We start from the raw sequence: 105,573 nt of genomic DNA on the forward strand, positions 1-105,573 counted from the left end.
CATGATTGGCATGATGTTTGGCACTTGAATATTTGGCGGTATTACTTGTGGGATAACTACATTTTCTTTCGATACATTTGGTGACACGATATTTCCTACATTTTCTTTCTTTACTTGTGGCGATACGATATTTCCTACATTTTCTTTCTTCACTTGCGGCGATACGATATTTCCTACATTTTCTTTTTTCACTTGCGGTGATACGATATTCCCTACATTTTCTTTCTTCACTTGCGGCGATACGATATTCCCTATATTTTCTTTCTTCACTTGCGGCGATACGATATTCCCTATATTTTCTTTCTTTGTTTGTGGTGATACGATATTTCCTACATTTTCTTTCTTTACTTGCGGTGATACGATGTTATTTTTTTTCGTTTGTGGAGAAATAACGTTATTAGGTTTCATCTTATTAATTTGAGGAGCAATTAACTCGCTTCCTTTTTTAATTACATCTGAAATTTTATATTCTTTTTTCGCTTTGATTGGTGGTTGCGGCGGCTGTGGTAACACATTTACCGAAAACTTCGTGTTTTCTTTCTCTGTTGGTTTTTGTTTTTCTATAACAGGTGGTTTTTGAATAACAGACGGTTTTTCAACTGGTTTTTCTATTTGAATTGGCTTTTCTTTTTGCACTTCTTTTTGTGGCTTTACCTGTACTTCTTTTTGCGGTTTCACTTGCATTTCTTTCTGTGGTTTTACCTGTACTTCTTTTTGCGGCTTCACTTGCACTTCTTTTTGTGTTTGTTGCATAGCAGGCTGTTGTGTAATTGGCGCTGATTGATACGTAACTTCTTCCTCATCTTCTATTCCAAGCGGCGTTGGTGTTGCTGCAAATTCTTTTTGTTGCACTTCTTTTACGTATTGTTTTGGAGGTGCTGAACCTGCTCCAGCCTGCTGTTTTACATGAACGCTGTTTGATGGCACTTTAATTTTCATACCTGGCATGATTAGATCCGGATTACTAAGTTGTGTATTGGTTTTTTTCAACGTATCAAAATCCACTCCGTACTTTTTCGCAATTTTCCAAAGGGTATCCCCTTTTTGCACGATATGAATTTTCAAATTTTCCCCCTCCTGTATAACTTATCTATAAGTAACAAATCTCATGAAGTAACTCTTTCTAAATAACATGAACTTCTTTTCACTTTTAACACTTCTTCTATTTCCAATATAGTTTGAAGTGGAATAAGCATAAAAAAATCGCAATGATTTCTTCACAACAATGTATGCCCATTTCTTTCTCGTTATGATTATATGTACGAAAAAAAGCAACGGGAATCCGCTGCTTTACACTCGCTCTAACATACGATTTAATGCAAGTACCGCTTCTTGGGTCACTTGTTTATCTACACTAATAACGTTAATTACTTCTCCTCTTTCTATCGTTTCAAGCGCCCATAATAAGTGCGGCAAATCAATTCGGTTCATCGTTAAACACGGACACATAAATGGATTAAGCGAAACAATTTCTTTATCTGGATGTTTTTGAATAATTCGGTTCACTAAATTCATTTCTGTACCAATCGCCCATTTACTTCCAGATGGAGCCGATTCAATCATATCAATAATATATTTCGTTGAACCTGCATAATCCGAAGCAGCTACAACTTCGTAGCAACATTCTGGATGTACGATAATATTCATATCCGGATGATTTTTCCGTACGTTCTCAATGTTTTTCACTGTAAAGTTTTGATGAACCGAGCAGTGCCCTTTCCATAAAATCACTTGAATTTCTTCTATATCTCCATCGTACTCTAATGAATCTGTATGCGGGTCCCATACTGCCATTTTATCTAACGGGATACCTAAATCGTACGCTGTATTTCTCCCTAAATGTTGGTCCGGTAAAAAGACAAGGCGCTCTTTTTGTGTAAATGCCCAAGATACCATTTGTTTTGCATTAGAGGAAGTTACTGTCGCTCCTCCATTCCGACCGCAAAACGCTTTAATTGCAGCTGTAGAGTTAACGTAAGTTAACGGAATCATCGTATCTCCAAATAATTTTGTGAGCTCTTTCCATGCTCTTTCTGTTTGTTCTATATCTGCCATATCTGCCATTGAACAACCTGCACGCATATCTGGCAAAATAACGATTTGATCATCTGTCGTTAACATATCTGCTGTTTCTGCCATAAAGTGTACACCGCAAAATACAATATATTTCGCTTCTTTATTACTCGCTGCAACTTGCGCAAGCTGAAGTGAATCTCCTGCTGCATCAGAAAATTGTACCACTTCATCTTTTTGGTAATGATGGCCTGGGATAAATAGTGTTTTCCCCATTTTTTCTTTAATCTCACGAACACGCTTTTCCATATCTTCTGTTGTCATCGTGTAATAACGCTCTGGTAATATCGTTTCAATCGGTTGCACTTTTTCTAAAATACTCATATCCCTTTCTCCCCCTCTAAGCCACTTTCCTTACGCCTCTATGTTGAAACTAATATCAAGTGCTTTCACTGAATGTGTTAACGCCCCAAGTGAAATATAATCTACCCCTGTTTTTCCGTATTTCGATAAATCTTCAATTGTAATGCCTCCTGATGCTTCCGTAACGATGGCACTTGGTACAATCTTTGAAAACTCCCGAATCTCATCAGGCGTACGGTTATCAAACATAATAATATCCGCACCAGCAGCTACAGCCTCTCTCACTTGCTCCTCTGTTTCTGTTTCCACTTCTACTTTCACCATATGTCCTAATTTTTCTTTCACCGATGTAACAGCTTTCGTAATAGAACCAGCAAAAGCAATATGATTGTCTTTAATCATCACACCATCATATAAACCGAAACGGTGATTAAATCCGCCTCCGCACACGACTGCATACTTATCAAACATGCGGAGCCCTGGCATCGTTTTTCTCGTATCACAAATGCGTGTATGGCTACTATCTAAAGTACGAACGGCTTTATGTGTCATCGTCGCTATCCCGCTCATACGCTGGATAACGTTTAATATAACGCGCTCTGCCGTTAATAACGAAGCAATTGGTCCTTGCGCAGTCGCTATTATTTCTCCCTTTTCTACAAGATCTCCATCTTTTTTATGAAGCTCTACTTCAATTCTTTCATCAATTAATTTAAATCCTTCTTCAATTACGAAACGCCCCGCAAAAACACCTGTATCCTTCGCAAGAAACGTTCCTTTTGAAAGTAAATTGTCTGGAAAAATAAGCTGAGATGTTACATCTCTTTCTCCTATATCTTCTAGAAAAAATCGATTTAATGCTTCTTTCACTTTTATCGTGTTCATAAAGCCCCTCTTCCCTTCATCACACAAGTTGTAGTTTTCTTTTCACTCGAACAATCTCTTTTTTTACACTATTTCTATGTGGATAATCACTTCGGTAATGACCACCAATGCTCTCTTCTCTTTGCAAAGCTGATACGACGATAAGCTCACAAACTGTCAACATATTAATAAGCGTTATCTCTTCATTTGTAAGAGCATCATGTTGCAATATCATATTTCGAACACCATATTTACTAAGCCATCTCTTTGCATAAGATAAACTTTTCTCTGTTCGCACAATCCCAACATATTTCATCATGCATTCTTGTATTTCTTCTTTCGCCGGCAAATGATTCAGAACGATAAACTTCTTTTCCTTCTCAGCGAAGTTGTTCAATCTGTCTTTTACCGCTTTCGTTAAAATATGTTGTCCTATTCTTTTTCCAAACACAAGACCTTCTAATAATGAATTACTTGCTAACCTATTTGCACCGTGAACACCGTTACAAGCTACTTCACCGACCGCATATAAATTTGGAATGGACGTCTCTCCATCACAGTTCGTTTTCACGCCGCCCATATGAAAATGAGCACCAGGTACGACCGGAATGCGCTTTTCATTTATGTCGACACCATTCTTTTTACACAATGATGATACAGTTGGAAAACGTGCTTCGAAATTTTGGATAGACTCAATGTTCAAATAAACTTTTTCCCCCGCCAAAAGCTGCTCATGAATCGCTCTTGCTACTACATCACGCGGCGCGAGATCATGATCTGGGTGTATATCCATCATAAAACGCTGCCCTTTTCCATTTATAAGAACAGCTCCTTCACCACGGACAGCTTCAGAAACGAGGCCACAACATCGCCCGCCCGCGTATAACATTGTTGGATGAAATTGTACAAACTCTAAATCTACGAGTTCTCCGCCTGCGCGATATACCATCGCAAGTCCATCACCCGTAATTGTCTTATCGTTAGAAGTAAAGGCGTATAAACCGCCAATCCCACCTGTTGCTAATACCGTATAATCTGCAACGTAACGCTTCAGCTTCCCTTCACTATTTCGCGTTAAAACTCCAACACATTTATCATTTTCTATAATAAAATCGAGCACCATTTCCTGTTCCACTACCGTAACGTGCGGAGCTACTTCTTGAATGAAATGCTCTAATAAATTCTTTCCTGTCGCATCGCCGCCTGCATGTAAAATGCGACGCTTTCGATGTGCACCTTCTTTTCCAAGATGAGGACCCGTTTCATCTCCATCAAATTTCATTCCATTTTCAATGAGATGATTCATCTCTTTCGGTCCTTCCTCGACTAAATAACGGACCACATCTTCATTGTTATAATGACACCCTGCTACTAACGTATCTTCAAAATGATCGTTTGGATTGTCATATGTAGCAACCGCTGCGGCAATTCCGCCTTGCGCTAAATATGTATTATTATTACGGTTCGTTTCCTTTGTGATAATAATCACATTCTTTTCGTGACAAATCTCTTTCGCAACACGAAGTGCCGCAACGCCACTTCCAATAATTAAGACATCTGCACTTGGCATAATTGTTGCCTCCTACTTTACACTTTTCAACTGTCTTGACACCTATATTTACATAGTTTTAAAATAATGACAAGAGTTTTTTTATAATTGTTATTTTCACTACCATTTAAAAAATAATAGAAATGTAACTCTTACTAGGGAGAGGAACTTACATGATGATATATCTTGACTATGCAGCTACTACACCTATGAGTGTGGAAGCATTACAAACATATATGAAAGCAGCATCGGAATACTTCGGTAATGAGCAAAGTTTACATGATATTGGAGGAACAGCATCTTCTTTATTACAAGTTTGCAGAAAAACATTTGCTGACATGATTGGTGGAAAAGAACAGGGGGTATTCTTCACGAGCGGCGGCTCAGAATCTAACTATCTTGCGATTCAATCTCTTCTAAATGCCCGAAATAAGAAACATATTATTACGACACCTATGGAACACGCATCCATTCGAAGTTATTTTCAATCCTTACAATCAGAAGGGTATACAATTACTGAAATTCCCGTTGATAAAGATGGGCGAATTCATTTAGATGATTTAGAAACAGCTATTACAGAGAATACTGTTCTAGCAAGCATACAGCACGGAAACTCTGAAATCGGAACCATCCAAAACATCGCAGAGATTGGAGCACTTTTAAAAAAATATAACGTTTTATTTCATTCCGATTGTGTGCAAACATTCGGTAAGCTTCCTATCAATGTTTTTGAGATGGGGATTGATAGTCTTTCTATTTCAGCACATAAAATATACGGACCAAAAGGTGTTGGCGCTTGCTATATAAATCCGCAAGTTCGCTGGGCACAAATATTTCCGGGAACTTCTCATGAAAAAGGGTTTCGTCCAGGTACAGTAAACGTTCCTGGCATCGCATCTTTTTTAACAGCTGCTGAGAATATATTAAAAAATCAACAGGAAGAAAGTTTACGTTTTAAAGAGTTACGATCCTATTTTTTAGAGCGATTACAAGCACTTCCTCTAGAAATTGAAGTAGAAGGTCATTCTACTTCTTGTTTACCACATATTATTGGGGTTACAATAAAAGGAATAGAAGGTCAATATACAATGCTAGAATGTAATCGCCGCGGTATTGCCATTTCTACCGGAAGTGCTTGTCAAGTCGGTAAACAAGAACCTTCGAAAACAATGCTTGCAATTGGAAAAACGTATGAAGAGGCAAAACAATATGTCCGCTTCTCTTTCGGGCAACAAACAACGAAAGATCAAATTGATACTACTATTCATGCACTACACACAATTGGAAATCAATTTTATAGAGGTGTTAAATCATAATGAAACAAAATGACCAAAAAAAGATTTTAGGTGAAGAAAGACGACAGCTTATCCTTCAGTGGCTTCTCGCTGCAAATGAGCCGTTATCTGGGAATGAACTATCGAAGAAGACAAACGTAAGTAGGCAAGTGATCGTGCAAGATATTTCCTTACTTAAAGCAAGAAACGAACCAATTATTGCAACTGCTCAAGGCTATTTATATTTAAAACCACAAGAGAAACAACAAGCTTTCGAACGCGTAATTGTATGCCAACATAAGCCAGCAGAAGTACGTCAAGAACTTACAATGCTTGTTGACCACGGCATCACGATTAAAGATGTAAAGGTTGAGCATCCTGTATACGGTGACTTAACAGCATCCATCATGGTAAGCAATCGCTTTGATGTAGAGCAATATTTACAAAAAATCGAAAACACAAATGCTTCCTATCTTTCGCAACTAACGGATGGTATTCACTTACATACAATTGAGGCAGATTCAAAAGAAAAGTTAGATGCAGCTTGCGAGGCACTAGATAAAGCAGGATTTCTCGTTTATTAATGTAAAGCACAGAGTTTTTATCATTCTCTGTGCTTTTTTAATGCTATAATATTGTAATCAATCGTAAAGGAGATCAAATATGGGAATTGAACTCGTTCACTTTAGCATTGGCAAGCCGAAACAAATGAAATATAGCGAAGATAAAGAAATGATTACCGGTATATGTAAAGAACTTACCGAAGAAGCTTTCCTATCAAAAGATGGCTTCCTTGGTGATGATGTAGCAGATTTAAAACACCACGGTGGACCTGATCGCGCAGTTTGTGTGTACTCACACGAGCATTACGCACTATGGGAAAAAGAATTCCACACAACACTTCCAGCTTCCGCATTTGGCGAAAATATTACCGTAACAAATATGTTAGAGCGTGATGTTTGCATCGGAGATACATACAAGTTAGGTAAAGCGATTATTCAAGTAACACAAGCGCGCGTACCTTGTAGCACGATTTCAAAACGCCTCGGTATTCCTGGCATACTGCCGCGCATTGTAGCAACTGGATTTACTGGCTACCTTTGCCGCGTTCTTCAAGAAGGTACTGTACGTAAAGATTCAAAAATTACATTACTAGAACGTCAACCGAGCAATGTTTCTGTTTTGTTCTCTAACGAAATTTATTTTCATAATAGAAAAGATAAAGATGGCATTGAAAAGATTCTTGCTGTTCCAGAACTAGCCGATATTTGGCGTGGTCAGTTAGAAGATCGTCTTGTGAAGTTAAAATAAAGAATCCCACCAGGTAAAACAGTATTGGGTCCATCATACTAGATGGACTCTTTTTATTTTCTCTTCCTTTACGTCCAAACATATAAAAATATATTTCATATTATATATGGACAACCTTTAACCCTTATATATGAAGGGAGTGATTAGTTATGGCAGATTACTTCTTAAAAAATGGAAAAAAATATTATAAGAAAAATGATCGTCCATGTAATTCTTCAAATTCAGATTCAAATAACTGTTTTATACAGAACTATACTATTTTCGGTACGGGAGATACCCCTCAAGATCTTGATATAACAACTGGAATTCCTCGAACTGTATTTGAAAACTTCACTAAAAATCATAATAAGACACTTATTAAATTTAGTTTCAGTCCTGCATTTGCAACAACGATTAGATTAACAATTGCAAGATTAAACCATCGCTCTCCTCTTACATTTACCTTATCACCAGGAGATATTAAAACATTTTTAGTAGAAGATGTTGAGAGTATTACTTTCTCAGATACTGTAGCTCCATCTACCCTTAATCTATTCATACAACAAACGAATTGTATTTGCTGCAGTAATTCAAACAATGATGAATCCTATTATTATAATAGTTGTAATGATGCGTACTAAAAACACGAAAAAAGAGTGACCTATTCCTAACAGAAAGCCGTCCTAGAATCTCTTTTAGGACGGCTTCTTTATTTTGCTAGCTTAATTACATCACTTGCTTCAATAGAATCGATAGCTTACTCTGCCTCAAACCGATAAATAGCTTTTCATTTCAAACAAGTTTAACAACCGCTCCCCTTTACAACCAATAAGAAGAATAACTCCCAAGCACAGTAACCGAAAAACCAAGTGCTTCAAGTTCCATCGTTACGCCTGGCAATAATACATCATCATATGCTTTATCGACATCAATCAAGAAAAAGTAATTTCCAAGACCTGTTTTCATCGGACGCGATTCGATTTTTGATAAGTTTAATTTTCTCCATGCAAAAGCTGATAACACTTGATATAGCGCTCCTGCATAATCAGCGGGTAACGTTATCATAAGCGTCGTTTTCTCTCCGCGGTTTTCTCCGTTATTTGAGAGTATTGCTTTCTTTTTCTTATGGAGCACGAGGAAGCGTGTATGATTATTTTTATGCGTATGAATGCTACGTCTTACGATCGTTAATCCATATTTTTCTGCAGCTGCTTCATTTGCAATAGCAGCAATTTTTTCTTCAGGATGTTCTTTCACATATTGCGCAGCTGCACTTGTTGATGTCATATCTCGGACAGTTACCCCTTTTAACTCTTCATTTAAAAATTTATGACATTGCGCAATAGCGTGTGGATGAGAATGCACTGCATATACTTCTTCCCACACTTGTGCATACTGCGGATGTACAAGTAGGTGTTGCTGAATGGGTACTGTAATTTCTCCTACAATGGAAAGCGGCTGCTCATGTACGAGGTAATCAACTGTTATATTCACTGAGCCTTCTATGGCATTTTCTAGTGGTACCACTGCATAATCTACATTTCCATTTGCAGCTGCATCAATGCAGTCTGGAATCGTTCGATACGGTACATGCTCTGCTTCCGAAAAAAAACGACTCACCGCCATATTTGTAAATGTTGCTTCTGGTCCTAAATATCCTACTCGAATCATCGTCTTTTCCCCTCTTTTTCGTTTTCTTACTGTTATACCATACTTTTTTATATTCTTCTATGTAAATTTCGAATATTAAAAAAAGACTAGCATTTGCTAGTCTAAATGTTTCCTATATTCTCTTTGGGCGAAGAAGAAATACATGATACATGCAGCGATATAAAACAGAATAAACAAGCCTACTTTTCGTAATGAACCATCCATAAAGAGCGTATTATGAAACGTATATAACGCAACTGCACTATGCATACTTCCTACTATAATTGGCGCAAAAAAGAGCATACACAATTGCCAGCGAGAAACCTTCCAAACTTCTTCCTTCGTCATTCCAAGTTTAGAAAGTGCCCCGTATTGCTTTCGATCCGATGCAATATTATGAAACCATTTAAAATATACGATACTACATGAAGTAAGAAAAAATAATATACTAATGAATGAACCTATAAATAGAGTAATATTGCCGAACTCTTTCATATTCACATATAACTCCATATTACTTCGAAATGCGTTATTATCATCTTGTTTCATATGTTTCCGTAAATCTTCATTTAATTTTTTCGTATTTTCGATATTTGGTAATGTGTATCCTCTATATAACATTTTTTCAGAATCCGGAACCTTATTTGCTATACTGTCAAAATCTTCATCATTCATAACGAAAAACAAACCGTTAATGTGCGCGAGATGATAATTAAATTGCGCCCCTTCTTTCTGACCGTTAAATACGAATGGATACGTTTGGTTCATTACTTGTAATTGAATCTCTTTTTGATTATATACATTCGGATACCTACTTTTATTATAATAAACAAGTGTTACAGTTCCTTTTTTCGGATGATACGTTTTCTGTTTTTGTTTTCTTGCCTCCTGATTGTATTCACTTTCTTTAATGAGCGGCGCTACTTCTGTTTCTCCCTTGTTGGACTGAAAAGATGCATACACTCCAACAAAACTCATAAATTGAAAATCATCATATCCATATTGATGCAGTAATTGTTCAATCGTACCTTCCTCAAAGACTTCATGGGTAGAAACACCTTTTTCTATGTATGAAAATGAGTGTGCGCCCCCATCTCGCCACATATCTTGCATGCTAGAAAAATATAAGAACACCGTACCTGTTGCCGTAACTACAAATGTCGTTGCCATAGAAAGCATAAAGAAAAAGCGACCATTTTCCTTCATGCGATGTGACAATTGATTCACTATAAATAAATACGGATATGTATACATAATCTTTTTATTTCGTTTAATCATTTCTATTATTTGAGCAATGCCGTGTGTAAAAGAAAAATACGTTCCGAAAAAGACAAGTATAGAAACAGGAAAAAAGTATAACGCTATCGTTGGCATCGTCGCTTGTAACGCTAACGTATATCCTATCCCTAAACAAATAAAGCCAAATATACAAAGCCACATTGATGTGTTCTTCTCTTTTTTATCTGTTCGAAATTCTTTCAATAACCGAATGATTTTTATGTTCCATATACGTAAAGCACTTATAAAAGATAATAGGATAAAAACAACCATATATGTAATAAACGTTACCCCAATTGCTCCCACGTCAAATATGACAGGGAGTTCTTTCGGGAGACGCATTAGCATGCTAAACACCATAAAAAAGAGTTTCAAAAAGATCATGCCAAGCCCAATACCGAAAATATTAGCAAATACCCCGATTAATATTTGCTCGGTCATAATCACGCCAATTACGTTAGATTTCGTTGCTCCCATTAACATATATAACCCTAATTCTTTCTTACGTGCCTCTATGAAAATAGAAGTAGAGTACAAAATAAATATGACAAAAAAAGAAATGATAATAACATTACATATGATAAGTCCCCAGCGTACGTTTTGATACCACATCGTCTCCTGCATATACGGATGTACAATGACAGACATGTATGCAAAAGACGCAAATATCGCAAAACAACTACTTAAGAAAAACACTTTATAATTACGCCAATTCCCTTTTATATTTTGCAGCGCTAGTTGCCGAATGTTCATCTATCGTCCCCCTATAACTTACTACATAGGCAAAAAGCTAGAGGTTTCTCTAGCTTTGCACGTGTTTCAAATATCCTCTTTGCGCGATCATAAAGTAAATCGCAGAAGCTACAACGTATGCTCCAATTACAAGCGCACCTGATTTCCATAAATCGAGATAAAGCATTTTCCCTAACGTATGAAGAGCAAACCCACTATGAATGGCACCGATTACAATTGGGATAAAGAAGATAACGCCCATTTGTCGAATTGCAATTTTACGAATTTCTTTATCTGTCATACCGATTCTCTTTAACGATTTAAATTGAATACGATCTTGCTCTTTATCGTTAAACCATTTAAAGTATGTCATACTACAAGCGAAGAAGAAGAATAGTACCGCTACGAAGAAACCGATAAACATTGTAATTGCTCCTGACTCCCTTATATTTTTATAAGCGAGCACCGAGTTATTTAATTCCGCTTGCTTATCTGGTGCAACTTCCTTTTTCAAATCTAACACAAGGTCTTCTGTACTTTTCCAGTCTTCTATATAATAACCGTAATATTTCGTCTTTTCTTCATCTGGTACGAGTTTTGCGTATTTCTCAAAATCTTGATCATTCACAATGAGGTATTCACTATCATTAAAAACAGAAAATGGAGTTGGCTCATTTAATTGAACAGACTGAGTTTGTCCGTTAATTTTAATTTCATACGGTTTCGTACGATCTATCTTCATCATATCGTTCGCCATATCCATTATGACCATCGTTGCACTGCCTGGTGCATTATGAACTTCTCTAACTTGCTCTCTCTTTTGTTTACGTACTTCAGCGTTATATTCTTTTTCTGAAACAATCGCCATTGGCACTTCATGTTCACTGTTAAACATTGTGATTTTTTGAGTTCCAGGAAGTTTTATGTACGTTACTTCTCGCGCATCTTCAAACCCATGTTTTTTTATTAATTCTTTTGTTTTTCCTTCTTTGATGACATTATGCGTATGAATGCCTTTTTCCTCATACGAAATAGCGTGCGGGGTACTAGTTACTGCCTTATAACTCATATCCTCAAAAAATACGTACAGTGTACCAACTGCTGACGATACAACGGCCGTAATGATAGAAATTACAAATAAAAAACGAGCATTGTCTTTCATTTTATAAATCAGATTGCTAAGTACGAACATATTTGGGTATGTATAAAAAGATTTTTTTCGTTTTTGTAACGCCTTTAATACGACTGTACTACCTTGTGTAAATAGCAAATAAGTTCCGCCTATCGTCAGCCCTACAATCGGTAAAAACAGAATGATAAAATTCATAAATGTTACTTGGAAGCTAAGTACATATGCAACAATAATACATCCTATACCAACTACACATAACCATGTAAATGCAAAAGGTTCTACTTTTTGTTTTCTTGCTTCTCTTAATAAATCAATAATTTGCAAGCGTCCTACTGTCCAAACGCTAAACAATGATAAGATTAAAAATAGAATAAAGTATACACCTGCTGTAATGAAAACTGCTTTACTATTCCATACGAGTGGAAGTGTTTTATCTATTTTCAATATTACACTTAATGCTTGGAAAAATAATTTTGAACAAAGCATGCCAAGCCCGATACCTACTACAATGGCAATACTACCTAACATAAGTTGCTCTAATATAATCATTCGGCCAAGTTGAGATTTCGTTCCACCTATTAATGTTAATAGACCAAACTCTTTTTTCCTTGCTCGTAAAAATGTTGAATTTGCATATAAAATAAAGAGTGCTGAGAAGATGACTACAATATAATTCATCGATTCTAACCCTTTTGAAATCATCGCCCTCATACTAATATTACCGCCTACAACATCTGGATGATAAATGAAGGAAGCATACATGAAAAATACGACTATCGATAAACAACTACTTATAAGAAACGCTTTATAATTACGCCAATTTCCTTTTACATTATTAAGCGCGAGCTGGCGAAAGTTCATGATATTCTCCTCCTAGCATCGCAAGTACGTCCAGAATTTCTTGGAAAAAGGCTTGCTTCGTTCTCCCTTTATGAATTTCTGAGAAAATCTCTCCGTCGCGAATGAATAGAATACGTTCGCAATAACTCGCCGCTACTGGATCATGCGTTACCATTGCAATTGTCACTTTCTTTTGTTCATGTAAGTCTTGCAACGCGCTCATTAATGATTTTGCTGACTTCGAATCTAAGTTTCCCGTTGGCTCATCTGCTAAAATTAACGTAGGCTCATGAATAATCGCTCTCGCTGCTGCTGCACGTTGTTGTTGCCCACCTGATACTTCATATACTTTTTTATTTAATATTTCTTCGATATTTAAAAACTTTGCAATCTCAAGCACTTTTGCATCGATTTCATTTACAGATTTCTTCGCCATGACAAGCGGTAAAATAATATTTTCTTTAATCGATAACGTATCAAGCAAGTTAAAATCTTGGAAGATAAATCCTAAATGTGTACGGCGAAACTCCGCTAATTTTGCAGCACGCATTTGATTAATTTCTTCCCCATTTACAAGCACATGACCTGAAGTTTGCTTATCAATTGTCGCCAATAAATTTAAAAGCGTCGTTTTCCCGCTTCCCGAAGGACCCATAATCCCTACAAATTCGCCTTCTTCTATTTTAAAATTTATATCATTTAAAGCAGTCGTCGCTACTGAACCTTTTGATTGGTACACCTTCGTTAATCCTTTTACTTCAAGAACACTCATTTCTAATCCCCCTATGTGTTTTCTTCTTACATTTACTATAAGAAAAATAAGAAAAAGAAACGAGTGATTTCCCTTACAAAACGTTTTGTTATCTTACAGTTTTGTCATTTTTCTCATTAATGTATGATATTCTTCATCTTTTGCAAATTGGAACGTGAATGTCGTCCCTTCCGCTTCAGCCGATTGCACATAAATACCGTGATGTAAATTATCACAAATTTCCTTCGTAATATATAAGCCCATTCCAGTCGCTTCCCTCGTTTTACGGCCATTTATTCCCGTAAAGAATGGATCAAATATACGCTTTACATCTTGCTCTGGAATACCGATTCCATTGTCCTTAATATGTAATAACACTTTTTGATCTTTCTCTTCAATTTGAAATTGAATTTCCTTTTTCTCTGCTTCTGAAATTTTCGTATACTTAATTGCATTTACAACGATTTGACCTATAGCAATACTGAGCCATTTTCTATCAGATGCAACCATACAAATATCTTCCTCAAACATTACTTTCGGAAATACAGACGATTGAATAAAGGATTTTCGATTTTCATTAATAATACCTCGAATGATATCTATCACATTTACTACTTCTACTTTATAATCTTTCGCAAACTGCTCTAACCTTGCCATATGTAACGCTAAATCTAAGCCATTTAGTATACGATTATTTTCTTCACGAATACTTTCAACCGTTGCCCTCGCTTCACGATGCTCTTTACCAAACTTCTGTAATAGCAATTCTATAACCGATACGGGTGTTTTCATTTGATGAATCCATTGATTCATAAATATCATTTGCTGCTGTTCTTTCGCATGTTGTTTATGCACTTCATCCATATATTGCTGTCTTAATAACGTAAACGATTCAACGACCATCTCTTGCTCTGACGTATAAGAAGTATCAATAAGCAATGAATCATGTAATGTATTTCCGCCAGTAACATACTTTTCTATCCTCTTTAAAAACACACTCCGTTTTCGGTAATCGTAAATGAGGTATACAGTAAATACAAGCACCCCTAATAAAAGTCCGTATAACCACGTACTCCAATCAATGGATCGCTTTTCTAAAAGACTTTGTAACTGCAAAACGAGCCCAAATAAACAAAGGCTGACAATATAGGAAAGAATTAAAGAAAAGCGATCCATGAGGTAATTTTTAACCTTCATGCCCTTCTCCCCACTCTGTAAGAAGCGCATAACCATATCCACGTTTCGTTACAATCGCATTTTTAATGCCCAGCTCCTCTAGTTTCTTCCTTACACGTTTTACATTTACAGTTAATGTATTATCATCAACAAAGGCTACTTCATCCCACAGAGCTTCTAATAATTCTTCGCGCGTTACATATTGATTTGCTTGTTTCATTAAACACTCTAATAAGTAAAATTCATTTTTTGTCAGTTCTGTTTGTTGCCCTTTCCACTCAACAACATGCTGAGATGGGAATAACAACAGTCCATTTACACCTAAACAATCACTCTCAGCAACAGAGGCATACTCACCATACCCACGGCGAAGTGCACTTTTCACCTTTGCCATTACAATATCTAAATGGAATGGCTTCGTAATGTAATCATCACCGCCATTTTCAATTGCCATTACTTGATCCATTTCCCCTGTTCTTGCAGAAACAAAAATAATTGGTGCATTCGATACACTGCGGATTTGACGACACCAATAAAAACCATCAAAATACGGTAAATTAATATCAAGTAACACGAGATGTGGATTTACTTTTACAAACTCATCTTTTATATGTCGTAAATCACTTGCTCTAAATGACTGATAGCCATACCTTTCTAAATGCTCTTCTAATATCCCCGCGATTTTTTCATCGTCTTCTACAATTAATATTTTATACATGTTCACTTTCTCCCTATAAAAAATTCTTCTAAAACCACTCCTCTTTTTATTATAAATTGAAAATTTAATTAGTGGGGATTTTTTCCTGTTTAAATCAGACTTTTACGATATAAAAAAAAGACTGCCATATTTCGGCAGTCTTAGTCGATAAATTCAAATTCATATTCAAGAATTTTTACAATATCTCCATCTTTCGCACCACGTGCACGAAGAGCTTCATCAATACCCATTCCGCGCATTTGACGAGCGAAACGACGTATAGATTCATCACGTGAGAAGTCTGTCATCTTGAATGTTTTCTCGATATCGTAACCAGAGATAACAAACGTGCCATCACTTTCACGTGTAATTTCAAATTTAACACCTTCAGTATCAAATTTGTACATTACACTTGTGTCAGACTCATCCGCAACTTGATGTATCGGGAATTCTGGTGTTGTTTCTATTAAGTTCGCTACTTCAAACAGTAAGTCACGAACACCTTGTTTCGTTACAGCTGAGATTGGGAAGATTTTTACTTCGTCTCCCACTTTCTCTTTAAATGCTTGTAAGTTTTCTTCTGCATCTGGCATATCCATTTTGTTTGCAACAACAACTTGTGGACGCTCCGTTAAGCGAAGATTGTATTCTTTTAATTCATTATTAATCGTTACGTAATCTTCAAATGGATCACGGCCTTCTAAACCAGACATATCAATAACATGCACGATTACACGTGTACGCTCGATATGACGTAAGAATTGATGTCCAAGTCCAACGCCAGCATGTGCGCCTTCAATTAGTCCAGGAAGGTCAGCCATAACGAAGCTGCGGTTATCACCAGTTTCAACAACACCAAGATTTGGAACGATTGTTGTGAAGTGATACTCTGCAATTTTCGGACGTGCTGATGATACGACAGATAATAATGTAGATTTACCTACACTTGGGAATCCGACAAGTCCAACGTCTGCTAGTACTTTAAGTTCTAGGATGACATCACGCTCTTGACCTGGTTCCCCGTTCTCAGCGATTTCTGGCGCTGGGTTCGTAGCTGTTGCGAAACGTGAGTTACCACGGCCACCGCGGCCACCTTTTGCAATTACAGCAGTTTGCCCATGCGTTACTAAATCGGCAAGAATTTGACCAGTTTTTTCATCTTTTACTACTGTTCCTGGTGGAACCTTTACAAGTAAATCTTCAGATTTACGTCCGTGCTGACCTTTACTCATTCCGTGCTGACCGCGATCAGCTTTGAAATGACGTTGGTAGCGGAAGTCCATTAATGTACGTAAGCCTTCCTCAACAACGAAAACAACATCTGCACCTTTACCACCGTCGCCACCTGCTGGGCCACCTTTTGGAACATACTTCTCACGACGATACGCAACCATTCCGTTACCACCGTCGCCGCCTTTTACATATATCTTGACCTGATCTACAAACATTATTTCACCACACTTTTTTCAATTGGTTGTAATATAACTGAGACCTCTTCGTCTCTTACTGTATAAGAAATGGAATACCATTTATTGTTTTGGGTCGCAAGCCAATTCTGTAGTTCTTCTACACTCGTTAGCTTACCACGAAAATCAAAAAAGAAACGAGCATTCTCCGCGTCACATTCAATTGTGATACAAACATAATTTTCAACATATACGTCTAAACTATGCTGAAGCATTGAGAAAAATTGATTCGTCCATGTACATACAGTCTCATCTAAGTGAGATAAGTTATGTAATTTCCCTAATACTTCGTACTCCAATAAGCACGGCTGCTGTTTCCAATTATATGTTAAAATCCACTCTGAAAATAAAGGCATTGATAGCCCCATCAGATTGGATTCTTGTCTCGCTTCTTGGACAAAACGATCGATGAGACTATGAATTTCTTCCACTTTTCCAAGGGAAAGGTTTCCTTTCACCATCTGCATACGATTGAGCCAATCATGCCTTGAATGGCGCAATGCATCTATAATTGTCCATTTTTCATTCATTTAGATACCCCTTAATATAGAAAAACTCTAACCTGCACTCAGGTTAGAGTTTTCCGTGAGTTCTTATGCTTCTTGAGCAACAGGATATACGCTCACTTGTTTGCGGTCACGGCCAAGACGCTCAAAGCGTACTACGCCGTCAACTTTCGCGTATAAAGTGTCATCGCCACCACGACCAACGTTAACACCTGGATAAATTTTTGTACCGCGTTGACGGTAAAGAATTGAACCACCTGAAACCGTTTGACCATCTGCGCGTTTAGCACCAAGACGTTTTGACTGAGAGTCACGACCGTTCTTTGTACTACCTACACCTTTCTTAGATGCGAAAAACTGAAGATCTAATCTTAACATACGTTACACCTCCTGCACTTTTTCTATTAAACGGATATACTTTCCGTAATCAAGTTCGATCGTCTTAAGCGAAACAACCAATCCTTCTAAAAGCGTTTGTGCTTTTTCTGCTGCATGAACGTCTAAATCATTAGGCAATTCATACGTTAAGAATCCGCCATCGCTTCCGAGTTCAATAGTTGCCTGCACATTACAAAGTTCTTCCACTGCATTTATAGAACCAAACACAACCGCTGTAGTTCCAGCACAGACAAGATCTTGTCCATGTGGCGCATAATCGGCATGTCCAGTCATTTTAAATGATTGGATACTTCCTAATTTCGTGCGACTTATCGTAATTTTAATCATGTTAACCTGAATTAAGCGTTGATAGCTTCAACAACTAGCTTAGTGTAAGGTTGACGATGACCTTGTTTCTTACGATTGTTCTTTTTCGCTTTGTATTTGAAAACGATGATTTTCTTAGCGCGACCTTGTTTTTCAACTTTCGCAGTAACTGTTGCACCTTCTACAACTGGGCTACCAACTTTAACGTTTTCGCCACCAACGAAAAGAACTTTGTCAAAAGTAACAGTTTCACCAGCTTCAACATCTAATTTTTCAATGTAGATTGCTTGACCAGCTTCAACTTTAATTTGTTTTCCACCTGTTTCGATAATTGCGTACATACTTGCACCTCCTCTTAATTACTAAGACTCGCCAAAAACGAGGTAGACATAAATGCCTTTAGGGAACCTGTCTTGTGCGGTTGTAGCATATAGCCGTTTAGGTGCTATAAACTATAACATAAAGATGTTACCATAATTCATTAACTATTGTCAATGAAAGTTCTACTAACTATTTTTTCCGTCCTACAATTTCTTTTTTACTTCCAAAACGGATAATGGCGTACTTTTCGATCATATCATCTTTGAAATAAATTTCAAATGGAATATTTTTTTGTAATTCTTTTTGCAAAAATTGTTTTTGTAATTCTTTAGGTCCAGCAATTAATACTGCTTCGTCTTCTATATTTCCATATGTGATTAGCTCTCTCTCTAACTCATACGCAATTGTTTCATATGACATCACATACCCCATCGCTTTGCACGGTACACACTCTTCTAGTAATACGTCGCGTAAAGAATGTTTTTTACGTTTACGTGTCATCTCCAAAATCCCTAACTCTGTAAACCCAAGTACTCTCGTATATGTGCGATCATTTTGCATAGCAGTGATGAGACATTCTCTTACCTTTTCTTTATCTTCTCTTCTTTTCATATTAATGAAATCAATTAATATCATACCGCCAATATCACGCAATCTTAATTGACGTGCTATCTCTTCAGCAGCCAATTCATTTGTACGAAGAACTGTATCTTGTAAATTCTGTTTTCCAGTAAACTTGCCCGTATTCACGTCAATTACAGTCATCGTCTCCATTTGTTCCACAATTAAATACGCACCGTTCGGGAGCCACACAATTTTTTGAAGTGCTTTCTCGATCTCACGCTCTATTCCAAAATGGCTAAACATTGAAGATTTTTCATTATAGAAAGATACTTTTTCTTTTCCGACTTTTTCTTCTAATTCTTTTACTATACTTCTTGTATCTACAACTACTTTTTCAATCGTTTCAATTGGATTCTCTTGAAATACACGATCTAAAAAGGTGGCTGGTCGATGAAGTAATAACGGCGCCTTTCCTTGGTCCTCTTTTCTTTTTAACTCTTCATATAGCTGCTGTAATCTTTGCATTTCAGCCTGTATTTCTTCAATTTCTCCTTTTTCAGAAGCAGAACGGAAAATGTATCCACCTGTCCCTTCTACTTCAATTTGGAGTAGTTGCTGCCTTCTTTTATTGTTTTTTATTTTCCGAGAAACGGCACGCATTTCATCATATGGCATATAAACGACATATTTCCCGGTAAATTCTATGTTCGCTGTCAATTTCGGCCCTTTCGTATCAATTGCCTCTTTCACAACTTGTACGAGTACGGCCTGCCCTTCATGTATACGATAAGAAGACGGCACATCATCGTATGAAAGATACGCATGCTTTTCTAAACCGATATTTACAAATGCTGCGTTCATTCCGGCAATCGTTCTTACGATACGTCCAACATAAATATGTCCAACAATCTCTTGTTCTTCATTTCGCTTCCATAAAAACTCAACCATTTTTTTCTTCTCTTCAATTGCAACGCGTTTTTCCGATCCAGCGTAGTTTATATATAACGTTTTCAAAATTATTTCCTCACTTTATAATCTTCTTTGCTTTTACAATAATAAAAGGTTAGTGCTATCGTCAACACTAACCGATTAATTCTTCGACAGATGAAGTTGTTCGCTTTTCAGTAAAATATGCATAGAGCAATTCATTTTCATCCAATGTGTAATGTTCTTTATATTTTCCATGGACGATAATAGAATGCTTATACCCTCTACGAAATTTTGTGAAGATCTTGTATAAATGATCTTCTGATTGCACTTCAATGGGTGCAATCTTTTCAATTCCTCTTTTGTTTCCATAGTATCGTTCTAACAAAAAACGCATAAAAGCGTACCGTCTTTGTTTCCATTCTCGATATAACGATATCGCTAAAAATATGAGAAGTACCCACATCATAATATTGTTACTATTCCAAAGCAACTGCCACACTAGTATTACACTAAAAAAAACACATGATAATTTCATCATCTTCTCATGTGCTTGTAAATAGGGAAAACGATATGATAATACGTTAAACAATACTTTCCCGCCATCTAGCGGCCAAATAGGAAGTAAATTAAATGCTAAAATAATTATATTATTCCACATAAAAAAATAATATAATTCCGCACCTAGCCAACCAGTTTCAAACAATATATAACCCACCGCCATCATCCAAATATGTTGAATAGGTCCTGCAATTACGACAACAAGCTCCTCTTTCAATGACTTATTCCCATGTTCCTCAAGCTCAGCTACACCACCAAACGGTAAAAGTTGAATCTTTTTAATACGCCAATTATAATGTGCCGCTGCGAAAGCATGCCCCAGTTCATGGATAAGAACGATACAAAATAAAAGCAGCAACTCTTTAAAACGTGCCGTAAAAATACCAATGACTATAATAACCCAAAACAACGGATGCACTGAAATTTTCGTTAAAACATCTCTATATTTAATCAAACGAAATCACCTGAATCGGGTCAATAAATTTTTCATTCTTTTTTATTGCAAAATAAAACTTACCATTTTTATTATTTGCGTCATTATTCACTGTTCCAATTTTTTGTTTCTTTGAAACGTAATCATATAATTTCACTGACATGTCATTTAAATTCGCATACCATGACTCCGTACCATCTGCATGCTGAATTTGAACTGTATTACCGAGTTCCTCTTTCTTACCTGCAAAAACAACAAGCCCTTCATTCACTGACTCAACAGTTGCATTTGTAGCTGTTTGGACAAATACACCTTGGCCATTTTTTTGAAACCCTTGCATTACCTTTCCTGAAGCAGGAATTGCATAATCTTTTTGCTGAATCGTTCCTTCTTTTTTCTCATTAGGCGAATAAAATACGAGAGGCTTTCCAAACTGCTTTTCGTACCATTTCGCTACAGTAGCAAACTGAAATTCTTCTTTCATCACTTTTTCTGTAACTGCTCTCGCACCGTCGAAAGAAGAGGGTGCATTCTTATATAAAATAGCGACAGAAAGAACCAATATTGCTGATAATAAAACTTTGAAGAGAAACACTTCTTTTCGAAATAAAGGATGAATTTCCTTTTCTCCATCTTCAATAAATACTGTTTCACTATCAAAATTCCCCCCAGCAAAATGCTGCTCTTCCTCCATCCTTTCTTGCTCTGCCTTCCTTTTCGCAATCCGTTTTTTAATTTCTTCTACACGTCTATTCTTCATACTGTCTCCTTTCTTTCGTTAAGCTAATTTACATAGAAACAGTTGTATACAGTTTGTACATATGTATGAGCTAGGAAAGGAAGATATTCGTGTGAAGAAAAAAGAAAACACTCCGCAAATATGCGAAGTGCTTTTAACGGATCCCAAAGAAGTTTTTCATCTTTGTAAATACCGATACCTTTTCTTGTTCAAATGCTTGTAATGGGACATTCTCACCCAACAAACGTCTTGCAATATTACGATAAGCTAACGCTGCTTTTCCGCTCGGTTGCAACGCTACAGGTTCACCTGTATTTGTAGCACGAATAACTTCATCATCATCTTCGACAACACCAAGAAGCTCGATTGACAATGTACGTACGATTTCATCAACATCTAACATATCCTGTTCATGAAGCATATGACTACGCACACGGTTAATAACAAGTTTCGGTGGTTCAATATCCTCTTTTTCTAAAAGCCCGATAATACGATCCGCATCGCGCATTGAGGATACTTCTGGCGTCGTAACAACGATTGCTTTATCCGCACCAGCTACCGCATTTTTAAATCCCTGCTCAATCCCCGCAGGACAATCAATTAATATGTAATCATAATCTTGACGTAATACTTGTATTAATTCATCCATTTGTTCAGGTGTTACCGCTGATTTATCACTCGTTTGTGCTGCAGGTAATAAATAAAGATCATCAAAACGTTTATCTTTAATAAGAGCCTGAGGTAAACGGCAACGCCCTTCAACGACATCAACAAGATCAAATACAATACGATTTTCCAGCCCCATTACTACGTCTAAGTTTCGAAGACCGATATCTGTATCAATTAAGCACACTTTCTTTCCAGATAACGCTAGAGCTGTACCAATGTTCGCAGACGTTGTAGTTTTACCTACACCGCCTTTTCCAGATGTAATTACTATTGCCTCTCCCACAGCTATACAATTCCCCTTTCTAACTTTGTTAAATTAGGTCTAAGATGAGTGAGAAGTTGCAGTCGATCGACAACAATGTGATTGTTCTCATTAATATACGCACATTCTGCCGCCTCCGCTCCGTCTTCTTTCTCTTCCGGAGCCCGCATTGCCACATCACTAATTCGAAGTTGCATCGGGTTCATAACAGATGCAGCGATTACAGCATCCGAATCCCCTTCGTACCCAGCATGCGCAATTCCTCTTAATGATCCTACGACAAAAATATTCCCCCCAGCGATAACCGTTCCGCCTGGATTAACATCTCCAATTAACAATAAATTTCCTTTTACATGTAAAACTTGTCCAGAGCGAACAATTTTGGAAATAGGGACAATTTCTGTTTCTTCTTTCCAAGCTATTGCTTCCGCTTTAGTTATAACATCACTTTCAATTGAATCCACAACAAGATTCTTTTTATTACGAATTAACGTACGAATCTCTTCTTGTTGGACTTCTGTTAAATAACGATTTCCCACTTTCACATGCACTTCAATTAAAGAGCGCCCATCACCATCATAGTAATGTGTAGAAAGCTTTTCATCCAATTCCTCTAGCAATTCAGAGAATGAACAACAATCATCTAAATGAAGCGTTATTCCGTCTTTTGTCCCTTTTATTGTTACATTTTGTTGCTTTTTTTCTTCCACTAAAGTTCACCCCACCGATTCAATTCGACATAAAATTAGAAAATCCTTTTTTCTTTTTCTTCCATCGCTTTTGAAAGACGCACTAAATATCGTCTCAGTGGGAAACAAACTATCAATAAGAAAATTGCATTTAGCAATAAAGTAGACAGGAGACGATCTGTGAAAAAGACATACGCTGACATATGAGTACGTCCTAACAAAGTTAAAAATCCATACACATAATACTCTAATGCTACTATACTAGCTAGTACGATAGAAGCAACAATAAATAAATTCAATTGTAATATCTTCATCACACTATAAACTAAATAAGCTAAAATCGGATACGCAAATATATATATACCGACAAGTTCTGTGTATACGGTATCAAATAAGAAACCAAATAAAAGTCCGTAATAAATCCCTTGGACCGGACTATAGTACACAGTAACAAAACATAAAACAATGATAAAGAAATGAGGTGCTGCTATACTATTTTTCCAAAAAACCTCTGTTGGAACAATAGTAGCAAACATATTTTCAAATAGAAAAACAAAAAGGAGCAAAAGAGGAAGAGCTGCTCTTTTTAGAATCTTCATCATCTCTTCTCCCCCTCCTATTCTAATGGCGCTGAAGGCGTTGCACGTTTCGCAACCGTAATATGCTCTACGTCATTCAAGTCAGCGGCCGGTTTTACATAAGCTGTTTTTGTTAAGCCGTATGGATCTGGCTGAACATCAACGATTTTTCCAATTACAAGACCTCTCGGGAAAATATCACCGAGTCCAGATGTTACTACTAGTTGATCGGGTTTTACATCTGCATCAGAGCCAATCTTTGTGAAAAGAAGTAAGTGCTTTTCTTTATCGTAACCTTCAATCAATCCAAAGATTTTCTCATTCCCTTGTACGATAGCAGAAACACGATTTGTTCGGCTCATAGAGCTTAGCAATTCTACTGATGATGTAAACTGAGATACACTTTTCACTCGTCCAACTAAACCTTGTGAAGTTACTACAGCCATATCTTTTTTAATTCCTTGCTGTGCCCCTTTATCAATTCCAATTAAATCGTACCATTTATCTGGATTACGAGAAACGACAGTTGCTGGAATTTCAGTATAATCGCTATTTAACTCTTTTTTACCAGTTAACTCTTGTAACTTCTTTTTATCATCTTCTAATTGCTTTACGTCACCTGATAACTTTGCATAGTTATCTAATTTTGCTTTTAATTCTTTATTCTCTTCATACGTGCGCTTTACATCTTCTACATTTTCGAAGAATCCAGCTACGTATTTCGCTGGCTTTTGGAATACACGTTCTACAACACCGACAGTGTCTTTAACAAACTGCTCTGGCCATGTTAAACTGTTCCGTTCTTTCAATGAGATTCCAATCAATGCCACGAGAAGAATGATACTAACTAACAAAACAATTAATCTTTTGTTTAAGAAAAACTGTGGCACGTTCACACCCTCTTAATTTCATTGATTTTTATTTTGCAATATTATCGAGCAGCAGTTTTGAAAAGATCGATATTGTCTAATGCTTTACCTGTTCCAATTGCTACGCAATCTAATGGATCTTCTGCAACAAGAACTGGCATATTTGTTTCTTCACTAATCACTTTATCTAAGTTACGTAGTAATGCTCCGCCGCCTGTTAATACGATACCACGGTCCATAATATCAGCCGCTAATTCAGGTGGAGTTTTCTCTAACGTATTTTTAACAGATTCTACAATTGCATCTACTGTATCTTTTAATGCATCTGCAATTTCTTCTGGCTGAATTAGTACTGTTTTTGGTAAACCACTTACTAAATCACGACCACGAATTTCCATAGGCTCAATACCTTCTGGCTCGCCTGCAGAACCGATTTCTAATTTCAATGCTTCAGCTGTTCTTTCACCAATCATTAAGTTGTAGCTTTTCTTAATGTACTGAATGATTGAATCGTCCATATCATCACCAGCAACACGAACTGATTGACTTGTTACAATACCACCTAAAGAAATAATTGCAACTTCTGTTGTACCGCCACCGATATCAACAACCATGCTACCAGTTGGTTCCCAAACAGGTAAGTTTGCACCAATTGCTGCTGCAAATGGTTCTTCAATTGGATAAGCGTCACGAGCACCAGCTTGACGAGTCGCGTCAATTACTGCACGTCTTTCTACAGCTGTAATACCAGATGGTACACATACCATTACGTATGGTTTACGTGAGAAAAATCCATTTGATTTTTGTGCTTGTTGAATGTAATATTTCATCATTGTTGCTGTCGTTTCGTAATCAGCAATTACACCGTCTTTCATTGGGCGAAGTGCCACAACGTTTCCTGGTGTACGACCAATCATTTGTTTTGCATCGCTACCTACAGCAACGATTTGTTTCGTATCAGTTTGTAACGCTACTACTGAAGGTTCACGTAAAACTACACCTTTTCCTTTTACATATACAAGCGTGTTCGCAGTTCCTAAATCTATTCCAAGATCGCGAGTAAATCCACCAAATCCAAACATATTATTTATCTTCCTTTCTTGTTTTCACGGACTCATTTTTTCTTACTTTATATTATAAAAACAGTACGTTTTTTATATCTTTATCCTTTTTGTAGATAAATTTCTACAAAAAACTCATAAATCACATTATAAAACAAAATAAGTAAAAAGCATAGTCTTAAATATGACCTTTTTCCTTTAAACTCACGAATTTATGGTCGCCTATTATAATATGGTCAAGCACTTCTATTCCAATAATTCGGCCGCATTCTACTAAGCGTTTTGTTACTTCAATGTCTTCTCGGCTCGGCGTGGGGTCTCCTGAGGGATGGTTATGAAGACATATGATAGAGGCTGCTGCACGGCGGAACGCTTCTTTAAAAACTTCCCTTGGGTGTACAATTGATGTGTTTAAGCTTCCAATGAAAATGGTTTGCCTATGTATAACTTGATTTTTTGTGTTTAAATATAAACATACAAAATGCTCCTGCTGCAGGAAACGCATTTCTTCCATCATATATCTCGCGCAATCTTCTGGGCTTCGAATGCTATATCTATTTTGATACTCTAAACGCACCATTCTTCTACCGAGTTCAAAAGCAGCTATAAGCTGGGTTGCCTTCGCAACCCCAACACCATGTATACTGATAAGCTCTTCTAACGTTGCATCTTTCAACATACGTAAACCGTCAAAGTGATGTAAAATTTTATCTGATAACTTTAAAACTGTTTCTTCTTTAGAACCTGTTCTGAGTAACACTGCAAGAAGCTCCCGATTCGATAAACTTCCAGCTCCTTCTAACAATAAACGCTCCCGTGGCTGTTCTTCTTTGACAACATCACGAATACCGTTCATTTCTCCACCCCTTTTATTTGTTCACTCAAAGAAAATCCCATGCAATTTTACGCATGGGTTATATCAGTATCAAATTGTCTTAATTCCCGAACAAGACGTGCAATTGGTAACCCGACTACACTATAGTAGTCCCCTTGAATATGTTGAACAAAAATAGACCCTTTACCTTGAATGCCATAACTTCCTGCTTTATCAAGAGGCTCTTTTGATGCAACGTATGCGTCAATTTCCTCTTCTGTTAATTCCCAAAACGTAACTTCTGTACGCTCGTAAAAAGTGACTGTTTTGTCTTTCGCTATAATTGCAACACCTGTATACACCTCATGTGTTTTCCCTGATAATAATTGCAACATTTCTTTCGCCTCAGCCTCATTAGAAGGCTTTCCAAGAATACGCGAATCATATGTAACAATTGTATCTGCACCTAACACAATGTGATCACTATTCGTTTCTGCTACCGCAGATGCTTTTTGCAAAGCAAGTGACATAACAATATCAGAAGGTGATGAATACGCACCAATCGTTTCTTCTACTTCACTTACAATGATTTCAAACGGTACACCAGCTAACTCAAGTAATTCCTTCCTACGTGGTGATCCTGAAGCTAAAATAATTTCCCTCATATTTTCTCCTTCCTTTCTCACATGAAGCAGAATCATTTACAACAATCGTATCAAAGGAATAGTTTGTCCACAAATGAAAGAAATATTATTTTCTCTATATAAAATAATACTTCTTTACTAACATACGATTATATTTCTGCCATAGAGAAAGCACTTTGCTATAAAGTAAAACTTTAATCAGTGGGGGTTTTCTTCATCCCCCACTGATTATCAGCCCTCACCAATCGGACTTTAATGGGCAACCCGACCCCCACCTAACTTCTTTGCTTTCGCTGCATTTTGAGGTGGGGGTCTTATTGCCCATTAAAGCGGGATAAACTCAAAAGAAAAGAAAGAAGTACCTACACTTCTTCCCTCGTCATTTCATTATCCTATTATTTCGCCTTTTGTGAAACAATTTTTTCATACGAAAGCATACCATCAATAATAACTTGATTTAATTTCGCCAAAGATTCCTTATCACCTTTTCCATCCTTCACTGTTTGCACAGCTACTGACGTATACATATACAATTTCTTCGCTTCTTCTTGCTTCATACTTTTCCCTTCTTTTTCAATCGCTTTCCACTCTTTTTCAATCGCACCTATATCTTTCGCATTACTTTTCCCACTACCTTGTACGCTAGAAGCATATTTTGCTAAATGAGTATATAATGGCTGTACTTTTGTTAATAACGATCCAACTTCTTTATCATCTTTAAGTAACGCTTTATCTGTTATATCCCAGTCCTTTTTTAATACGGAAACATTATCATTTTTATACTGCGTCATTAATTGGTTTACGCCTTGTTCATCGCTAGCAATACCAACAACTAATGCATACTTATCACCGCTCGGTTTTAAAGCTGCAACGCCTCCATTACCTTTCCACTCTTCAAGAGCAGCCTGTCCCTTTTCTTCAGAAGAATAAATTCCTCCTTGAACAAAAAATAATTTCATTGGATTTAATGACGTTCCTGTCTGCGCTTTTGGTTTTTCCTCTTTTTGTGCTGGTGTTTGTTCTGCTGTTCCACCCACCTTTGATTCTTCATTTCGCGTCTGCTTCGAAGCCGTTACTTCGCTTCCCCCTGTCGCACCTTGTCCTTTCAGTAACTGTAGCATGCCCATCCCAAACGCCGTACCAATAATAATTGCCGTTGCAACAATTGCAATTAACGTATTGCTCCACTTCTTCCGTGTTTTTTCTGTAGACACTAATTTCGCTTTTTGAAACGGAACAACGTTTTTCGGTCTTTCACTTTCTACTACCATCCATTCAAATTCATCTTTCTTCTTCTCCTCATACTTCGCTTCTGTTCCATTCACTTTCACTGAGATCGTTCGTGATTGCTTGTCCATACACTCACACCTCACCTCTTATCGTTGTCCGCATCATACCATATTCATTTCACAAAAAAACGAGATATTTGTCAGAGGAATTCGCCAAATAACCCTATATATTTATCTTATATGTATGCATTTGACTTCATTTGTAGAACAAAAAAACTAGATAGCAAAGACTATCTAGTTTTTCTCGCGAATATATTTTCGAACTTCCGAAATGAAATAAAGAGAACCTGTTATGATAAAAACATCATTTTCCCCAATCATTTCAACCTTCGTATCAATTGCCTCTTTCCAATTTTCAAAAACTAATTTTGATTCTTTCTTTGCATACGATGCAAGCTCGCCTGCTGAAATAGCACGATCAAAGGCGAATGTTGTAAAAATAATTTCATCGGCAATTGTTTCTAATTGACCTACCATATTATGCAACTGTTTATCACCAAGGGCAGTAAATAAAACTATTACATTTTTATCTTTGTAATGTGATTCTACTGTTTTCACAAGACTTTCGATACCTTCTGGGTTATGAGCACCATCTATAATAATATCTGGATTACTTTGCAATTTTTCAAAGCGCCCAATCCAATACGCTTCCTGTAATCCCGCTCTTATTTCTTCTTCCTCAATTAAAAATGATAAGTATGTTTTTACATACATGACTGCCATAAGTGCAAGTGCTGCGTTTCCTACTTGATGACTGCCTTTCATTGAGATTCGCACATCTTCAAAAGAGGCGAAAGGACAAGTAAAATCGAACTGTTCTCCATCTTCGCTAGACTGTTTATGTAACGCTGTAAAATGGTTGCCCATCTCGTATAAGTTTGCATGATTTTCCTTTGCAACCTTTTGAATGACTTGCAACGCTTCCTCATCTTGTACACCAGTAATAACCGGAACACCAGACTTAATAATTCCCGCCTTTTCATATGCAATTTCTCCTAGTGTATTCCCTAAAATATGCATATGATCGTGGCCAATATTTGTAATAATCGTGAGAACAGGGTGAATCACATTCGTAGAATCAAAGCGCCCTCCAAGCCCTGTTTCAAATAAAACAACATCACAGAAATTAACTTTACCGAAATAACAAATTGCCATAACAGTAATAATTTCAAACTCAGTCGCTTCCCCTAAATCCGTCTCATCTAGTTTTTCAACAATTGGCTTTACCATCTTTACAAGTTCAGTAATTTCTTCATCTGCAATTGGTGTGCCGTTCACACTAATACGTTCGTTAAATGTTTCAATATAAGGAGAGGTAAATGTCCCTACCTTATACTTTGCGTCTTCTAGCATATAACGCATATATGTTAACGTTGAACCTTTTCCATTTGTACCAGCAAGATGAACACATTTTATGTGACGCTCTGGATTTCCTAGCTCTTCTAGCATCCATCTCATTCTTTCTAACCCTGGTTTAATACCAAACTTCAATCGGCTATGAATCCATCCTATTGCTTCTTCGTATGTATGTATCACGTATGCTTTCCCCTTTCAAAAGACAACCTTCATCATTCTATTATACGCAAAGAAAAGAGACTCACCAATATAGTGAGTCTCTAAAAAACATTTTTTATTTCTCAAGATCTGCTAGACGTTGGCGAACTGCTTCGCGTTTTTCTAGATAATCTTGCTCTTTCGCACGCTCTCCTTCAATAACTGCTGCAGGAGCTTTCGCTACGAAACCTTGGTTTGAAAGTTTCTTCTGTACACGTTCTACTTCTTTGTCGAACTTCTCAAGTTCTTTCTCAAGACGCGCTCTCTCTTCATCAAGATTGATAAGATCAGCTAACGGTAAGAATAACTCTGCACCTGTTACGATTGCAGTCATCGCTTTTTCTGGCGCTTGTAAATCCGTTTGAATTGTTAATTCGCTTGGGTTACAGAAACGCTCAATGTAAGAGCTGTTTTTCGTAAGTTGAGCAAGTACAGCCTCGTCTTTTGCTTTAATTTGCATTTGAACTTTTTTGCTCATTGGCGTATTAACTTCTGCACGGATGTTACGAACAGAGCGAATGATATCAACTAGAAGGTGCATTTCTGCCGCTGCTTCTGTATCTTGTAAATCTTCGCGAACTGTTGGCCATGCTGCTACTGTAATAGACTCGCCTTCATGAGGTAAATGTTGCCAAATTTTCTCTGTTACGAATGGCATGAATGGGTGTAATAGACGCATTGTTTGGTCTAATACGTAAGCTAAAATAGAACGAGTTGTTTTCTTAGCTGCTTCATCTTCACCGTATAGTGGAAGTTTCGCCATTTCAATGTACCAGTCACAGAAATCGTCCCAAATGAAGTTGTATAATGAACGACCAGCTTCACCGAACTCATATTTATCCATGTTACGTGTTACGCTTTCGATTGTTTCATTTAAACGAGTTAAAATCCACTTATCTGCAACTGATTTTTCACCAGTTAAATCGATTTCTTCATACTTCATATCATCCATGTTCATTAATACGAAACGTGATGCATTCCAAATTTTATTAATGAAGTTCCAAGTAGATTCTACTTTTTCCATGCTGAAACGTAAGTCTTGACCTGGTGCACTTCCCGTTGATAAGAAGAAACGCATTGCATCTGCACCGTACTTCTCGATAACTTCCATTGGATCAATACCGTTACCAAGAGATTTACTCATTTTACGTCCTTGCTCATCACGAACTAAACCGTGAATTAATACATCTTTAAATGGACGCTCGCCTGTAAACTCTAAACCTTGGAAAATCATACGAGATACCCAGAAGAAGATGATGTCATAACCCGTTACTAGTGCATCAGTTGAATAGTAACGTTTGAAGTCTGCTGCATCTTCATTTGGCCAACCAAGTGTTGAGAATGGCCATAACGCTGAACTGAACCATGTATCAAGTACGTCGTTATCTTGATTCCAGTTTTCAATATCTGCTGGCGCTTCTGTACCTACGTATACTTCACCAGTTTCTTTATGATACCAAGCTGGAATGCGGTGTCCCCACCATAATTGACGAGAAATACACCAGTCGTGAATGTTTTCCATCCAACGTAAATATGTGTTTTCGAAACGCTCTGGTACGAACGTTACTTTCTCTTCTTCTTTTTGTTGAAGCGCTACTGCCTTCTCAGCAAGTGGAGCCATTTTTACGAACCATTGTGTCGATAAGTAAGGCTCAACAACTGCACCACTACGCTCACTATGACCTACTGAGTGCATATGAGGCTCGATTTCTACTAATACACCCGCTTCTTGTAAATCTTTCACTAACGCTTTACGGCATTCAAAACGATCCATGCCGTTATACTTACCAGCTTTTTCGTTCATCGATCCATCTTCGTTCATTACTAATATACGTGGTAAGTCATGACGGTTACCTACTTCAAAGTCATTCGGGTCATGAGCTGGTGTAATTTTTACAACGCCTGTTCCGAAATCTTTTTCTACGTACTCATCAGCAATAATCGGAATCTCACGGCCTACGATTGGAAGTGTAACTGTCTTTCCGATTAAATGCTTGTAACGATCGTCTTCTGGATGAACCGCTACTGCTGTATCACCAAGCATCGTTTCTGGACGAGTTGTTGCAAGACGAATATGACCAGAACCATCTGTTAATGGATAGTTCATATGGTAGAATGCACCTTGAACTTCTTTATGAATTACTTCAATATCAGAAAGGGCTGTGCGTGTTGCTGGGTCCCAGTTGATAATGTATTCACCACGGTAAATTAAGCCTTTTTCGTATAATTGAACGAATACTTTATTAACCGCATCAGATAAACCTTCGTCTAATGTGAAACGTTCGCGAGAATAGTCTAGTCCTAAACCAACTTTCCCCCATTGTTGACGAATGTGAGAAGCATATTCTTCTTTCCACTCCCAAGCTTTTTCAAGGAATTTCTCACGGCCAAGATCGTAACGTGAAATACCTTCTTCACGAAGTTTCCCTTCTACTTTCGCTTGTGTTGCGATACCTGCATGGTCCATCCCTGGAAGCCATAATACATCGTAACCTTGCATACGCTTCGTACGAGTTAAAATATCTTGAAGAGTTGTATCCCAAGCGTGACCTAAGTGTAACTTACCAGTTACGTTCGGAGGTGGAATTACAATTGTATAAGGTTGTTTCTTCTCGTCTCCTGTTGCTTCAAAATATTTGCCTTCTAGCCACCACTGATAAAGGCCTTCTTCAACGGACATATGATCATATTTAGTTGGTAAATTCTTTTCCGTGTTTGACATTATTTTCCCTCCTTAAAATAAAAAATGCCCCTCATCCAAAAAAGGACGAGGGACATCGCGGTACCACCTTTATTTACAAACAAATTCAGAATTTGCTTATACTCTTAATTTGATAACGGACAAATCCGTCTTTTCCTAATGAGAACTATTCCGTTCAGAAAAGATGCTCCAGGGCTACCTTCTAACATAACTATCTAGAGAATCTCCCAGCTAATGATTCTCCTCTCTGAAGACGTTTCTTGTTATACTCTTCCCCTTCAAGGCATTTATATGATTGTTAATTATTATATACAATAGTGTAAAAAACGAAACCTTATTCGTCAAGATAAATTTAAGTCTATGAATTTTCGGGCACACAAAAAAGATAAGTAGCATCCTCTACTTATCTTTTTATCCCGCTATTTGCAGGCAGTCCTACCCATACTAATTAAAGTTGCACTTTATCCGTTCCCCTGCTGGGCAGCTTGTAATTGCGATAGGAAATACTCTATATTACTAACGAGCCAATGCGCTTGTTGCAAGCTCTTTACTCCGAGAAGTTCATTTTCCTCATTACGACTCTCTCTTCTTTTCTTATAAGACTGGATTTGCCGAATAAATTGCGATGGATACGTCATATATGCAAACATAAGTAGTTGCTCTTCTTTCGTAAAAGGGAAATTTTTTTGGTACATTTGATACCATTCAAACCGATCACTTCGCGCAATTGGATATGTGTTTAAAGACCGCGAATAAAAACCTACTATATCTTGCACAGGTGTTGCAAACTTCGATTTTTCTAAACTAATAAAATAGCCGTTCCGTTCATAATCAAATAAAAAGTGATTAAGCGATACGTTACCATGCACAAAAGTAATGCGTGTTTTTTCTTTTTCTTTCATCGCATCGTTCCACTCATTTAATTGCTTCGTTGCAAACTCACGCGCCCTCATTACATGATGATAGTACGTACAATATTGTAATTCAAACGGAGACATATACCACTTTGCTTCAGATTCTACGAGGAACTCTTCTAACATTTCACCATCATTCTCCCAGCGATCAGATATATTCGTATAATGCTTTTTTAAATCTTCTTCTGTATACGTTTCTTCTTTTACCGTTTTTTGATGCAACGTCCCGAGAGTTTGAAACATTTTATGGTATTGATCATTATCCTCGCCGTTCCCTTCTGCACGTTCTAACCACGGCATTAAATAATAATTATACGTACCGTCACTTAAAATATAATTGCCATCCGTCGCATGGTATATCGGTACATAATTTGAAAAACCTTTCTCCTTCAAATATTGAATATGGTGCAAAAAGTTATTCCGCTCTAACTTCCTGCCTTCTATTCTCTTGAGCGCATATGGACCTTGATTCGTATAAATTTTCGTTACGCTTCCGTGCTCTTCCATATGCTGCGTATCCAATCTATATTGACTTACAATGGGTTCATAGCGATTTCGTAATTCCATATCCATACGAATAACCCTTTCTATTCAAAACATAGCCTATAGAAAAACAAGTGGGTGAAAACACTCACCCACTTATTTCGCTTTTGCTCTTGAAACAGGAATATAAATAATTTGTCCTGCAGTTAAATATATATCTTCTGTTTGATTAACACGGTATAAGTTTTGTACAGACGTTTCATAACGATCTGCAACAGATTCGATCGTATCTCCTTCTTGCACGAAATACATTCTTAACTTTGTAAATTCCTCTTCCGGTTCCTTCGTAAATAATTTCGTTAAATAAAGCGCATTTTCATCGCGCTGTGAATACGTTTCCTCTTCTTGTACTTCTTGTTTTTTCGCTTGTTCTTTCTTGAAATCTTTTCGTCCGAACAATTCAAATTGTGGCGTTGTTTCTTGCTCTTCTTCACGCTCTACAAGTTCATGTTCTTCTATTCCCTCTTCCTCTACTTCCTGCTCTTTTCTTTCTTCTAGTTGGAACGGTTCAAATGCGTAATCTTCCCACTCATCTGATTCCTTATAAGCTGGCTCTTCAACTTGCGGCGTCGGTCTAGTTTCATACTCTTGCGCTGAATCATCCTCTAACTCAGCATACGCCGTTTCTTCCTCTTCATCCTCAATTCTTTCTTCATCACATAAACCTGTAATAGATATATCCGCTAATAATTGTAAGCAACCATTTTCCTTTAATTCATAATCAAATTCCTCGATAGATACATATAGTTCTTCAATTACTTTCACACGGTTTCTCGGAATTGATATTTCAAGCGGAAAGGAATGAACAAGTTCATTAACCCCATCTTCCCTTGTTTCTACATAATCAATTGACTTCGCTGGTGATAGATCCCTTAATGAATAAGCCGAATCATCTTGCCGCGCAACATACTCTCCCGTTAAATCTAATTGCCCTCTCACGATAACTTCATGATCAAGCTCTTCTATCTCAACGTCTGGATCTAACGAAATTGACAAAAGTTCTTCGACTTCCTGTCCTTTTTGGAACCAAACAGATTCTTTTAATGAAAAACGTAATGAATGATCTGTTGCCACTTCTTTTCCCCCTCCCAAACTATATGTCATTACAGATTTATGTGCGGAAAGCTGACTTTATGAATAAAAAAAATCGCCCCCCTTATGGAGAGCGATTTTCTTTATTCAATTAAGCTTTTAATTTTGACATAGCAATCTCAGCCGCTGCAATTGTCGCCTCAATATCCGCATCACTATGTGCTGTCGATAAGAATAAGCCTTCAAATTGAGATGGCGGTAAGAATACACCTTGTTCTACCATTTCACGATAGTAAGCTGCAAAGAATTGTAAGTTTGAAGATTTTGCTGCATCGTAATTAATGACTTGTTCATCTGTAAAGAAGATACCAATCATAGAACCTGCACGGTTAATATGATGCGGAATGCCATGTTTTACAGCCGCTTTATGTAAGCCAGCTTCTAACATTTCAGCTTTACGCTCGAATTCTACATATGATTCTGGCGTTAACTGTACTAACGTTTCATATCCTGCTGCCATTGCAAGTGGGTTACCTGATAAAGTACCTGCTTGGTAAATCGGTCCGCTCGGTGCAACTTGGCGCATAATTTCTGCTTTACCCCCGTATGCTCCTACTGGTAACCCACCACCGATTACTTTACCTAAACAAGTTAAATCAGGTGTTACACCGTAATAACCTTGTCCGCAATTATAAGCAACTCGGAATCCTGTCATTACTTCATCAAAAATAAGCAATGCACCATTTTGCTCTGTTACTTCACGAAGTCCTTCTAAAAATCCTGGCAGCGGAGGAACAACACCCATATTCCCTGCTACTGGTTCTACAATGACACAAGCAATATCATCACCGAATTGCTCAAAAGCGTATTTTACACTTTCTAAATCGTTATACGCTACTGTAATCGTATTTTTCGCTACACCCTCTGGTACACCAGGGCTATCTGGTAAACCTAGCGTTGCCACACCAGAGCCTGCTTTAATTAATAACGAGTCACCATGACCGTGGTAACAACCAATGAATTTCAAAATTTTATTACGGCCTGTATAACCACGAGCTAAACGTAGCGCACTCATTGTCGCTTCTGTTCCAGAATTAACCATACGTACAATTTCAATTGATGGTACGCGCTCAATAACAAGTTTCGCTAATTTATTTTCAATTTCCGTTGGAGCACCGAAGCTTGTACCTCTTTCAGCAACAGCTTTTAAAGCTTCTACAACACGGTCGTTTGCATGACCATGAATTAAAGGACCCCATGATAATACGTAATCGATGTATTCATTTCCATCGATATCATATACTTTAGAGCCTTTTCCGCGCTCCATAAACAACGGATTCATACCGACAGACTTAAAGGCACGAACCGGACTATTTACACCACCAGGCATTAAATCTTGCGCCTCTTCAAACGCCGCAATCGACTTATCAAACTTTTTCATTATTTAGCGCCTCCTTCTTGTAACCATCTTGCTGCATCTTTTGCATGATACGTAATAATTAAATCTGCTCCTGCACGTTTCATACTAATTAATTTTTCAAGTACAACTTCTTTTTCATTAATCCAACCATTTTGCGCTGCCGCTTTAATCATCGAATACTCACCACTTACGTTATAAGCAACGACTGGTAAATTAAAGTTATTTTTCACATCACGAACGATATCTAAGTAAGAAAGAGCTGGCTTTACAATTAAGAAATCTGCCCCTTCCATTACATCTGATTCCGCTTCACGGAATGCTTCCATACGGTTCGCTGGGTCCATTTGATATGTTTTACGATCACCAAATTGCGGTGCACCGTGCGCTGCATCACGGAATGGTCCGTAAAATGCTGATGAATATTTCACAGCGTACGACATAACTGGTACATGTCCAAAACCATTTTCATCTAATGCATGGCGAATTGCTGTTACGAATCCGTCCATCATGTTTGATGGCGCAATAATATCTGCTCCTGCTTGTGCTTGGCTTACAGCTGTTTTTGCCAGAACTGCAAGAGACTCGTCATTTAAAATAATACCATCTTCAATTACACCGCAATGACCATGGCTTGTGAATTGACATAAACATGTATCTGCAACTACTACTAAATCAGGGAATTCGCCTTTAATTTGCTTAATTGCACGTTGCACAATTCCATGATCACAATATGCTGATGATCCAACCTCATCTTTTTCAGCAGGTAAACCGAATACAATAACAGAACGAATACCTAAATCAACAACTTCTTGCATTTCAGCTTGCAATAAATCTAAAGACATTTGATATACGCCTGGCATAGAAGGCACTTCATTACGAACATTTTCTCCTTCTAATACAAAAATAGGGTAAATAAAATCTTCCGTATGTAAAAACGTTTCACGCACAAGCGCACGCATATTACCACTTTGTCTTAAGCGACGATGACGATTAAATTGTAAAGAGTTCATAGATTTCTATCCCCATTCTTTTATTTTATCCCGCTATTTACGGGCAGTAAGACCCCACTAATTAAAGTTTCACTTTATAGATTCGCAAATGCATTGTAGTAATGCTTCTACAGTGTACTCTTTCGGCATAATAATATGCGGAAAATAAAGGCTCGCCTCTTTTTCCGTAATAGGCCCTATACAAGCAATTGTACATTTTTTTGTCCATTCTCTCCAGTTTGTACCCTCAAGTAAACGAACAAAACTAGTAACAGTTGAAGGACTTGTAAATGTAATAACGTCTACTTTTCCTACTTCTAATGCTTCTATAAGCTCTTGCTTTTTCTCTACATTTTCTTTCGTACCATATACGACGAGCTCATCTAGAGAAACACCGATTTCGCGAAGTGCAACCGGAATTACATCTCTTGCTAAATTACCTTTCGGAAATAAAATGCATTCATTTCCACTTAGTCTTTTTACAAACTCTTCTGCAAATACTTCTGCAACAAATGAAGTTGGAACAAAGTCCACTTCATAGCCTCGCTTTTCTAACTCTAACTTTGTTTTCACGCCTACTGCAGCGATTTTAGTCGTTACAGGTAGCTTCTTTCTCAAACAATCTAGAAAAAAAGCTACCCCATTTTTACTCGTAAAAATAACCCAGTCATATGAATGCAGCTGCCCTGCTATATGTTGAATTTGCCTATGAGACATACCTTCCATACGCAAAAGCGGAATTTCCAATGGAATTCCGCTCTTTTCTGTCACCGCTACACTCATTTGTTTTGCTTGATGCTGGGCACGTGTAATCAATACCGTTTTGCCAGCGAGAGCGTTCATATTTATTGTTGCCCCTTGTTTGCAGCAAGAATGAGTTCTTTTGCGCCTTGTTTAATTAAACGGTCCGCAGCCTCTAATCCTACTTGCTCTGGATCAGTTCCTACTACTGTTTCTTTCAATAAAACAGAACCGTCCATAGAACCGACAAGAGCTGTTAATTCGATTGCATCGTTTTCTGTAAAAGTTGCATATCCAGCGATTGGAACTTGGCAGCCACCTTCAAGTTTATGAAGAAATACTCGTTCTGCTGCCACTGTTTTTTCTGTTACTGCATCATTCATATGCACTAACAACTGTAGTAAATCCTTATCATCTTCACGACACTCAATCGCTAATGCACCTTGCCCTACAGCAGGTACACATAACGTCTCATCTAAATGTTCTGTAATAACTTCATTATCCCAGCCCATTCTTTGTAATCCAGCTGTCGCTAAAATAATAGCGTCGTAATCTTCTTCTTTTAATTTACGTAAACGTGTATCGATATTTCCGCGTATCCACTTCACTTGTAAATCTGGTCTCGCAGCTAACAATTGTGCACTACGTCTTAAACTACTCGTACCTAAAATAGCACCTTCTGCTAACTCTTTAAACGACGCTCCGCTTTTTGAGATAAAAGCATCTCTAGGGTCAACACGCTTTGGCGTACAACCAATCATTAACCCTTCTGGAAGTACGGCCGGCATATCTTTCATACTATGTACAGCCATATCAATTTCTTTCGTAAGTAACGCATGTTCAATCTCTTTCACAAATAAGCCTTTTCCGCCTACTTTTGAAAGAGTAACATCTAAAATAACATCACCTTTTGTGACGATTTCTTTCACTTCAAATTCATATGGTAAACCTAGCGCTTTTAACTGATCAATAAACCAGTTTGTTTGCGTTAATGCTAATTTACTCTTTCGTGACCCTACAATAATTTTGCGCATAATTTTCTCTCCTCATTATAAATACCAAAAGTGGAAGTTGGATAAACTGCTTAATAGAAAAATATTAATTAGCATTACGAGAAATGCTCCGATATTCCACTGCACTATTTTCTTCCCTTGCAACACATCTGCCGCTCGTAAATAAAGACCCGCACAATATACAAATAGAACGACAAAAGACCCGATTACTTTCGTATCATACCAATGAAAATTGTCCAATTTTGTATATCCCCATATGCATCCTAATAAAATAGCTAGTAAGAAAAATGGAACAGAAAATAAATTTAACCCGTAAGACATCGATTCTAGCTTCGGTAAATTTCCTAACCTTCTTAATCTCGCATTCCATTTTTTCTTTTTTAATAGGCGATATTGCAATAAATACATAATAGAAAAAATGAACGATACAGTGAACGTTGCATAAGAAATAATAGCCATACCGACATGTACGTATACAAGCTCCGAAACTAATTGCTCTGCAAGTACTGGCGACATCTTTCCGAGCGGTGTAAAAATAGAAAAAGCGCTTACCCCAAACGCAACAACATTTGTAAAAAAGACTAAAAAGTCAATCCTCATAAATCGATTAATGACTAAAGACATCGTAATCAACAGCCAAACATAAAAATAAATCCCTGATAATAAAGTTAATATTGGATTCGTTTCTGAATCTGTAGCCCGAAGTAACATGAAAATAGACTGCAGAACCCATACAATCGAAAGTAACCAAAAAGCAAATCGATTCGCCTTTCGGTTACTTTGGAAATAATCTATAAAATATAAACTAATGCTACAAGCATATAAAATAATTGCAATATGATAAATAATACTGTTATTTAAAAAACTCATCCGATCATCCTTCCAAATTATAAAGATGGAACGGATGGTGTCCACGCTCTTTTATGTTCTACTTCTTCCGCACGACTCTCTACGTCTTCCATTTCTAAATCAAAAATCTTTGCAAATAACGCTAATTTTTCGTCCGCTCCCTCTTCAGCAGCTATTTCTTTCGCTACTAAAATTGGGTCTTTTAATAATTGATTAATAATACTTTTCGTATGCTTACTAATTACTTTTCTCTCACGATCACTAAGATTCGGTATTTTTCGTTCCAGACTTTCCATCGTTTCACTTTGAATAGCAAGCGCCTTATCACGAAGAGCTGATATTAATGGAACGACACCAAGTGTACTTAACCACGTTTTAAATAAAACAATTTCCTCTTCAATCATAAATTGAATTTTCTCTGCTTCTTTCAAACGTTCTGCACGGTTCGCTTCCACTACTCCTTGCAAATCATCAATATCATATAAGAAAGAACCTTCTAATTCATCAATCGCTGGATCAATATCACGCGGTACTGCAATATCAACCATAAATAACGGACGACCAGAGCGCATTCTCTCTACCTTTGTCATCATCTCTTTCGTAATGACATAATCCGATGCACCAGTGGAACTAATTAAAATATCAGCTTCTAATAATGCACATTGTAATTCACTTAAAGGTTTTGCATGTCCCATATATTTCTCAGCCATTACTTCAGCTTTTGAAAGCGTCCTGTTCATAACTGTTACTTTACGAGCACCGCTTCCATATAAGTTTTGCAGTGCAAGTTCACCCATTTTACCAGCACCAAGAATAAGTACATGACAATCTGTTAACTCACCGAATATTTTCTTCCCAAGCTCAACAGCAGCATAACTAACAGACATCGCACTTTCACCAATTGTCGTTTCTGAGTGAGCACGTTTTGCTAACGTAACCACTTGCTTAAACAATTCATTAAAAATTGTGCCTGTTGCTTTTACTTGTTGCGCTTCTAAAAAGCTATCTTTTATTTGACCTAAAATTTGCGTCTCTCCAACTACCATAGAATCTAAACCGCACGTTACGCGGAATAAATGATCTATTGCACCATCTTGTTCAAAAATAGTTAAATATGGTGCGACTTCTTCTATTTCAAGCTGAAACCAATCAGCTAAAAACTTCTTAATATAATACCGTCCCGTGTGTAATTGATCGACAACAGCATAAATCTCAGTGCGATTACAAGTTGATACAATGACATTCTCTAACATGCTCTTTTGATTTTGTAATGTAGTCATTGCTTGCTCTAGCTCTGCTGCCTGAAATGTGAGTTTCTCACGAAATTCTACAGGGGCTGTTCGATAATTTACACTAACAACAAGAATATGCACGCAGCATGTCCCCCTTCACCCGTTTTATCACTTTATCTACTATCATAATACAACTTTCCTCTTATGAATCTGACAATCGTGTGAACAACCGATTATTTTTTTATTTATTCTCCGTATGTAATAAAGGAGATTCAGTAAAACTAATAAAAACTTCCTACTTTATAATGATTATAAATTAATAACTCTATTTGTACGTTACCAAAAAAAGTCCTCATAATCAAGTGATGGAAACTATTCCATATGAATTATAACATCATCTTTCCTATCTTCTTTCATCATGAAGGAAAATATGTATGATTGTTCCAAATTGTAGCACAAACTTTCTCAATACAATGTATTTGACATTGTATTTCTTTTTCGTTATATTAGTTTTACGAAATTAAATTGTGCACAACTTAATTAGAAAGGAGTTATGTATGACAGAGGATTCTTTACATCTAGATAACCAACTTTGTTTTTCTATTTACGCCTGTTCTAAAGAAGTCACCCGCTTTTATCGACCATATTTAGAAGAGATGGGTATTACGTATCCGCAGTACATTACTTTACTCGTACTATGGGAGCAAGACGGATTAACAGTAAAGGAAATTGGAGAACGTCTATTTTTAGATTCCGGTACGTTAACACCTATGTTAAAGCGAATGGAATCATTAAACCTCGTAAAACGTGTTCGTTCCAAAGAAGACGAGCGCAAAGTTTGTATTGAATTAACAGAACAAGGTAAAGATTTAAAAGAGAAGGCTTGTTCATTACCGACAACGATGGCTACAAATTTAGGAATTACAGAACAAGAATATCGTTCTTTATTACTTCAATTAAATAAACTAATTGAAACAATGAAAACAATTAATGATAGAAAAGGGGAATAAACATGGATAAATTATATACTGCTTCAGTAACTGCTACAGGTGGAAGAAACGGGAAAGTCGTTTCAGATGATGGCATATTAAATCTTGATGTAAAAATGCCGAAAGCACTAGGCGGTGCAGGCGGAGAAGCAACAAATCCAGAACAACTATTTGCTGCTGGTTATGCCGCTTGTTTTGATAGTGCATTACAACTTGTCATTCGTACAAAACGTATGAAAGTAGAAAGTACAGAAGTAACTGCTCACGTTTCTATCGGAAAAGATACAGATGGTGGTTTCGGCCTATCTGCTGTACTTGATGTACATGTTGCTGGTGTCTCACATAGCGAAGCACAAGAACTTGTAGAAGCAGCTCACGGTGTATGTCCGTATTCGAAAGCAACGAGAGGAAATATCGAGGTTACATTAAACGTAAAATAAAAAATGTAGTAAATAACAAAAAACGCGCGACATTCGTCACGCGTTTTTTGTTTTTGTCATTTTATGAATTGCCTTCCACGCTTCTTCTTTTCCAAGTCCTGTTTCAGAAGAGAATAGAACAATTTCATCGCCAATTTCAACAGCAAGCGTTTCTTTTACAACTTTTAAATGCTTCTGCCATTTCCCTTTCGGAATTTTATCGGCTTTCGTCGCAATAATAATTGTTGGGATTTCATAATGCTTTAAGAAATCATACATCATCACGTCATCGCTTGTTGGTTTGTGACGTAAATCAACTACTAATACAGCTGCGTCCAATTGTTCACGCGTTGTAAAGTAAGTTTCAATCATCTTGCCCCATGCTGCGCGTTCTGATTTAGATACTTTCGCATATCCATAACCTGGAACGTCAACAAAATGCATCATTTCATTGATTAAGAAAAAGTTCAACGTTTGCGTTTTTCCTGGTTTAGAAGAAATACGAACTAACTTTTTACGATTTAAAATTTTATTAATAAAGGAAGACTTCCCGACATTTGAACGACCTGCTAATGCAATTTCTGGTAAATCACTGTCTGGATATTGTTCTGGTTTAACAGCACTAATTACAATATCTGCTTTTGTTACTTTCATTGTTTCACTCCTACTAATGCGTGCTCCAATACTTCATCTAAATGAGATGCAAGCACAAACGTAAGGTTTTCTTTTACGCTTTCTGGAATATCATCTAAATCTTTCTCGTTTTCTGCTGGCAAAATAATTTTTGTTAAGCCTGCGCGGTGAGCACTTAATGTTTTTTCTTTTAAACCACCAATCGGTAATACACGACCACGAAGTGTAATTTCACCTGTCATCCCTACTTCTTTACTTACAGGAATACCTGTTAATGCAGAAATAAGTGCCGTTGCCATCGTAATACCTGCTGACGGTCCATCTTTTGGAACTGCTCCTTCTGGAACATGAATATGAATATCATTTTTCTCATGGAAATTCGGATCAATCTTAAGCTCTTCTGCACGAGAACGAATATAACTAAACGCTGCTTGTGCGGATTCTTTCATAACATCCCCAAGTTTCCCTGTTAAAATTAATTTCCCTTTACCTGGCGCTACAGACACTTCAATCGCAAGTGTATCGCCGCCTGCTGCTGTATACGCTAACCCTGTTGCCATTCCAACTTGGTCTGTTTTCTCAGCTTGCCCGTAACGGAATATGTGCTTACCAAGTAAATCAACAACATTTTTCTCGGTTACTACAATACGCTTGCGTTCTGCTGTAACAATTATTTTTGCTGCTTTACGACAAACTTTTGCAATTTGGCGCTCTAGTGTACGAACACCAGCCTCACGTGTATAATAACGAATAATTTCAAGAAGCGCTTCATCACGTACTTGTAAATTACCTTTTCGTAAGCCATGCTCTTTTAATTGTTTCGGTAATAGATGTTCACGAGCAATGTGAACTTTTTCAAGTTCTGTATAGCCAGCAATCGAAATAATTTCCATCCGGTCAAGTAATGGGCCTGGAATACTTGAAAGTGTATTTGCAGTTGCTACAAACATAACTTTTGATAAATCATATGGTTCTTCAATGTAATGATCACTGAAGTTATGGTTTTGTTCTGGGTCTAACACTTCAAGTAATGCTGCTGATGGATCTCCACGGAAATCGTTAGACATTTTATCAATCTCATCTAATAAGAAGACCGGATTAACTGATTTCGCCTTTTTCATACCTTGAATAATGCGTCCTGGCATTGCTCCAACATACGTACGGCGGTGACCACGAATTTCAGATTCATCACGTACACCACCAAGGGATACACGGACAAAGTTACGATTTAATGATGTTGCAATGGAACGCGCTAACGAAGTTTTTCCGACTCCAGGAGGTCCTACTAAGCAAAGGATAGGTCCTTTTAATGAATTCGTTAACTTCTGTACCGCTAAATATTCAAGTACGCGCTCTTTCACTTTCTCAAGACCGTAATGATCTTTGTTTAAAATCTCTTCCGAATGAGCAAGATCAATCATATCTTCTGTTGCTTCTGTCCACGGAAGTGCTAATAACCAGTCCATATAATTGCGAATGACACCACTCTCCGCAGAACTTGCTGGTAACTTTTCATAACGATCTAATTCTTTCAGTGCCGCCTTCATTGTTTCTTCAGGCATTCCCGACTGTTCAATTTTCTCACGAAGCTCTTCAACTTCCCCGCCCTTACCTTCTTTATCGCCAAGTTCAGTTTGAATCGCCTTCATTTGCTCACGTAAGAAATATTCTTTTTGCGTGCGCTCCATTGAACGTTTCACTTTTTGTCCAATTTTCTTTTCTAAACTAAGTAATTCTTGTTCATCTTGAATAATTGAAATAAGTGTATGTAATCGTTCTTTCACAAATATAATCTCTAAAATCTCTTGTTTCTGCTTCGTTTTAATTGGCAAGTGAGAAGCAATTAAATCAGCTAATCTTCCTGGCTCTTCTACATCAGCTACCGTTGCAAATGTTTCATTTGAAACTTTTTTCGAAACTTTAATATATTGTTCGAAATGCTCTAGTAATGTACGCATAAGAGCTTTCTCTTCTAAATCAGCTTCCACTTCTTCCGTTACCGTTTTAATAGAAACTCGCACTACATTTTCTTCTTCAATAAACTCTACTACTTCTGCTCTATGTAAACCTTCTACAAGGACACGAAGCGTACCGTTCGGCAATTTTAACATTTGCTTCACTTTCGCCACTGTACCTACACTATATATGTCATCTTCTTTCGGATCATCGATATTCATTTCTTTTTGCATTGCTAAAAAGATGATATTTTCATCCATTGCCGCCTGCTCTAGTGCTTGTATCGATTTATCACGTCCTACATCAAGATGCAGAACCATCGTTGGATATACGAGAACGCCTCTTAATGGTAGGAGGGGTACGATTCTTTCATTCGTATTCATACTAGACATAGCACCTCCATAATAAAATAAACTCCTGTTCAACTATTTTATATTACAATACATCTAGATGCAATTGCAGAGATTTTCCGCAATTGTAAATCCTACGTTTTTCCTCCCTTATAAAAGGAAAAAAGACTCCGCTTAAGCATACAAACTTAAACGAAGTCTGGCAAATTTTATTATCGTTCCTTCTCACATTGATTGTGCATCTGTCTCGTCCACAGCAGTATGTATATCAAGCTCTCGGTGCATATTTTCTTGCATAAATGTTAGCTCAAATACTTCTTTTAACTTACGAACAGGAATGATTTCAATTCCCTTTATTGTGTACAAAAATGGTTGCATGTTTTCAGCAGGAATGATAACTTTCTTAGCTCCCGCCTTTTTCGCAGCTTTTATTTTCGCGTACACACCACCGATAGGTTTCACTTCTCCGTGTATACTTATCTCACCAGTCATCGCTACTTCATTATTCACATACGTACGATGCACTGCTGAATACACACCTGTTGCCATCGCAATACCTGCCGAAGGCCCATCAATCGGGATACCACCCGGAAAATTAATATGTATATCGTACCCCTCTGGCAACACATCTAGAGAACGAAGTACTGTTAATACATTATCTACAGAACCTTTCGCCATACTTTTACGGCGAATGGATTTCGTTTGACTACCAATACTTTCCTCTTCAACAATACCGGTAACATTTACCGATCCTTTATCTTTCGCCTTGATTGCTGTTACTTCAATTTCTAATAACGCGCCTGTATTCGGTCCGTATACAGCAAGTCCATTTACAAGACCAATTCTCGGAATAGGATAAATACGTTTTTCATACTTCGGCGTAAGCTGACTAGAGTGAACAACCCACTCTATATCTTCATCTTTAATGAATGGGCGTTCTTCATTTATTGCCATACCTGCAGAAATTTGTACAAGATTAATCGCTTCTCGTCCATTTCTCGCATACATCCCAATCATTTCAATACCATTTTCACCGATTTGCATTTCCACTTTGTCAGCTGCATTCTTCGCTACTTTTTGAATTTCTTCTGTATCTAACTCACGGAAGAACACTTCTAAACAGCGCGACCGAATAGCAGGAGGAATCTCCTCTGGTGAACGTGTCGTCGCCCCAACTAAGCGAAAATCGGCTGGTAAACCTTTTTGAAAAATGTCATGTATATAGGTTGGAATCATCGTATTCTCTTCACTGTAGTACGCACTTTCCAAAAACACTTTTCGATCTTCTAACACCTTTAACATTTTGTTCATTTGAATTGGATGTAGTTCACCAATCTCATCAATAAACAAAATACCACCATGTGCATCTGTTACCGCACCTTTTTTCGGTTGTGGAATACCTGCTTGCCCCATCGCACCAGCACCTTGATAAATTGGATCATGCACCGAACCGATTAAAGGGTCTGCAATACCACGTTCATCAAATCTTGCTGTCGTCGCATCTAGTTCAATAAATGTTGCATTTGTACGAAATGGAGATTTTGGATTTCGCTTCGCTTCTTCTAATACGAGACGTGCTGCCGCTGTCTTTCCGACACCTGGCGGACCATATATAATTACATGTTGCGGGTTCGGGCCACAAAGAGCCGCTTTTAACGACTTAATCCCGTCTTCTTGCCCTACAATATCTAAAAAGGATGTAGGACGCACCTTTTCCGCAAGCGGCTCTGTTAAAGAAATCTCGCGCATTTTACGAAGCTGTTCTAATTCTTTTTTTGATTCTCGATCAATTGAAACTTTTTGTGTTCGCTGATTTCGAAGTAAATGCCAAAAATACAATCCGACAATTACGCCAAAAACAAGTTGAACAAGTAAAAATATATTTGTCCAGCTCATCATTTATTTCCTCCCGCAATGTTTTATCTCTTAGTATTTCCGCGGAGGAACATAGCTAAACATAAAGAAAAACAGCAATTATAAAAATTGCTGTTTCTCCTTCGCATTATGCAGATGTTTTTGTATCAAGTACAGTACCGTCTTGTAACACCAATTTTGGCGCTGCATTATCAGCTACTGTTTCTTTTGTAAGAACACACTTCTCAATATCTTTACGAGATGGAAGCTCGAACATTACCTCAAGCATTAAGCCTTCAATAATAGAACGAAGTCCACGAGCACCTGTTTTACGTTCAATTGCTTTTTTCGCAATTTCAATTAGTGCGCCTTCTTCAAACTCTAACTCAACATCGTCAAGCTCCAATAGTTTTTGGAATTGCTTAACAAGTGCATTTTTCGGTTTCGTTAAAATATCAACAAGAGCATCTTCATCAAGCGGTTCTAGGTTCGCAATAACTGGAAGACGACCGATAAACTCTGGAATTAAACCAAATCTTAAAAGATCCTCTGGTAATACGTGAGATAAAACATGCTTCTCATTTACATCAGCATTTTTCTTCTCAGAACCAAATCCAATTACTTTCTCACCAAGACGACGTTTAATAATTGGCTCGATGCCATCAAACGCTCCACCACAGATGAATAAGATATTCGTTGTATCAATTTGAATGAACTCTTGGTGCGGATGCTTACGACCACCTTGAGGTGGAACGCTCGCTACAGTACCTTCTAAAATTTTCAGAAGTGCCTGCTGCACACCTTCACCAGATACATCACGTGTAATTGATGGATTTTCGGACTTACGTGCCACTTTATCAATCTCATCAATATAAATGATTCCTTTTTCCGCTTTCTCTACATCATAATCAGCTGCTTGGATTAATTTTAGTAAGATATTTTCTACATCTTCCCCAACATATCCAGCTTCAGTTAAAGATGTTGCGTCCGCGATTGCAAATGGAACATTTAAAATACGCGCTAACGTTTGTGCCAGTAATGTTTTACCACTACCTGTTGGCCCGATAAGTGCGATATTACTCTTCGCTAATTCTACATCATCAATTTTGCTGTTAGAATTAATGCGTTTGTAATGGTTATATACCGCTACCGCTAGTGCTTTCTTCGCGTTATCTTGTCCGATGACATACTCATCTAAGATTTCACGAATTTCTACCGGTTTCGGTACATCTTTGAATTCTACTTCTTCGTCTTTCGCAAGCTCCTCTTGTACAATTTCAGTACAAAGTTCGATACACTCGTCACAAATGTAAACACCTGGACCTGCAACTAACTTTCGAACTTGCGTTTGTGTTTTACCACAGAAAGAACATTTTAATTGCCCTTTTTCATCATTAAATTTAAACATATTTTCACACCCCTTACAAAGTGCTAACCTCTTGCCTTCGTATGTACACGATAAATGTATCGTATGTAAATACATATTATGTCACTACGTGGCGAGAAATACAAATAATATGACTAGTTATGTACAAATAAAAAGTTTTTAAAACTTTTGAAATATGTATATTCGACTCATTAAGGAAGTTTTCCTTCTTCATCGAAAAGTTTTATAAATATATTTCTATATTTATAAAACAAGGCACGATTAAAATCGCGCCTTGTTATTTTATTATGCAGCGTTTTCTACTAAGAAATCTACAGCTTTACGCACTTTAAGATCTTCAGCTAAAGCGTCTACGCTTCCAAGAGCTTGCTTGATAGCGTCTACTGGCATACCGTACATTTCAGCCATTTTTTCAACTTCTGCAGTTACTTCTTCTTCAGTAACTTCGATGTTTTCAGCTTCAATGATAGCTTCAAGAACAAGGTTGATTCGTACGCGTTTTTGAGCGTCTTCTTTCATTTGCTCTTTTAACTTGTCAGCGTCAGTACCTGTGAATTGGTAGTAAAGCTCAAGGTTCATACCTTGTTGGCTTAAACGTTGCTCGAATTCACGAACCATACGATCTAACTCAGTGTCGATCATAGCTTCTGGAATGTCGATTTCAGCGTTAGCAGCAGCTAATTCTACTACTTCGTCACGTACTTTGTGCTCAGCTTCGTGCTTTTTGCCTTCTTCTAAGTTTGTACGAAGTTTTGCTTTTAATTCATCAAGAGTTGCAACCGCTTCGTCTGCTTCTTTAGCGAACTCGTCGTTTAACTCAGGAAGTTCTTTTGTTTTGATTTCGTGAATTGTTACTTTAAATGTTGCTGGTTTGCCAGCTAATTCAGCAGCATGGTACTCTTCTGGGAATGATACTTCAACGTCTTTAGACTCACCAGATTTAAGACCAATTACTTGCTCTTCGAAACCTGGGATGAATGTACCAGAACCGATTGCTAGAGAGTAGTTTTCGCCTTTTCCGCCTTCAAATGCTTCGCCATCAACGAAACCTTCGAAGTCGATTACAGCTGTATCACCGTTTTCAACAGTTCCTTCTTCTTTAACAACTAGCTCAGCTTGACGCTCTTGTAAAGATTTTAATTCGTTCTCTACATCTTCGTCAGTTACAGTTGTTTCAACTTTTTCTACTGCTAAACCTTTGTAATCACCTAATTTAACTTCAGGTTTCACTGTAACTTTTGCAGTGAAGATAAGGTTAGCATTTTTTTCGAACTTCTCGATGTCGATTTCAGGATGAGCAACTGGGAAGATACCAGCTTCATCGATCGCTTCACCGTATGCTTTTGGTAAGATGATATCTAAAGCATCTTGGTATAAAGATTCGATACCAAAGCGTTGTTCGAATAACGGACGAGGCATTTTTCCTTTACGGAAACCTGGTACGTTGATTGTTTTTACTACTTTTTTGAACGCAGCGTCGATAGAGTTGTTTACTTCTTTAGCATCAACTTCGATTGTTAAAACGCCTACGTTACCTTCTAATTTTTCCCATTTTGCAGCCATTTATTCTTTCCCTCCAACTATAATAATGTATGCACATACCTCTATAGATTAAGATCTTCATTATCTCTTTTTTGAAATAACAAAAGTACAAATAATCCTCTAGCAAAAGCTTTAAGATATAATGTTCCAATCTACTAATTGCCTAAAAGACAACTACGGTATATTTTGTTCGAGAATAATATGAAACATATTAAGTAAGAGAATTACACTTCTCTTCTCTTACAAACAGACAGAACTCTGCCTTTTGCAACCCTTACATTATAACATAGAATATGCTCGTTTCAAGAACCGAACGATTCTTTTTCATAATTATACGGGCAAATATCCTTCTCTTTCAACACGTAATAACCATTGATAGGCAATATGAAACTCTTCTAATTCAATATTATACGCTGTCATAAGCTCTTCTTCATCAATAGGCAATCCGAAACGCTTTCTTCCAATTCTCTCTAAAACAGCAGCCCAAATCTCCACTTTATCCATTAATAGAGCGAATGGGAAAACACTAATTTGCAATTCTTTCCAATATGTAACCATTGCTTCAAATATATCAGGATAATTTTGCTCTAATCGACTTGATAATGTATGTATAATGTTATCGGATTGCTCCTCATTATGACCTGTAAATGCTGGAATTACCTTGATTGTATTCCCAAACTTTTCTACCTCTATCTCTTCTTCTATTTGATTTTCTATCATTTTATACAAAATAGAAGTTTTCAAATAAGGGTGCTGTTTTTCGTCTATTAAAAATTTCTTTAAAATAGGTAATGCAAGATCCAAGTCTTTTAACGAAAGTTGCTGAATCGCTCTTAGCTTTTGTCCAAAGTTTTCTCCAAACATTTCATTAGTAAACTCATCTAATTCAAAATTAGAATCGACTAGTGACGTATCTACTTCATTTAACATACCTTCTGCAAATAAAGCGAGCTGTGCTAATTTTTCCTTTTGCTCAGGCATTACATCTTTCGTTTGCAACACTTTTTCAACGGTTTCAATGACACCTTCATAATCATTTGTTTGAACTAAAATCGTCACATATGTTTCAAGAATATCACCAAATAATAAAGCTCCCGTTTCAAGTAACTGTTCACATTTGTCTTTCGCTTCTTCCATATGCTTTAACTCTAACAAACAAATAACAGAAGCGAGTTCCGTTTGTTCCGTTTCTGCATTATACTGACGTAATATTTCAAAGCAGCGCAATGCATCTTCGAATTTCCGCTCTTTCAGCGCTAAAAAACCTTCATCAATATATCGCTCTGATAGTTGCGGAAACAATACGACCGTATTTTCTTTTTTATCCATACGTCCGCCTCTTTTTCTAGATTTTAATTATCTTTAAAGTAAATATATCAAATGAGTAATGAGAACACAACATCTCAAAATCATTTATTTGAAATATGGAAATATTTAATTTTTATATTTCAATATAAGCAAATCCCTACTCAAAATTAAAAATATACAAATAAAAAACCCTCAGCAATGAAAGCAGAGGATTTATCATTAATGGAAAGCTTTTATAATAGTGGGGTATATAACAAGGGTAATAATTTGGAGAACAATAATTGCCATAACAATCATGCTAAAATAGAAGATTGGTTTACTTCGCTTCATTAAAAACATAATAATAAGCATCGTACAAGCAAACAAACTTAAGAAGAACAAACTCGTTGTCGAACTAAGTATACCACTTGGGACAAAGAACAATAACACTACACTACAAGTACCTATAATTCCAAATAACCATTCCATTCATTCACTCATTCCCTTTCCCTCTCATGGCAGTTTTTTTACTAAGCGATTAAATGTTTTACAACATCAACTACATACGTCAATTTCTCATACGCTACAAATCCAAATGCAACTGTTAAACCCGTTACGATTAATCCCTTCATCATTTCTTCCTCCTCGTTTTATCGTTGTTACCTTCATTATAGGGGATTCGCAATTTGTTACCATCGAACTTCCTTACAGTTACCTTACAGAATTGTAAGATTTCAAAAAAGGGATAAAAACAATTTATATCACTTGAGGGGACTTCAGGGAATTTCTCTATAATCACTTGCAAAATCAGCTCTTTTCTCAGCACCGTTTTACATATTTTTAAAATAATATCCGTTACTGCCCTTCACTTACCTTCAAATATTTCAAATTATAAGAAAACAATTCATTGAAATCATGTTACTATATTTTTATACAATTAAGAATTTAATTTAAAAGGGGGATATGTATGTTTAAAAAAATGGCTGCAGATGTATTAGGACTAAGCGATGTAGGATCGGTCATTACGCCGAAAGATTACGATAAAGTTGATGCTGATGATTATGTGATGCATGAAGACGGGGAGAAAATTTATTTTCTAATTAAATCAAAATCAGATGAATATTGTTTCACAAACAAAGGATTAATCCACCTAGATGGCACAAGTGCAACAAGTAAAAAACGTACACTACGCCGCTTCAGCTATAGTAAATATCAAATTAAAAACGTAGCACTTGAAACTGCTGGAACGATTGATTTAGATGTAGAAATTAAGTTCCAAATGGGCGATGAGCATTATTCAATTGATGTTCATAAAAAACATATTGAGGAATTAAAAGATTTATATAAAGCTTTACTTAAAATAGAAGAAATCTCATACGACAACGATATTACATTGCAGTATGCACATAAAAGTCTAGATATGGCTTCTAACGCTTTCAGCCGTATTTCAAACGCACAAGTAAATTTAGCAGAGCAGTTTAAAGAAATGAACGAAATCGCCTTTAACTGGCTTGTTGATACGAAGAAACAATATAATGTGAAAGATTATGGTTTTGTCTTTGAGAAGTTTATTAATAACTAATTTAAAATACACAAAAAACCTTGTTATCAAAAGATAACAAGGTTTTCTTAGCGCCCCAGGAGAAATTCGAACTCCCGCCCCGCTCATTTCCGTACTATTTTATATATTTTGATCGCAGCCTTAATATATCTTCCTCTTCGCGAATGCCTGCCGATCCCTTCCTCACATTTTTTACGATAGTCCAATCGGGGTTAGTTTCATCACCGATGTTCTGTACTGTAAAGTTGCCATCACCATATTTTCGGTGACCTTCTGCCAATTTCTCCGTTAAATCGTTCTCATTTGATCTCGCCATCTTTGCGCCATCTCCCTTTTTTATACAACCTTCTTAAACTGTCTAACCAATCACAGGTCCAATCAATTGGAGATTCTCGTTTTCCGCTTCTATTAATTGTAACACACTATCGGGAATAAGTTCCGATAACGGCTGCTCAATCTTACTAGAATGGTAAAAAGTTTTAAAACATTCCATGTGAAAAATTAGGAAAATACGAATATGGATTTAAGTTCCACCATAAGCCTATTGATTTTTTTAATTAAATAAGAGGAATAGGGCGCATAAATGGCGCTCTTTTTATTTAAGAAAAAGAAGTACTATACAACTGCTTAATAGCGAAGGAAAGGTCGCAGATATTAAGAATGAACTACACTTATAACCCAAACATAAAATTTTAGACAAACAAAAAACCTTGTTATCAAAAGATAACAAGGTTTTTTTAGCGTCCCAGGAGAGATTCGAACTCCCGACCGTACGCTTAGAAGGCGTATGCTCTATCCGGCTGAGCTACTGGGACATGGAGCGGGTGAAGAGAATCGAACTCTCGACCAGAGCTTGGAAGGCTCTTGTTTTACCACTAAACTACACCCGCATATGTTATTTTATTTTTCTTCGTTAGCGCCGTTGCCCTATCGACAATATTTATTATATGTATAACCATACATAAAGTCAACACCTTTTTTAAAAGAGGATAATTTTTCTTATCCTCTTTTAAAAACTGCTTGTTCAACTAGTTGTCCGTCTAATGTTTCAAAACGAACTTCCATTTGATTTTCATCCATTTCTAATAAAGCAAATGTCTTTTCTACACGTTGACGTGGTAATAAAATACTACCTGGATTAATAAATAATACACCATCGATTAATTCTGCACCTAATACGTGAGAGTGTCCAAAGCATGCAACTTGCGCCCCTACCTCTTCTGCATGGTACGCTAATGTTTGCAATGTCATTTTCACGTTATGACGATGTCCGTGCACAACTACGAAACGAATCCCATCTACATCAGTTACAATTTCGTCTTGAAAGTTAGCATAATCACAATTCCCTTTTACAACATGGAAACCTTGCAGCTCTTCATGAGCAGGCGTTAGCTCTGAATCACCGCAATGAATCATGATATCTACTTTCCCTTCATATTTCTCTTTCAACTGCTGTAATTCCTTCACAGAGCTATGACTATCGCTTACGATTAAAGCTTTCATCAATCTCTCTCCCTTATTCTCCTAAAAACCATTCAGGGATTTTTTCTTCTAATTTACGAAGAGCACGTCCACGGTGGCTAATGGCATTTTTCTCATCTGAACTTAATTCCGCCATCGCCTTTTTATATTCTTCCACATAAAAAATCGGATCATATCCAAAGCCGTTTTCCCCGCGGCGTTGTTCTAAAATATACCCTTCACACGTCCCGTTTACAATGACAGGCTTTTTATCACCTTCAGGGAAAGCTACTGCTAATGCACAGTAGAAGCGAGCTGTTCGCTTATCAAACGGTATTTCATTTAATTCTTGTAACACTTTATCAATATTGGCTTGATCATCTTTCGGCTCTCCAGCAAAACGAGCTGAATACACGCCTGGTTTTCCATTTAAAGCATCTACAATAAGACCTGAATCATCCGCAATTACGATTGCATTCAGCTGTTTGCTTAAACTATCCGCTTTTAAAATTGCATTTTCTTCAAATGTTTCACCAGTTTCTTCGACTTCTTCAATATGAGGAAAATCGTGTAATGATTTTACTTCTAAATCAAATCGCTCAAATAACTCAGCAAATTCACGTACTTTCCCCATATTTTTTGTCGCTACAACAACTTGTTTCATACTTTCCACCTCTACTCTATATGAGATACGATGTCGCCTAACGCTTCTTTTTGCATGTCAATCAGTTGGAAAATGCCCTGTTCTGCAGCATCAAGTAATTCATTTAACTGTGCTCTGCTAAACGTCGCTTCTTCTCCAGTTCCTTGCACTTCAACAAACTGACCTTTTCCAGTCATAATTACGTTCATATCAACGTCTGCTTTAGAATCTTCTGCGTAGTTTAAATCTAAAACAACACCTTGTTCTTCAACAATCCCTACTGATGTTGCTGCTAAATAATCTTTTACTGGAATTTTAGATACTTTTTCTGCTTGTAATAACTTCTCAAATGCTAATACCATTGCTACATATGCACCTGTAATAGAAGCAGTTCTCGTTCCACCATCCGCTTGAATAACATCACAATCAATCCAAACCGTTCTTTCACCAAGTGCTTCTAAGTCAACTACCGCACGTAATGCTCGTCCAATTAAACGCTGGATTTCCATTGTACGTCCTGTTACTTTCCCTTTACTTGACTCCCTAATTGTACGTTGTTCTGTCGCACGTGGAATCATCGCGTATTCAGCTGTTACCCAGCCCTTGCCTTCTCCACGCATAAACGGCGGGACACGCTCTTCAATTGTCGCTGAGCAAATTACCTTTGTATCCCCAACCTCAATTAATACTGATCCCTCTGGATGTTTTAAATAATTCGTATGAATATGTATATGGCGTAATTCTGTTTTCTCTCTACCATCTACTCGCATAAAAATAACCTCCTCATAACTACTTGTTAGTATAGCCAAATTTAAATGTACGATATGTATACAATAAAATAAGGGGAACCCAAAAAGCAATTCCCCTTTCTTACTTAAGTATATCAAATTATTGGCGATTAAAAACTACCTGTATTCACGTTTTCTGGACGATCTACTGGTTTTATTAACTTTCCACCCTTTTCGTCTATAATATTTGCTTTACCATTTACTTCAATAGAGACGCTTTTCACACCTTTCTTTTCAGTTAAAGATAAAACTAACGACTTCAATACGTAATTTGAAACCATATTTTTATCTGGGTTTATAAATATATTTTCGTTAAAGTTTAATGTAAGATTTCCATCTTGTAATTTCGGATTCGTAATAAGCTTAACTCCTGGATTAAAATCATTCAGAAGCGATTGATGAATCGGTCCTTTTACGAGTTCATCTACAATTGCTGCATAATCATTTTCTTTCCCTTCTACAACGCGGCGTGTTACTGGTACATAGTATTGCTGTTTATTATTATTTTGTGCCATAAAATAAAGTGTTACTGGTTTTGTATTTGTTACATCTGCCACTTGTTCATCATCGAAGTTAATACCGTTAGCACGGCTCACCCCTTCACCAAGTGGTGTACCACCAACAGGCATCTTCGCTAATTTCTCACCATTTATTTGGAACTGCACTTGTTTTACTTCTTTAAATTGCGTCAACGTCCACGCTATTGACTCAACGATTTGACGCTCTTCTTCTTTTGCATAGTTTTTCATTTCTTTAGAGAAATCAATGACCGCCGTCCCATCTTTTTTCAAATCTAAGGTCATCGACGTATTTGCTGGAATGACTGCACGGAACCCATTCGGTAATACATTCGTTACCGGCCCATCTTTCACAAGGTACTCTAACGTTTGCTGCATAACCTCATTTGCTTTTGGAGCAGGTATAGCTAACGTTTGCGGTACAACATAGCCATTTTTATCGACAAGGTATAGTTCTCTATTCACCATTTGTCCTTGCTTATCTTTCTTAGCTACTTCTTTCTTTCCACCCTCTGTATACGTAACTTGTTTTGGTGGATCAATTTGTTCCGTTGCTTTCTCCTGATTTATAAAGCCACACCCTGTTAGTAAAACAGCACTCACAGTAGCACCAACAACCCATTTAAAAGTGGATTTAGGCATGCCATTCCCCCCTAAAATCTAATTTTGTACTATTATGTATACGAGCTGTTTCACGTTTTAGAACAAGCTATGCTTCTTACAAACAAAAAACTCCTGATTTCTCAGGAGTTCACTTATATGAATTCTACTATTATTCTTTTTCTAAATAAATATGTTTCACATTTTCAATCGGTTGGCCAAACCACTTTGATGCAATTTCTTTAAATAGGCCTATTTTTCCTGTTGTTAAGAAGAGATGATCACTTTGTTCCTCTCCCTCATTCAACATTTTACTATGGTATAAAATTGTACTTACTTCGCGCGCTGTTTCATCACCTGAGCTAATGAGTTGTACTTTATCTCCCATTACTTTTTTAATAACAGGGCCTAAAATTGGATAATGTGTACAACCTAAAATAAGTGTATCAATATCAGTATTTTTCAGCGGTTGCAACGTTTCTCTTACAACTTCATATGCCATTTCACTTTCAAAATTGCCACTCTCTACAAGCTCAACGAAAGGCGGACACGCTAAGCTTTCTACCATAACACGATTATTAATAGACTTTAACGCTTCTTCATATGCACCACTTTTCACCGTTCCAATTGTCCCAATAACCCCAACATGATACGTGTTTGTCACTTTTAAAGCTGTACGTGATCCTGGGTGAATAACTCCTACCACTGGAATTGGTAATTGTTTTTGCATCTCTTCTAATACAACCGCAGTTGCTGTATTACACGCAATAACTAACATTTTGATATTTAAATCTAGTAAATGCTCCGTCATTTCCCACGTAAATTGACGCACTTCTTCTCGAGAACGCGGACCATAAGGGCAACGTGCTGTGTCCCCTAAATATATAATGCGCTCTTTTGGCAACTGACGAATTAATTCCTTCGCTACTGTTAAACCGCCAACTCCTGAATCGATAACACCGATTGCTCTATTCAACTTCATCACCCGTTTTCTCATTCATCATCTTATTTTATCATTATATTTTACACACTTTAAGTTCGCTCACTTAAACTGCTTCTGTATGAAAATTTTCATTTGTACCTGTATAGACTAGGACTTTTTTATTTTGCTCCTTTTTTTCATAATTTGCAAGACAGAAAAATAACCGACCTTCTATATGAAAGTCGGTTTCTTCTATATAAAGTGCGTATTTATTGCTCCATCTTTTTTTGGAAAGAAGACATTCCTACTAATAAGAAGAAATGAGCAGAAATTAACATGACGATTAAAATAAAATTCAAACGATAACTATTTGTAGATTCCATAATTTTGCTCGCAACAGCTGGTCCAAATGCCATACCGAAAAAGTTAATTAAATTATATAAGCCAAGACCGACTCCAACTTTCGCTGGATGTAATGTTTTCGGTATAAATGTGTTTACTGATACTTGAATAGCTGAATAACTCACAAACGTTAAAATAATCGCTACTAAAATAACCATTAAGTTGCCATTCGGAATAAGCCCTAAATTTAAAAAGCCAACGATCATAATGACAGACGCTACATAAATCATGTTCACATTTCCAAACGAAGGGACAATCTTCCCAGTAAGAAAACTAGATACAATACCAAAGAGTGATGCAACAAACAATGCAATTCCAATAATGAATGGAGACAATCCGCGCTCTCTTCCTAACAGTAATGGCAATAATAATAAACTAGCACATAACGCCACATTCATTATAAATCCGACCGCTATTAAACGAAGAAATGGTTTATTTGTAAACAACTCAATATCAATAAATGGATGCTCCGCGTTCTTCATACGAACGGTGAATAAAAATAAGAAAACAACCGATAACACAAATAGCCAACTATTAATATTTACACCTAATAAAACAGTCGTAATGAATACAAATAATAACACCGCTCCGATGTAATCAAAATGAAACGCTTCAGCCGTATGATGCGCTTCTTCTGGCATAAATTTCATAAGCAGAAAAATCCCAACTACTGAAATAATCATAAATAAAAATAAATATGGCCACCCTAATGTATTTGTAATTGCCCCGCCAACTAAAGGACCAATGCCTATCGCTAATGCAATAGAAGAACTAATCATCGCTAACGCACCAGGCTTCTTAGCAGGAACAACTAACTTTGCCACTGCAATCATACTAAGCGCAATAAATGCCGCGCCCCCACTCGCCTGCACTAATCTTGCAAGAATGGTAATCGCATAAGATTGATTCATAAATCCAATAATAGAACCTACTGCAAATATGATAATTGAAATGATTAATAGTTTTTTTACGCTATAACGATCAGCCAGTTTCCCATAGATCATCGAACCAATACCGACAACTAAGGAATACCCTACTACAACCCAACTTACCTTCGATTGGCTAATGGATAAATCATGAGCAATATCCTCTAACGCTACATTAAATAAAACTGCATTCATCGGCCCTAATAAAACGATAAAACATAATGTAAAAACAAACCATTTTGAATGGTTACTTATATCTTTCTCCATGTGTAACACCTCTCCTGATTGTAGTAACAAATAAAGTTGTTCAGCGCCTCTATCATTACTAAACAACTTCATCAAATGTATACATTTATCGCGCGACAAACTGAATACGAAACGAAACATGTACGTTGTTCGACATTCATGGAACTATCATAGTTTCAGCATTACAGTTTGTCAACGAAAAACATACAAAGTAAACCGATTTAGTGTTTTTAGTTTACTTTGTTCAAAAATTGTTATACACTAATTTCGAATCCGATATAAGGAGGACTGACATGGTTATTCAAGTTTGCAATTTTTAACTTAATAAAATCTAGTAAGTAAAGAACTTTTATATAGAAGAAACATTACAGGAGGATTACGATGAAGAAAAAAATGTTAGTTGTATTAACAAGCATAGAAAAATATCCAAATTTAAATAGAGCGACTGGTCTTTGGCTTGGTGAAGCTGTCCATTTCGTTAAAACAGTTGAAGAGGCTGGTTATGAAGTAGATTATGTTAGCCCACAAGGCGGCTATACACCGATTGATCCGCATAGTTTAACAATGGCGGAGGGCGTCGATTGGGAATGGTATCAAAAGAAAGAATTTATGAATCGTCTCGGTTCTACAATGAAACCGAGTGAAGTGAAACCAGAAGACTACGCCGTTATTTATTACGCAGGCGGTCACGGTGTAATTTGGGACTTCCCAGAAAATAAAGAACTTCAAATGATTAGCCGCAACATTTATGAAAATGGCGGAATTGTTTCCTCTGTTTGTCACGGAGCTGCTGGTTTATTTCACATTACATTAAATAATGGGGAACGTTTAATTAGCGGTAAAAAAGTAACAGGATTTTCAAACGAAGAAGAAAAACTTGCGGAACTAGATCAATTCGTCCCATTTTTAACAGAAGACGAACTCATTAAAAATGGAGGACTTTACGAAAAAGCTGCGCAGCCTTGGGAAGCTTACGCTGTAGAAGATAATCGCGTTATAACTGGCCAAAACCCAGCTTCAGGTGGTCCAGTAGCTGAATTAGTATTACAACACGTAAACAAATAACAGATAATAAAAAAGCAGGTTTTCCATTACTATAGGAAAACCTGCTTTTTTACGAAATCATTTGCAAAATAGCAATAACTTCTTTTTCAATTTCCGAATCATCAATTGCGTCTATATACTCTGGTTTAAAAAGTTGATACTTCTTTAGTTGATAAAAATCAAGTATCGCTTTTTTTAACGTAATATCGTACTGAATACAAAAAGAATGATCTATAATACGTCTTAACATCACATCATCTTGCACCATAAATAATTGTGCGTTCATTTTATTAAAGTAACCTTGTTCCATACCCGCTTCAAAAAACATTTGTAAATTATGATTACGATTTTGTTGTGCGGCAACTAACCGGTCTGATAAGTGCGGATATGCCTCTTTCAAATCTTGTAAAAAGACATCAGAAATATATGTCACACATTTTAAAGAGTGAACAAACGTCTTTTGGAAACGTTCTGCAAAAGACATCCTTTCATCCTGATTATCCGCATCTCCTTCAAGAAGATAGTTCATAAAATCTTCTACTACAGCTTCAATTATCTCATCTTTCGAAGAAAAACGTTTATATAAAGTAGCTTTACTAATATCCATATATTTCGCAATTTCATCTATTTTCAATTGGCTAAAACTCGTTTTTCTAATAACGGGCTTTATTTTATTAATATAAGTATTTGCGCACGCAACTTTTCTCATTAAAAGAGCCTGGTTTAAAATTCTTATAAAAATCGATAAATCGTTGGCGAACCAAGTCAAATGCCAACTACCGAAAAGGAATCTCACCTTTTTCCTGTCCGTAAGGGTTGTGACCTTTTCATCCACCTATTGTGAAAGAATGACGGCAGGTTCCTGTTAGGAACGATCTGTCCTTGCATACTACCATTCATCCAAGTCAGTAGTATGCAAGAGGTTATAAGAAATAAACCAGTACCCCCCTTCTCATTTAAATTTTAAATACGAATTGTTGATTGCTCCTATAAACAGTTTTGTGAAGAATGCTCCACAATTTCCAATTGTGATATTCTTTCCACGTTTGAATTGTTTGTAACCATTTTTTATATACTTTTTGCATATTCTTTTTACTTTCTTCCATGGAAGCAACAAGAATACGCAGTTTTGTTGTAATTTGGTTTTTTAATAATAATATAATCTCTTTTGGTAATTGTTCTTGCAATTCTAATCCACGTCTTGCGATCGTGAAGGCGGCTGCTTCATGAACGCTAATACCGAAATTTTTACTGTATTTTAATTTTCCGATCACACTTGTATAAGCGGGGTTTACTGTTTTAACAGAAAATCCGTTACGAAGAGCCATACGAATTAAACTGTTCAACATCTTTTTATACGTAAATTGATGGAAATTACGATTACTGTATTTATCAGTATCATGAGATTGTTGAAACTTTAAATCTTCTAAAACAATTCCACCTACATTGTTTTCCAATAACCATGTTTTAATTTGTTGTACGATTTGTCCAATTATCGTTGCGCGTTTGTTTGTTGAAAACGCATTCAGATTGTGTAGATAAAAATTTTTTGAACCTTTAAAATTACCTTGTTTTGTACATAAACTAACTGCAATGCGGTCCGGATTTACATCAATTCCTGCAATTACATCTGATTGTGGTGTTTCCTTGAAATCTAGTACACGACCTATTTCTGTTTCATCAAACGTAATATTTACATAAAATTCATTTTGTTTACGAATGATTTCTACACTATATTTTTGATGCTCTATAATCGGTTTTCCTTTTGGATTTACACCAATTTGCTCTCCCATAACGACATTTGTAATTTGATGTTAAAAATGATATGGAATGATAATCGGAACTTTGATTCGCGGGCTTTTTGTTTTTCCATTTGTTAGTCTTAATGGATTTGCAATTTCTAACCATCCTTGCCCACAGTCATCAACTGTAATGCGCATGTTCAAATTCCCTTTTTTGCTTTTATCTCCACGAGAATATAATTGTCGTGTCCGCAAATCTTTCCATTCTTGATTGGATATCTTGTTTTTCATTCTTTCATAGAAATTTTTCCGCCCACCAAAAATAATAGGAGGTAATGTTTTATTTTTAATATGTTTTGCATACGTTTCAATTCTTTGTTCTAATTTTTGTTTTCGTTTTCTTAAGCCAATTAAACAAGTTTCTAATGCAACTTGTTTAGGTCTTTTTTTGCCACGTTCATAATCATCTATTTTTTGTAACGTCTTTTCTAACTTTTTTTGATTGTTTTCTAGGTAAACAGGAAGAAGTTCTTTTTGAGAGAAAAGGATCGTTTGCGCTTGTAAAATCGCATCTTCACAAAAACGTTTATTTAACAAATATTTAGGTTGTAGTTTTTTTATCAATTCTTTCTCGTTTTCGCCCTCAATCAAACGATTAAAACTATATCGTTTTGCACTTTCGAACGTACGGATCAAAGTAATTAAATCTTCCGTTTGTTCTTTTGTAATAGAATTGATTTTACAAGTACGTGTTGTTTTCATCCTTTTCCCCCTTTTCATCACCTGAAAATATTATAGGTTGAATTCTGTAAAATATAAAACCTGTAATTGTAAATTTTTATAGTTTTTTATAGATTCTTATTTACTGTTATTACCTCCCCTTTTGTCCATACAAAATAGTATAGCAAATTCACGATTAATTATAAATGAAGTCACTATACTCAATACATCTTTTTAGTTTAAAGGTCATTTACACTACAGAAAAAATGCCCGCTACCTTGATGAGTAGCGAGCACTTTTTCTATAATGTATTGACAGCTCTTCTTATAGCTTTCCCTATTTCCATACTAGACTGCGGATTTTGCCCTGTAATTAAACGCTCATCTACTACGACGTGCGGCGTGAAATTTGGAGCCACATAAAACAAAGCCCCTTCTTCTTTCAATTTACTTTCTAATAAAAACGGCACCCGCTTTTCTAAATGTACAGCTTTTTCCTCATCATTTGTATAACCTGTTATACGCTTACCAGCAACAAAAAACGAGCCATCTTTATTTTTCACACCGACTAAAGAACTTACTCCGTGACACACAGCCGCTACAATCCGGTTATTGTTGTACATATTCACGATTAAATTTGCAACATATGAATTACCTGGAAAATCTACAATCGCCCCGTGCCCACCACCAAATAAAACCGCATCATAATCCGAAAAATTAACCGTTGAGATCGGCTTCGTATTTTGCAACAAAGAAGCGACATGCTTAAATTCACGAGGTATCCCGTTCGGAATAGACACTCTATCAATAGGTACTTTACCGCCCTTTATCGACACAATATCAACATCGAACTTAGCCTTTTTAAATACATTATAAGGAGCTGCGAGCTCTTCCAGCCACAAACCAGTCGGGTGTCCATTCATATCATGAGCGCTTGTTGAAACTAACAATATCCTTTTCAACATATCCCCTCCTTACTACCTATTTATGTATGGAGTGTTCTTATCATTCATACAGCAAGCGGAAAAAACGAGAACAACTAGCTGACTTTTTTTATAAAAGTCTGCTTATTGTTCTCGTTTGAATTCTTTCATACAAAGATGTTCACAACCTGATAACTTTATCTCCAGCGCCACGCAATCGTGTTATCCTCCATATGAATAGCAGGTATATTAATCCCTAAATACCGCTGATCATCCTCATCAAAAATAGACCAATTTTCTTCATATGAAAATTCAGAGTCTATGCTTTCAAAATCAAATACGCTATCTTCGTCTACCATCTCACGAAAATATTTTTGGAACGGTTTACTATTCTCGAATAAACGAATTGTTCCATACATCCATGGCATATCTCCAAAAACATCTTTGATTTCACCTATCTCCACATCCTTAAAATACAACTTCATATGTGCACCTTCTTATTTATAAAGTGAAACTTTAATCAGCCCTCACCAATCGGACTTTAATGGGTAGCCCGCCCCCCACCTAACTTCTTTGCTTTCGCTGAATTTTGAGGTGGGGGTCTTACTGCCCATTAAAGCGAGATAAATGACAAAAATACCTATCCTGAATACCTCATCATGTTCTAAAACAGTTATTTTAACATTTCTTCCTGAAACATATCTTCCCTCTCCAAGTCTGAGATACCTTTTTAAATTCAAAATATAAGCAAAAAAATAGCCGACTCTTTATAAAAGTCGGCTTTCTTTTTATAGTTCGAGCTCTCCCATGCGAAGAAGCTCAACAACTGCTTGTGAACGTCCTTTAACCCCTAGCTTTTGCATTGCGTTTGAGATATGGTTGCGCACTGTTTTTTCACTAATAAAAAGTTCACCTGCAATTTCCTTCGTTGTTTTATCTTGAACCAGTAATTCAAATACTTCTCTCTCTCTCTTTGTGAGTAAAGGTTTAGATTGATACGCTTTTTCCTTCAACTGGTATAACCCTCCTTGCTTAAGCCAGAGCTGTGTATGTGTAAGTTGGGTGTTTATTTAGTCAAGATATTGTATGAACGAAATGTGCGGGTGGTGAATGAAAATGGGCTTTATTTCACATGTTATTTTAGACTTTTATACAGTGCACACACTCTTTGTATCCACTCACTTTACAGTACGCCATATTTGTTCTAGTAATATGCTGACAACGGTACCTACGAACAAACCATTTCCGAATATGTATTGCATAACAGACGGTAAGGATTGGAGCGCTCCAGACGGTAAAAACATAACACCGCTGCCAAATAATACTGCAACGCCTAAAATCGTTACATTCCTTTCATTAAGCTCCACTTGTTTTATATTATTTAACCCAATTCCAATTAGCTGTACGAACGAAGCCATTAAAACCGCAGATGCGGCGGCCGATGGTAACGATGCTAAGTAACGAATAACACTCGGAAACATCGACATTACGACTAGTAACATACATGCTAGTAAGAACGATCGTATATATTTTTGTTTCGTTAAACGTATAAACCCTGCCGTTGCTGGTAACGGCACGACACCTACAGTTGAAAATACAGAAGAAATGATATGTGAAATCCCTCCAACCCACGTACCATCTTTCAACTGTTTCTGCTCAATAGTCCCTTTTTGAATAGTAGCTTGATTAATTGCTATAATCGCCGCCACTGTATTTGAAACTAAAATACATACCATGACGAAACTCGATACAGCCATACCTGTATTCCACTTTGGAAGTCCCCAAGCAAATATTTGCGGAAGTTGCACAAAATGAGTTACTTGGGATGGAATCGTCACTTTTCCTGCAATGAGAAAAAGAATCCACCCACTAATTAATCCTATTAAAACTGCATAACTTTTGACAAAACCTTTTCCGAAGTTAGATAGTATAATAACGAAAAGAAATATGCTAAACGCAATTATCGCTGTAAATCCATCAATTTGAGAAACAGTAGCAGTAATTCCTAGCATTCCTTTTAAAAATACACCGCTTAATTGTAAGCATAATAAAAGTAAAAACGTCCCTGTCACAAGCGGCGTAAACAAAAATAAAATACGTCCGATAAAACCAGTTACCCCTAACCCTATTAAAATAACACCAGAAATTATCATTCCTAATTCTAAAATTTGCAGTGTATTATGTAATTGATCTTGCCCGACAGTTGCGTAAGCAAGTACGGTAAATACGCCAACCCAAGATCCAGCTGGTCCATCTGCAATTGGCAGTCTATGCCCAATCCACCCTTGTAAAAAAGATGATATACCAACTACAAAAAATGTACGCTGCATTAAATAAAATATTTCTTCCGTCGTAAGATGAAATAATCCGCCAACGACAATTGGTAGTGCAATTGAATTCGCTAATAAAAATATAAACCATTGCAAAGTTCCCATAATATGATTTTGATTATGTTGATTGTCCAAACTTTTCATCCCTTCTAGCTTTCCTATAAAAAATATGTTGTAAGCATAAAAAAGAAAGGTTCTACACTCACAATTAGAACCCTCCTCAAAACATTTAAACGATTCTTTTACACAAGATTATTTAATTCCACCTCATTTAAACTGCCAACAACAATATTTCCTTTATGTACGACTAAACGCTTCTCTGTTTGACGCGCTACCGCTTCAGCAGCACATGTTGCATTCGTCAAAACAAAACTCGCTTTATCTCCTACATTCGGCCATGTTCGCTTTCCTTCACTGTTTAATGTTTCTTTCCCTCCCGTAATAAAGCGAAGTGCTTTTCCTAAAGACCTTTCGTCACTCCATCCGAAACGTTCGGCTAATCGATTTGCCTTTTGCAGCATATCACCTGTTCCAAACGGTGACCAATGATCTGTAATACTATCATTTCCTAATGAAACTTTCACACCTTTTTTATCTAATAACGGAATTGGAATTACTTGTTTCCCAATTGGTACCGTTGAAGTAATATCAATGTTTAAAGCAGCTAGTCTTTCCGCCACTTCTTCAGCTTCTTTATCTGTAACACCACCAAGTCCAAGCGCATGACTAATTGTTACGCGACCTTGCCACCCCGCCTCCTCTGTTAAACTTGCCAATCTCTTCATCGTAAATGTTCCAAGATTATTTGCATCATGCAGGTGAATATCAACATCTGCATTAAATTCTACCGCGATATCCATAATAGTATGTAATGATTTTTCAATATCGTTATCCACTGTAGCTGGATCCACACCACCGACTAGATGCGCCCCCATACGCATCGCATCTTTCACAAGTTGCACAGAATTACTGCGCAATAATCCATGTTGCGGAAAAGCAACAATCCTACCAGAAACCTGATTTTTATATGTTTCCAACGCCGCTAACGTCGCCTCCAAATTACCAAGTCCAATTACCGGATCAACATTACAATGCGTTCTTATATTCGTTGCACCATTTCGAAGCAATAACGCTAACATATTTTCCGCCCTATCTTGAGCAGTTGCTAATTGCTTCGGCAAAATTTTTTCTTCTTCATTAAAACGTGTGAAAATATTCTCTGCTGGCATACATGCTTTCCAAGGGCCACTATAATACGTCTTATCAATATGAATATGCATCTCTTCGAAAGCCGGCAAAATTAATAAACGATTAGCATCAAGAATTAGTACCCCTTCCTCTTGAACAGCCCCTGCTATCATTTTTTTAATTCGTCCGTCTTCAATGAGTAAGCTACATAACTCTGTTTCTGTTTTGGAAACCCTCCCCTCTTCATACGTATACCCTGTTTCAAGCATTACATTAGTCAACCAATATACTGTCATCTCTATTTCCCCCACCCTTTATTAAAAGTTACCTCTTACTATAAGTTTAATATCAACTGAAAATTTAGACAATTAATATGACCGTTCCCTAAAAAAATGTCATACAACCTCATAGTCTTCTCATAAATTTCCATATAGAATAGAAGTATATAGCTTGCTATAAAAAGGAGTGGATTAGAAGATGTCAAAAAGATTATACAAATCCGAAACTGATAAAATGCTATTTGGTATATGTGGTGGTTTAGGAGAATATTTTGATATTAGCTCTACTCTCATTCGTATACTTTGGGTCATTGCTGTTTTATGTTTTGGGACGGGGTTTTTAGTTTATTTTATTTGTTTATTACTTATGCCACGCTCTTACTAATAACAGTCTTGCATCTATTTGAGCATAGCATACAAAAAATCTCCTATAGAAAATCTATAGGAGATTTTTTTATGAAGAATATTTCATCGTTAAATGCAATACTGCAACCTCATCTTCTTCATTCTTATAACTATGTTTCTTATTCGCTTCAAATTGAATAGAGTCAAACTCATTCAATTCGTATACATCGTTTTCCACTTGAATCGATACTTTCCCCTTCATGACCGTTACAAGCTCAATAGCACCTTCATGATGAGCCTCTGGTTCATATATACTATTCGATCGTAAACAAGCACGGTGCATTTCCATTCCTGTTTCTTTCGTATAACGGAACATCGTTTCTAAATGCCATGCTTGTCCTGCATCTACTGCAAATCCTTCTCCGCAGCGCGCAACAGCTACAGGTTCTCCAACAACCATCAATCTCGATAAAGGAATCGATAATCCTTTCGTTATTTTCCAAATGACGGCTAACGTCGGATTCGTTTCACCCCTTTCAATCTTTCCTAATGTTAATTTACTAACCCCTGTTTTTTGAGCTAATTCTTCTAAACTTAATTTTTGCTCATTTCGAATTTGCCTTAATAGCTGACCTACTTGCTGAATGACTTCTTTCGTTTGCATATCTTCATGTTCTTTCATCTATAAAACCACCTTAAAATATAAAATAGTTTACTTTTAACTTTAATAAGTATATTATACTATACATAATCATCAAATTCCGAAAGGAGTGCCATACTTCATGCGCGCAATTTTATTAGGCCTTTTATCATCAGCCTTTTTTTCCGCAACCTTTATTATGAATCGAGCGATGAATGTATCTGGAACGAGCTGGGCTTGGACAGCTTCCTTCCGCTTTTTATTTGCTCTCCCTATTTTATTCCTTATCGTTTTATTTCGCAAAAACTTAAGGGGATTATGGGAAGAATTAAAGAAACATCCATTGGCGTGGATCGGGTGGGGTTCTGTTGCTGGTATTGGTTTCTATTCTTTATTAAGTTTTGCAGCTGTCTTTTCTCCAGCTTGGCTCGTTGCTGGAACTTGGCAAGTTACTATATTAGCAGGTTTACTACTCTCGCCATTATTTTTCGTTAAAATAGAAACGAAATCAGGTACGAAACTTGTACGCGGAAAAATTCCACTTCGTAGTTTATATGTCGCATTATTTATTTTACTTGGTGTAATTTGTATGCAAGCAACTGCAGCAGGTCACATTACAATGACTCAGTTTATTTCAGGGTTTTTACCTGTCGTGTTAGCTGCTTTCTTATATCCGTTCGGTAACCGAAAAATGATGGAACTTGTTGGCGGGCGCCTTGATACATTCCAACGTGTATTAGGAATGGCAATAGGCAGTCTTCCTATAACAATTTTACTTGGTATATACGGATTTTCTACTACAGGTATTCCAACATCAAGCCAAATGCTACAAGGATTTTTGTTAGCGTTATGTTCTGGCGTTATAGCGACAATGACATTTTTCTTTGCTACTGACTTAGCAAAAGATAATCTCGCTCTGCTTGGAGCTGTTGAAGCAACGCAAGCTGGAACGATGGTTTTTACCGTACTTGGCGAAATTATTTTCTTGAATGGTTCATTTCCTGGTGGTCTTTCCCTACTTGGAATGATTATTATTATGTTGGGAATGGTTGCAAATAGCATTTTAAATAGATCTGTTCCAGTCGTTAAACAGAGAAAAACAGCATAAAAAAGAGTGTGGTTCTATAAACAAAGAACCACACTCTTTTTTATTGTCCCCCTATTCCCTCTTATCAGAATAGTATTTCATTAGCTGTTTATACTAAAACCTATGTTATAATACGTTTCATGCGCAACAATAGGAGGTAAATTATGTTAAAAAAAGCAATCGCTGAATTTATTGGTACATTTGTACTTGTATTATTCGGAACTGGAGTAGCTGTCATTGGCGGCGGAATTGAAGGAATTGGAACACTAGGAATCGCTATGGCTTTCGGTCTATCTATTGTGGCTATGGCATATAGCATCGGAACAATTTCTGGATGTCACATTAACCCAGCAGTATCAGTAGCTATGTTCATCAACAAAAGAATGAACGCTATGGAACTTTGTTATTATGTATTAGCTCAAATTTTAGGTGGTTTATTAGGAACTGCAACGTTAGTAACAATTTTAAAATCTGCTAAAACACCTTTAGATAATTTAGGACAAAACGGTTTTGGAACTCTTGGTTTATCTGGAGCATTTCTAGTTGAATTTATTTTAACTTTCGTATTCATTTTAGTAATCGTTGCTGTAACAGGTAAAAAAGGAAGTTCTTCTCTAGCAGGATTAGTAATTGGTTTCACATTAGTTTTAGTTCACTTATTAGGTATTCCGTTAACTGGAACTTCTGTTAACCCAGCTCGTAGTATCGCCCCAGCTTTATTCGCTGGCGGAGAAGCACTTTCTCAACTATGGGTATTCATCATCGCACCAATTCTTGGTGGTATCGTAGCAGCTATCGTAGGTAAATTCATTTTAAATACTGAAAAATAGAATTTTCAATATTTCTGAATAAAAAAAGGCGAGCCCTCATTATGAGGATGCTCGCTTTTTTACTCTTTCATTTTAGACTTTAAATTTGTAACTAGTTGATCTACCGTTACATTTGCAAGTACGTTTTCCATCGCTTCTTGCGCTTGCATTAAAATAATTTCTAATACTGATTGAATATTAGCTCCTACTGGACATTCAATGTTGGGATTTTCATGGAAGGAAAATAGCTGTCCTTCTTCTACAACTTCCACTGCTTTATATACATCAAGTAATGTAATTTCTTCTAAATCACGAGCAAGTGTCGTACCACCTTTACCAGCTTGTACATCAACAAGTCCTGCTCTCTTCAACATTCCTGTAATGCGACGAATCACAACTGGATTTGTATTCACACTACCGGCAATCCATTCAGAGGTACAGCGAGAGTTTCGATCTATCGCAAGTAATGTCAGCATATGAACACCTACTGTAAAACGACTACTAATCCCCATCTGCACACCCTCCTTTGTATTCATTCTATTAAAAGACGACTCTTATTATTATATACTATTTTTAATTTATACATAAAGAAAAAGCATGATTTCAATAGGAAATCATGCTTTTTCTCATTATTGACGCTTTATAAATTTCGCTAAATCTTTAAATTTCACTTTGTCTGAGTAATTCATTACGCCGTTTACGTAAATGCGGCTTGCAAGCATATTGACGATAGCAATAGTCACCAATAAAATGACTAACGTCACAATAATCTCTACAGTGCCAGCTTCTCCAGCTACAAGTCTTGAAAATGTAACCATAGGTGTAAAGAATGGAATATACGAACTAACTACAGCTAATGTACTATTCGGATCAAATAGTGATTTAATACTAATGAAAAATGCTGCTATACCTAACATTGTAATTGGGAACGAAAGAGATTGCACATCCTCAATTTTTGATACAACAGCACCAACCGCTGCATATAACATTGCATATAGTAAGTAGCCCGTAACAAAATATACAACGAACATACTAATTACTACAGCATCCAACTTAGAAAAGTCTAGTGCAAGTCCCACTAAAGATGCATTTTCTAGGTCTACCCAACCTAATAAATATGGTACAAGAAAACCGAAGGAAGCAGTAATAAGTAATAGTAAAGCACTAGAAACAATTGCTAAAATTTTGGCATGTAGCATTGTTAATGGTTTTACTTTCGGAAGCATTAACTCCATAACACGAGACGACTTTTCAGATGCTATCGTCGTCCCAATTGCAGTTCCAAACACAATAATAAACATATATAAAGCAAACGAGAAAACATAGCCAATTCCAAAGGAAGATGCATGATCCTTTACTGCCTCTTGTTTTAACGGAATTTCCATCTGTAACTGTTTTGCTACTTCTGCAGGTACATTATTTCTTTCAATCATTACCGCTGTATACTGTTCCTTCAAATAACTTGCCATAAGTGTGGCCGTTGATTGGCTCGGAAAACCACTATACATATACGTCACTTCTGGAATACCATTCTTTTCTGTAATACGGAATAAACCATCTAAATCCCCATCTTCTACTTGCTTACGTAGCTCATCAAACTTATCCTTATTTTCTACAGTTACTTTAGCAGACGGAAGTAACTTTGTTACATCACCTTCTTGCACTTTATAAGTATCACTTTCTGTTACTACAGCAAATTTATCTTTTCCTTTATCGTTATCAGCTGTGAAATGATTAAAGGCAAAAAGTCCAAACACAACTAAAAATAAAATCGCACTCGTAATTAATGATTTTTTAGATAAAAATGCTTCCCTGAAATAAAATGAAAATACGTGAGAAAATTTACGCATCGTTATTTCGCCCTCTCCACAAAGATTTCGTTTAACGTCGGCTCTAACATTTTAAATTGTCGTAAAGTAATACCTTGTTCTTGTAATTGTTGTAAAATGTTTAGAGCTTCTGCATCATCTTGTACTCGCACATAAAGAAGGCCTTGTTGTTTTTCATACGATACATGTATAGATTCTAATCCCTTCTCATTCTCTTCTGTATCTTCAATCGTTAAATTACGGAAACCATATTCTTTTTTTATATCACGTAATTGGCCTTTTACGACTGCTTCACCTTTTTTCAAAATACATACATGTTGGCAAAAAGCCTCTACTTGTTCCATACGATGACTAGATAAAATAATTGTCTTTCCGCTTTGTACTTGTTCTTCAATAATGCTAGCTAACATCCCCGCATTCACTGGATCCAGTCCGCTAAATGGCTCATCTAAAATGAGAAGTTCAGGATTATGAAGAAGAGCCGCAATTAATTGGATTTTTTGCTGGTTCCCTTTCGAAAGCTCTCCTGCCGTTTTAAATTTATATTCTGGTATTGCTAATCGATCTAACCAGTGATCAATAGCAAGATCTACTTCTTTTTTCGTCATTCCTTCTAATCTACCAAAATATCGTAACTGGTCTACTACTCTACTTTTTGTATATAAACCTCTTTCTTCTGGTAAATATCCTATCGTTACCCCACTAGTCCCAAATGATTTTCCATCCCATGTAATAGAGCCTTCATTAGGCGTTAATAATCCGAGAAGCATTTTGATTGTCGTTGTTTTTCCTGCACCATTTCGGCCAAGTAATCCTAGCACTTCACCTTTTGGTAACGAAATTTGCAAGCCGTTAACTGCTTTTGATTCTCCAAATAGTTTCGTTAAGTTTTGAATTTGTAAACTCAAAGTATAAAGCCTCCCCTTTAGTATCATTCATACTCTCTTTCAAAGACTATGTTTATGCAGGATAAAATATAGCACTGCGCTTTATCCTCTTAATCCATCATTTGTTCTATTTAGTTAAAATTGTAAATAATATCACGTTATTTGTCAATTATAATTGTCATTACGACAATAAAACTTGTCAAAATGATTCTCATCATTTTTTCTCATCTTTCTAATATAGGACATACTACTATATATACAAAAGACAATATGCAAATGTTCATACGAAAAATATTATTTTTCGATATATAATATTAACTGGTTTTCTAACATCAAGGAGGATACATATGAAGATGAAGAGGGGCATTACCACTTTATTATCTGTAGCGGTTCTATCTACATCGCTTGTAGCATGTTCAGGAACACAAGAGAAAACGGTGGCGAAAGAAGAGAAAGTAAAATTAACGGAACAGCAACTAATGGCTGATTTATGGTATCAAACAGCCGGTGAAACGAAAGCACTTTATTACCAAGGGTACAATATCGGTCAATTGAAGCTTGATGCAGCTCTTGCAAAAGGGACAGAGAAAAAGCCTGCTATCGTACTTGATTTAGATGAAACTGTTTTAGATAACAGTCCTCATCAAGCAATGAGCGTAAAGACAGGAAAAGGCTATCCGTATAAATGGGATGACTGGATTAATAAAGCTGAAGCTGAGGCTCTTCCAGGTGCAATTGATTTCTTAAAATATACCGAGTCTAAAGGTGTAGATATTTACTACATCTCAAATCGTAAAACAAACCAACTAGATGCAACAATTAAAAATCTTGAGCGTGTAGGCGCTCCTCAAGCAACGAAAGAACATATATTACTACAAGATCCGAAAGAAAAAGGAAAAGAAACACGCCGTGAACTCGTTTCTCAAACACATGATATCGTCTTATTCTTCGGTGATAACTTATCTGATTTCACTGGTTTTGATGGGAAATCTGTAAAAGACCGTAATCAAGCAGTAGCAGATTCAAAAGCACAATTTGGTGAGAAATTTATTATTTTCCCGAATCCAATGTATGGTGATTGGGAAGGCGCTTTATATGATTATGATTTCAAAAAATCAGATGCTGAAAAAGATAAAATCCGCCATGACAACTTAAAATCATTTGATGCAAAATAAAAGAGGATGGCATTCGCCATCCTCTTTATTTTGCTTTCTCTGTTAAAGGCAAGATAAACACTTCCACACGTCTATTCTTTGCCTTTCCTTCTTGTGTATCGTTTGGAGCAATTGAACGGTATTCTCCGTAACCAATCGCACTAAATTTTTCTGGTTGTAATTCTTTATTTTGGAGTAATACTTGCATAAAATTAACTGCCCGCTGCGTACTTAATTCCCAGTTCGATGCAAACTGTGCATTTGCAATAGGAACATTATCTGTATGTCCCGATACTGTAATTTCACGAGGTGATGCTGAAACAAGTAAGCTAGACATCTCTTTTGCAATCCCTAGTGATTCTAACTTCACATCTGCTTTCCCCGAATCAAACAGTACATTTTCTAATATTGTTACCATTAATCCCTTTTCAGTTAATTTAGTTTGAAAAGAAGATGATAATTGTTTCTCATTAATATATTGATCAATCTTTTTTTGTAATGCTTTCAATTCATCCATTTCTTTTTTTTCATTCGCCCTAGCTTCTTCTTGTTTTTTTGTTTGTTCTGCCTCAAGGCTACTTGCTGATAATTCCTTTTCATCATTTGGCTTCTGATCACTTAAAAATTCTTTGTTACCTGTTCCACCAGCTAATTCACTTCGAAAAGCAACAGCCATCTGTTTAAACTTCGCAGCATCTATACTACTCATTGCGAATAAAACGATGAACAATGCAAATAACAACGTTAACATATCAGAATATGGGATTAACCAAGTTTCATCGATATGTTCATCATGTTTTTTCTTTTTGCCTCTTCTATTTTTCTTACTCCGCATTTTGTTCTGCTCCTTTTTCTAGCTTTTTACGCTCAGTTGCAGAAAGTGAACCTAAAATGCGGTTCTTCATAATAAACGGATATGTACCTTCTTGTAACATTAATAAACAATCAATGATTAAACGTTTTTTCTCGATTTCAGCTGCAGATTTTTGTTTTAACTTATTTGCAAATGGATGCCATAATACATAACCTGAAAAAATACCAAAAATCGTTGCAATAAACGCACCTGAAATAGCATGTCCTAACTTTTCAATATCAGTTAAATTACCAAGCGCAGCTACAAGACCAATAACAGCACCTAAAACCCCTAATGTCGGTGCATACGTACCAGCTTGAGAAAAAATTGCCGCTCCTTTTGCATGCCTTTCTTCAATTGCTTCTAATTCAGCTTCTAAAATCTGTTCTAAATCTTCTGCAGATACGCCATCAATCACAAATTTCATACCACGCAAAAGAAATTCATCTTGAATTTTGTCTAATTGTTGCTCTAAAGACAAAATACCGTATTTTCTACTTTCAGATGTCCAATGAACAAACAATTCTAGCAACTGTTCATAACTTAAATCCTTTTTATTTGAACCAAAAAGAACTTTAAATAATTTTGGAACTCTTTTTAGTTGATTCATCGGAAAGGCTATACATACTGCAGCAAACGTGCCGATAAAAATAATTAATGCTGCGGCAGGATTCAATAAGGCAGTTACGTCAGCGCCCTTGACGACCATCCCTACTACTACCGCTACAAATCCTAAAATAAGTCCAATAATTGTTGCAAAATCCATTCCCATTCACTCCTAGTCTATACAAGAAGTTCTTTATCCTCGATAATCGCTACATCTTCTTATGTATATATATTACATAAAAAATTCATTTCATGAAAGATAAGAAATGAATTATATGAAAAAATACTACATTTTCACACATTTTCTGACATTTTCTTTGCATTTCTATTACGTTACGACTCTTATATTTCTTTTTCAACAAACTAGACTTATAATAAAAACAATACATATTTTATTAAGAAAGGATTGTGATTACAAGGCATCATGAAAAAGATAATTATTATTTCTGCCACTACTATTGTAATCGGTATCACTTCTTTCGCTTACTTTAGTTCTAAATCACCACTACAAAATAATGCGAAAGCTGTCGAAAGTCAACAGCATAGTAACCACCAAAAAGAAGAGATTCCCGCTTTTCCAAAAGCTGATCATAATGCAAAGAAGCTGGACAATGATTTTTCCGTTGTAACAAATCCAGAGTCTAATCTTGTATTAGTAAATAAACATCGAAAACTACCAGACGGATACATACCTGAAGATCTAACAAAACCAAACGTACCATTTACTAGTCCAAAAGATAAAGAAAAAACATTGCTGCGCAAAGATGCTGCAAATGCGCTTGAAGATATGTTTGTAGAGGCAAAGAAAGAAGGACTTGAACTTACAGCTGTATCTGGTTATCGTTCATACAAACGCCAAAAATCATTACATGATACATATGTTAGACGGCAAGGAAAAGCTGAGGCTGATTCAGTAAGTGCCATTCCTGGTACGAGTGAACATCAAACTGGCTTAGCAATGGATATTAGTTCAAAATCTGCTAGATTCCAATTAGAGCCTATTTTTGGAGAGACAGCCGAAGGAAGATGGGTTGCAGAACATGCTCATGAATTTGGCTTTGTCATCCGTTATTTAGAGGATAAAACAGAAACAACAGAATATTCATATGAACCGTGGCATTTACGCTACGTTGGAAATCCATACGCTACATACATATATAAACATCATTTAACATTAGAAGAAGCGATGGAAGACAAAAAATAAGAGAGCAAATTGCTCTCTTATTTTCTTTCACTCTATCATTGTAGTAATTTTTTCTTCCACTCTTCAGGCCACGGTTCGCCTCTACCCGTTTTTTTCGATGCTTGGACCATCATTCCACGACCAACTAAGCAAGCTTCTCCTGCTGCGTTCTTCACCATATAATGCAAATCTAAAGAAGAATTCCCAACCGATCCCGCTTTTACATACACCTTCAACTCTTCATCAAAATATATTTGCTTAATAAAATTACATTGTAAATCCGCAACAACAATCATCGTTTCTGAAGATTCATGCGTCCATTCTTGCATAAATCCAAGTTCTTTAAACAATGCGATACGTGCTTCTTCAAAGTAGGTAAAGGCAACGACATTATTTACATGCCCAAACATATCTACTTCACCAAAACGAACTTTTACAGGATTGTAAAATGAAAAACCACTTTCCCATTGCTCAAAGTCTTCAATATAAGAAATCTTCTTCATTGTTCCCTCTCCTTTTCGCCCTTTTAATATACAGAATAAACAGAAAAATAAAGTTATAAATATTGCCTCTTCAACATGAAGAGGCAACATTTATTAATAGTTATTGTCGCTACCAAAGAAATCTTTGAACGATTGAATTGTTGTATCACGGTTTAATGCCGCAATTGAAGTTGTTAATGGAATACCCTTTGGACATGATTGCACACAGTTTTGAGAGTTACCACAGTTTGCAAGTCCTCCATCGCCCATAATTGCACGTAAGCGATCTGCTTTATGCATTTCACCCGTTGGATGTGAGTTGAATAAACGAGCTTGTGATAACGGTGCTGGTCCGATAAAGTCAGATTTACTATTTACGTTTGGACATGATTCTAAGCAAACACCACATGTCATACATTTTGAAAGCTCATAAGCCCATTGACGTTTCTTCTCCGGCATTCTTGGTCCTGGCCCTAGGTCATACGTACCATCAATTGGAATCCAAGCTTTAACACGTTTTAGAGCATTAAACATGCGACTACGGTCAACTTGTAAGTCACGAACAACTGGGAATGTCTTCATCGGCTTTAAGCGAATTGGTTGTTCTAATTGATCGATAAGCGCTGTACATGATTGACGTGGTTTTCCGTTAATCACCATCGAACATGCGCCACATACTTCCTCTAAACAGTTCATATCCCATGCAATTGGAGTCGTGTCGTTTCCTTTTGAATCAACAGGATTACGACGAATTTCCATAAGTGCCGAAATAATATTCATATTTGGACGATACGGAATTTCAAACTCCTGGTCAAACGCTTGCGCGTCTGGCCCGTCTTGTCTCGTAATGATGAGGCGGATTGTTTTCTCAGACATGTTGTTTATCCCCCTTCTCTTCACCCTTAGCAGCTACATCATGTTTTGAAGAATAGTCACGTTTACGTGGTTTAATTAACGAAACATCCACGTCTTCGTAATGGAATGCTGGTGCATTTCCTTCCCCTTCAAATTTCGCCATCGTAGTTTTTAAGAAGTTTGCATCATCACGATTTGGGAATTCAGGTTTGTAATGCGCCCCGCGGCTCTCATTACGGTTATATGCGCCAATTGTAATAACACGTGCTAACTCAAACATATTTGCAAGTTGGCGTGTAAATGAAGCACCTTGGTTACTCCATCTTGCTGTATCGTTAATGTTAATACGTTTGTAACGAGCCATTAACTCTTCAATTTTTGCATCTGTTTCTAATAACTTTTTATTTTCACGAACTACTGTAACGTTATCTGTCATCCATTCTCCAAGCTCTTTATGAAGAACATACGCATTTTCATTACCATCGAGCGTTAAAATATTGTTAAATTTCTCTGTTTCGATCAATTCATTTTGTTCATACACAGTAGATGAAACAGCATCTGATGATTTAGTAAGACCTTTCATATATTCAATTGCATTTGGTCCTGCTACCATACCACCGTAAATTGCTGATAATAGTGAGTTCGCACCAAGACGGTTACCACCGTGCATAGAATAATCACACTCACCTGCTGCAAATAAACCTGGAATGCTTGTCATCTGCTTATAATCAACCCATAGTCCACCCATAGAATAGTGAACAGCTGGGAAGATTTTCATTGGTAGTTTACGAGGATCATCTCCTGTAAACTTCTCATAGATTTCAATAATTCCACCAAGTTTAATATCTAGTTCTTTCGGATCTTTATGAGAAAGATCTAAGTACACCATGTTTTCACCGTTAATACCTAGTTTTTGCTCTACGCAAACATCAAAGATTTCACGCGTTGCAATATCACGAGGTACAAGGTTTCCGTAAGCCGGATATTTTTCTTCTAAGAAGTACCATGGTTTACCATCTTTATATGTCCAAACACGTCCACCTTCACCACGTGCTGATTCACTCATAAGACGTAATTTATCGTCTCCAGGAATTGCCGTTGGGTGAATTTGAATGAACTCACCGTTTGCATAATATGCGCCTTGTTGATATACAGCAGAAGCTGCTGTACCTGTATTAATAATAGAGTTAGTTGATTTTCCAAAGATGATACCAGGGCCCCCTGTTGCCATAATCACGGCATCAGCTTGGAAACTTTTAATCTCCATAGTCTGTAAGTCTTGTGCAACGATTCCTCGGCACACACCTTCGTCATCAACAACAGCTCGTAAGAAATCCCAACCTTCATATTTCGTTACAAGTCCTGCTACTTCATGACGACGTACTTGCTCATCTAATGCGTATAGTAATTGCTGTCCAGTCGTTGCACCAGCAAATGCTGTACGGTGATGTTGTGTTCCACCAAAACGACGGAAATCAAGAAGTCCTTCTTCCGTACGGTTGAACATAACACCCATACGGTCCATTAAATGGATGATACCAGGTGCTGCTTCACACATTGCTTTAACTGGTGGTTGGTTCGCTAAGAAATCCCCACCATAAATTGTATCGTCAAAGTGGATCCATGGAGAATCCCCTTCACCTTTCGTATTTACGGCACCGTTAATTCCACCTTGGGCACATACAGAATGCGAACGTTTTACTGGTACTAAAGAGAACAGTTCAACATTTACTCCTGCTTCCGCCGCTTTAATCGTTGCCATTAAGCCAGCCAAGCCACCGCCGACTACTATAAGTTTCCCTTTCATGCTCTCCCACTCCTTACTGGTTTGCTAGCTGTGGATCGATGAACGCTAATAATGCACTCACACCTACATAAGATAGACCTAAGAAAATAGCTAATGTTACATAAGTAGAGATTCTTTGTGAACGTGGAGATACTGTAATTCCCCAGCTGATGCAGAATGTCCATAGTCCATTTGCAAAGTGGAAAATTGTTGAAACAACACCAACTAAGTAGAATGCAAACATAGCTGGATTGTTTAAAATATCTGCCATCATATCATAGTTTACCTCTTTACCTAACATTGCTTGAATACGAGTTTCCCAGACATGCCAAGAAATGAAAATCAGCGTAACGATACCTGAAATTCTTTGGAAGACGAACATCCAGTTACGGAAATAACCGTAAGAAACCGCATTGTTCTTAGCTGTAAATGCAATATATAAGCCATATATAGCATGGTACAGTATTGGTAAAAAGATAATGAAAATTTCTAGCGCATACCGGAATGGAAGGAGCTCCATAAAGCCTGCAGCTTTGTTAAAAGCCTCTGCTCCTCGTGTTGCAAAGTTGTTTACAATTAAATGTTGCGTCAAAAAGACACCAACCGGGATGACCCCCATTAATGAGTGCCACTTACGAAACGTATACTCGCGGCCTTTCATGTCCCCATTACCCCCCTTGAGTGATTGACTGCTGTTTTCAGATTAGTTTATGGCAATAATGTTTTTTCACTATTGGCATAAGAAAAACTGAAAAAATTATTCGAAATATTTCAGCATAATTTGATACCAAGTTCATTTTACTCCTATTTTTGTCGAAGCGTCAAGAAAACGTATACATAATTTGCATATAATTTGCCAATTCTTTTTTTCTTCTTATATATTCAGATTTTCCTAAAGAAAAATCTGTTTTTATAAATGAGAAATGTTATATAATAATCCCTATAGAAAGAGGGGAATATTGTGAGTAAAAATACAATCGATACAACATCTTTAGAAGATGTTTCATTGAACGCCTTCGCTTATGAATTGCTACGTGAAGAATTACTACCTGATTTAATCGGTAACGATTTAGATGGTATTTTGTACTGGTCCGGTAGAAATCTTGCAAGAAAATATCCACTAGAAACAATTGAAGAAGTCATTCAGTTCTTTGAAAAAGCTGGCTGGGGCACTTTAAGCATTATTGAACATAAGCGTCGTGAAATGCAGTTCCAACTTAAAGGCACACTCATTGCTGAACGTCAAAAACAAAAAAGACATTCTTCTTATCAATTAGAAGCTGGATTCATCGCTGAACAAATTCAAAAGCAACGAAACGTCGTTGCAGAGTCCTATGAAGAAAAGAAAAAACGTTCAGACTCTATTACATTTCTTGTGAAATGGGATATAAAAGATCTCATTGAAGTGTAGCATTACCTACAGTCAACTAGACATATAAGTTTAGTTGACTTTTTTGTATTTTCATTCAGTTATCTTTATTTTAAATCTTCAGAAATTATACCAGAAAATAGAAGACGTTGTAAACTACAACGTCTTCTTATCCGCTAAATAAGTATAAATCGTCTCTGCGACATTTTTCGGCATACCTGCTTCGACAAATTCTGTTACAGAAGCTTCTTTCATCTTTTTTAGCGACCCAAAATGTTTCAGCAATATCTTTTTTCGTTTATCTCCAATTCCAGGAATATCATCGAGGGCCGATTGAATGACAGATTTTCCGTGTAATTGACGATGGAATGTAATTGCAAATCGATGCACTTCATCTTGAATACGCTGCAATAAATAAAATTCTTGGCTATTTCTCTCCAGCATCACAGGTTCAGGTGGATCTCCAATAATTAAATGGGATGTTTTATGTTTGTCATCTTTTACAAGCCCTGCCATCGGAATGTATAAACCGAGTTCATTTTCTAGAACATCACTTACAGCTGCCAAATGGCCTTTTCCGCCATCAATAATGATTAAGTCTGGTAAAGGTAAACTCTCTTTCAGCGCCCTTGTATAACGACGTCTCACAACTTCTCTCATAGACTCATAATCATCTGGTCCTTGCACCGTTTTAATTTTATATTTCCTATATTCTTTCTTAGCCGGTTTCCCATCAATAAAAGCAATCATTGCCGAAACAGGATTTGTCCCTTGAATATTTGAGTTATCAAACGCTTCAATACGATAAGGTGTTTCAATCCCAAGCTGCTTCCCTAAATTCTCTACCGCTTTAATCGTTCGCTCTTCATCACGTTCAATTAAATAGAATTTTTCCTCAAGAGCAATCTTCGCATTTTTATTTGCCAATTCTACAAGATCTTTTTTCTTACCACGTTTCGGCTGCGTCGCTTCCACTTCTAAAAAGCGCTCTACTAATTCTGAATCGATACTTCCTGGAACGACAATTTCCTTCGGTTTAAAATGACTACTGTTTTCATAAAATTGGCCGATAAACGTTAAAAATCCCTCTTCTGGTTCATCGTAGATTGGAAACATAGAAACATCACGTTCAATTAACTTTCCTTTTCGAACGAAGAAAACTTGAACACACATCCAACCTTTATCAACTGCATAGCCAAATACATCACGATCCACTAAATCACTCATAATCATCTTTTGTTTTTCCATAATCGCATCGATATGCGCAATTTGATCGCGCAACTCTTTTGCACGTTCAAATTCTAGTTTCTCTGAAGCTTCATACATCTTTGTTTCTAATTCTGAACGAACTTCTTTATGTCCACCATTTAAAAACTTAATAATTTCATCTACAATTTCTTTGTTTTGTTCTTCCGTCACTTCTTTCACACAAGGTGCTAAACATTGCCCCATATGATAATATAAACAAACTTTATCAGGCATATTTGAGCACTTACGAAGCGGATACATACGATCTAGCAGTTTTTTCGTTTCATGAGCGGATTGTGCATTCGGATAAGGACCAAAATACTTTCCCTTATCCTTTTTTACATTTCGCGTAATGAGTAATCGCGGCTGTTTCTCAGCTGTAATTTTAATAAAAGGATAAGTTTTATCATCTTTTAATTGAATATTATATTTTGGATCATGTTTTTTTATTAAGTTTAACTCTAAAATAAGAGCCTCTAGATTTGAGGAGGTTACAATATATTCAAAATCTACAATTTCTCCCACTAGCCGAAGTGTTTTCCCATCATGCGAACCAGTAAAGTACGAGCGCACACGATTTTTAAGCACTTTTGCCTTTCCGACATATATAACCGTTCCTTGCTTATCTTTCATTAAATAACAACCAGGTTGATCTGGTAAGATAGCCAATTTTTCCTTTAAATGTTCGTGCACTCGTTACCCTCCATTTCTACATGCTTAGCATTTTTATTTTCACTTGAAAACATACTATGCCAAAACACCCAACATACGTTCTTTTATTGTAACGGAAAGGTGTAAAAAAGGAAAATAAAAAAAGCTACCAAATGGTAGCCCTTTATTTTAGAAGTGTTTAGAAACTAATTCTACTAACGCTTCTTTCGGTTTGTAACCTAACGCTTGATCAACTACTTTACCGTCTTTTAATACGAAAAGAGCTGGAATGCTCATTACTTCGAATTGACGAGCAGTTTCTTGGTTTTCATCCACGTCTACTTTTACTACTTTTACTTTTTCGCCTAGTTCTGCATCAATTTCCTCTAATACAGGAGCGATCATTTTACAAGGTCCACACCAAGGTGCCCAGAAATCTAATAATACAACACCTTCGCTAGTTTCAGCTGCGAAGCTTTGGTCATTTGCGTTTACAATTGCCATTTTATTTCCTCCTTCAAGTATATTCTACCAAGAGTATATCATTAACTTATATACGTGGCGAATAATATGTATCGTTATGTATTGTAACAAAAAAGTGTTCCTTTATACTATATAAAAATACGGATAAAATACTAAAAAGATGAGAGACAGGGGATCTCTCACCTTTTTCTATATATAGGGGTACTTCACTTGGAACTCAAGGGTACTCAAATCATGAATGTACTTTTAACTTTTTAAACTCTTCTGTTAAAAGAGGTACGACTTCAAATAGATCGCCAACAATACCATAGTCAGCTACTTTGAAGATACTTGCTTCTGGGTCTTTATTAATCGCAACGATTATTTTTGAGTTAGACATACCAGCTAAATGCTGAATTGCACCAGAAATACCGCATGCAATGTATAAGTCTGGCGTAACAACTTTACCAGTTTGACCAATTTGTAATGAGTAATCGCAATACTCAGCGTCACAAGCACCACGAGATGCTCCAACAGCGCCGCCTAATACGTCAGCTAACTCTTTTAATGGCTTGAATCCTTCTTCACTCTTCACACCGCGTCCGCCAGCGATAATAACTTTCGCTTCAGAAAGGTCAACACCTTCTGCTGTCTTACGGACGACATCTTGAATGATTGTACGTAGATCTTTCACATCTACTGTAATAGAAGACACATCACCACTGCGAGACTCATCTTTTTCAAGCGTTGCAATGTTATTTGGACGCACTGTCGCAAATAAGATGCCGTCTGTTACAATCTTCTTCTCAAATGCTTTACCAGAGTAAATTGGACGAGTGAAGATAACATTTCCACCTTCAACTTCTAAAGCAGTTACGTCAGAAACTAGACCAGCTTCAAGCTTCGCTGCTAATTTTGGAGATAAATCTTTACCAAGTGCTGTATGTCCAAATACAATACCTTCTGGATTTTCTTCAGCATATACAGCTAAAAACGCTTGTGCATAACCGTCAGATGTATATGATTTTAATTTATCATTTTCAACTGTCACAACGCGATCTGCACCGTAATGAATCAATTCATTTGCAAAAGAGGCAACGCTGTCTCCAACTAGAAGACCTACTACTTCACCGCCTTCTGCAATTGTTTTTGCTGCTGCTACCGCTTCAAACGAAACGTTACGTAGCGATCCATCACGAACTTCACCCATTACTAATACTTTACGAGCCATAGATTTTCCCTCCTGCATATATAATTTCGTATTTTATTAGATTACTTTCGCTTCTGTATGGAGCAACGATACAAGTTCTTTTACTTGATCTTGCAGCTCGCCTTGTAACACTTTTCCTGCATCTTTCTTAGGAGGCAAATAGATTTCAATTGTTTTTGTCTTTGCTTCCACATCATCTTCTTCTAAATCTAAATCATCTAATTCTAATTCTTCTAGTGGCTTTTTCTTCGCCTTCATAATACCTGGAAGCGATGGGTAGCGCGGTTCATTCAAACCTTGCTGTGCTGTTACTAAAACTGGTAATGAAGTTTCAATCACTTCTGTATCACCTTCAACATCACGTTCAATCTTCACGTTTGTACCGTCAATTTCAAGTTTTGTAATTGTCGTTACGTACGGAATATTTAACGCTTCAGCTACACGTGGACCTACTTGTCCAGATGCACCATCAATTGCAACGTTTCCGCCTAAAATTAAATCTACATCTTTATCTTTTAAATATTCAGCAAGCACTTTTGCTGTCGTGAACTGGTCACCATTTTCTACATCATCTTCAATATTAATTAATACCGCTTTATCGCAGCCCATCGCTAACGCCGTACGAAGTTCTTTCTCACTATCTTCGCCACCAACTGTTACGACAGTAACTTCTCCACCTTGTGCGTCTCTTACTTGAATTGCTTCTTCAATTGCATATTCATCGTAAGGGTTGATGATGAATTCCGCTTCGCCATCGTAAATTGCACCGTTTTTAATTACGATTTTTTCTTCTGTATCAAATGTTCGTTTCATGAGTACGTAGATGTTCATTCCATTTACCCCCTTGTTTTTCAGAAAGATTCTATCAATTTTAATTTTCTGTTAATTTATATTAAAAAAATAATTGAACTACCTGCCGCTAAATGAAGGCTTACGTTTTTCTAAAAACGCTGCTACACCTTCTCTTCCATCTTCACTCGTAAATACTTCACCAAAAATTTGAGCTTCGCGTTGTACACCTTCATAATAATGAGACGATTTCGTCGTTTGCAATAACTCTAGTACAGCACGAGTCGTCGCTGGGCTTTTTCCAGCAATCTGTTTTGCAACTTTAAGCGTATCATCTAAAAATGTTTCTTCAGCAAAAACTCCGTTAACTAGTCCCCATTTTAATGCTTCTGCACCAGTAATCGGTGTACTTGTTAACATCATTTCACAAGCTTTCGCTTTCCCAACATAACGCGGTAATCGCTGTGTACCTGCAAATCCAGGAATTAATCCAAGTGTTAATTCAGGTAAACCAAGTTTTGCACTTTCAGTTGCAAAGCGCATGTGGCAAGACATAGCAAACTCAAGGCCGCCGCCAAGTGCCGCTCCATGAATTGCCGCGATAACTGGTTTTGAACATTTTTCAACGCGCTCAAACGTAACTTGTCCAAGCTGCGCTAATTCAGTCGCTTGCTTCGCTTCAGTAACAGATGTAAATTCTTTAATATCTGCTCCCGCCGAGAAGAAGCGCCCTTCACCGTGAATAACGACAACACGAATGTTATCATCCTTCTCCACTTGATCAATTAATTCAGTAACGTCATGCATAACTTGTGAAGACATCGCGTTGGCTGGCGCATGATTTAACGTCGCCACCGCGATATGATCTTCAACTCTTACAGATAGGAATTTCAACATGATCCCTCCCATTATTGACGATAACCACAAGCTGCAATAAGTAGCCCGTGTACCGTTTTTGAAAGTGCGACCAGATCATACTTATGATCGCTCATTACCCAATTGGTCACAACTTCATCTACTGTTCCAAAGATCATTTGTCTTGCCACGCGAACATTTAAATCCGCTTGGAATTCACCTTGCTTTATACCTGTCTCTAAAATCTCATCCATAACTTGTAAGTAGCCTTTTAATACTTCATTTATTTTCAGGCGTAAGTCTTGATTGGACTGTCTTAGCTCTAATTGCGTAACGATAGCAAGAGGATCATTTTGCGACAACAGTAAGAAGTGCGTTTCTACCAACATGAATAACTTCGATACAGCGCTTTCAATTCCTGCTGTTTTTTGACGAATTGTTTCGACAAATTCTCCCATCTTCTCTTGGAATAAGGATATTAATATATCTTCTTTATTTTTAAAATATAAATAAATCGTGCCATCAGCTACCCCAGCTTGCTTTGCTATTTTAGAAACTTGCGCTTGGTGGTACCCATTCTCCGCAATCACAATGACTGCCGCATCAATAATTTGATTGTATTTCGGTCTATTTTTCTTCACTTTACTGTCCCCTTCAAGAAGATGACTGAATGAATAGTCATTCATATTCTTATAATACTGACTATTTAGAAAAGTGTCAATCCTATTTTTTCAAAAAGAAAGGGCCTTAGCCCGTTTGCTCATCCTCACTCTTTCTTTTCTCTTCATCTATTAAGACACGACGTAAAATTTTCCCGACTGTCGTTTTCGGCAGTTCATCTCTAAACTCATATACTTTCGGCACTTTATAGGCAGCTAAATATTTACGCGCAAACTGATTTAATTCTTCCTCAGAGCACTCCGCACCTTCTTTTAACACAACAAATGCTTTAACTGTCTCTCCCCGGTACGGATCGGGAACACCAATCGTCACTACTTCTTGCACTTTTTCATGCTCATATAATACCTCTTCTACTTCACGAGGATATACATTAAATCCACTCGCAACAATCATATCTTTCTTACGATCTTTCACATAGAAGAAGCCATCTTCATCCATGTAACCAACATCCCCTGTATGGAGCCATCCATCTTGTAATACAGCGGCTGTTTCTTCTGGCTTATTCCAGTACCCTTTCATAATTTGAGGACCTTTTACTACAATTTCACCAATTTCTCCTGGTGGTAATGGCTCTCCAGTTTCAAGAGACATAATCATTGCTTCTGTATCTGGCCATGGAACCCCAATGCTACCTGGCACTCGCTTTTCCCATAAAAAATTACTATGTGTAACCGGAGATGATTCTGTTAAACCATATCCCTCTACTAATTTACCACCTGTAACTGTTTCAAAATTTTCCTGTACTTCTACTGGCAGTGGTGCTGAGCCACTAATACAAGCACGAATAGACGAAATATCGTATCCTTTTAAAAGCGGGCTATTTAAAAGAGCAATATAAATAGTTGGTGCCCCTGGAAACAATGTCACTTTATGCTTCTTAATCGCTTCAAAAACCATTTTCATATCAAACTTTGGAATAAGAACCATTTTGTATCCTTGCATAACACTCAAATTCATAACAGCCGTCATACCGTACACGTGGAAAAATGGAAGAACCCCAAGAACGACTTCTTCTCCTTCTTTACAATTATATAACCAATGAATCCCCATCAACGTGTTGGATACGAGGTTTTTATGCGTTAACATAACGCCTTTCGGAAATCCAGTTGTTCCTCCTGTATACTGTAAAAGAGCTAAATCATTTTCTGGATCACACGGCACTTCAACATCCGTATTCACTTCTTTTTCTACTGAATTCCAAAGGTGAATCGTTTCACTCTCTGATACTTTCACAACTAAATTCGACTGTTTTTTCTGCACGAATGGATACAATAGATTTTTAGGAAATGGTAAAAAGTCAGCAATACGAGTTACGATAATATGCTCAATTTTTGTAGCAGATTGAACATTCGTTACTCTTGGAAATACTAAATCGAGACAAAGAATTACTTTTGCTCCCGAATCATGCAGCTGGTATTCTAATTCTCTTTCTGTATACAGTGGATTTGTTTGTACTACGATACCTCCCGCAAGTAATGTACCGTAATAACCAATTACAGCCTGCGGACAATTCGGCAACATAATAGCAACTCGATCACCTTTTTCCACACCGAGCTTTTGAAGATAATTTGCAAACCTCTTCACCTTATCATGGAAGTCCGAAAATGTAATATCCTTCCCCAAAAAGTGAAGCGCTTTCTTTTCTGGATAGCGATAAGCCATCTGTTCTACATATCTATGAAGCGGCTGAATATCATAAGAAATCGTACTTGGAATTTCCTCTGGATAACTTTTCAACCATGGTTTTTCCACCTTCATTCCCCCTTCAAATACATAAAAAATAAATGAATGTTCATTCATGATGGTTGGTTTCATTATATTATAGTCGCCATAACGTTACAATCATAATATTCTGACTTTTATATAACTATGCTTCACTCCATTAACTTCTTATTATATGTACAAACTCTCCTAATCTATAAAAAAATAAGAGAGTTATTATTTAGCTTAATCTTATTATCGTTAACACAGCTCCTGGTGTAGTTGTTGATAATGTTGCGACAGCTAACAAACCAAATAGTTGCAAACTAATAGCATCTCCTGCTGCGAGAGTTGTAATGATTGTTGCGCTAAATGATGTAGTTGCTAATGCAGGAGAATTGATCGTCCCAGCAAGTGGTGCTCCATTAATTGTAATCCGTGAACTGACCAATAATGAAGCTGTTATATTAATCGAATATGAAATATAATAATTTCCAGCATTTGCAACTGTAAATACTGTATTCCCACCAGAAACAGTAATTCCAGGACCGATGTTTTGATTATTTGGAAGTGGGACATTCGTTCCACCGAGAAGTACCGATATCGCTGTTCCCGACGTATTATTTGCAAATGCATACGTCGCTGTGATACTTGTACCTGTTATTCCTGTTGGACCGGTTGAGCCTGTTGCCCCTGTCGCTCCCGTTGGACCTGTTACTCCTGTTGCTCCGGTTGCTCCCGTTATTCCTGTTGCTCCGGTTGGACCCGTCGCTCCTGTTGCCCCTGTTGGACCCGTTGCTCCTGTTATTCCTGTCGCTCCCGTTGGACCCGTTGCTCCTGTTATTCCTGTTGCTCCGGTTGCTCCCGTTATTCCTGTCGCTCCCGTTGGACCCGTTGCTCCTGTTATTCCTGTCGATCCTGTTGGGCCTGTTACTCCCGTTGCCCCTGTTATTCCCGTTGCCCCGGTTGGGCCTGTTGCTCCCGTTATTCCCGTCGATCCTGTTGGGCCTGTTGCTCCCGTTGCTCCCGTCGGACCTGTTGGACCTAGCTTAGGCACTGTCCCATCGCAACTAAAACAACATGAATCAACATGTACACCATTTTGATTATTACACCCACAATATCCATTTATATTATTGCTCCATGAATACATGCTGATCCCTTCCTTCAAATTCAATCTTTTAAGTATAAGCAACACATAAAAAAACACCTATAAATAACATAGAACAACTTTACTCCGTACATTCTACTAATTATTACATGTGATTCTCACTCCTTTTGCTTGTACTTTCGCCTTCTTGCTCAAACGAAATTCTTTTTCTTAATAAAACAGCTTGATGTTCTCGTACTTGGAGCACCTTATTTATTATAGTTGATGAGGGAGAGTGGGAAGAAAATTAAAAAAAGAAGAGGCTTCTTGTTAGAAGTCTTCTTTTTTTATTCGTTCTTATAGGCCAAAAGGAAACTATCTTTTTTTCACGAATGTAATCTATGAACATAACTAGGGGGGATAACTATGTATCAAACTATTGAAGGCTTCTTGCAATCATGGACATACGAGGCTGAATCTACTCAAAAGATGCTCGATGCATTAACCGACGAATCTTTGTCACAAGAAATTGCACCTGGGCACTGGACGTTAGGCAGAGTTGCTTGGCATATCGTGACGGCAATTCCAGTTATACTATCTGGCACAAGGCTTAAGTTTGAAGGAGAAACGAAAGATTATCCTGTACCAACTTCTGCAACAACAATTGCTGATCAATATCGTAAAGTCAACGCAGCTTTTGTTGATGCGCTTCAAGTCGAATGGACTGATAAAGACTTGGCTACTATTAATAACTTCTTTGGTCGTCCTATGCCGAATTCTATATTTTTAATGACACTCATTAATCATCAAAATCACCACCGCGGACAAATGACTGTTTTAATGCGCCAAGCTGGCTTAACCGTCCCTGGCGTATATGGTCCTGCAAAAGAAGAATGGGCTGCGGCCGGAATGGAAGCTCCTAAAATGTAACTACAAAAAAAGACAAGGTGTTTACACATCTTGTCTTTTTCTGTAACTTGTTTCATGTGAAACTATTTTTGCTAAATGGTTGTTTTATGGAAAAAATACGTTAAAATGAATACATATTATGAAGAGGAGCAACCAAATTGAATACAAAAAACAGAAAAATAGTTATGGGAACTATTTTGCTAACTGCTATCATTGGAGTTATTAGCGTATCTCTTTATTTCACAAATTATGGTACCCCTTGGGGGAAACAAACAGCAGTTACGGAATCAAAAGAATATATTACAAAATATTTTAATCTAGATGCAGAAGTCAAAAATACTTCTTACGATGCTAAAATGAATAGCTATGCAATCTCCTTTGAAACAAGTACCGACGGAGAGTTTACTATCGAATATAAAAGCCAAAATAACTTTAACATTTCTCCAGGAGTGCAAGATTATTTAAGTAAACACTCTAAATTTACAGAGTAGTAACGAAGCATACATATACAAAAAGAGTTGGTGTAACGCCAACTCTTTTTTACGTATTCTTATCATACAGTTACATCTTCCTTCTCTATATTTTTAATTCCGTAATATGCAATCACAACTCCAATTGCTGCAAGTGCTAGTTGAAGTGGAAGAAAAGTTGCTGTAGAAAACATAGGAGTGTTATTAATTGCAATTGATACAACGATAAGAGATGAAACAATTGTAGTTGGCACTGAACGTTTACGCATTCCGAAATATAATGGGATTAAACTCATTCCCGCAGTCGCAATAGCTAAAGGAACCAGTTTTATACCTTCTTGCATTAATTGATCTACTGTAAATGGATTAGGAATAATTGAAAAATAGCTATCTATCCCATAGAAAATTCCTACTACTAAAATGTTAGATAAAATAACTGTTAGAAATGTTAATGTTGCTGTAATGGCCAACTTACTACTCATCATTTTTCTCCGATTAATAGGATAAGAAAACATAAGTAGTATTGTTTTATTTTTATATTCACTAATTATTAACCTTGCGATTAACACACTACCAAAAATAATAAATGTTGCCCTTACTAATGTACTAGCCATTAATAAAATCATCTGCGGATCTCTTATTTCTGGATCTCCTTCTATTTGAGAAACAATGCTAACAAAGATCAACAATGCCAGTATAGCGATATTCGCAATAATCGCTCCTCTCACATACCATCCAATCTTAAACTTTTTCAATTCTAGCTTCATTAAACGTAGCATAATAGTCCTCCTTTCATTTAAAATTTAATCGATATAAATCGCTCCTGTTTTACTTACAATCTTCACCTCATTTTTTGCATCACCTATGGTTCCTGCTTTTACCTTTTCTTTATTTTTATCTATCTTAAGTCCATTTACATTCACCATTACGTCAGACGAATTACTTTTAGCCGTAAGTTTCAAAGAATTCGGAACCCCTTTATACCGTACGCCAATATCTCCTGATTTTGTTTCTACAAATAATGATTTTCCTTCTTTCATATCTTTCAGTAATACTTCACCAGATGTTGAAGTGATGTTCATATTTGCGTTACTTACATTGGTTATATAGTTATCACCAGTCGTAGACCTTATATTTAATTCTTGTACTGAACTATCTTTTACAGCTAATTCTCCACTTTGCGATATGAATTCACCTTTCTCAGCTGATAGTCCCACAACCATTTCATCTCCAGACTTGCTTTTTGTCATGATACTTTTTACTACTATATTGCTTATTTTCACATCACCAGATTTATTATTTAATACAATTTTATCTATTTCTTTCTTCGGAATAGCTATAGATATACTATTTTTCTTCCTAAACGTAAAACCGTTAAAGAATCTGGTCGCCTTTTGTTTTTGCTTAACTATAACTTGATTCCCTGCTTGTTCTATTTCGACGGGATCTACCTCTTTCTCTACTCGTTTACCTTGAGCCGAAATTACTATTTTGTTAGCGTCTGTACCTTTAAATTTAATATCCCAATTTTCATTGTCTATTTCTATTTCTTTTATATGATTTATCTCAAACGACTTTTCTTTCTTAAAATCTTTCCCCTGAAATATCTTAAAACCAAAAACCGCACTAGCAATTGTCAAAAATAAAATTGCAATTACTATTATTTTTTTCACCATTCATACCCCAGTTCGTTGTTGTTTTAAGCTTACTTCACGCCACATCAATCTTGTCGATTTTACGAAACGATAGATAACTAATGAAAATCCCTAATAAACAGAGCACGATTGGGATAGCTATAAAATCAAACATACTTACTTGATTGCTTTCAGCCCCAACGTTACCACTAATCAGCATACCAATTATTACTGCGGAAGTAATCGTTGTCGGTGTTGATTTCTTTCTCATCCCAAAAAATAAAGGAATTAAGCTTATACCTGATATCATAAATGCACTTATAATAGTAGCTGGAACGATAGCTATTATTTCACCTATCGTAGCTGGCGTTTCAATCAGTCCCATCATTGGACTCACAAAATATACGAGCAAACTAATAATAAAAGTAGCGATAATCGTGCTCACAAAGCAAAAACAAAAAACAATTGTCAATTTCGCTCTCATTAACATTTTCCTTTGCAGTGGGTACATAAATGATAGTTGTATCGTTTTGTTCTTATACTCATCAATTACTAAACGTGATAAAATGACCGAACTAAAAATAATGAATGTTATCCTAATTAAAATATTTGCTAAAGCCATGTTCTGTGTGAAGTCAGAGAAGAGCACGTCTTCCTCAGCTTTCATTCCCCATGCCATAAGGCTTACTACAGCGAAAATTGCTATAATACAAATGGCTACACTTTTAAAGTAACTAGATAATCGATGCTTTTTCCACTCAAGCTTCATTAGTCTAAGCATACAAACCACTTCTCCATTCTTTATATAACTATCTCTACGCTACTAACATTCTAATTCCAGCAGTAACGAAGCTTAACATTCCTATCAATAGTAGAATGAACAACCATTTCCGCTCTGGTTTCCTATAATATAAAATCCCACTTATAAACATTACGATCAATCCACTTACTAGATTCACTAACAATCCATTAAGCATGAATGCCCTCTCCATCCATTACATTTAAGAAATATTCCTCTAAGGAACTATGTTTCTTATTAATACTTTCAATTTCCACATCGTTCATAATAAGTGCTTTTGAAATGGCTTGTTGCGTCACCTTCAATTCATACACACGAATCATGTTTCCACTCATTATTTTGTAATTTTTTATACCGAGTTTATCTTCTAAAATGTAAGCTGCACGTTTCACATCAGGAACAGTAATTTCAATGTACTCTGTTTGTTTTCCGTTAATACTCTTCATTGAAACTTCTTTTATTAGTTTTCCATTTTGAATTACCCCAATTGTATCTGCCATTAGTTCCATCTCACCTAAAATATGACTAGAAACTAATAATGTAATGCCGTATTCTTTGCAGAGCATTTTAAATAAGTCTCTTAATTCTTTAATACCAATTGGATCTAAACCGTTAATCGGCTCATCTAAAATGAGTAGTTCTGGCTTTGTCATAATCGCTCTTGCAATACCAAGTCGTTGCTTCATCCCTAATGAAAAATCTTTTACTTTTTTATCATCTATACCATGCAGTTTTACTAAATGTAAAGCATGATCAATTGCGTTCTTGTCGTAATATCCCATATATTCACAATGTAATTCTAAGTTTTCCTTCGCCGTTAATTTATCATAAAAGATTGGATATTCGATAATGGTCCCCATGCGCTTTAACAATTCATAAGATGTATCCGTTAACTTTTCACCAAAAATTTCAATATCACCGCTCGTCGGCTTTATTAAATTTGTGATCATTTTCATAATCGTCGTTTTACCTGCGCCATTCGGCCCTAAGAAACCGTATATCTCTCCTTTTTTCACATGCATGTTAACGCTAGAAATAACTTCTTTCCCTTTAAACACTTTCGTTAACTGATTCGTTTTTAATATATATGTCATGTCACTATCTCCTTTCGCACTACCTTATACTTCTATAATAGACAACGGAAATCTCTTTTTTCTTACCCGTTCCTTACAAATTCCTTACGCTGAAAAAAAGCTTGTAGAATCTAATCCTCTACAAGCTAAAACAGCATCTTTTTTAATACAACTGTAAAAATCGTTTTTTCATATGGCTTACTAGAAAGATGTATTTTTCCATCCATCGCTTCCACAAGCCTTTTCGTAATCGTTAACCCTAGACCACTCCCTTGGTACAATCTATTTCTGGAGTCTTCAAGCGTGTACATACGCTCAAACACTTTATCAATATGGGATTCATCAATTCCTTTTCCTGTATCCCACACATCTATATACACACTCGTTTCATCATCTCTTAACATCACACCAAGTGTCTTTCCATCGTCTCCATATGTAATTGCATTTGATATTAAATTATTCAATACTCTACCTAATACTTCTACATTTCCAAGTGCGTATATATTTCTTTCTGGTATATTAATATGAACTTGAAACCCTTTCGTCGTCACTAAATCATAAAAAGATAAAATCTTCTCACGGCAAACTTCATTCATATTTATTTTTGTCATCTCTATTGCTTTGTCACCAGATTCTAATTTTGCTAAATCAAAAAACTTATGAATCAATTCCATTACTTCTAGTGTTTTTACATGCACCTTTTCAAGTAATATTTGCTGTTCTTCTTTATTCATCGTTTTATCCTTATTTAACATTTCTGTATATCCAAGAATAACTGTTAGTGGCGTCTTTAAATCATGTGAAATATTTGAAAGCATTTTTCTCATCGAAATTTCTACTTTCGCATGATCTGCATTCGTTTTCTGTTTTGCATCTAATAATTGATTAATTGCCACTAATAATTTTTGCAATTCTAGATCATCTGTCATAACGAGTAACTTTTCGTCTGTTTGTTCATTTACAATACTTTCTAATTTTTTATATGTGTATCGTAAATTTTCACTACTATTTTTCCTCATTTTATACTGTATGTAAATGACACATAACAATATAAAAATAATACCTATTAACAAATTGACCATATTACATCACTTCCAACTTATAGCCGATGCCCCATAACGTTTTAATATATTCTGGATTAGATGGATCGCTTTCGATTTTCTCACGCAATCTTCTCATATGAACATTAATAACGTTATCGTCCCCGTAATACTCTTCGTTCCAAACTAACGTATATATTTGTGCTTTCGTAAATACACGATTTTGATTTTTTACGAACAGTTTTAAGATTTCAAATTCTTTTAAAGTAAGCTTGAGAGGTTTCCCGTTTTTTTCAACCGTAAAATTAATTGGATCGATTGTTAGATCACCAATTTGAATCATCTTTTCTTCTATTGATTCTGTAGCCGAATATTTCGTAGACCTCCGAATACCTGCCTTTACACGTGCAGCTAATTCAATCATAGAAAATGGCTTACAAATATAATCATCTGCTCCAAGTCCTAATCCAACAGCTTTATCAACATCTGTATCTTTTGCCGACATCATTAAAATCGGGACAGCACTTTTTTCTCGAATGATTCGCACAACCTCTAAGCCATCTAGCTTTGGCATCATAATATCGAGAATAATTAAATCAAATGAACCTTTTAAATATGTGTTCACGCCCTCTTCTCCATCAGATGCAATTGTTACTTGAAAACCTTCTTTTATTAAATACTTTTCCACCATCTCTTGAATTGAAATATCATCTTCAACTAATAAAATATGATGCGACATATGTCTATCCCCTTTTTTACAAACATTAGCATTTTAATTGTATCGTAACGAATGAATACTGTGAAGAATTATATGAATTTTCAAACCAACTTCCCTTCCTTCCCTAACAATGATATGATGAAATTTACTACGATAGTTCATAATTAACTTTATATAAAGGAGACTTATCATGTCAGAAAACAAAAAAGTAAGCTTAGCTGATTTAATGCGCGAACAACTTGCAAAGAAAAAGCAAGGTAACGGTAATGGTCAAAATGCTAAAAACCAAAGCCAAGAAACAAAAAAATTACAAAACCAACAAACGAAGAAAACAAACAACCAACGTAGACGTACAGGTGTATAAATGAACGGACAAAAACGTTCTAATATCGCACCCGGCCTTGAAGTTGATATTGTATTAAAACAAGATCAACGCACAGGCAAACTAACACGTGGAATTGTAAAAGATATTTTAACAAACTCCCCTTCCCATCCGCATGGCATTAAAGTGCGATTGCAAGACGGGCAAGTCGGTAGAGTACAAAATATCGTTCAATAAGAAAAGGAGCTCAAGTAAACGCGAGCTCCTTTTCTTTATTAACCTTTAATTTTCTCGATGAAAACTACTTTTAAATAGTCTCCTTCTTTAAATTGATCAATGGTACGGAAATCTTCTGGTAAAGAATGTTCTTCTAATATTTTATATTTGCCATTCATTTCTTTAAATGCCGTATCGATAAAGCCTTTAAACTTTTTCATATCGAATGCGCTACAATTTGTAGAAGCGACGATAATCCCGTTATTTTCTGTAATGGCAATCGTTTCTTTTAATAAGTTTTTATAATCTTTCGCTGCACTAAATGTATATTTCTTTGAACGTGCAAAGCTTGGAGGATCAAGTACGACCATATCAAATTTCATCTTTTTCTTCACTGCATATTTGAAGTACAGAAAAACATCTTCTACAATAATATCTTGCGCTTCATAATCAACTTCATTTACACTAAACTGCTCAATCGTTTTACTTAAACTACGATTTGCAAGATCTACACTCGTCGTTTTGCTCGCTCCACCAAGCGCTGCAAATACGGAGAAAGCACCTGTATAAGAGAACATATTTAAAACGGTTCTTCCCTTTGCATACTTATCACGAATTTGTTTTCGAACGTTACGCTGATCTAAAAATACACCAACCATCGCTCCGTCATTTAAATAAACAGCAAAGTTCACACCATTCTCTTTTACGATAAGCGGAAACTCACCGCGCTCTCCTGCTACGAAATCATCGCCTTCAATGTATTTCCCTTTCGTATCAAAACGCTTTTTCTCATAAATGCCTTTAAAGTTTGCTACTTTTTGAAGAGCTGCGATAATCTCATCTCTGAAAGTATAAATCCCTTCACTATACCAACTTACTACATAATAACCATCATAATAATCAATGATTAAGCCCCCAAGACCATCACCTTCACCGTTTAGGGCGCGGAATGCTGTCGTATCACTTGATTTGTAAAATTGCTTTCGTTTATGTAAGGCTGATTTTATTTTACTTTCAAAGAAAGTTTGATTAATTTGTTCACTCTCTTTTCTCGTTAAAATCCAGCCGTATCCTTTATTTTGTTTTCCATAATAGCCTTTTCCGATAAATTGGTTCTTCTCATCTACTACTTTAATGATTGTTCCTTCTTCCTGAACATCATTTAAATTTTGAATCGCATCTTTTAAAATAAGCGGATATCCACTTTTAATTTCTTTTATAAATTTCGGTTTTATTTTTACAGTTACTTCTGATCGCATATAATAACTTCCTTTCCATTTGCATGCTTTCTCTACAGGAAGCATTTAAAAAACGAGACTGAAAAAACAGCCTCGTTTCACTATACCATATTATTGCTTTACTAGTACAACTCGCTCATTCTCTCGCTTAACTGCCACATATTTACTACATTTCGAACTAAAATTGTTACTGTCCAACATAATAGAAAAAATACTTATATATTCCATATTTACCATTGACAATGATAATGATTTTCATTATCATTTAATGTATATGAGTTCTCGAAAATAAAGGCTACATTTAATAGGAGGAATAAACATGATTATTGTTACAAATACAGCTAAAATTACAAAGGGTAATGGACATAAATTAATTGATCGTTTTAATAAAGTAGGTCAAGTCGAAACAATGCCAGGCTTTTTAGGATTAGAAGTGCTTCTAACACAAAATATAGTTGATTATGATGAAGTAACAATTAGCACACGCTGGAATGCAAAAGAAGATTTCCAAGGTTGGACGAAGAGCCCAGCATTTAAAGCTGCTCACTCCCATCAAGGTGGAATGCCAGATTATATTCTTGATAACAAAATCTCTTACTATGATGTGAAAGTTGTACGTATGCCAATGGCTGCAGCACAGTAAACATATTTCTTTTTTAAAGTATAGAATATGAGGAGCGTTACCACTTCTCATATTCTATACTTTTTTATTTATTTTCTTTTTACTAGTTTCGCATGTACGACTAACCTTCCTGCTTCCGGATCAAGTGCATAGTCACACGTCGAAAGTGTTACGATTTGATCACTTGCTGTCAATTTTGTATCCGTTTTGTACAGCGATTTCTCTTGAATTTTCTCCAAAAATGATGCGTATTCCATATCACTGCTAAAATCCGTTTCAATGTAATAAAAATCAGTTGTTGTTGTATACACCGAGAACACTTCAAGATCATATCCTTCAAATAATGTATCATAATATAATTTACGATGTGACATGAAGAATTCCTCATCTAACATTTTCTTTAAACTTCCAAACATAGAACCATCTTTCATACGGTGACCATATAAAATCGTATTTCGATTTTGAGATTTCACATCATTACGATAGTCCATAAAGATGCTTCCTGCTCTCATATCTTCACCTTTATAATTACGGAACAAATAGTAATCATTGTCTTTCGCTTGAACGATTGGATAATTAATTTGTATATCATCCATCGTAATCCATCCAACTATTTCTTCGTTAATTTGCTGCAGAGCTTTGAATTGTTTACGCACTTCCCCGTCTTGTGATTGCTCTTCTATCGGACTTTTTTCATAAATGTTTTGTGCTTCGGCCATTACTTTACGATTTTCATAGTAATCCATGAAAATATCACCTAATTCATATACTGAATAGAAAAAGGTACCTAAAAAAACAACTGTAAGTATTCGTTGAAAAAAAGAATTCTTCTTCCGTTCTTTTTTACTACTCAAATTATCACCTCAAAACGGATTGTTCGCATATTTAAATACCCATTGGGACCATATACAATCCTGTATCTTCATCTTGCTTTACAACGGCATCTACACCGTATATCGTCTTTATCATACTTTCTGTCACAACATCATCCGGCTTACCTTTCGTAACAATCTCGCCGTCTTTCATAACGATGATATGATCACTATAGCGAATTGCCTGATTAATATCGTGTAATACCATAACAATCGTCAATCCATGTACTTCATTTAACTCTTTTACTAGCTCTAATATTTCAAGTTGATAATAAATATCTAAATAAGTTGTCGGTTCATCTAAAAAGAGCATTGGTGTTTTCTGAGCTAACGTCATAGCAATCCAGACACGTTGTCTTTCGCCACCAGATAAAGCGTGAATCTCTTTATCACGTTTATTTAGCAAATTCGTACATGCTAAAGCCCTTTCGATCGCGTCTCTATCTTCATCAGTTTGCGAGGAAAAAATATTTTTATGAGGCATACGACCAAAACTTGTTAATTTCTCTACCGTCATATCTGCCGGTGCTTCATTTTGTTGATGGACAACAGCTAATTTTCTAGCAAACTCTTTCGGTTTATATTGGCTAATCGCCTTTCCATCCAGTATTACCTCTCCGCTACGAGGATCGTGATTTCTTGACATTACGCCAAGTAATGTCGATTTCCCGCAACCGTTTGGACCAATAATTGTTGTAATTTTACCAATTTCTATTTCACTACTAACCGATTTTAATCGATCTGTTACATTATCATACGAAAAGGTTACATTTTTAATTTCCATGAACTTTATCACTCTTTCTAAGCAAGAATATTAAGAATGGGCCACCAATAACTGCCATAATCGTCGCCGCTGGAATTTCGTTAGGTGGCACAATTAACCTTCCAATTGTATCCGCAGTCAAAATTAATAACGCTCCTGCAAGAGCAGAAAATGGAATTAATACTTTATGATCTGAACCGACTAGTTGTCTTGAAATGTGCGGAACGAGCAATCCTACGAAAGCAATAACACCTGCAATCGCTGTTGATACTGCCGCTAAAAGTACTGCAATAGCAGAGATAATAAGACGAACTCTCGTCACGTGCAAACCTAAGTTTTTCGCAGTCTTATCTTGTAACGATAATAGATTACACCAAGCTCCTACAAACAGAGCAAGAATAAGGCCAATTGTTCCATAGGTAACCATTATTTCTACATCGCCCCACGTCTTCATCGTTATGTTAGAAGTCGTCGTTTGCTTAATACTCTTAATGAAATATCCGCAAATCGTAATGAACGATTCATTTAAGCCAGTGAACATCGCATTAATAGCTATACCCACTAAAATAATGCGAAGTGGACTTAACCCTGACTTCCATGAAAATGCATAAACGAGATAACACGCAAACGCACCACCTAAAAAGGCGAATACTGGTGTCCAGAAAAAGAATTGAGGAAATAACGTAATAATAACAAGGGTCATAAAACTTGCCCCTGAAGATATACCGATTACGCCAGCATCAGCAAGTGGATTTTTCATAACAGCTTGAAAAAGCACACCTGAAACAGCAAGAGCTGCTCCGGTGAACAGTGCAATAATAATACGCGGGAAACGTAAATCTTTAATTACTTCAACATCTTCATTGTCCCCTGTAAATATCCCTTGTACAAGGTCCACTATCCCTATTTCTAAACTCCCTTTCATTGCTGACAATGATGTCATAACAATAAGTAATACAGTAACAATGAAGAAACTCCAAGTTTTTTTATTCATTCCACTCTTCCTTTATATTAAAATGCATCACGGATACATCATTTTTTTCAATTCATCTAACGCTTCAATTGCTTCTAAATTTCCTGTCGTTCCAAATAAACGCTCTTCCAAATCGTAAACACGATTATTTTTAACTGCAGCGAAGTGTTTCCAAATATCATTTGTTTTAAATTCTTTATCAAACATTTTTACAACTTCATCAGGCATACCATGTGCTGCTCGTAAAATAATGTCCGGATCTGCTTTTTTTAAATACTCTGTATTAGAGGCTAAATACTCTACTTGCTCACCTTTTACAATGTTTTTACCGCCTAATTGCTTCACTAAATCTCCAATGTAAGAATGCTCTGTCGCTACTAAATAACTCCCCGGCACACCTAATAAAATAAGTACTGTCGGTTCTTTCTTTCCTTTTACTTCTTTTTGAATACTAGCAACCTTTTTATCTAACTTCGTTACAACTGCTTCAGCCTGCTTTTCACGTCCATATTGCTTACCTAAATTACTAATGGAATTTTGCATATTTTTTAAGCTAGTTAAGTCTACAAAGTTTGCTTTCATATCTACACCATCAAAAACTGGCTTTAATTCATATTCAAGTGTTGTCACAGATAATACTTCTGACGGCTTTAATGATTTTACCTTTTCCATATCAGGACTCATCGGATTCCCGACTTCAGGTAAACCTTTATATCTCTTTGGTAAATCTTTCGTACTCGTTGGAACACCAACTAAATCTACTTCTAATGCATCCATAATTTCAGTAACAGCGACTGTCGTGGCAACAACTCTCTCTTTACTCTCACTCTTCACCTGTTTTGCTGCTTCTTTTTTTGGCGCGGAGCATCCAGCTATACTCACTAATAAAATGATAGCCATTAGTACACTTGCAATTTTCTTCACTCTCAATCACCACTCCTTTCCAAACAATATGAAACAAGTCTTGATGCACGCGAACACGCATCAAGACTTCAAAAATTACAATCTACCCGCTCTATATTTACGAACTAGTAAAGCAAGTGATCCTAGCAGTAGCACCATGTATAAACCTAGTTGTGCTGTATCTGCCGTTTTTGAGTTTTTCTCTTTTTTCGGATCATTTTTTTGGCCTGCTTTTTTCTTCTTATCATCTGCATTTCGGTTAAAATCAGGCGTATCTACTTTTTTCACATTATCTACTTTCGGTGTAATTATTGGGTTGTTCGGATCATTTTTCGGATCTTTTTTTGGATCCTCTTTAATCGTTCCTAATGCACCAATATTGTTTGTATCAAATTGAATTTGAACATCGTAGAAATGATGATAGTTCATTTCATTAATATCTACTTTTACTTTTGCATTTAATTTTTCAAATAAATCACTTACTTCAAATTGTACTACTCTCGTATTTGCATTTTTATCTTCACTTACTAATTTTGCATCAGCAAATAAACCATCTTTTTCTGTTTGGAATTTCGTAATCCACGCACTATTTTTAAGCGTCATCTCAATGTACTTTTTACCATCTTTAACGATTAATTTGGCTGGATGTACAGTATAATCATGCATCTTTGAAAGCTCATTTGTTTTATCTTTTAACACTTTAAATGGAATATCATATTGACCATCTTCTAAATTTTTTGGATCAACTATTACTTTTGGTGTATTATTTCCGCCTTGGTTGTCGTTTCCACCTTGGTTATCGTTTCCGCCTTGGTTGTTGTTTCCGCCCTGGTTGTTGTTTCCGCCCTGGTTATCTAATGCTTTAATACTATTTTGATCAAATAAAAATTGAACATCGTAGAAATGGTGATAATTCATTGCATCAATATCTACTTTTACTTTTGCATTTAATTTTTTCAATAAATCATCTACTTCTAACTCTACTACTTTTGTATTTTGTTCTTTATCCTCACTTAACACTTTTGCATTAACAAAAGAACCATTCTTCTCAAACTCAAACTTTGTAATCCATGCACTATTCGTTAATGTAAACGATACATACTTCTTACCATCTTTCACTTTTAGTACAGCTGGACTCTTTGTATATGTGTTCATCATTGAAATTTCTTCTGTTTGATCTTTTAAAACTTTAAAACCAATGCTGTATGCACCATCTTTAAGAGCTTTTGGATCAATGGTTGTGTTATTACCTTGGTTGTTGTTTCCACCTTGGTTATCGTTTCCGCCTTGGTTATCGTTTCCGCCTTGGTTATCGTTTCCGCCTTGGTTATCGTTTCCGCCTTGGTTATCGTTTCCACCTTGGTTATCGTTTCCGCCTTGGTTATCGTTTCCGCCTTGGTTGTTGTTTCCACCTTGGTTATCGTTTCCACCTTGGTTATCGTTTCCACCTTGGTTATCGTTTCCGCCTTGGTTGTTGTTTCCACCTTGGTTGTTGTTTCCACCTTGGTTATCTAGCGGTTTAATGCTACCTTTATCAAATGCAAATTGAATGTCGTAGAAATGATGATAATTCATTGAATCGATATCTACTTTTACTTTTGCATTTAACTTTTTAGATAAATCGTCTACTTCTACTTCCACTACGCGTGTATCAGCTTTTTTATCTTCACTTAATACACTTGCATTAACAAACGAACCATTTTTCTCAAATTCAAACTTTGTAATCCATGCACTATTCATTAATGTGAATGATACATATTTTTTACCATCTTTCACCTTTAACACACCTGGACTCTTCGTATACGTGTTCATCATTGAAATTTCTTCTGTTTGATCTTTTAAAGCTTTGAAATTGATGCTGTATTCACCGTCTTTCATTGTGTCAGCATCTGGTTTCTTGTTTCCATCTGGCTTTTCTACTTCCGGTTTCTCTACTTCTGGTTTCTCTACTTCTGGTTTCTCTACTTCTGGTTTCTCTACTTCTGGTTTCTCTACTTCTGGTTTCTCTACTTCTGGTTTCTCTACTTCTGGTTTCTCTACTTCTGGT

The 105,573-nt window shown here is 36.5% G+C and carries 105 protein-coding genes, 2 tRNA genes, 2 pseudogenes and 2 other annotated features; of the genes and pseudogenes, 19 read left to right on the plus strand and 90 right to left on the minus strand.

The genetic code is table 11. The annotated features are described in order from the left end of the window. The 4 genes and pseudogenes from exsA to nadB form a co-directional block, all read right to left on the minus strand. Positions 1–1,065: pseudogene (gene exsA / locus AC3WVA_RS03635) on the minus strand (spore coat assembly protein ExsA); the annotation flags it as partial. Between the two features lie 225 nt (positions 1,066–1,290). Next, a complete protein-coding gene (gene nadA / locus AC3WVA_RS03640) occupies positions 1,291–2,397 on the minus strand; it encodes a quinolinate synthase NadA (RefSeq protein WP_098345247.1) in 1,107 nt (368 codons plus the stop codon). A gap of 30 nt (positions 2,398–2,427) precedes the next feature. After that, entirely contained in the window at positions 2,428–3,261 is an 834-nt protein-coding gene (gene nadC, locus AC3WVA_RS03645) for a carboxylating nicotinate-nucleotide diphosphorylase (protein ID WP_087957048.1), read from the minus strand. A gap of 19 nt (positions 3,262–3,280) precedes the next feature. Continuing rightward, positions 3,281–4,810, minus strand: a complete 1,530-nt coding sequence (nadB, locus tag AC3WVA_RS03650) for an L-aspartate oxidase (protein ID WP_098519952.1) — start codon at positions 4,808–4,810, stop codon at positions 3,281–3,283. 152 nt (positions 4,811–4,962) lie between these two features. Here nadB and AC3WVA_RS03655 point away from each other — a divergent pair, with 152 nt between their 5' ends. The 4 genes from AC3WVA_RS03655 to AC3WVA_RS03670 all read left to right on the plus strand — a co-directional run bounded on the left by AC3WVA_RS03655 (position 4,963) and on the right by AC3WVA_RS03670 (position 7,994). Continuing rightward, on the plus strand, positions 4,963–6,105 hold the full coding sequence (locus AC3WVA_RS03655) for an IscS subfamily cysteine desulfurase (RefSeq protein WP_098345245.1): 1,143 nt from the start codon (positions 4,963–4,965) through the stop codon (positions 6,103–6,105). Then, positions 6,105–6,647, plus strand: a complete 543-nt coding sequence (locus AC3WVA_RS03660) for a transcription repressor NadR (RefSeq protein WP_078417860.1) — start codon at positions 6,105–6,107, stop codon at positions 6,645–6,647. Before AC3WVA_RS03655 ends, AC3WVA_RS03660 begins: the two co-directional genes overlap by 1 nt. Before the next feature lie 79 nt (positions 6,648–6,726). Then, entirely contained in the window at positions 6,727–7,374 is a 648-nt protein-coding gene (locus AC3WVA_RS03665; RefSeq protein ID WP_492321783.1) for an MOSC domain-containing protein, read from the plus strand. Between the two features lie 149 nt (positions 7,375–7,523). Next, positions 7,524–7,994, plus strand: a complete 471-nt coding sequence (locus AC3WVA_RS03670; protein ID WP_098345243.1) for a hypothetical protein — start codon at positions 7,524–7,526, stop codon at positions 7,992–7,994. 178 nt (positions 7,995–8,172) lie between these two features. Here the strand turns inward: AC3WVA_RS03670 and pheA are convergent, their stop codons facing one another. The 32 genes from pheA to hemA form a co-directional block, all read right to left on the minus strand. Continuing rightward, positions 8,173–9,024 carry a prephenate dehydratase gene (gene pheA, locus AC3WVA_RS03675; RefSeq protein WP_098345242.1) on the minus strand — a complete coding sequence of 284 codons (852 nt, stop codon included), beginning with the start codon at positions 9,022–9,024 and terminating at the stop codon, positions 8,173–8,175. A gap of 96 nt (positions 9,025–9,120) precedes the next feature. Further along, positions 9,121–11,034 carry an ABC transporter permease gene (locus AC3WVA_RS03680; protein ID WP_492321784.1) on the minus strand — a complete coding sequence of 638 codons (1,914 nt, stop codon included), beginning with the start codon at positions 11,032–11,034 and terminating at the stop codon, positions 9,121–9,123. 49 nt (positions 11,035–11,083) lie between these two features. Next, positions 11,084–13,006, minus strand: a complete 1,923-nt coding sequence (locus tag AC3WVA_RS03685; protein ID WP_098345240.1) for an ABC transporter permease — start codon at positions 13,004–13,006, stop codon at positions 11,084–11,086. After that, positions 12,981–13,757, minus strand: a complete 777-nt coding sequence (locus AC3WVA_RS03690) for an ABC transporter ATP-binding protein (RefSeq protein ID WP_000114530.1) — start codon at positions 13,755–13,757, stop codon at positions 12,981–12,983. Before AC3WVA_RS03690 ends, AC3WVA_RS03685 begins: the two co-directional genes overlap by 26 nt. 93 nt (positions 13,758–13,850) lie before the next feature. Then, the gene (locus AC3WVA_RS03695; protein ID WP_098345239.1) at positions 13,851–14,933 is read right to left on the minus strand and encodes a HAMP domain-containing histidine kinase; all 1,083 of its coding nucleotides are present in this window, start codon (positions 14,931–14,933) and stop codon (positions 13,851–13,853) included. After that, a complete protein-coding gene (locus tag AC3WVA_RS03700) occupies positions 14,923–15,630 on the minus strand; it encodes a response regulator transcription factor (RefSeq protein WP_098345238.1) in 708 nt (235 codons plus the stop codon). Before AC3WVA_RS03700 ends, AC3WVA_RS03695 begins: the two co-directional genes overlap by 11 nt. Positions 15,631–15,770: 140 nt before the next feature. Next, positions 15,771–17,057 carry a GTPase ObgE gene (gene obgE / locus AC3WVA_RS03705; RefSeq protein WP_048531424.1) on the minus strand — a complete coding sequence of 429 codons (1,287 nt, stop codon included), beginning with the start codon at positions 17,055–17,057 and terminating at the stop codon, positions 15,771–15,773. After that, positions 17,057–17,605 (minus strand): sporulation initiation phosphotransferase B, encoded by a 549-nt coding sequence (locus AC3WVA_RS03710; protein ID WP_001003587.1) that lies wholly within the window; start codon positions 17,603–17,605, stop codon positions 17,057–17,059. Before AC3WVA_RS03710 ends, obgE begins: the two co-directional genes overlap by 1 nt. Positions 17,606–17,668: 63 nt before the next feature. Further along, positions 17,669–17,959 (minus strand): 50S ribosomal protein L27, encoded by a 291-nt coding sequence (gene rpmA / locus AC3WVA_RS03715; RefSeq protein WP_000944957.1) that lies wholly within the window; start codon positions 17,957–17,959, stop codon positions 17,669–17,671. Positions 17,960–17,962: 3 nt separating this feature from the next. After that, positions 17,963–18,307 carry a ribosomal-processing cysteine protease Prp gene (locus AC3WVA_RS03720; protein WP_001973720.1) on the minus strand — a complete coding sequence of 115 codons (345 nt, stop codon included), beginning with the start codon at positions 18,305–18,307 and terminating at the stop codon, positions 17,963–17,965. An 11-nt stretch (positions 18,308–18,318) separates the two neighbouring features. Beyond that, positions 18,319–18,627 carry a 50S ribosomal protein L21 gene (gene rplU / locus AC3WVA_RS03725; RefSeq protein WP_000270907.1) on the minus strand — a complete coding sequence of 103 codons (309 nt, stop codon included), beginning with the start codon at positions 18,625–18,627 and terminating at the stop codon, positions 18,319–18,321. Between the two features lie 14 nt (positions 18,628–18,641). After that, positions 18,642–18,719 (minus strand) — a sequence feature (ribosomal protein L21 leader region). A gap of 77 nt (positions 18,720–18,796) precedes the next feature. Next, on the minus strand, positions 18,797–20,185 hold the full coding sequence (locus tag AC3WVA_RS03730) for an Rne/Rng family ribonuclease (RefSeq protein WP_098345237.1): 1,389 nt from the start codon (positions 20,183–20,185) through the stop codon (positions 18,797–18,799). Positions 20,186–20,252: 67 nt separating this feature from the next. Then, positions 20,253–21,113: a stage IV sporulation intramembrane metalloprotease SpoIVFB gene (spoIVFB, locus tag AC3WVA_RS03735; protein WP_048531427.1), complete on the minus strand. Its 861-nt coding sequence runs from the start codon at positions 21,111–21,113 to the stop codon at positions 20,253–20,255. Further along, the gene (gene spoIVFA, locus AC3WVA_RS03740; protein ID WP_098345236.1) at positions 21,106–21,852 is read right to left on the minus strand and encodes a stage IV sporulation protein SpoIVFA; all 747 of its coding nucleotides are present in this window, start codon (positions 21,850–21,852) and stop codon (positions 21,106–21,108) included. The genes spoIVFB and spoIVFA overlap by 8 nt, the downstream gene beginning before the upstream one ends. A 133-nt stretch (positions 21,853–21,985) precedes the next feature. Further along, positions 21,986–22,783: a septum site-determining protein MinD gene (gene minD / locus AC3WVA_RS03745; protein ID WP_000503310.1), complete on the minus strand. Its 798-nt coding sequence runs from the start codon at positions 22,781–22,783 to the stop codon at positions 21,986–21,988. A gap of 2 nt (positions 22,784–22,785) precedes the next feature. Further along, positions 22,786–23,472: a septum site-determining protein MinC gene (minC, locus tag AC3WVA_RS03750; protein WP_071757209.1), complete on the minus strand. Its 687-nt coding sequence runs from the start codon at positions 23,470–23,472 to the stop codon at positions 22,786–22,788. Positions 23,473–23,507: 35 nt separating this feature from the next. Further along, on the minus strand, positions 23,508–24,053 hold the full coding sequence (gene mreD / locus AC3WVA_RS03755) for a rod shape-determining protein MreD (RefSeq protein WP_048531434.1): 546 nt from the start codon (positions 24,051–24,053) through the stop codon (positions 23,508–23,510). A 14-nt stretch (positions 24,054–24,067) separates the two neighbouring features. After that, a complete protein-coding gene (gene mreC, locus AC3WVA_RS03760) occupies positions 24,068–24,919 on the minus strand; it encodes a rod shape-determining protein MreC (RefSeq protein WP_098345235.1) in 852 nt (283 codons plus the stop codon). Between the two features lie 41 nt (positions 24,920–24,960). Further along, complete coding sequence (gene mreB / locus AC3WVA_RS03765) at positions 24,961–25,980, minus strand: cell shape-determining protein MreB (RefSeq protein ID WP_000466737.1); 1,020 nt, start codon at positions 25,978–25,980, stop codon at positions 24,961–24,963. A 157-nt stretch (positions 25,981–26,137) separates the two neighbouring features. Further along, positions 26,138–26,815, minus strand: a complete 678-nt coding sequence (gene radC / locus AC3WVA_RS03770; RefSeq protein ID WP_048531438.1) for a DNA repair protein RadC — start codon at positions 26,813–26,815, stop codon at positions 26,138–26,140. 47 nt (positions 26,816–26,862) lie between these two features. Next, entirely contained in the window at positions 26,863–27,438 is a 576-nt protein-coding gene (locus AC3WVA_RS03775; RefSeq protein ID WP_098345234.1) for a Maf family protein, read from the minus strand. 374 nt (positions 27,439–27,812) lie between these two features. Continuing rightward, a complete protein-coding gene (locus AC3WVA_RS03780) occupies positions 27,813–28,775 on the minus strand; it encodes a stage II sporulation protein B (protein ID WP_098345233.1) in 963 nt (320 codons plus the stop codon). 165 nt (positions 28,776–28,940) lie between these two features. After that, positions 28,941–30,242, minus strand: coding sequence for a bifunctional folylpolyglutamate synthase/dihydrofolate synthase (locus tag AC3WVA_RS03785; RefSeq protein WP_098345232.1), 1,302 nt, complete (start codon positions 30,240–30,242; stop codon positions 28,941–28,943). Between the two features lie 94 nt (positions 30,243–30,336). Beyond that, positions 30,337–32,982 (minus strand): valine--tRNA ligase, encoded by a 2,646-nt coding sequence (locus tag AC3WVA_RS03790; RefSeq protein ID WP_000072219.1) that lies wholly within the window; start codon positions 32,980–32,982, stop codon positions 30,337–30,339. Between the two features lie 38 nt (positions 32,983–33,020). Continuing rightward, positions 33,021–33,252, minus strand: a binding site (T-box leader). A 170-nt stretch (positions 33,253–33,422) separates the two neighbouring features. After that, positions 33,423–34,448: a spore coat protein YsxE gene (gene ysxE / locus AC3WVA_RS03795; RefSeq protein WP_098345231.1), complete on the minus strand. Its 1,026-nt coding sequence runs from the start codon at positions 34,446–34,448 to the stop codon at positions 33,423–33,425. Positions 34,449–34,514: 66 nt separating this feature from the next. Beyond that, entirely contained in the window at positions 34,515–35,492 is a 978-nt protein-coding gene (gene spoVID, locus AC3WVA_RS03800) for a stage VI sporulation protein D (RefSeq protein ID WP_048531450.1), read from the minus strand. Positions 35,493–35,601: 109 nt separating this feature from the next. Next, positions 35,602–36,891 carry a glutamate-1-semialdehyde 2,1-aminomutase gene (gene hemL / locus AC3WVA_RS03805; protein ID WP_098345230.1) on the minus strand — a complete coding sequence of 430 codons (1,290 nt, stop codon included), beginning with the start codon at positions 36,889–36,891 and terminating at the stop codon, positions 35,602–35,604. Next, positions 36,891–37,880 carry a porphobilinogen synthase gene (gene hemB / locus AC3WVA_RS03810; RefSeq protein WP_071757203.1) on the minus strand — a complete coding sequence of 330 codons (990 nt, stop codon included), beginning with the start codon at positions 37,878–37,880 and terminating at the stop codon, positions 36,891–36,893. Before hemB ends, hemL begins: the two co-directional genes overlap by 1 nt. 69 nt (positions 37,881–37,949) lie before the next feature. Beyond that, complete coding sequence (gene hemD, locus AC3WVA_RS03815) at positions 37,950–38,702, minus strand: uroporphyrinogen-III synthase (RefSeq protein ID WP_098345229.1); 753 nt, start codon at positions 38,700–38,702, stop codon at positions 37,950–37,952. Positions 38,703–38,704: 2 nt separating this feature from the next. After that, positions 38,705–39,634, minus strand: coding sequence for a hydroxymethylbilane synthase (gene hemC, locus AC3WVA_RS03820; protein ID WP_048531459.1), 930 nt, complete (start codon positions 39,632–39,634; stop codon positions 38,705–38,707). A gap of 15 nt (positions 39,635–39,649) precedes the next feature. Then, positions 39,650–40,483 carry a cytochrome c biogenesis protein gene (locus tag AC3WVA_RS03825; RefSeq protein WP_016086099.1) on the minus strand — a complete coding sequence of 278 codons (834 nt, stop codon included), beginning with the start codon at positions 40,481–40,483 and terminating at the stop codon, positions 39,650–39,652. 17 nt (positions 40,484–40,500) lie between these two features. Then, positions 40,501–41,835, minus strand: a complete 1,335-nt coding sequence (gene hemA / locus AC3WVA_RS03830) for a glutamyl-tRNA reductase (RefSeq protein WP_098345228.1) — start codon at positions 41,833–41,835, stop codon at positions 40,501–40,503. Positions 41,836–42,251: 416 nt separating this feature from the next. On the opposite strand from hemA, the gene AC3WVA_RS03835 reads away from it, so the two are divergent. Together AC3WVA_RS03835 and AC3WVA_RS03840 are read left to right on the plus strand one after the other, a co-directional pair. Further along, the gene (locus AC3WVA_RS03835; protein WP_048531465.1) at positions 42,252–42,704 is read left to right on the plus strand and encodes a MarR family winged helix-turn-helix transcriptional regulator; all 453 of its coding nucleotides are present in this window, start codon (positions 42,252–42,254) and stop codon (positions 42,702–42,704) included. 2 nt (positions 42,705–42,706) lie between these two features. Then, entirely contained in the window at positions 42,707–43,123 is a 417-nt protein-coding gene (locus tag AC3WVA_RS03840; protein ID WP_048531467.1) for an organic hydroperoxide resistance protein, read from the plus strand. 36 nt (positions 43,124–43,159) lie between these two features. Here the strand turns inward: AC3WVA_RS03840 and ysxC are convergent, their stop codons facing one another. The 7 genes from ysxC to AC3WVA_RS03875 all read right to left on the minus strand — a co-directional run bounded on the left by ysxC (position 43,160) and on the right by AC3WVA_RS03875 (position 52,600). After that, positions 43,160–43,756: a ribosome biogenesis GTP-binding protein YsxC gene (ysxC, locus tag AC3WVA_RS03845; protein ID WP_048531469.1), complete on the minus strand. Its 597-nt coding sequence runs from the start codon at positions 43,754–43,756 to the stop codon at positions 43,160–43,162. Then, on the minus strand, positions 43,753–46,083 hold the full coding sequence (lon, locus tag AC3WVA_RS03850; protein ID WP_098345226.1) for an endopeptidase La: 2,331 nt from the start codon (positions 46,081–46,083) through the stop codon (positions 43,753–43,755). The genes ysxC and lon overlap by 4 nt, the downstream gene beginning before the upstream one ends. 183 nt (positions 46,084–46,266) lie before the next feature. Then, positions 46,267–47,937 carry an ATP-dependent protease LonB gene (gene lonB, locus AC3WVA_RS03855; RefSeq protein WP_048531883.1) on the minus strand — a complete coding sequence of 557 codons (1,671 nt, stop codon included), beginning with the start codon at positions 47,935–47,937 and terminating at the stop codon, positions 46,267–46,269. A gap of 106 nt (positions 47,938–48,043) precedes the next feature. After that, complete coding sequence (gene clpX, locus AC3WVA_RS03860) at positions 48,044–49,303, minus strand: ATP-dependent protease ATP-binding subunit ClpX (RefSeq protein ID WP_048531476.1); 1,260 nt, start codon at positions 49,301–49,303, stop codon at positions 48,044–48,046. 264 nt (positions 49,304–49,567) lie between these two features. After that, positions 49,568–50,845 carry a trigger factor gene (gene tig, locus AC3WVA_RS03865; RefSeq protein WP_048531478.1) on the minus strand — a complete coding sequence of 426 codons (1,278 nt, stop codon included), beginning with the start codon at positions 50,843–50,845 and terminating at the stop codon, positions 49,568–49,570. 309 nt (positions 50,846–51,154) lie between these two features. After that, positions 51,155–52,153, minus strand: coding sequence for a hypothetical protein (locus AC3WVA_RS03870; protein WP_048531481.1), 999 nt, complete (start codon positions 52,151–52,153; stop codon positions 51,155–51,157). Between the two features lie 198 nt (positions 52,154–52,351). Then, on the minus strand, positions 52,352–52,600 hold the full coding sequence (locus AC3WVA_RS03875; RefSeq protein WP_001983650.1) for a hypothetical protein: 249 nt from the start codon (positions 52,598–52,600) through the stop codon (positions 52,352–52,354). Positions 52,601–53,078: 478 nt separating this feature from the next. On the opposite strand from AC3WVA_RS03875, the gene AC3WVA_RS03880 reads away from it, so the two are divergent. Beyond that, the gene (locus AC3WVA_RS03880) at positions 53,079–53,693 is read left to right on the plus strand and encodes a PH domain-containing protein (RefSeq protein ID WP_000473869.1); all 615 of its coding nucleotides are present in this window, start codon (positions 53,079–53,081) and stop codon (positions 53,691–53,693) included. A gap of 94 nt (positions 53,694–53,787) precedes the next feature. On the opposite strand, the gene AC3WVA_RS03885 is transcribed toward AC3WVA_RS03880, so the two are convergent. The 9 genes from AC3WVA_RS03885 to AC3WVA_RS03925 form a co-directional block, all read right to left on the minus strand. Beyond that, a complete protein-coding gene (locus tag AC3WVA_RS03885; RefSeq protein ID WP_000124456.1) occupies positions 53,788–53,988 on the minus strand; it encodes a hypothetical protein in 201 nt (66 codons plus the stop codon). 425 nt (positions 53,989–54,413) lie between these two features. After that, positions 54,414–54,487 (minus strand) — tRNA-Arg (locus AC3WVA_RS03890). A 1-nt stretch (position 54,488) separates the two neighbouring features. Next, positions 54,489–54,562, minus strand: a tRNA-Gly gene (locus tag AC3WVA_RS03895). Positions 54,563–54,671: 109 nt separating this feature from the next. Then, the gene (locus AC3WVA_RS03900; RefSeq protein ID WP_064474675.1) at positions 54,672–55,175 is read right to left on the minus strand and encodes a metallophosphoesterase; all 504 of its coding nucleotides are present in this window, start codon (positions 55,173–55,175) and stop codon (positions 54,672–54,674) included. A gap of 13 nt (positions 55,176–55,188) precedes the next feature. Further along, complete coding sequence (locus tag AC3WVA_RS03905; protein ID WP_141539408.1) at positions 55,189–55,797, minus strand: XTP/dITP diphosphatase; 609 nt, start codon at positions 55,795–55,797, stop codon at positions 55,189–55,191. A gap of 11 nt (positions 55,798–55,808) precedes the next feature. Then, positions 55,809–56,546 (minus strand): ribonuclease PH, encoded by a 738-nt coding sequence (gene rph / locus AC3WVA_RS03910; protein ID WP_001261765.1) that lies wholly within the window; start codon positions 56,544–56,546, stop codon positions 55,809–55,811. Between the two features lie 128 nt (positions 56,547–56,674). After that, entirely contained in the window at positions 56,675–57,724 is a 1,050-nt protein-coding gene (gene gerM / locus AC3WVA_RS03915) for a spore germination protein GerM (protein WP_098344615.1), read from the minus strand. Positions 57,725–57,854: 130 nt separating this feature from the next. Beyond that, the gene (racE, locus tag AC3WVA_RS03920) at positions 57,855–58,664 is read right to left on the minus strand and encodes a glutamate racemase (protein ID WP_098344614.1); all 810 of its coding nucleotides are present in this window, start codon (positions 58,662–58,664) and stop codon (positions 57,855–57,857) included. Positions 58,665–58,873: 209 nt separating this feature from the next. Beyond that, positions 58,874–60,199, minus strand: coding sequence for an MFS transporter (locus AC3WVA_RS03925; protein ID WP_098344613.1), 1,326 nt, complete (start codon positions 60,197–60,199; stop codon positions 58,874–58,876). Positions 60,200–60,559: 360 nt separating this feature from the next. On the opposite strand from AC3WVA_RS03925, the gene AC3WVA_RS03930 reads away from it, so the two are divergent. Next, positions 60,560–61,243 carry a type 1 glutamine amidotransferase domain-containing protein gene (locus AC3WVA_RS03930; RefSeq protein ID WP_098344612.1) on the plus strand — a complete coding sequence of 228 codons (684 nt, stop codon included), beginning with the start codon at positions 60,560–60,562 and terminating at the stop codon, positions 61,241–61,243. Between the two features lie 49 nt (positions 61,244–61,292). Here AC3WVA_RS03930 and AC3WVA_RS03935 read toward each other — a convergent pair whose 3' ends face one another. The 7 genes and pseudogenes from AC3WVA_RS03935 to AC3WVA_RS03965 form a co-directional block, all read right to left on the minus strand. Next, positions 61,293–61,931: a TetR/AcrR family transcriptional regulator gene (locus tag AC3WVA_RS03935; RefSeq protein ID WP_098344624.1), complete on the minus strand. Its 639-nt coding sequence runs from the start codon at positions 61,929–61,931 to the stop codon at positions 61,293–61,295. A gap of 247 nt (positions 61,932–62,178) precedes the next feature. Continuing rightward, positions 62,179–63,726: pseudogene (locus tag AC3WVA_RS03940) on the minus strand (IS200/IS605 family accessory protein TnpB-related protein). A 259-nt stretch (positions 63,727–63,985) separates the two neighbouring features. Further along, positions 63,986–64,648: a type 1 glutamine amidotransferase domain-containing protein gene (locus AC3WVA_RS03945; RefSeq protein ID WP_048531493.1), complete on the minus strand. Its 663-nt coding sequence runs from the start codon at positions 64,646–64,648 to the stop codon at positions 63,986–63,988. A 155-nt stretch (positions 64,649–64,803) separates the two neighbouring features. Then, entirely contained in the window at positions 64,804–65,091 is a 288-nt protein-coding gene (locus AC3WVA_RS03950; RefSeq protein WP_098344611.1) for a hypothetical protein, read from the minus strand. 303 nt (positions 65,092–65,394) lie between these two features. Then, on the minus strand, positions 65,395–65,619 hold the full coding sequence (gene gerE / locus AC3WVA_RS03955; protein ID WP_000659484.1) for a spore germination transcription factor GerE: 225 nt from the start codon (positions 65,617–65,619) through the stop codon (positions 65,395–65,397). A 165-nt stretch (positions 65,620–65,784) separates the two neighbouring features. Continuing rightward, on the minus strand, positions 65,785–67,080 hold the full coding sequence (locus AC3WVA_RS03960; RefSeq protein WP_098344610.1) for a purine/pyrimidine permease: 1,296 nt from the start codon (positions 67,078–67,080) through the stop codon (positions 65,785–65,787). Positions 67,081–67,178: 98 nt separating this feature from the next. Beyond that, positions 67,179–68,420 carry an amidohydrolase family protein gene (locus AC3WVA_RS03965; protein WP_048531499.1) on the minus strand — a complete coding sequence of 414 codons (1,242 nt, stop codon included), beginning with the start codon at positions 68,418–68,420 and terminating at the stop codon, positions 67,179–67,181. 181 nt (positions 68,421–68,601) lie between these two features. Here AC3WVA_RS03965 and AC3WVA_RS03970 point away from each other — a divergent pair, with 181 nt between their 5' ends. Beyond that, a complete protein-coding gene (locus AC3WVA_RS03970) occupies positions 68,602–68,787 on the plus strand; it encodes a PspC domain-containing protein (protein ID WP_000044433.1) in 186 nt (61 codons plus the stop codon). A gap of 69 nt (positions 68,788–68,856) precedes the next feature. Here the strand turns inward: AC3WVA_RS03970 and AC3WVA_RS03975 are convergent, their stop codons facing one another. Then, the gene (locus AC3WVA_RS03975; RefSeq protein ID WP_098344609.1) at positions 68,857–69,429 is read right to left on the minus strand and encodes a helix-turn-helix domain-containing protein; all 573 of its coding nucleotides are present in this window, start codon (positions 69,427–69,429) and stop codon (positions 68,857–68,859) included. 100 nt (positions 69,430–69,529) lie between these two features. Between AC3WVA_RS03975 and AC3WVA_RS03980 the strand changes: the two genes are divergently transcribed. Both AC3WVA_RS03980 and AC3WVA_RS03985 read left to right on the plus strand, forming a co-directional pair. Next, on the plus strand, positions 69,530–70,495 hold the full coding sequence (locus tag AC3WVA_RS03980) for a DMT family transporter (RefSeq protein WP_001201664.1): 966 nt from the start codon (positions 69,530–69,532) through the stop codon (positions 70,493–70,495). A gap of 143 nt (positions 70,496–70,638) precedes the next feature. Further along, a complete protein-coding gene (locus AC3WVA_RS03985) occupies positions 70,639–71,304 on the plus strand; it encodes an MIP/aquaporin family protein (protein WP_000913198.1) in 666 nt (221 codons plus the stop codon). 59 nt (positions 71,305–71,363) lie between these two features. Here the strand turns inward: AC3WVA_RS03985 and AC3WVA_RS03990 are convergent, their stop codons facing one another. The 3 genes from AC3WVA_RS03990 to AC3WVA_RS04000 form a co-directional block, all read right to left on the minus strand. Next, positions 71,364–71,795, minus strand: coding sequence for an Rrf2 family transcriptional regulator (locus tag AC3WVA_RS03990; RefSeq protein ID WP_000512998.1), 432 nt, complete (start codon positions 71,793–71,795; stop codon positions 71,364–71,366). Positions 71,796–71,912: 117 nt separating this feature from the next. Beyond that, positions 71,913–73,133, minus strand: a complete 1,221-nt coding sequence (locus AC3WVA_RS03995; RefSeq protein WP_492321785.1) for an ABC transporter permease — start codon at positions 73,131–73,133, stop codon at positions 71,913–71,915. A 2-nt stretch (positions 73,134–73,135) separates the two neighbouring features. Continuing rightward, the gene (locus AC3WVA_RS04000; protein WP_195755923.1) at positions 73,136–74,020 is read right to left on the minus strand and encodes an ABC transporter ATP-binding protein; all 885 of its coding nucleotides are present in this window, start codon (positions 74,018–74,020) and stop codon (positions 73,136–73,138) included. Between the two features lie 326 nt (positions 74,021–74,346). On the opposite strand from AC3WVA_RS04000, the gene AC3WVA_RS04005 reads away from it, so the two are divergent. After that, a complete protein-coding gene (locus AC3WVA_RS04005) occupies positions 74,347–75,174 on the plus strand; it encodes a 5'-nucleotidase, lipoprotein e(P4) family (protein ID WP_048531508.1) in 828 nt (275 codons plus the stop codon). Positions 75,175–75,199: 25 nt separating this feature from the next. On the opposite strand, the gene motB is transcribed toward AC3WVA_RS04005, so the two are convergent. Together motB and motA are read right to left on the minus strand one after the other, a co-directional pair. Next, a complete protein-coding gene (gene motB / locus AC3WVA_RS04010; protein WP_063224777.1) occupies positions 75,200–75,988 on the minus strand; it encodes a flagellar motor protein MotB in 789 nt (262 codons plus the stop codon). Beyond that, the gene (motA, locus tag AC3WVA_RS04015) at positions 75,978–76,772 is read right to left on the minus strand and encodes a flagellar motor stator protein MotA (RefSeq protein WP_195755922.1); all 795 of its coding nucleotides are present in this window, start codon (positions 76,770–76,772) and stop codon (positions 75,978–75,980) included. The genes motB and motA overlap by 11 nt, the downstream gene beginning before the upstream one ends. Positions 76,773–77,036: 264 nt before the next feature. Here motA and AC3WVA_RS04020 point away from each other — a divergent pair, with 264 nt between their 5' ends. Beyond that, the gene (locus tag AC3WVA_RS04020) at positions 77,037–77,816 is read left to right on the plus strand and encodes a M15 family metallopeptidase (RefSeq protein ID WP_195755921.1); all 780 of its coding nucleotides are present in this window, start codon (positions 77,037–77,039) and stop codon (positions 77,814–77,816) included. A 35-nt stretch (positions 77,817–77,851) separates the two neighbouring features. Here AC3WVA_RS04020 and AC3WVA_RS04025 read toward each other — a convergent pair whose 3' ends face one another. The 4 genes from AC3WVA_RS04025 to sdhC all read right to left on the minus strand — a co-directional run bounded on the left by AC3WVA_RS04025 (position 77,852) and on the right by sdhC (position 81,579). Next, a complete protein-coding gene (locus AC3WVA_RS04025; protein WP_048531515.1) occupies positions 77,852–78,298 on the minus strand; it encodes an acyl-CoA thioesterase in 447 nt (148 codons plus the stop codon). A gap of 93 nt (positions 78,299–78,391) precedes the next feature. Beyond that, positions 78,392–79,153, minus strand: a complete 762-nt coding sequence (gene sdhB / locus AC3WVA_RS04030; RefSeq protein ID WP_048531517.1) for a succinate dehydrogenase iron-sulfur subunit — start codon at positions 79,151–79,153, stop codon at positions 78,392–78,394. Beyond that, positions 79,146–80,939, minus strand: coding sequence for a succinate dehydrogenase flavoprotein subunit (gene sdhA, locus AC3WVA_RS04035; protein WP_048531519.1), 1,794 nt, complete (start codon positions 80,937–80,939; stop codon positions 79,146–79,148). The genes sdhB and sdhA overlap by 8 nt, the downstream gene beginning before the upstream one ends. Before the next feature lie 13 nt (positions 80,940–80,952). After that, positions 80,953–81,579 carry a succinate dehydrogenase cytochrome B558 gene (gene sdhC / locus AC3WVA_RS04040; protein WP_000678354.1) on the minus strand — a complete coding sequence of 209 codons (627 nt, stop codon included), beginning with the start codon at positions 81,577–81,579 and terminating at the stop codon, positions 80,953–80,955. Positions 81,580–81,879: 300 nt separating this feature from the next. Here sdhC and AC3WVA_RS04045 point away from each other — a divergent pair, with 300 nt between their 5' ends. Continuing rightward, positions 81,880–82,329, plus strand: coding sequence for a YslB family protein (locus tag AC3WVA_RS04045; RefSeq protein WP_000042224.1), 450 nt, complete (start codon positions 81,880–81,882; stop codon positions 82,327–82,329). Positions 82,330–82,443: 114 nt separating this feature from the next. Here the strand turns inward: AC3WVA_RS04045 and uvrC are convergent, their stop codons facing one another. From uvrC to AC3WVA_RS04085, 8 genes are all read right to left on the minus strand, one after another. Further along, positions 82,444–84,228, minus strand: coding sequence for an excinuclease ABC subunit C (gene uvrC / locus AC3WVA_RS04050; RefSeq protein ID WP_098344603.1), 1,785 nt, complete (start codon positions 84,226–84,228; stop codon positions 82,444–82,446). Between the two features lie 147 nt (positions 84,229–84,375). Next, positions 84,376–84,690 (minus strand): thioredoxin, encoded by a 315-nt coding sequence (gene trxA / locus AC3WVA_RS04055; protein WP_001018943.1) that lies wholly within the window; start codon positions 84,688–84,690, stop codon positions 84,376–84,378. Between the two features lie 211 nt (positions 84,691–84,901). After that, positions 84,902–85,879: an electron transfer flavoprotein subunit alpha gene (etfA, locus tag AC3WVA_RS04060; protein WP_000101965.1), complete on the minus strand. Its 978-nt coding sequence runs from the start codon at positions 85,877–85,879 to the stop codon at positions 84,902–84,904. A gap of 36 nt (positions 85,880–85,915) precedes the next feature. Next, complete coding sequence (gene etfB, locus AC3WVA_RS04065) at positions 85,916–86,689, minus strand: electron transfer flavoprotein subunit beta (RefSeq protein WP_048531528.1); 774 nt, start codon at positions 86,687–86,689, stop codon at positions 85,916–85,918. A gap of 78 nt (positions 86,690–86,767) precedes the next feature. After that, the gene (locus AC3WVA_RS04070; protein WP_000911295.1) at positions 86,768–87,544 is read right to left on the minus strand and encodes an enoyl-CoA hydratase; all 777 of its coding nucleotides are present in this window, start codon (positions 87,542–87,544) and stop codon (positions 86,768–86,770) included. A gap of 11 nt (positions 87,545–87,555) precedes the next feature. Next, the gene (fadR, locus tag AC3WVA_RS04075; RefSeq protein ID WP_000742223.1) at positions 87,556–88,143 is read right to left on the minus strand and encodes a fatty acid metabolism transcriptional regulator FadR; all 588 of its coding nucleotides are present in this window, start codon (positions 88,141–88,143) and stop codon (positions 87,556–87,558) included. A 106-nt stretch (positions 88,144–88,249) separates the two neighbouring features. Beyond that, complete coding sequence (locus AC3WVA_RS04080; protein ID WP_142320924.1) at positions 88,250–89,935, minus strand: long-chain-fatty-acid--CoA ligase; 1,686 nt, start codon at positions 89,933–89,935, stop codon at positions 88,250–88,252. A 190-nt stretch (positions 89,936–90,125) separates the two neighbouring features. Further along, positions 90,126–91,037 carry a BclA C-terminal domain-containing protein gene (locus AC3WVA_RS04085; protein WP_492321786.1) on the minus strand — a complete coding sequence of 304 codons (912 nt, stop codon included), beginning with the start codon at positions 91,035–91,037 and terminating at the stop codon, positions 90,126–90,128. Positions 91,038–91,400: 363 nt separating this feature from the next. Between AC3WVA_RS04085 and AC3WVA_RS04090 the strand changes: the two genes are divergently transcribed. Both AC3WVA_RS04090 and AC3WVA_RS04095 read left to right on the plus strand, forming a co-directional pair. Beyond that, entirely contained in the window at positions 91,401–91,904 is a 504-nt protein-coding gene (locus AC3WVA_RS04090; protein WP_195755920.1) for a DinB family protein, read from the plus strand. 137 nt (positions 91,905–92,041) lie between these two features. Beyond that, positions 92,042–92,374 (plus strand): YfjL-like protein, encoded by a 333-nt coding sequence (locus AC3WVA_RS04095; RefSeq protein WP_098344600.1) that lies wholly within the window; start codon positions 92,042–92,044, stop codon positions 92,372–92,374. 62 nt (positions 92,375–92,436) lie between these two features. On the opposite strand, the gene AC3WVA_RS04100 is transcribed toward AC3WVA_RS04095, so the two are convergent. The 7 genes from AC3WVA_RS04100 to AC3WVA_RS04130 form a co-directional block, all read right to left on the minus strand. Further along, positions 92,437–93,132, minus strand: a complete 696-nt coding sequence (locus AC3WVA_RS04100; RefSeq protein WP_098344599.1) for an ABC transporter permease — start codon at positions 93,130–93,132, stop codon at positions 92,437–92,439. A 24-nt stretch (positions 93,133–93,156) separates the two neighbouring features. Then, the gene (locus AC3WVA_RS04105; protein WP_142320923.1) at positions 93,157–94,029 is read right to left on the minus strand and encodes a DUF4097 family beta strand repeat-containing protein; all 873 of its coding nucleotides are present in this window, start codon (positions 94,027–94,029) and stop codon (positions 93,157–93,159) included. 34 nt (positions 94,030–94,063) lie between these two features. Beyond that, entirely contained in the window at positions 94,064–94,768 is a 705-nt protein-coding gene (locus tag AC3WVA_RS04110; protein WP_098521716.1) for an ABC transporter permease, read from the minus strand. 34 nt (positions 94,769–94,802) lie between these two features. Continuing rightward, positions 94,803–94,964 carry a hypothetical protein gene (locus AC3WVA_RS04115; RefSeq protein WP_166688966.1) on the minus strand — a complete coding sequence of 54 codons (162 nt, stop codon included), beginning with the start codon at positions 94,962–94,964 and terminating at the stop codon, positions 94,803–94,805. After that, complete coding sequence (locus tag AC3WVA_RS04120) at positions 94,957–95,880, minus strand: ABC transporter ATP-binding protein (protein WP_098344595.1); 924 nt, start codon at positions 95,878–95,880, stop codon at positions 94,957–94,959. The genes AC3WVA_RS04115 and AC3WVA_RS04120 overlap by 8 nt, the downstream gene beginning before the upstream one ends. A 125-nt stretch (positions 95,881–96,005) precedes the next feature. Further along, complete coding sequence (locus AC3WVA_RS04125; protein WP_098521715.1) at positions 96,006–96,941, minus strand: HAMP domain-containing histidine kinase; 936 nt, start codon at positions 96,939–96,941, stop codon at positions 96,006–96,008. Between the two features lies 1 nt (position 96,942). Next, positions 96,943–97,638 (minus strand): response regulator transcription factor, encoded by a 696-nt coding sequence (locus AC3WVA_RS04130; protein WP_098344593.1) that lies wholly within the window; start codon positions 97,636–97,638, stop codon positions 96,943–96,945. 169 nt (positions 97,639–97,807) lie between these two features. On the opposite strand from AC3WVA_RS04130, the gene AC3WVA_RS04135 reads away from it, so the two are divergent. Then, positions 97,808–97,981 carry a hypothetical protein gene (locus AC3WVA_RS04135; protein WP_001293578.1) on the plus strand — a complete coding sequence of 58 codons (174 nt, stop codon included), beginning with the start codon at positions 97,808–97,810 and terminating at the stop codon, positions 97,979–97,981. Further along, positions 97,982–98,176 carry a YwbE family protein gene (locus tag AC3WVA_RS04140; RefSeq protein ID WP_001014310.1) on the plus strand — a complete coding sequence of 65 codons (195 nt, stop codon included), beginning with the start codon at positions 97,982–97,984 and terminating at the stop codon, positions 98,174–98,176. Between the two features lie 38 nt (positions 98,177–98,214). Here the strand turns inward: AC3WVA_RS04140 and AC3WVA_RS04145 are convergent, their stop codons facing one another. After that, positions 98,215–99,414, minus strand: coding sequence for a class I SAM-dependent rRNA methyltransferase (locus AC3WVA_RS04145; protein ID WP_098521714.1), 1,200 nt, complete (start codon positions 99,412–99,414; stop codon positions 98,215–98,217). Between the two features lie 298 nt (positions 99,415–99,712). On the opposite strand from AC3WVA_RS04145, the gene isdG reads away from it, so the two are divergent. Further along, positions 99,713–100,036: a heme oxygenase gene (isdG, locus tag AC3WVA_RS04150; RefSeq protein WP_098521713.1), complete on the plus strand. Its 324-nt coding sequence runs from the start codon at positions 99,713–99,715 to the stop codon at positions 100,034–100,036. A gap of 68 nt (positions 100,037–100,104) precedes the next feature. On the opposite strand, the gene srtB is transcribed toward isdG, so the two are convergent. The 5 genes from srtB to AC3WVA_RS04175 form a co-directional block, all read right to left on the minus strand. Beyond that, complete coding sequence (gene srtB, locus AC3WVA_RS04155) at positions 100,105–100,869, minus strand: class B sortase (protein WP_492321787.1); 765 nt, start codon at positions 100,867–100,869, stop codon at positions 100,105–100,107. Positions 100,870–100,900: 31 nt separating this feature from the next. Continuing rightward, on the minus strand, positions 100,901–101,671 hold the full coding sequence (locus tag AC3WVA_RS04160; RefSeq protein WP_349302757.1) for an ABC transporter ATP-binding protein: 771 nt from the start codon (positions 101,669–101,671) through the stop codon (positions 100,901–100,903). Then, on the minus strand, positions 101,661–102,644 hold the full coding sequence (locus AC3WVA_RS04165) for a FecCD family ABC transporter permease (RefSeq protein WP_048531556.1): 984 nt from the start codon (positions 102,642–102,644) through the stop codon (positions 101,661–101,663). The genes AC3WVA_RS04160 and AC3WVA_RS04165 overlap by 11 nt, the downstream gene beginning before the upstream one ends. A gap of 27 nt (positions 102,645–102,671) precedes the next feature. Beyond that, on the minus strand, positions 102,672–103,553 hold the full coding sequence (gene isdE, locus AC3WVA_RS04170) for a heme ABC transporter substrate-binding protein IsdE (protein ID WP_141539716.1): 882 nt from the start codon (positions 103,551–103,553) through the stop codon (positions 102,672–102,674). A 69-nt stretch (positions 103,554–103,622) separates the two neighbouring features. Further along, a partial coding sequence (locus tag AC3WVA_RS04175; protein ID WP_492321788.1) for an NEAT domain-containing protein occupies positions 103,623–105,573 on the minus strand: 1,951 nt, incomplete at its 5' end.

This window comes from Bacillus sp. EB106-04-02-XG92, from assembly GCF_058791995.1.

Bases quoted from the DNA above. Each gene is read 5' to 3' on its own strand.
- AC3WVA_RS03930 (WP_098344612.1), top strand. From the start codon at position 60,560: ATGAAGAAAAAAATGTTAGTTGTATTAACAAGCATAGAAAAATATCCA.
- AC3WVA_RS03700 (WP_098345238.1), bottom strand. From the start codon at position 15,630: ATGTATAAAATATTAATTGTAGAAGACGATGAAAAAATCGCGGGGATA.
- AC3WVA_RS04105 (WP_142320923.1), bottom strand. From the start codon at position 94,029: ATGGTGAAAAAAATAATAGTAATTGCAATTTTATTTTTGACAATTGCT.
- AC3WVA_RS03660 (WP_078417860.1), top strand. From the start codon at position 6,105: ATGAAACAAAATGACCAAAAAAAGATTTTAGGTGAAGAAAGACGACAG.
- radC (WP_048531438.1), bottom strand. From the start codon at position 26,815: ATGAACGGTATTCGTGATGTTGTCAAAGAAGAACAGCCACGGGAGCGT.
- AC3WVA_RS04020 (WP_195755921.1), top strand. From the start codon at position 77,037: ATGAAAAAGATAATTATTATTTCTGCCACTACTATTGTAATCGGTATC.
- clpX (WP_048531476.1), bottom strand. From the start codon at position 49,303: ATGTTTAAATTTAATGATGAAAAAGGGCAATTAAAATGTTCTTTCTGT.
- AC3WVA_RS03975 (WP_098344609.1), bottom strand. From the start codon at position 69,429: ATGAAAGAACATGAAGATATGCAAACGAAAGAAGTCATTCAGCAAGTA.
- AC3WVA_RS03665 (WP_492321783.1), top strand. From the start codon at position 6,727: ATGGGAATTGAACTCGTTCACTTTAGCATTGGCAAGCCGAAACAAATG.
- mreD (WP_048531434.1), bottom strand. From the start codon at position 24,053: ATGATGAAGATTCTAAAAAGAGCAGCTCTTCCTCTTTTGCTCCTTTTT.
- AC3WVA_RS04070 (WP_000911295.1), bottom strand. From the start codon at position 87,544: ATGTTGAAATTCCTATCTGTAAGAGTTGAAGATCATATCGCGGTGGCG.
- AC3WVA_RS03960 (WP_098344610.1), bottom strand. From the start codon at position 67,080: ATGAAAAGTTTGGACAATCAACATAATCAAAATCATATTATGGGAACT.
- sdhC (WP_000678354.1), bottom strand. From the start codon at position 81,579: ATGAAAGGCCGCGAGTATACGTTTCGTAAGTGGCACTCATTAATGGGG.
- AC3WVA_RS04135 (WP_001293578.1), top strand. From the start codon at position 97,808: ATGTCAGAAAACAAAAAAGTAAGCTTAGCTGATTTAATGCGCGAACAA.
- hemB (WP_071757203.1), bottom strand. From the start codon at position 37,880: ATGAACTCTTTACAATTTAATCGTCATCGTCGCTTAAGACAAAGTGGT.
- AC3WVA_RS03905 (WP_141539408.1), bottom strand. From the start codon at position 55,797: ATGAAACAAGTTGTTGTAGCGACAAAAAATATGGGGAAAGTACGTGAA.
- hemD (WP_098345229.1), bottom strand. From the start codon at position 38,702: ATGAACGCTCTCGCTGGCAAAACGGTATTGATTACACGTGCCCAGCAT.
- AC3WVA_RS03720 (WP_001973720.1), bottom strand. From the start codon at position 18,307: ATGATTAAAATTACGATAAGTCGCACGAAATTAGGAAGTATCCAATCA.
- AC3WVA_RS03980 (WP_001201664.1), top strand. From the start codon at position 69,530: ATGCGCGCAATTTTATTAGGCCTTTTATCATCAGCCTTTTTTTCCGCA.
- AC3WVA_RS03870 (WP_048531481.1), bottom strand. From the start codon at position 52,153: ATGGATAAAAAAGAAAATACGGTCGTATTGTTTCCGCAACTATCAGAG.
- isdG (WP_098521713.1), top strand. From the start codon at position 99,713: ATGATTATTGTTACAAATACAGCTAAAATTACAAAGGGTAATGGACAT.
- AC3WVA_RS03695 (WP_098345239.1), bottom strand. From the start codon at position 14,933: ATGAAGGTTAAAAATTACCTCATGGATCGCTTTTCTTTAATTCTTTCC.
- spoIVFA (WP_098345236.1), bottom strand. From the start codon at position 21,852: ATGAAGAATAGACGTGTAGAAGAAATTAAAAAACGGATTGCGAAAAGG.
- AC3WVA_RS03655 (WP_098345245.1), top strand. From the start codon at position 4,963: ATGATGATATATCTTGACTATGCAGCTACTACACCTATGAGTGTGGAA.
- AC3WVA_RS04110 (WP_098521716.1), bottom strand. From the start codon at position 94,768: ATGCTTAGACTAATGAAGCTTGAGTGGAAAAAGCATCGATTATCTAGT.
- tig (WP_048531478.1), bottom strand. From the start codon at position 50,845: ATGGCTGCAAAATGGGAAAAATTAGAAGGTAACGTAGGCGTTTTAACA.
- AC3WVA_RS03970 (WP_000044433.1), top strand. From the start codon at position 68,602: ATGTCAAAAAGATTATACAAATCCGAAACTGATAAAATGCTATTTGGT.
- motB (WP_063224777.1), bottom strand. From the start codon at position 75,988: ATGCGGAGTAAGAAAAATAGAAGAGGCAAAAAGAAAAAACATGATGAA.
- AC3WVA_RS04025 (WP_048531515.1), bottom strand. From the start codon at position 78,298: ATGAAGAAGATTTCTTATATTGAAGACTTTGAGCAATGGGAAAGTGGT.
- rplU (WP_000270907.1), bottom strand. From the start codon at position 18,627: ATGTACGCAATTATCGAAACAGGTGGAAAACAAATTAAAGTTGAAGCT.
- AC3WVA_RS03790 (WP_000072219.1), bottom strand. From the start codon at position 32,982: ATGTCAAACACGGAAAAGAATTTACCAACTAAATATGATCATATGTCC.
- AC3WVA_RS03880 (WP_000473869.1), top strand. From the start codon at position 53,079: ATGTTTAAAAAAATGGCTGCAGATGTATTAGGACTAAGCGATGTAGGA.
- AC3WVA_RS03945 (WP_048531493.1), bottom strand. From the start codon at position 64,648: ATGTTGAAAAGGATATTGTTAGTTTCAACAAGCGCTCATGATATGAAT.
- AC3WVA_RS04115 (WP_166688966.1), bottom strand. From the start codon at position 94,964: ATGCTTAATGGATTGTTAGTGAATCTAGTAAGTGGATTGATCGTAATG.
- mreB (WP_000466737.1), bottom strand. From the start codon at position 25,980: ATGTTTGGATTTGGTGGATTTACTCGCGATCTTGGAATAGATTTAGGA.
- AC3WVA_RS03825 (WP_016086099.1), bottom strand. From the start codon at position 40,483: ATGAGTTTTTTAAATAACAGTATTATTTATCATATTGCAATTATTTTA.
- etfB (WP_048531528.1), bottom strand. From the start codon at position 86,689: ATGAACATCTACGTACTCATGAAACGAACATTTGATACAGAAGAAAAA.
- AC3WVA_RS04125 (WP_098521715.1), bottom strand. From the start codon at position 96,941: ATGGTCAATTTGTTAATAGGTATTATTTTTATATTGTTATGTGTCATT.
- AC3WVA_RS04160 (WP_349302757.1), bottom strand. From the start codon at position 101,671: ATGGAAATTAAAAATGTAACCTTTTCGTATGATAATGTAACAGATCGA.
- lon (WP_098345226.1), bottom strand. From the start codon at position 46,083: ATGTCTAGTATGAATACGAATGAAAGAATCGTACCCCTCCTACCATTA.
- racE (WP_098344614.1), bottom strand. From the start codon at position 58,664: ATGAAGTTGAATAGAGCAATCGGTGTTATCGATTCAGGAGTTGGCGGT.
- nadB (WP_098519952.1), bottom strand. From the start codon at position 4,810: ATGCCAAGTGCAGATGTCTTAATTATTGGAAGTGGCGTTGCGGCACTT.
- AC3WVA_RS03990 (WP_000512998.1), bottom strand. From the start codon at position 71,795: ATGGGGATTAGTAGTCGTTTTACAGTAGGTGTTCATATGCTGACATTA.
- sdhA (WP_048531519.1), bottom strand. From the start codon at position 80,939: ATGAAAGGGAAACTTATAGTAGTCGGCGGTGGCTTGGCTGGCTTAATG.
- ysxC (WP_048531469.1), bottom strand. From the start codon at position 43,756: ATGAAAGTAACAAAAGCAGATATTGTAATTAGTGCTGTTAAACCAGAA.
- sdhB (WP_048531517.1), bottom strand. From the start codon at position 79,153: ATGTCTGAGAAAACAATCCGCCTCATCATTACGAGACAAGACGGGCCA.
- AC3WVA_RS04100 (WP_098344599.1), bottom strand. From the start codon at position 93,132: ATGCTACGTTTAATGAAGCTAGAATTGAAAAAGTTTAAGATTGGATGG.
- AC3WVA_RS03780 (WP_098345233.1), bottom strand. From the start codon at position 28,775: ATGGACAAGCAATCACGAACGATCTCAGTGAAAGTGAATGGAACAGAA.
- AC3WVA_RS03835 (WP_048531465.1), top strand. From the start codon at position 42,252: ATGACAGAGGATTCTTTACATCTAGATAACCAACTTTGTTTTTCTATT.
- AC3WVA_RS03690 (WP_000114530.1), bottom strand. From the start codon at position 13,757: ATGAGTGTTCTTGAAGTAAAAGGATTAACGAAGGTGTACCAATCAAAA.
- AC3WVA_RS03935 (WP_098344624.1), bottom strand. From the start codon at position 61,931: ATGAGAAAAGTTGCGTGCGCAAATACTTATATTAATAAAATAAAGCCC.
- AC3WVA_RS03885 (WP_000124456.1), bottom strand. From the start codon at position 53,988: ATGGCGAGATCAAATGAGAACGATTTAACGGAGAAATTGGCAGAAGGT.
- AC3WVA_RS03685 (WP_098345240.1), bottom strand. From the start codon at position 13,006: ATGAACTTTCGCCAGCTCGCGCTTAATAATGTAAAAGGAAATTGGCGT.
- AC3WVA_RS04090 (WP_195755920.1), top strand. From the start codon at position 91,401: ATGTATCAAACTATTGAAGGCTTCTTGCAATCATGGACATACGAGGCT.
- AC3WVA_RS04085 (WP_492321786.1), bottom strand. From the start codon at position 91,037: ATGTATTCATGGAGCAATAATATAAATGGATATTGTGGGTGTAATAAT.
- AC3WVA_RS03670 (WP_098345243.1), top strand. From the start codon at position 7,524: ATGGCAGATTACTTCTTAAAAAATGGAAAAAAATATTATAAGAAAAAT.
- AC3WVA_RS04005 (WP_048531508.1), top strand. From the start codon at position 74,347: ATGAAGATGAAGAGGGGCATTACCACTTTATTATCTGTAGCGGTTCTA.
- obgE (WP_048531424.1), bottom strand. From the start codon at position 17,057: ATGTTTGTAGATCAGGTCAAGATATATGTAAAAGGCGGCGACGGTGGT.
- AC3WVA_RS03950 (WP_098344611.1), bottom strand. From the start codon at position 65,091: ATGAAGTTGTATTTTAAGGATGTGGAGATAGGTGAAATCAAAGATGTT.
- nadA (WP_098345247.1), bottom strand. From the start codon at position 2,397: ATGAGTATTTTAGAAAAAGTGCAACCGATTGAAACGATATTACCAGAG.
- AC3WVA_RS04120 (WP_098344595.1), bottom strand. From the start codon at position 95,880: ATGACATATATATTAAAAACGAATCAGTTAACGAAAGTGTTTAAAGGG.
- AC3WVA_RS03775 (WP_098345234.1), bottom strand. From the start codon at position 27,438: ATGAGGGAAATTATTTTAGCTTCAGGATCACCACGTAGGAAGGAATTA.
- AC3WVA_RS04145 (WP_098521714.1), bottom strand. From the start codon at position 99,414: ATGCGATCAGAAGTAACTGTAAAAATAAAACCGAAATTTATAAAAGAA.
- rph (WP_001261765.1), bottom strand. From the start codon at position 56,546: ATGCGAGTAGATGGTAGAGAGAAAACAGAATTACGCCATATACATATT.
- etfA (WP_000101965.1), bottom strand. From the start codon at position 85,879: ATGGCTCGTAAAGTATTAGTAATGGGTGAAGTTCGTGATGGATCGCTA.
- ysxE (WP_098345231.1), bottom strand. From the start codon at position 34,448: ATGGATATGGAATTACGAAATCGCTATGAACCCATTGTAAGTCAATAT.
- rpmA (WP_000944957.1), bottom strand. From the start codon at position 17,959: ATGTTAAGATTAGATCTTCAGTTTTTCGCATCTAAGAAAGGTGTAGGT.
- AC3WVA_RS03680 (WP_492321784.1), bottom strand. From the start codon at position 11,034: ATGAACATTCGGCAACTAGCGCTGCAAAATATAAAAGGGAATTGGCGT.
- gerM (WP_098344615.1), bottom strand. From the start codon at position 57,724: ATGCCTAAATCCACTTTTAAATGGGTTGTTGGTGCTACTGTGAGTGCT.
- AC3WVA_RS03710 (WP_001003587.1), bottom strand. From the start codon at position 17,605: ATGAATGAAAAATGGACAATTATAGATGCATTGCGCCATTCAAGGCAT.
- pheA (WP_098345242.1), bottom strand. From the start codon at position 9,024: ATGATTCGAGTAGGATATTTAGGACCAGAAGCAACATTTACAAATATG.
- AC3WVA_RS03985 (WP_000913198.1), top strand. From the start codon at position 70,639: ATGTTAAAAAAAGCAATCGCTGAATTTATTGGTACATTTGTACTTGTA.
- AC3WVA_RS03925 (WP_098344613.1), bottom strand. From the start codon at position 60,199: ATGGAGAAAGATATAAGTAACCATTCAAAATGGTTTGTTTTTACATTA.
- AC3WVA_RS03995 (WP_492321785.1), bottom strand. From the start codon at position 73,133: ATGCGTAAATTTTCTCACGTATTTTCATTTTATTTCAGGGAAGCATTT.
- AC3WVA_RS04165 (WP_048531556.1), bottom strand. From the start codon at position 102,644: ATGAATAAAAAAACTTGGAGTTTCTTCATTGTTACTGTATTACTTATT.
- hemC (WP_048531459.1), bottom strand. From the start codon at position 39,634: ATGCGCAAAATTATTGTAGGGTCACGAAAGAGTAAATTAGCATTAACG.
- AC3WVA_RS03875 (WP_001983650.1), bottom strand. From the start codon at position 52,600: ATGGAATGGTTATTTGGAATTATAGGTACTTGTAGTGTAGTGTTATTG.
- AC3WVA_RS03840 (WP_048531467.1), top strand. From the start codon at position 42,707: ATGGATAAATTATATACTGCTTCAGTAACTGCTACAGGTGGAAGAAAC.
- AC3WVA_RS04130 (WP_098344593.1), bottom strand. From the start codon at position 97,638: ATGTCGCATCATATTTTATTAGTTGAAGATGATATTTCAATTCAAGAG.
- AC3WVA_RS03965 (WP_048531499.1), bottom strand. From the start codon at position 68,420: ATGACAGTATATTGGTTGACTAATGTAATGCTTGAAACAGGGTATACG.
- AC3WVA_RS03900 (WP_064474675.1), bottom strand. From the start codon at position 55,175: ATGAAAGCTTTAATCGTAAGCGATAGTCATAGCTCTGTGAAGGAATTA.
- lonB (WP_048531883.1), bottom strand. From the start codon at position 47,937: ATGAGCTGGACAAATATATTTTTACTTGTTCAACTTGTTTTTGGCGTA.
- AC3WVA_RS04140 (WP_001014310.1), top strand. From the start codon at position 97,982: ATGAACGGACAAAAACGTTCTAATATCGCACCCGGCCTTGAAGTTGAT.
- hemL (WP_098345230.1), bottom strand. From the start codon at position 36,891: ATGAAAAAGTTTGATAAGTCGATTGCGGCGTTTGAAGAGGCGCAAGAT.
- motA (WP_195755922.1), bottom strand. From the start codon at position 76,772: ATGGATTTTGCAACAATTATTGGACTTATTTTAGGATTTGTAGCGGTA.
- trxA (WP_001018943.1), bottom strand. From the start codon at position 84,690: ATGGCAATTGTAAACGCAAATGACCAAAGCTTCGCAGCTGAAACTAGC.
- nadC (WP_087957048.1), bottom strand. From the start codon at position 3,261: ATGAACACGATAAAAGTGAAAGAAGCATTAAATCGATTTTTTCTAGAA.